Raw genomic sequence first — 112,751 nt, forward strand, 5'->3', positions numbered from 1 at the left:
GGTGGCCGGCGACCAGTGCGACCTGGGCGATGCCCTGGCCCATGGTCCCGGTGCCGACGACGGCGACGGTGCGGTCCGGTCCGATGGCGGCGGTGCGGTCCTGCCCCTCGGCGGCGGTCTCACTGGTGGTCACGTCGTCGCTCCCCCTGGCGGTCACGTCGGCACTCATTAGGAGTGATCCTCCCCGATGGGTTCTCCACAGGATCGGCGGACCCCCTTGTCCCGACCGATCGTTCGGTTACTCTAACTCCGTACGCGTCTCCCTGCCCAGCTCGACGAGGAGTTGGTCCATCGATGGCCACCGCTCAGCTGACCACCGACCGTCTGGCCGAGAAGCACCGGTCCACACTCGACCAGGCGCTCTCCACGATCCGCACGCGCGCCTACTGGTCGCCGTACCCCGAGCACCCGAAGGCGTACGGCTCGGACGGCTCGCTCGACGCCGCTGCGGGCCTCGCCGCCCACCAGTCCGCGCTGAACACCCGCTTCGAGCTCGACCAGCCCGGCACGGACGGCTGGACCGGCGGCGAGACCTCGCCGTACGGCCCGTCGCTCGGCATCGAGTACCCGCACGCCGACCTCGACGTGCTGCTCCCCGCGATGCGCGCCGGCATGGGCGCCTGGCGGGACGCCGGCGCCGAGACCCGCGCCCTGGTCTGCCTGGAGATCCTCGCCCGGATCTCCGCCCGGACCCACGAGTTCGCCCACGCCGTCATGCACACCAGCGGCCAGGCGTTCATGATGGCGTTCCAGGCCGGCGGCCCGCACGCCCAGGACCGCGGCCTCGAGGCCGTGGCGTACGCGTACGAGGAGCAGACCCGCACGCCCGCCGGGCGGGCCGGCTGGTCCAAGCCGCAGGGCAAGCGCGACCCCCTGGAGCTCAGCAAGGAGTTCACCCCGGTCGGCCGCGGCATCGCCCTGGTCATCGGCTGCAACACCTTCCCCACGTGGAACGGCTACCCGGGCCTGTTCGCCTCCCTCGCCACCGGCAACCCGGTCCTGGTCAAGCCGCACCCGCGCGCCGTCCTGCCGCTCGCGCTCACGGTGAAGGTCGCACGCGAGGTCCTCGCCGAGGCCGGCTTCGACCCGAACCTGGTCGCGCTGGCCGTCGAGCGCCCCGGCGAGGGCATCGCCAAGACCCTGGCCGTGCGCCCCGAGATCCGGATCATCGACTACACCGGCTCGACCGCCTTCGGCGACTGGCTGGAGGACAACGCCCGGCAGGCCCAGGTCTACACCGAGAAGGCCGGCGTCAACACGGTCGTGGTCGACTCCACGGACGACTACAAGGGCATGCTGGCCAACCTGGCCTTCTCGCTGTCCCTGTACAGCGGCCAGATGTGCACCACCCCGCAGAACCTGCTGATCCCCCGCGACGGCATCACCACCGACCAGGGTCCGAAGTCGTACGACGAGGTCGTCGCCGACCTCGCGGCTGCGGTCGGCGGCCTGCTCGGCGACGACGCCCGGGCCAACGGCCTGCTCGGCGCCCTGGTCAACCCGGACGTGAAGGCGCGCCTGGAGGCCGCCGCCGGGCTCGGCGAGGTCGCGCTCGCCTCCCGCGAGGTGGTCAACCCGGAGTACCCGGACGCCGTGGTCCGGACGCCGGTCATCGTGAAGCTGGACGGCTCCAAGCCGGACGCCCAGGCCGCGTACTTCTCGGAGTGCTTCGGCCCGGTCTCCTTCGCGGTCTCGGTGGACTCCACCGCCGACGCCCTGGAGCTGCTGCGCCGCACGGTCCGCGAGAAGGGCGCCATGACGGTCGGCGCCTACACGACCTCGGCGGACACCGAGCGCGCGGTGGAGGAGGTCTGCCTGGAGGAGTCGGCCCAGCTCTCGCTGAACCTCACGGGCGGGGTGTACGTGAACCAGACGGCCGCGTTCTCCGACTTCCACGGCTCGGGCGGCAACCCGGCGGCGAACGCCGCGCTGTGCGACGGCGCGTTCGTCTCCAACCGCTTCCGGGTGGTGGAGGTCCGCCGCCAGGCCTGACCCACGGTCTCGTGGAGGCCCTCCGGGGCCTCCACGACTCCTACGGCGCCTCGATCTCCGCGTACCGCTGCACCCAGGCGTGCATGGCGATCGCGGCGGCCGCGCCCGCGTTGATCGAGCGGGTCGAGCCGAACTGCGCGATCGAGCAGACCATCTCCACGTGGGCGCGGGCCTCCTCGGTGAGCCCCGGGCCCTCCTGCCCGAAGAGCAGCACACAGCGGCGGGGCAGCACGGTCCGCTCCAGCGGGACGGAGCCCGGCAGGTTGTCGATCCCGATGACCGGGATGCCCTCGGCCGCCGCCCACGAGGTCAGCGACTCGGTGTCCGGGTGGTGCCGGACGTGCTGGTAGCGGTCGGTGACCATGGCGCCGCGCCGGTTCCAGCGGCGCCGGCCCACGATGTGGACCTCTTTCGCCAGGAAGGCGTTGGCGGTCCGCACGACCGAGCCGATGTTGAAGTCGTGGCCCCAGTTCTCCACCGCCACGTGGAAGTCGTGCCGCCGCGTGTCCAGGTCGGCGACGACCGCCTCGCGCGTCCAGTACCGGTAGCGGTCGACGACGTTGCGCCGGTCGCCGTCGGCGAGCAGCTCGGGGTCGTACCGCTCGTCCCGCGGCCACGGCTCCGGGTGCGGCCCGACGCCGATCTCGGGGCCGAACCCCTCGTCGTACTGGACCGGCTCGGGCTGTTCTTCCGTGGTGCTCACCCGACGAGGGTACGGGGACCCTGCTCCTCACCCGTACGGCGCTGCTCGGGCAGCGTCTCGGCGGAGGTCCCGTCGGGGGTCCGCTCCAGCAGCCGGTCCCTGCCCCGGACCACCCGGGCGCCCAGCCACACCAGGAACGCCGTCGGCAGGAACACGGCGTCGGCGGAGATCATCGCCAGCGAGAACACCGGAAGCCCGAGGAGCACCGCGATCCCGGCGTGCTCGGCCATCATCACGACGAGCAGGACGTTCTTGACCTTGCGGTTGAAGAGCGTGAAGGGGAAGGCGACCTGGACGATCACCGTGCCGTAGCTCAGCAGCATCACCATGACCCCGCTGGAGCCGAGCAGGTCGGAGAAGAACGGCCAGGGCGAGAAGTAGTCCAGGTGGAGCGGATAGAACAGCGCGGTCCCGTCCTGCCAGCGCGAGCCCTGGATCTTGTACCAGCCGGCCGTGGAGTAGATCAGACAGACCTCGGCCATGATCACGGCGAGGACGGCGTTGTGCGCGAGGTTGGCGAGGGCGTCGAGCAGGGTGCGCGGCTCTCCGGGCGCGAGCCGGCAGACCAGCCACCACAGCCCGTTCCCGAGCCACAGCACCCACAGCAGCACCGGCACCCACCACTCGCCGGAGACGTCGCTGAACCAGGTGGCGGCGAGGAGGAAGCCGCCGAGCACGACCCACAGCAGCGGTCCGACGACATCGCGGCGCGGCGGCTCCCCGGCGCGGGCCGCGCGCTCCTCGCGGGCGGCGCGCCGGGCGTCGAGGGACCAGACCCGGCCGCAGCGCGTGAAGACGAGGTAGATCGCGACGAGGTGCAGGACGTTGTCGCCGCCGTCGCCGACGAAGACGGACCGATTCAGCAGCGAGAGCACGCCGACCATGAAGACCACGGACACGGCCCGGGTACGCCAGCCCACCAGGAGCAGTGCGGCGGACAGCACAGCGAGCCCGTAGACGATCTCGAACCAGATCCTGCCGTCCGACCACATGAGCACCGTGAAGGCCCGGTTGTCGGCGATCAGCCGCTGCGCCAGCTCCCAGGACCAGGGGCCGTCGGGCCCGTACAGCTGGTGGCGGTACGGCAGCTCGCGCAGCAGGAAGAGCAGCCAGGTCAGCGAGAAGCCGATCCGTACGATCGCGCTCTGGTACGGGGCGAGGGTGCGGCCCGTGACGGCCTGCACGCCGCGGGCGAGCCGGCGGTCGAAGGGTTCGCGGGCACGCGCGGGCGTGGCGGGGGACATGCTCATCGGCCCGCCTCCGGGCGGTTCGTGCCGCTGCCGGCGGACCGGTCGGCCTGGGTGATCGTCCACCACGGGAAGTCGCGGTAGGAGGGGGTGGTCCGGTTCTTCTCGGTGCTCCACCGGGCGGCGGGGACGAGCCGGGAGACGGTGCGGAGCTGGATGCGCCGCACGTCGGGGCCGAGGGACCCTCCGGCGGGGCCTTCGAGGGCGTCGAGCCTGAGCATCGTGAGCCGGCGCATGTACTGCTCCGAGAGGGTGCCGCGCATTCCGTTGGGGCGGTTGTCGTCGGTGTGCGTGTTCAGGAGGAAGTCCACGGCCCTGCGGAGCTGGTTCTGCTGGGAGTGGCTGGGCATCGGGTTGTGGCGGATGGCCTCGATGTCCTGCGCGGTGAGGTCGATCCAGGCGGTGGTGCGGCGGCGGCCGTCTGCGCCGGGGGTGAGCTCGGCGCGGACCTCGACGGAGAGGTTCGTCTGGAGCGGATTGGGCGCGAAGAGCTTCCAGTTCTGCTCGAACTCGGGGTAGATCCAGTCGCTGACGGCCTCGCCGTGCCGCTTGGTCAGCGTGTTGGACGGCGCCACGTGCAGGAACACCATCGCCAGGTGCACGCAGGTGAACACGGCGACGACGGCGAGCGCCACGGCGACGACGACCTGGTAGGGCATCGAGAGCCCCATGATCCCGACGCCTGCCACCTTGTTCGCGGGCGGCGCGCCCGGGCCCTCGGCGGAGGTGACCGACGGGTCTTCGGCAGGGGTGCCGGCCGGGTTTTCGGCAGCGACGCCCGACGGGTCTTCGGCAGGGGCGACCGGTGAGTCCTCGGCGGCTGTGACCGGCGGTTCCTCGGGGGGTCTGAGCCCCTCCTCGCTCACCTCGACCGCGTCCTTTTCGACGTACGCGTCCATCCCGCCCCGATCCCGATCGACCCACCTCGGTTATCCACAGGGTTGACACCATACGGGCCGCCGACCCACCATTGAAGTCATTCAACCGAACGATCGGTCGGTAGGGGGTCTGATGACCGCAGTGACGGCAGGGACGGCAGGGACGCCAGGGACCACGGGCGTGCCCGGCGTGTCGGACACGGCCGCGGCGGCCGAGCAGGCCGCTTACGAGGCCGTGTTCGACGCCGCCGTCGCCGCCGACGAGCGGATCGAGCCGCGCGACTGGATGCCCGAGGCCTACCGCGCCTCGCTCGTCCGGCAGATCGCGCAGCACGCCCACTCCGAGATCATCGGCATGCAGCCCGAGGCGAACTGGATCACCCGCGCGCCCTCGCTGCGGCGCAAGGCGATCCTCATGGCCAAGGTGCAGGACGAGGCCGGCCACGGCCTGTACCTGTACAGCGCGGCGGAGACACTCGGCACCAGCCGCGACGAGCTCCTCGACAAGCTCCACTCCGGCCGCCAGAAGTACTCCTCGATCTTCAACTACCCCACGCTGACCTGGGCCGACGTCGGCGCGATCGGCTGGCTCGTGGACGGCGCGGCCATCACCAACCAGGTCCCCCTCTGCCGCTGCTCCTACGGCCCGTACGCCCGCGCGATGGTCCGGGTCTGCAAGGAGGAGTCCTTCCACCAGCGCCAGGGGTACGAGGCCCTGCTCGCCCTGTCGAACGGCACCGAGGCCCAGCACGCGATGGCGCAGGACGCGGTGGACCGCTGGTGGTGGCCGTCCCTGATGATGTTCGGCCCGCCGGACGACGAATCGACCCACACCGCGCAGGCGATGGCCTGGAAGATCAAGCGGCACTCCAACGACGAACTGCGCCAGCGCTTCGTCGACATCGCCGTCCCGCAGGCCGAGGCCCTCGGCCTCACCCTCCCCGACCCCGACATCCGGTGGAACGAGGAGCGCGGGCACTACGACTTCGGCCCGATCGACTGGGCCGAGTTCTGGGACGTCCTCAAGGGCAACGGCCCCTGCAACGACCAGCGGCTGAGCAAGCGACGCCAGGCCCACGAGGACGGCGCCTGGGTCAGAGAAGCGGCGGCGGCCTACGCGGAGAAGCACACCGGAAAGCACGGGGAGGCACAGGCATGACGAGCGACAGCTGGCCGCTGTGGGAGGTGTTCGTGCGCTCCCGCCGCGGACTGTCCCACACCCACGCGGGCAGTCTCCACGCACCCGACGCGGAGATGGCCCTGCGCAACGCCCGCGACCTGTACACCCGCAGGTCCGAAGGCGTGTCGATCTGGGTCGTCCCCTCCACCGCCATCACCGCCTCCTCGCCCGACGAGAAGGACCCCTTCTTCGAGCCGGCCGCGGACAAGCCCTACCGCCACCCGACCTTCTACGAGATCCCCGAGGGGGTGAAGCACCTGTGACCGGCACCACCGACACCCGCACCGCCGCCGCGGCGCTCGCCCTCGGCGACGACGCCCTCGTGCTCTCCCACCGCCTGGGGGAGTGGGCCGGCTCCGCCCCCGTCCTGGAGGAGGAGGTCGCCCTGGCCAACATCGCCCTCGACCTCCTCGGCCAGGCCCGGGTCCTGCTCTCCCTCGTCGGCGACGAGGACGAACTGGCCTACCTCCGCGAGGAGCGCGCCTTCCGCAACAGCCAGCTCGTCGAGCAGCCCAACGGCGACTTCGCCCACACCATCGCCCGACAGCTCTACTTCTCCACCTACCAGCGGCTCCTGTACGGGCAGCTGGCCTCCGGCGACGGCCCCTTCGCCGGCCTCGCGGCCAAGGCCGTCAAGGAGGTCGCCTACCACCAGGACCACGCCGAGCACTGGACCCTGCGCCTCGGTGACGGCACCACCGAGAGCCACGAGCGGATGCAGCGTGCCTGCGACGCCCTCTGGCGGTACACCGGCGAACTGTTCCAGCCCGTCGACGGCCTCGACCTCGACCTCCCGGCCCTGGACACCGCCTGGCTGGACTCCGTCACCGCGGTCCTCGGCCGGGCCACCCTCACCGTGCCCTCCGGACCGCGCACCGGCGCCTGGAGCGCCGGCGCCGGCCGCCAGGGCCTCCACACCGAGTCCTTCGGACGGATGCTCGCCGAGATGCAGCACCTGCACCGCAGCCACCCGGGGGCGACGTGGTGACCATGACGGCCCTGGAGGAGGAACTGAGCCGCATCGCCGGCTCCGTCCCCGATCCGGAGCTGCCCGTCCTCACCCTGGAGGAACTCGGCGTCATGCGGGGCGTTCACGTCCTCGGCCCCGGCCGGGTCGAGGTCTCCCTCACCCCCACCTACACGGGCTGCCCCGCCATCGAGGCCATGGCCTCCGACATCGAGCAGGCCCTCCACCGGCACGGCGTGCCGGACGTCACCGTCGTCACCGTCCTCGCCCCCGCCTGGTCCACCGACGACATCAGCGAGGAAGGACGGCGCAAGCTCACCGAGTTCGGCATCGCCCCGCCGCGCCCCCAGGGACCCGCCGGCGGCCCCGTGCCGCTCACCCTGGCGATCCGCTGCCCGCACTGCGGATCCACCGACACCGAGCTGCTGAGCCGCTTCTCCTCCACCGCGTGCAAGGCCCTGCGCCGCTGCACCGCCTGCCGCGAACCGTTCGACCACTTCAAGGAGTTGTAGATGGAGTCCTCAGCCGCCGCACGGGCCGGGTTCCATCAGCTCCGGGTGAGCGAGGTCGACCGCCTCACGGACGACTCCGTGGCCGTCACCTTCGCGGTCCCGCCCGAGCTCCACGAGTCCTACCGGCACCTCCCCGGCCAGCACCTCGCCCTTCGCCGCACCGGCGAGCAGGGCGAGGAGATCCGGCGCACCTACTCGATCTGCGCCCCCGCCGCCCCGGCCGGCGAGGCCCCCGTCCTGCGCGTCGGCATCCGGCTCGTCGACGGCGGCTCGTTCTCGACGTACGCCCTCAAGGAGCTGGCCGTCGGCGACCTCGTCGAGGTCATGGAGCCGATGGGCCGCTTCTCGCTCACCCCCCGGCCCGGCCACTTCGCCGCCGTCGTCGGCGGCAGCGGCATCACCCCGGTCCTGTCGATGGCGGCCACCCTGCTCGCCCGCGAGCCGGAGGCCCGGTTCTGCCTGGTCCGCAGCGACCGCACCGCCGCGTCCACGATGTTCCTCGACGAGGTCGCCGACCTCAAGGACCGCTACCCCGACCGCTTCCAGCTGGTCACGGTCCTCTCCCGGGAGGAGCAGCAGGCGGGTCTGCCCTCCGGCCGCCTCGACCGCGAGCGGCTCACCGGACTGCTGACCGCGCTGCTGCCGGTCGACACGATCGACGGCTGGTTCCTCTGCGGCCCCTTCGGACTCGTCCAGGGCGCCGAGCAGGCCCTGCGCGGCCTGGGCGTCGACCGGGGCAGGATCCACCAGGAGATCTTCCACGTCGACGACGGCTCCGCGCCCGCCCCGGCCCCCGCGGCCGACGCCCCGGCGCACGCCACCCTGACGGCCACCCTGCACGGCCGGTCCGGCAGCTGGCCCGTCGAGCGCGGCGAGACGCTGCTCGACACCGTGCTCCGCGCCCGCGCTGACGCCCCGTACGCCTGCAAGGGCGGGGTGTGCGGAACCTGCCGCGCCTTCGTGGTCGGCGGAGAGGTGCGGATGGACCGCAACTTCGCCCTGGAGCCGGAGGAGACGGAAGCCGGATACGTCCTGGCCTGCCAGTCCCACCCGGCCACCCCGGACGTGGAGTTGGACTTCGACCGCTGACGAACGGTGGCGCCGACGAGGTGCGGCGCCACCATTCCCTTCCCCTAGAACCTGTTCTATCTTGACGACCCGTCAGAAGAACAGGCTCCGGGCAACGGGAAGGCAGCACCGTGGACTTCACCTTCACCGAAGAGCAGCAGGCGGCCGTCGAAGCCGCCAAGGCGGTCTTCAAGGACGTCACGCCCGACGCGGTCCCCAGCCCCGCCCTCACCCCGGGCGCCGTGGCCGAGGACCTCGACCGGCCCCTCTGGTCACGCCTCGCCGCCGCCGACCTCCTCGGCCTCACCCTGGCCCCCGAGCACGGCGGCGCCGGCCTCGACCCCGTCGCCCTCTGCCTCGTCCTGCGCGAATCCGCCCGCGTCCTCGCCCGCGTCCCGCTCCTGGAGACCAGCGCCGTCGCCCTGACCGTCGAGCGGTACGCCCACCCCCGTACGGCCGCCGGACTCCTCCCCCGCATCGCCCGCGGCGAACTCGTCCTCACCGCCGCCTCCCACGGACGCACCGGCCACGAACCCGCCGACCACGCCGTCACCGCACGCCACGACCAGGCCTGCTGGATCCTCGACGGCGTCCAGACCGCCGTCCCCTGGGCCCACAGCGCCGACCTCATCGCCGTACCCGCGCACACCACCGAGGGCGGCACCGTCCTCGCCCTGCTGCCCCGCACCCACGACGGCCTCGGCCTGACCGCCCAGTACTCCACCAACGGCGAACTCCTCGCCGAACTCCACCTGGACGAGGTCCGCCTCGACGAGACGGACGTCATCGACGCCGACGGCGCCTGGGAACGGCTGCGCGACCTCCTCACCACCGGGACCTGCGCGCTCGCCCTCGGCCTCGGCGAGGCCGTCCTCGCCATGACGAGCCAGTACACCGGAAAACGCGAACAGTTCGGCCACCCCGTGGCCACCTTCCAGGCCGTCGCCGTCCAGGCCGCAGACCGCTACATAGACCTGCGCGCCATGGAGGCCACCCTCTGGCAGGCCGCCTGGCGACTCGGCGGCGAAGCCGGCGGACCGCTCCCCGCCGCGGGGGACATCGCCGTCGCGAAGATCTGGGCCTCAGAAGGAGTCCGCCGCGTGGTGCAGACGGCGCAGCACCTGCACGGCGGCTTCGGCGCCGACACCGACTACCCGCTGCACCGCTACCACGCCTGGGCCAAGCACCTCGAACTGTCCCTCGGCCCCGCCGCGGCCCACGAGGAGGCACTCGGCGACCTGCTGGCCGCCCACCCCCTCGGCTGAGGCCCCGGACCGCCCAGAAACCCTCAGAGAACGAAGGCCGGGCTCCCGCTCTCCGTCACCATCGGGCGCCCGGCACCGTCCCAGGCCTGCATCCCGCCGTCGACGTTCACCGCGTCGAAGCCCTGCTGCACCAGGTACTGGGTGACCTGCGCCGAACGGCCGCCCACCCGACACATCACATAGGCGCGACCGCGCTCGGCCACGGCCTCCGTCACCTCACCGAAGCGGGCCACGAAATCGCTCATCGGCACGTGCAACGCGCCCTCGACGTGACCGGCCGCCCACTCGTCGTCCTCCCTGACGTCCAGCACCAGGGCATCCGCCGGCACGGAAGCCGCGTCCACCGAGGGCAGCGGGGAGAAATTCATGGGACAAGCCTTCTCTCGTCAGAACCGCCCGAAGGACCCGGGCGCACGGAAAACCTACTGCACCAGACCCGCGAGCTCGCTCTCCCGCTCGGAGACCTGCGCAAGCAGCTGCTCGGCGATCTCCTCCAGGAGCTGGTCCGGGTCGTCCGGCGCCATCCGCAGCATCGCGCCGATCGCGCTCTCCTCCAGCTCGCGCGCCACCGCCGACAGCATGTCCTTGCGCTCGGCCAGCCACTCCAGGCGCGCGTACAGCTCCTCGCTCTCGCTGAGCCGCTCCTCGGCCGGCGCCGGTCCGGCCTCCCACTCCGCGGACAGCTCACGCAGCAGCGCCTCGTCGCCCCGGGCGTAGGCGGCGTTCACGCGCGTGATGAACTCCTCGCGCCGCTTCCGCTCGTCCTCCTCCCGCGCCAGGTCGGGGTGGGCCTTACGGGCCAGCTCGCGGTAGAGCCTGCGGGCCTCCTCACCGGGCCGGACCCGCTTCGGCGGCTGCACGGGCCGGTCGGTGAGCATCGCGGCGGCCTCGGGGGAGAGGCCGTCGGTGTCGATCCAGTCGTTGAACAGCTCGTCCACGCCGGGCATCGGCAGCACCGCCGCCCGTGCCTCCTGCGCCCGCCGCAGATCCTCGGGATCCCCGGTACGCGCCGCCCGGGCCTCGGCGATCCGCGCGTCGAGCTCGTCGAGGCGCGCGTACATCGGCCCGAGCTTCTGGTGGTGCAGCCGCGAGAAGTTCTCCACCTCGACGCGGAAGGTCTCGACGGCGATCTCGAACTCGATCAACGCCTGCTCAGCCACCCGCACAGCACGCTCCAACCGAGCCTCAGGCCGCTCGTCCCCGACCTGCCCATCGGCAACCTGCGAGTCCCCGGACTGCTGGTCCGCGCCCTGCTCGGCTCCGGACTGCTGCTCCCCGGACTGCTGGTCCGCGCCCTGCTCGGCCCCGACCTGCGGGTCCCCGGACCCAGACCGCTCGTCCACGGGCTGCTCGGCCTCGGGCCGGTCGTCCCCGGGTCCCTCGTTCACACCCTGGTCCACGCTCACGTCCACGTCCGCCAAGTCCTCGTTCCGCCTCGTCCCGTCCAGCCTACGGTCCTCCGGGGGGCCTCCCCCCTCCCTCCCCCTCCCTCCCCACCCCTTCGTTTCCCCCACCCCACACCCCTGCCCCCGACGGACATCGGGCGACGCCCTACGCCCTACGTGAGACGTGAGACGTGAGACGTGAGACGTGAGACGTGAGACGTGAGACGTCAGACGTCAGACACCCATCTCCGCCGCCACGCGCCCCGTCCGGACCGCCGAGAGCAGGTCGGCGTGGTCCGCGGTGGTGCGGTCCGCGTAGGTGACGGCGAAGGAGGCGACGGCCTCGTCGAGCTCCTCGTTCTTGCCGCAGTAGCCGGATATCAGGCGCGGGTCGGCGCTGTGGGCGTGCGCGCGGGCCAGCAGGGCGCCGGTCATCCGCCCGTAGTCGTCGAGCTGGTCCTCGGTGAGGGCGGCGGGATCCACGCTGCCCTTGCGGTTGCGGAACTGGCGCACCTGGAACGGGCGCCCCTCGACCGTGGTCCACCCCAGCAGGATGTCGCTCACGACCTGCATGCGCTTCTGTCCGAGCACCACGCGCCGCCCCTCGTGGCCGGTGTCCGGCACGGTGAACCCGGCGGCCGGCAGATGCGGCAGCAGGGCCGACGGCCGGGCCTCCTTCACCTGGAGCACCAGCGGCTCGCCCCGGTGGTCGAGCAGCAGCACCACGTAGGAGCGGGTGCCGACGCTCCCGGTGCCGACGACGCGGAAGGCCACGTCGTGGACGGCGTACCGGGCGAGGAGCGGCAGTCTGTCCTCGGACACGGTGTCCAGGTACGCGCCGAGGGCGTCGGCGACCGCGGCCGCCTCGGCGTCCGGGACCCTGCGCAGCACCGGGGGAGCGTCCACGAACCTGCGGCCGCCTCCGTCGGCGTCCGCCACGGCCTCGGTCGACCGGGCCGCGAAGCGGGCGCTGGTGTTGTTGCGGGCCTTGGCGGAGACCCGCTCGAGGGTGCCGAGGAGGTCGCGGGCGTCGGTGTGGGAGACGAGTTCCTCGTCGGCGATCGCGTTCCAGGCGTCGAGTGCGGGCAGCCGGGCGAGCAGGCGCATGGTGCGCCGGTACGCGCCGACGGTGTCGAACGCGGCGGCCCGGCAGACGTCCTCGCTCGCCCCTACCTCGCGCCCGGCGAGGACGAGGGAGGTGGCGAGCCGCTTGAGGTCCCATTCCCAGGGGCCGACGACGGTCTCGTCGAAGTCGTTGAGGTCCATGACGAGCCGGCCGCGCGCGTCGCCGTAGAGGCCGAAGTTGGCGGCGTGCGCGTCGCCGCATATCTGGGCGGCGATCCCGGTGACGGGTGTCCCGACGAGGTCCTGGGCCATCAGCCCGGCGGAGCCGCGCAGGAACGCGAAGGGGCTCGCCGCCATCCTGCCGACCCGTATCGGCGCGAGCTCGGGGACCCGGCCCCGGTTCGACTCCTCGACGGCGCGCACGGCGTCGGGGCGGTCCACGGCGAGGGCCGGCCGGTCGTGCGAGGAGCGGGGCACCCGCTCGCGGAGCTGCTTGCCGCGGTCCTTGGGGGAGACCCCGGTGCCGGGCGCGACGCGGCGTGCGAAGCCCGCCACGTGTGGGACGCGCGCCTCGTCCTGCGCTCCGTCCGTACCCCGCTGTCCTGGCACGACGGCCCGGATCTCGTCCATGGGACGCCCTCCCCCGATGCGATGTCCAACATCATCCGGCCCCGACCGTACCGCCGTTCCCGATCGACCGTCTCCCCCTGTGGACAACCCACGCCCGAGCCTGTGGACAACTGTCTCCGGACCTCGCCCTCAAGCCTGGCCGTCAGACCGCGACAGCCTCTTCCAGCTCCTCCTCCAGCTCCTCCTTCACGTCCTCGGCCTCGGCCCTGACCTGGTCACCTGCGTCGGTGTCGGCGCTCGCCTTCTTCCGCCGCGCCTCCGTCAGCCCGGCGAGAACGAGGAGTGCGACACCGGCGAGGAGCCAGAGGGCGAGGACGAGGACGTTCCCGCCGAGCCCGTGGCCGTCGAAGTAGACGTGGCCGCGTACGCCCTCGACGAAGCCCGCGCCGTTCCAGAAGGCGTGCAGTGCTCCGAAGAAGCCGGGCTGGAGCTCGGGCCGGTAGATGCCGCCGGAGCTCGTGAAGTTGAGCATGACGAAGAGGACCATCACGCCGAGCGTGGTCCAGCGGCGCAGGAAGGTGTGCAGGCCGACGCCGACGGCGAGGATGCCCGCCGCGTACAGCCAGGACATCGCCCACACACCGCCGAGGCCCTGGTCGACGAGGTGGAAGACCGGCCCGGCGAAGAGGGTGCCGACGAGGCTGACGACGAGCGACATGCCGGCGGCGAGGAGGGCCCTGATCCGCATGGGCAGGACGGCTCCGGCTCCGCCGATGACGGCGACCGAGGCGTACGCGCCGATGCTGAGGGCGACGAGCAGGAAGAAGACGCCCTGGCCGGTGGGGTCGCCGGAGGCGGTGGGGGCGATGTCGGTGACCTCGAGCGGCGCGTCCTGCCCGGCGGCGACCTTGGTGAACACCTTCTCGACGGCCATGGCGCTGGTGTCGGAGGAGGCCGAGGCGACGAGCAGTTCGGGCTTCTCGCCGGGGATGTAGGCGCCGAAGCTGCGCTGTTCGCGCAGTGCGGAGACGGCGGTGTCCCGGTCGGGGACGGTACGGACGTCGAGGGCGCCGGCGCCCTTGTCGTGGAGCGTCTGCGCGAGGACCTGCGTGGTGGGGCCGGAGCCGACGATGTCGACGCGCAGGTCGTGGGGTTCGGGCGCGTGGAAGGCACCGAGGTAGGCGAGTCCCATGCCGATGCACATCAACAGGGGGGTGAGCAGATGTCCGAGGACATGCCGCAACGCACCGCTGGTGTTCGGTCCTGCGGACACCGAGACCTCCATGGTTGGCTTTTACAACTAAATAACCGTTGTACTATACAACCGAAGGCCGAGACGGTGCACCCCGCACCCGAACGACAGCAGGGAGCCCACGATGACCGGCGGCGCAGAGCCACCCCGTGAGGCGTCGGTGGACGTCATCCAGCGCGAGCTGACGGCCTTCGCGCGCCGTGCCCGTGCCGCGGCGGCCCGGGTCCACCCCGAGCTCCCGCTCGTCTCGTACACGCTCCTCGCCCACATCGAGGAGCAGCGGGGCTGCCGGGCCACCGACCTCGCGGCCCACTACCTCCTGGACAAGTCGACGGTGAGCCGTCAGGTCGCCGGCCTCGAGAAGCTCGGCTTCGTCGAGCGGCGCCCCGCCCCCGACGACCACCGGGTGCAGGTGCTGCACCCCACCGAGGCCGGCACCAGGGTCCTCGCCGCGGCCCAGACGAACCGCATGGCCGCCTTCGAGGAGCGCCTGGAGGACTGGTCGGCCGAGGACCTCGCCCGCTTCGCCGCGTACCTGCTGCGCTACAACAACGCCGCGGCCACGAGCCCCTTCCCCCACACCCCCGCGAACTGACCCCGGGCTCGCGCGGGCCGGACCGGGCTGCCCCTGCAGCCCTGCGACTACAACCCCTGCGTCTACAGCCCCGCGTCCCGTGCGAGCAGCGCCGCCTGCACGCGGTTCTCGCAGGCCAGCTTGGACAGGATCCGGCTCACGTACGTCTTCACCGTGCCCTCGCTCATGTGCAGCCGCTTCCCGGCGTCCGCGTTGGAGAGTCCTTCGCCGAGCAGTGCCAGGACGTCCCGCTCCTTCTCGCTGAGCGCCGCCACCCGTGTCCGCGCCTCCTCGGCGCGCGCCACCTCGCGGCCCATGGCCAGCCGCTCCACCACGTGCCGGGTCGCGGCCGGCGACAGATACGCGTCTCCCGCCGCGGCCGCCCGCACCGCCCGGATCAGCTCGGCGGGCGCCGTGTCCTTGAGCAGGAACCCGGCACCGCCGTGCTCCAGGGTCCGCAGCACGTTCTCCCGCTCCCCGAAGGTCGTCAGGACGATCACCCGGGCCGCGGGCGCGGCGCGGCGCAGCTCCGGCAGGGCGGAGAGGCCGTCGAGCACCGGCATCTGGATGTCGAGGAGCACCACGTCCGCGGCGTGCGCCCGGGCGGCCTCGACCGCCTCCCGCCCGTTGGCGGCCTCCGCGACGACCTCGATCTCCGGGTCGGAGATGAGGATCATCCGGATCCCGGCCCTGATCAGAGGCTCGTCGTCGGCGATCACGACCCTGATGGGCTGCCCTGCCACTGCTTCTCCCCCACGCCCGATACGGGCCGCTCAGCGCTAACGCTGCTCGACCGTGTACGACTTCTTCTCGATCAGCTTGCCGTCCTTGAAGCAGAACCGGAAAACGGGCTCCTCGTAGTAGGCGGTGTCGCCCATGTCCGAGGAGACCAACACCAGGCAGTCGGCTCCCGCGGGCCGTGCGGGTCCCCCCTCGTCCAGGCCCGCCATGGCTATGGTGTCGCCCGAGGGCAGCTGGTCCCGGACCTCCTTCTCGGTCATCCCGACCTTCACCGCCTCGTACTGGGCGGGGTCGATCATTCCGTCACTCACCGAGCCCAGGAGGAAGGAGAAGGCGAAGCCTCCCGCCACCACCAGCAGGACGACCGCCGCGAACGCGATTCCGCAGCCGATCGCGATCCCCCCGCCCGTGCTCCCGCCCCTGCCCCCATGCACCGCCATGGCCAACTCCCGCTCCGTGAACGTCCAGTCGGCCGGTCCGACCGCGACCGGACGACCATCGCCCAGCAGCGGCTTCGTGGTCTGCTGCCGGAAGTCGTCGGCCGCATCGACCAAAGGCGCGGCCTCGGCGACCGGCGCCGCCCCGTACGGCAGCATCCCGGCCACCCGGAACCCGCCGTCGTCGGCCGGGCCGGCATGGCACATGCCGCCCACCAGGCGGGCCCGCTCGACGAGCCCGGCCAGCCCCTGGCCGCCGCTCACCACGTCCTTCACCGGTCCGTCCACCGGCTTGCCGTTGACGACCTCCACGACGAAGGTGTCCGGCTCGTAGCGCAGTTCGACGCCGATCGGCGTCCCGGGCGCGTACTTGTAGGCGTTGGTCAGGGCCTCCTGCACGATCCTGTACGCGGCGTGGTCGGCGGCCGGCGCCAGTGGTCTCTCCTGACCGAGCCGCCGCAGCCCGACCGAGGTGCCCGCCGCCCGGGCCGCCGCCACGAGCCCCTCGATGCCGGCGGTCCCGCGCGCGGCCCGCCCCGTCTCGTCGCCGACGGGCGCGGGCGCCGCCGCCGTACCGTCCTGTGCCGCGATTCCGTCCCGGAGTATCCCGACGACCTCCCGCAGTTCCTGCATGGCGGTCACCGAGGCGGTCCGCAGGACGCCGACCACCTCGCGCTGCCGCTCGCCCAGCTCGCGGTCCACTTCGAGGGCTCCCGTGTGGACGGCGATCAGTGCCAGCTGGTGCCCGAGGCTGTCGTGCATGTCCTGGGCGATCCGCTGCCGCTCGCGCAGCCTGGCCTGCCAGACCACCCAGTTCCGCTCGCGCAGCAGTTGCGCGTTGCGCTCCTGGAGCGCGTGCAGCAGGGTCCTCCGCTGGGTCCAGTAGCGGTGGGCGAGTCCGGGGGCCAGTGTGGTGCCCAGGTAGTAGAGGGTCGCCATGAAGGCGACGGTGAGCAGCCGCTGCCGGTCCCAGGTCTCCAGGAGCGTCCCGCCGACGTTCAGGACGAAGGCGGCGACGAACGCGGCCAGCGCCCGCCCCGCGCTGGCGACGTACCGCCCGGACGACCAGCCGAGCACGATGAGCAGGGGCCCGAGGCCGGGCAGGAAGGGTGCGAGGCCGGCGGTCAGGACGAGTACGCCCGCGGGGAGTCTGCGCCGTGCCAGCGAGAGCACGGCCGCGCCCACGGCGACCGCGGCCAGCTGCCGTCCCTCGCCGCCGAGGAGTTCCTCGGTGCCCGCGGCGAGCAGCGCGAGGACCACGGCGAGGGCCACCTCACCGGTGATCCTCTGCCGTGACCACCGACCGGGCATCACGAACCAGTTCCACCCGGCGGCGGCCCTGGTTCCGAGCTCGCGCGCGGTCCGGCTCCCCGACTTCGACATAGCGTCCACGCTCGAACCCTAGGCAGCGCCCGCCACCGCGGACGCCTCTCTTTCGTCTCGCCCTCCGAAGACAAAAGTCGCGCGTCCCGTGCGCCGACGCGTACCGAGTTCCCAAGTCCCGTGCGCCGACGTGGGAAGGGTCACATTCGTGCCGACATACGCGGAAGCCCCGTAGGTCGATGACCTACGGGGCTTCCGTCTGGTGCGCGAGGGGGGAGTTGAACCCCCACGCCCTTGCGGGCACTGGAACCTGAATCCAGCGCGTCTGCCTATTCCGCCACCCGCGCATTGGGTGGTCTCCCTGCCCTCTCACTTTTCAGTGGGAGCGCCTGGCGACATCTGAAGATTAGCACGTCGCAGACCGTGGATTCACATCCGTTGTTTCGCCCCCGCTCCCGGAGAACAAGGAGAGGGGGGAGAGCCACCACGAGCCGGCGCGGGCCGCGAGCCCGCCCGGACCGTGGGCGGCGAGGAGTGGGGAAGCCGGGAAGGGAGAAGGAGAGGAAGGAAGAAGGGGGGAGGAAGCGGACGGACCGTCCCGGAACCCCGGCCCGAGCCTCCGCTCCCGCAGCCGGGTGCGGGACACTGTCCACAGGCCGCCTCTACGATCCGTGGGGAAAGCCTGTGAGAGGTGACACTCGTCCACAGGGCAGAGAAGGGGAACCAGCCGATTTCCCGACGCGTGGATACGATCAGTAAGCAGTACCAGGGCGACAACGACGGAGGAGGTGCCCCATGGGAGTCCTGAAGCGTTTCGAGCAGCGGCTCGAAGGTCTGGTCAACGGCACCTTCGCCAAGGTCTTCAAGTCCGAGGTCCAGCCCGTCGAGATCGCCGGCGCGCTCCAGCGCGAGTGCGACAACAACGCGACGATCTGGAACCGTGAGCGGACGGTCGTCCCCAACGACTTCATCGTGGAGCTGAGCACGCCGGACTACGAGCGTCTCAGCCCCTACTCGGGCCAGCTCGGCGACGAGCTCGCCGGCCTGGTCAGGGACTACGCGAAGCAGCAGCGGTACACCTTCATGGGCCCGATCAAGGTCCACCTGGAGAAGGCCGAGGACCTCGACACCGGCCTGTACCGCGTCCGCAGCCGCACTCTGGCGTCGAGTACGTCACAGCCGCAGCAGCACCAGCAGCAGGGCCCGGGCCAGGGCCGCGGCGGTTACGGGTACCCCCCGGCCGGCGCCCCGCCCATGCCCGCCTCTCCGCCTCCCGGCGCGCCCGGCCACCGGCCGACGGCTCCCGCCGGACGTCCGGCGGGCGGCCCCGGATCCATGCCCGGCCCCGGCACCCACGCCGGTGCGGGCTCCGCGGTGCGCCGCTGGATCGAGATCAACGGCACCCGCCACCAGATCTCCCGCCCGACCCTGGTCCTCGGCCGCAGCACCGACGCGGACGTGAGGATCGACGATCCCGGCGTCTCCCGCCGGCACTGCGAGATCCGGACCGGAACGCCCTCGACGATCCAGGATCTGGGATCCACCAACGGCATCGTGGTGGACGGGCAGCACACCACCCGCGCTACGCTCCGCGACGGCTCGCGGATCGTCGTGGGCAGCACCACCATCGTTTACCGGCAAGCCGAAGGGTGAAGCGGGGGCAATGTCAGAGCTGACCCTGACGGTCATGCGGTTGGGTTTCCTGGCCGTTCTGTGGCTGTTCGTCATCGTGGCCGTCCAGGTCATCCGCAGCGACCTTTTCGGTACGCGGGTCACCCAGCGCGGTTCGCGGCGCCAGGAGGCGCGACCCCAGCAGAACGCGCGGCAGGCCGCCGCGCCTCCGCAGCAGCGCGGCCAGCAGAGCGCGGGCGGTCGCCAGCGCCGTGGTGCGCCGACCAAGCTGGTCGTCTCCGAGGGCACCCTCACCGGCACGACCGTCGCCCTCCAGGGCCAGACGATCACGCTGGGCCGGGCGCACGACTCGACGATCGTGCTCGACGACGACTACGCGTCCAGCCGCCACGCCCGGATCTACCCGGACCGGGACGGCCAGTGGATCGTCGAGGACCTCGGGTCCACGAACGGCACGTACCTCGACCGGTCCCGCCTCACCACCGCCACACCGATTCCGCTGGGCGCGCCGATCCGCATCGGCAAGACCGTCATCGAGCTGCGGAAGTAGTACGAGAATGAGCGAGCGGAGCGAGCGAGCCGGGACGGTCCCCGCCACAGGACGTGCCGCGCTCCCGACCGGAGCGAATGGATCGACCGGCGTGACCGGAGCGACCGGAGGGTGGGCAGTGTGGGTCGAGACCGGCTGTACCCCGATGCAGCGTCGACAGGGCAGGTGGGCATGACTCTGTCCCTTCGATTCGCCGCGGGCTCGCACAAGGGCATGATCCGCGAGGGCAACGAGGACTCGGGTTACGCCGGGCCCCGGCTGCTCGCCATCGCCGACGGCATGGGCGGCCAGGCCGCCGGCGAGGTCGCCTCCTCCGAGGTGATCTCCACGCTCGTCACGCTCGACGACGACGTCCCCGGCTCGGACATCCTCACCTCGCTCGGTACGGCGGTGCAGCGCGCCAACGACCAGCTGCGGATGATGGTCGAGGAGGACCCGCAGCTGGAGGGCATGGGCACCACGCTCACCGCCCTGCTGTGGACCGGCCAGCGGCTCGGGCTCGTGCACGTCGGGGACTCCCGCGCCTACCTGCTCCGCGACGGCTTCCTCACCCAGATCACCCAGGACCACACGTGGGTCCAGCGTCTCGTCGACGAGGGCCGGATCACCGAGGAAGAGGCCACCACCCACCCGCAGCGCTCGCTCCTCATGCGCGCGCTGGGCAGCGGCGACCACGTCGAACCCGACCTCTCCATCCGTGAGGTCCGGGCCGGCGACCGCTATCTGATCTGCTCCGACGGCCTGTCCGGCGTGGTCTCGCACCAGACCCTCGAGGACACCCTCGCCAGCTACCAGGGCCCGCAGGAGACCGTGCAGGAGCTGATCCAGCTCGCGCTGCGCGGCGGCGGTCCCGACAACATCACGGTGATCGTCGCCGACGTCCTCGACGTCGACGGCGGCGACACCCTCGCCGGTCACCTCAGCGACACCCCGGTCATCGTCGGCGCCGTCGCCGAGAACCAGGCGCAGCTGAACGACGGCGGGGCGATGCAGACCCCGGCCGGCCGCGCCTCGGGCCTCGGCCGCACCGCGCCGCACCAGCAGCCGCCCGCGGGGGGCTTCGGCCCGCCCGGCAGCGGCGACGACCACGGGTACGGCGGCATGCCCCCGCAGGGCTCCTTCGACTCGTACACGGACGAGGACTTCGTCAAGCCGCGCACCGGCCGCAAGTGGCTGAAGCGCTCCTTCTTCCTCGTCCTCGTCCTCGGGATCGTCGGCGGCGGCCTCTACGGGGGCTGGCGCTGGACGCAGACGCAGTACTACGTGGGTGCCAAGGACCAGCACGTGGCGCTGTACCAGGGCATCAGCCAGGACCTGGCGTGGGTGTCGCTCTCGAAGGTCGAGAAGGACCACCCCGAGATCGAACTCAAGTACCTCCCCGCCTACCAGCGGAAGCAGGTCGAGGACACGATCGCGGGCGGCAGCCTCGGCAAGGCCGAGACGAAGATCTCCGAGCTGGCCGTGCAGGCCTCGGCCTGCAAGAAGGCCGAGCAGCGTCACGCCGCCGCGGAGAAGGCCGCCGACCAGGCGAGCAAGCCGCCGGCCCAGAAGCCGGCCGGCACCGCCACCCCTGACTCCAAGCCCACCACAGCCGCTCCGTCCCCGGGTCCCACCCTCACCGCGGAGGAGCAGAAGCTGGCCTCGAACTGCGGCAAGCAGTAAGCACCCGTAGGGGGCCTTTCACCACCATGAGCGTTGTCACCAACACGACCACCATCGGCGCGATCGAGGCGCCGAGCCGCCGCAACACCGAGCTGGCGCTGCTCGCGTTCGCCGTCATCATCCCGGTGTTCGCGTACCTCAACGTGGGCCTGGCCATCGACGGCAAGGTCCCGGCCGGAATGGCCGGGTACGGCCTCGGCCTGGCCCTGCTCGCAGGCGTCGCGCACCTGGTGGTGCGCAAGTGGGCCCCGTACGCGGACCCGCTGCTGCTCCCGCTGGCGACCCTGCTGAACGGCATGGGCCTGGTGCTGATCTGGCGTCTGGACCAGTCGCCTCGGCTGATCGCGCTGGCGAAGCGCACGTACGGCGCATTCAGTGAGTCCGCGCCGAACCAGATGATGTACTCGGCGATCGGCATCGCCATGTTCGTGGGCGTGCTGCTGCTACTCAAGGACCACCGAGTGCTGCAGCGGTACACGTACATCTCGATGGTGGTGGCGCTCATCCTCCTGCTGCTGCCGCTGGTGCCCGGGCTCGGCGCGGACGTCTTCGGCGCCAAGATCTGGATCCGCGTCGGCGGCTTCTCGATCCAGCCCGGTGAGTTCGCCAAGCTGGTGCTGGCGATCTTCTTCTCCGGCTACCTGATGGTGAAGCGGGACGCGCTGGCCCTGGCCAGCCGCCGTTTCATGGGGCTCTACCTGCCGCGTGGCCGTGACCTGGGCCCGATCCTGACGATCTGGGCGATCAGCCTCCTCATCCTGGTCTTCGAGAACGACCTCGGTACCTCGCTCCTGTTCTTCGGCATGTTCGTGATCATGCTGTACGTGGCGACGGAGCGGACCAGCTGGGTCGTCATGGGTCTGCTGATGTCTTCCGCGGGTGCCGTGGTCGTCGGTTCGACGGCGAGTCACGTGCAGTCGCGTGTCCAGGCCTGGCTCGACCCCTTCGAGTGCCTGAAGACGGCGCCTGCCGGCTCCAACATGGCGTACGCCTGCGACCAGATGACGCAGGTGCTGATGTCCTTCGGCTCCGGCGGCATCCTCGGCACCGGTCTCGGCCAGGGCAATTCAGACCTGGTCCAGTTCGCCGCGAACTCCGACTTCATCTTCGCCACGGTCGGCGAGGAGCTCGGTCTGACCGGCGTGATGGTCTTCCTGCTCTTCTACGGCCTGATCATCGAGCGCGGTGTCCGCACCGCGCTCGCGGCCCGCGACCCGTTCGGCAAGCTGCTGGCGATGGGTCTCTCCGGCGCGTTCGCGCTGCAGGTCTTCGTCGTCGCCGGTGGTGTGATGGGTCTCATCCCGCTCACCGGTATGACGATGCCGTTCCTCGCGTACGGCGGATCCTCCGTCATCGCCAACTGGGCCCTGATCGGCATCCTGATCCGGATCAGCGACACCGCGCGCCGCCCCGCGCCCGCCCCCGCCCCGAACCCCGATGCCGAGATGACCCAGGTGGTCCGTCCGTGAACAAGCCGCTGCGCCGGGTCGCGATCTTCTGCGGCCTGCTCATCCTCGCCCTGCTCCTGCGGGACAACTGGCTCCAGGCCGTCCGCGCCGAGGAGCTGAACTCGAACCCCAAGAACCGGCGCGTCCAGATCGCGCGGTACTCGAACGAGCGCGGCAACATCATCGTCGACGGCAAACCCATCACGGGCTCCGTCGACTCGGGCGACAAGTTCTACAAGTACAAGCGGACCTACACGGACGGCCCCATGTGGGCCCCGGTCACCGGGTACGCCTCGCAGGCCTACGATGCCAACCAGATCGAGAAGATCGAGGACGGCATCCTCACCGGCAACGACGACCGGCTCTTCTTCGACCGCACTCTCGCCATGTTCACCGGCGAGAAGAAGAAGGGCGGCGACGTCGTCACCACCCTCAGCGGCGCCGCCCAGAAGGCCGCCTACCAGGGGCTCGGCAGCAAGATCGGTGCCGTCGTCGCCATCGAGCCGAAGACCGGCAAGATCCTCGCGATGGCGTCCACGCCCTCGTACGACCCCTCCTCCTTCGCCGGCTACTCCGGCAAGGACGAGAAGGCCTGGGTCGCGCTGGAGAGCGACAAGAACAAGCCGAAGCTGAACCGCGCGATCCGCGAGATCTACCCCCCCGGCTCCGTCTTCAAGGTCGTCACCGCCGCCGCCGCGCTGGAGAACGGCAAGGTCACCGACATCAACGCGGCGACCGACACCCCCGAGGGCTGGAAGATCCCCCTCTCCAACCGGGAGATGGTCAACCACGCCAAGGGCTGCGCCAACACCAGCCTCATCCACGCCCTCGAGATCTCCTGCAACTCGGTCTTCGCGAAGCTCGGCGACGACGTCGGCCGCGACAAGATGGTCGAGATGGCGGAGAAGTTCGGCTTCAACAACGAGCAGTTCACCCCGGTCCGCTCCTCGGCCTCCGTGTTCGACAAGAACGCCGACCGCGGTGGCAACGCGCTCTCGTCGATCGGCCAGTTCAACACCGCGACGACCCCGCTGCAGATGGCGATGGTCACAGCGGCGATCGCCAACGACGGCAAGCTGATGAAGCCGTACATGATCGACCAGCTGCGCGCCCCGAACCTCGACATCATCAAGCAGACCGAGCCGGAGGAGCTGAGCCGCCCGGTCTCGCCGGAGACCGCCCAGAAGCTCCAGCAGATGATGGAGAGCGTCGTCACGAAGGGCACCGGCGGCAACGCCGACCTGAACATGGACGGCGTGAAGGTCGGCGGCAAGACGGGTACGGCCCAGCACGGCGAGAAGAACGCCAAGCGTCCGTACGCCTGGTTCATCTCGTACGCGAAGACCTCCGAGGGCTCCCCGGTCGCGGTCGCCGTGGTCGTCGAGGACTCGGCGGGCACCGACCGTGAGGACATCACCGGTGGCGGTCTCGCCGCCCCGATCGCCAAGGCCGTGATGAAGGCGGTCATCAAGACCCGGGGCTGACCCCCGGACCCCGTACGAGCCAGGTACCGGTCAGGTATCAGCTACCGGCCCCGGGCGGAACGCCTCCCCGGGGCCGGTAGCGTATGCGCGAACAGCACACACCGCCGGACCACCCATGGGTGCGGTCGGGACAGACGGAGAGGGCTGGATTAGCTATGGAAGAGCCGCGTCGCCTCGGCGGCCGGTACGAGCTGGGCCCGGTGCTCGGCCGTGGTGGCATGGCCGAGGTGTACCTCGCCCAGGACACCCGGCTCGGCCGCACCGTCGCCGTGAAGACGCTGCGGGCCGACCTGGCCCGTGACCCGTCCTTCCAGGCCCGGTTCCGCCGTGAGGCACAGTCCGCCGCCTCGCTGAACCATCCGGCGATCGTCGCGGTGTACGACACCGGCGAGGACTACGTCGACCAGGTCTCCATCCCGTACATCGTGATGGAGTACGTCGACGGGTCGACCCTGCGTGAGCTGCTGCACTCCGGGCGCAAGCTGCTGCCCGAGCGCACCCTCGAGATGACGGTCGGCATCCTCCAGGCGCTGGAGTACTCCCACCGCGCCGGCATCGTGCACCGTGACATCAAGCCGGCGAACGTCATGCTGACGCGCACCGGCCAGGTCAAGGTCATGGACTTCGGCATCGCGCGCGCCATGGGCGACGCGGGCATGACCATGACGCAGACCGCCGCGGTGATCGGCACGGCCCAGTACCTCTCCCCCGAGCAGGCCAAGGGCGAGCAGGTCGACGCCCGCTCCGACCTGTACTCCACCGGCTGCCTGCTCTACGAGCTGCTCACCGTCCGTCCCCCGTTCATCGGCGACTCCCCGGTCGCGGTCGCGTACCAGCACGTCCGCGAGGAGCCGCAGCCGCCGAGCAACTTCGACCCCGAGATCACGCCCGAGATGGACGCCATCGTCCTGAAGGCACTGGTCAAGGACCCCGACTACCGCTACCAGTCCGCCGACGAGATGCGCGCGGACATCGAGGCCTGCCTCGACGGTCAGCCGGTCGCGGCCGCCGCCGCGATGGGCATGGGGATGGGCATGGCGGGCGCGCCCGCGTACGGCGGGGGCTACGGCGGCTATCCGCCGGAGGACCAGCCGACCACCGCGCTGCGCCAGGCCGACCCGGCCGGCCAGACGTCGATGCTGCCGCCGGTGAACCCGGACGACGGCGGCTACGGCTATGACGACCGCCCGGACCGCCGTCGCGGCGGTGGCCAGAAGAAGTCGAACACCTCGACGATCCTGCTGGCCCTCGCGGGCGTCCTGGTGCTCGTCGGCGCGATCTTCATCGGTGTCGCGCTCATGGACAAGAACGACGGACCGCAGAAGGTCACGGTCCCGCAGCTGGTCGGCCAGACGATGCAGGGCGCGCAGGAGCGTGCCCGCAACGTCCAGGTGAAGGTCCAGCAGGCCGGCACCGAGCGCTGCGACCAGCCCAAGGACACCATCTGCCGCCAGGAGCCGGCCGCGAGCGAGACCGCGAAGATGGACGTCGACGGCACGATCCAGGTGTACGTCTCCGAGGGCGCCCCGCTCGTCGAGGTCCCGGACGTCGTCGAGCAGTCCCAGGACCGGGCCGAGCAGCGCCTCAAGGACAGCGGCTTCAAGGTCAAGGTCGTGGAGGAGGAGTCCGCGGAGGACCCCGGCACGGTCCTGAAGCAGAACCCGGACGGCGGCACCAAGGCGGAGAAGAACTCCGAGATCACGATCACGGTCGCGAAGAAGGAGCTGTCGGAGCTTCCGAGCTTCAAGGGCCGTACCTACGACCAGGCCGCCCAGCAGCTGAGCTCGATCGGCTTCACGAACGTGTCCAAGGAGGAGGTCGACTCGAACGAGCCCGCGGGCACGGTCGTCGACCAGACCCCCCAGGGCCCGTCGAACCAGCCGAAGGACGTCCAGATCGTCCTGAAGGTCTCCAAGGGCCCGCAGCAGACCCAGGCCCAGATCCCCACGGGCCTGGGAGGCAAGAAGTTCAAGGACGTCCGAGACCTGCTCCAGGGCATGGGCTTCACGGTCGTCCAGGCGGGCTCCGACAAGGAGGACGCCCTGGTCGTCAACACGAACCCGCCGGAGGGTTCGATGATCGACAAGACCCAGCCGATCACCGTCTTCACCCTGGGCGGCGGCGGGGACAACAACAACGGCAACCCCGGTGGTGGTGGCGGCGGCTTCTTCGGCTGACGCCCACCAGGACCAAGGCGAGAGCCCCGGCATCCGTACTGGATGCCGGGGCTCTCCCGCTGTCCGGCGTCAGCGCAGTTCCGCCGGAGGGGTCCGGTCGTGGTCGACCTTCTCGGTGCGCTCCAGCTCGCCCCAGACGATGTAGCGGTAGTCCGAGGTGTACATGGGCGTGCAGGTGGTCAGCGTGATGTAGCGGCCGGGCTTGGTCCTGCCGGATTCCTTCGGGACGGGCTGGAGGACGTCCACGTTGTACTTCGTGGTCTCGGGCAGGGTCTTGTAGACCTTGTAGACGTACCAGGTGTCCTTGGTCTCGAAGACGATCGCGTCCCCGGTCTTCAACTTGTGGATGTTGTGGAACTTGGCGCCGTGCCCGTCCCGGTGCGCGGCGAGCGTGAAGTTGCCCTGCTTGTCCTGCGGCAGCGCGGACTTGACCGGGTCGGTGTAGTAGCCGGCGACGCCGTGGTTGAGGACGTCGGTGCCGGTGCCCCGCTTCACCAGGACCTCGCCGTTGTCCATGGCGGGTACGTGGAGGAAGCCGATGCCGTCCTTGGTGTCCAGCGCGCCGGGGGCGCCGGCGGCCCCGTCGGTCGCCCAGCGGTCGCGGACCTGTGCGCCGTCCTTGTCGGCGGCGCGGTCGGCGAGGACGTTGGTCCACCACAGGGAGTAGACGACGAAGAGGCCGAGCACCAGGCCCGCCGTGATGAGGAGTTCGCCGAAGAGGCTGATGATCCCGGCGATCCGGTTGCGCGCGCGTGCCACTAGGTCGTCCCGTCGTCCCGTCCGGAGGTGTGGGGTCTCAGCCTACGAGCGCTTCCGGCTTTCCCTTGCTGCGCGGGCGTTCGTCGACCAGCTTGCCCCACACGATCATGCGGTAGGTGCTCGTGAACTCCGGCGTGCAGGTGGTCAGCGTGATGTACCGGCCGGGTCCCTTGAAGCCGGACTGCTTCGGTACGGGTTCGATCACCGAGACGTTGGAGGGGGAGGTCTGCGGCAGGATGCTGGACATCTCGTACGTGTAGTACGCGCTCTGCGTCTCGACGACGATCGGGTCGCCGGGCTTCAGCTGGTTGATGTACCGGAACGGCTCGCCGTGCGTGTTGCGGTGGCCGGCCACCGCGAAGTTGCCCTGCTTGTCGGCCGGCATGGCGGTCTTGAGCCTGCCCTCGCCGTAGTGGCCGACCATGCCCTTGTCGAGGACGTCGGTCTTGCTGGTGCCCTCGGCGATGGGGACGACGACGTCCAGCTTGGGGATGTACATGATGGCGAAGCCCTTGCCGGGCTCGAAGGCGCCGGGCGCGTTCTTGTCGCCGCCGCCCTTGGCCCAGGTGTCCTCGATCTGCGCCTTGGCCTTGTCGGTCTCCTGGCCGGCCCGGACGTTCGTCCACCACAGCTGGTAGGTGACGAAGAGGAGCATGACGACGCCGAAGGTGATGAAGAGCTCTCCGACGACCCGGCTGGCGACGACGCCGACGCTCTCCTTGGCGGCGCGGGCGGCCCGGCGGGCCTCGACGCGGGAGAGGGGACGTCCGTCGGAAGCGGGAGCGGGGGCCGTGCTGCGGCTCCTGCCGCGGCCGCCCTTGGCGGCGCGGCGGCGCTCGGCCCGCCCGGGCCCCGGGGACGGCGGCTCGGAGGGGTCCTCCACGGCCCGCAGGGGCATCGTCCCGTCCACCGGGGCCGACAGGGGGTCCTCCGGCCCTGTCGGCCCGTACGAGGGCTCGTAGGGGCTCTCCTGGGCGACGCCGACGTGGGCCGTCGCCGACTCCTCGTACGCGTAACTCGCGGCGGACGCGTAGGAGTCGGCGGGCACGTACGGCTCGGGGGCCGGTTGCGGCTCGGCGTGGGCATGGGCGTACGGCTCGGCGCGCGCGTACGGCTCGGCAGGCGGCGCATACGCCTCGGCGCCCGGTTGCGGCTCGGCGGGGACGTAAGGCTCGGCGGGGACGTACCGCTCGGCGGGCGCGTGCGGCTCGGCGGGCGCGTGCGGCTCGGCTGAGGCGTACCCCTCGACAGGCGCGTGCGGCTCGGCGGGGACGTAATGCTCGCCGGCGACGTACCGCTGACCCTCCGCGTAAGGCTCGTACCCGTCCCCCGGTATCGGCTCCGGGCCCGGTCCGTTCGCCGGGCGGAACCACGGCGAGCCCGTCGTCACGCGACGGCCTTGCCCACCACCGGAGCGAGCCCCGCCGACCGGCCGACCGCCCCCTTGTCGCCGCACTGCTCCAGCCAGTTGGCCAGCATCAGGTGCCCGTGCTCGGTGAGGACCGACTCGGGGTGGAACTGCACGCCCTCGACGGGGAGTTCACGGTGGCGCAGCCCCATGATGATGCCGTCCTCGGTCCGCGCGGTGACCTCTAGCTCGGCCGGCAGCGCGGCGGGCTCGGCGGCCAGCGAGTGGTAGCGGGTCGCGGTGAACGGCGAGGGCAGTCCGGCGAAGACGCCCTGGCCCCCGTGCGTGACGAGGGACGTCTTGCCGTGCAGCAGCTCGGGCGCGCGGTCGACGACGCCGCCGTACGCGACGGCCATCGACTGCATGCCGAGGCAGACTCCGAAGACGGGCACGCCGGTGTCGGCGCAGTGGCGCACCATGTCGATGCAGACCCCGGCCTGTTCGGGCGCGCCGGGCCCGGGCGACAGGAGCACGCCGTCGAAGCCGTCCTGCGCGTGCGAGAGCTCGACCTCGTCGTTGCGGAGGACTTCGCACTCGGCACCGAGCTGGTAGAGGTACTGCACGAGGTTGAAGACGAAGCTGTCGTAGTTGTCGACGACGAGAATTCGCGCGCTCACTGGCCGTCCACCGTCACATCGTTGAACGGAAGCAGAGGCTCCGCCCAGGGGAACACGTACTGGAAGAGGACGTAGACGATCGCGAGGACCAGCACGATCGAGATCAGCGCCCGTACCCACGCGTTGCCCGGCAGATGCCGCCAGATCCAGCCGTACATGACGTCGACCGCCCCTTCCGTTCGTTACGGGGACCAGAGTACGGGGCGAGGGGGCCGTGGGGGGTCAGCTGTCCAAAGCCTGTGGACGGCCGTCGGTCACCGGCCGGGTGGCGTCGAGGTGCGCCCAGACGATCAGCCGGTGGCTGCTGCCCCACTCGGGGTCGCAGGTGGTGAGGGTGAGGTAGCGGCCGGGCCCGTCGAAGCCGGACTTCCTGGGGACGGGGTCGACGACGGCGGTGTCGGCGGGGACGGTCCGGTACGGGCCGCGGTCGATCCGGTACGTGAACCAGGTCGTGCCGTCGGTGAGGACGACCACGTCGCCGGGGCGCAGGCGCGGGAAGTCCTTGAAGGGGTCGCCGTGGGTCCTGCGGTGGCCGGCGACGGCGAAGTTCCCGGTGCCGCCGAGCGGGGCGGTGCGGGCGTAGTGCCCGAGGCCCTGTTTCAGGACGTCGGGTCCGGTGCCTTCGAGGACGGGCCATTTCCAGTCGCGGCCGAGCCGGGGGACGTACATGACGGCGATGCCCTTGCCGGTGACGTACGGCGCCGGTACGCGCGCGGGTGCGGGTGCGGCGGCGACGGGCTTGTCGGCCCACTCGCGCTGGAGGGTGTCGATCTGGGCGGCGCTCGCGCTGTCGGCCTGGACGCCGGTCCAGTAGAGGAGGTACGCGACGAAGAGGACGACGAGGGCGCCGGCGGTGATGCACAGTTCGCTGAGGGTCCTGACGACGAGACGCAAGCGGCCCTCCCGCCGTCAGCTCACCGGCTTCGCGTAGTGGAGGTCCACTGTGCCCGAGTACCCGGGAAGAGTCACCGCCTTGTGCTCGTCGACTTTCCAGCCGAGTCCGTACGCCTTGACGTACAGCTGGTAGTTCTGGAGCGCGGGGGAGTCGGCGAGCGCCTTGTTCAGCTTTCCCCGGTCACCGACGGCGGTGATCTTGTAGGGCGGCGAGTAGACGCGGCCCTGGAGGATCAGGGTGTTGCCGACGCAGCGGACGGCGCTGGTGGAGATGAGCCGCTGGTCCATGACGCGGATGCCTTCGGCGCCGCCGTTCCACAGGGCGTTGACGACGGCCTGGAGGTCCTGCTGGTGGATGACGAGGTCGTTGGCCTGCGGTTCGGGGTAGCCGGGGGCGGCCTGGGCGTTCGGCGGGGCGTCGTCGAGGGTGACGGTGAGGCCGGATCCGGAGACCTCGGTGGTGCCGGCCTTGGCTTCGAGGGCGTCGAGTTTCTCGTCCTGCGCGCGCGTGGAGCCGTCGTCGCGGGCGGCGAGGGAGTCGACGCGGGTGCGGAGGGCGGCGGTGGACTCGTCGAGGCCGGCGTTCTTGTGGCTGCGTTCCTCGATGAGGTCGGAGAGCCGCAGGAGCGAGGCGTCCGTGCGCAGGTTGGTGCCCTTGGCGGTGTTGAAGCTCGTGACGAAGATCAGTCCGGCAAGGGCGAAAACGGCAAGGGTGAGCACCCGGACGGGACGCCACCTCGTGGTGCGGCCCGGCCCTTCGGGAGTGTCGGCGGAATTGCTCAACGTACCCTGATCCCCTTCGGTGCCGTGGAACCACTACGCTAACGGACGCCTGGGGGACGCAGTCGTCCTCCTTCGTCACATCCCGGCGCCAGCCACAGTTCCCTGCGCGGTCACGCAGCGCATCGACAGGAGAGTCCCTCGTGCCGAAGTCACGGATCCGCAAGAAGGCCGACTTCACGCCTCCGCCCGCCAAGCAGGCCACCAACATCAAGCTGACCAACCGCAGCTGGGTGGCGCCCGTGATGCTGGCCCTGTTCGCCATCGGTCTGGTGTGGATCGTGGTCTTCTACGTCACCGACGGCTCCATGCCGGTCGAGTCGATCCGGAACTGGAACATCGTGGTGGGCTTCGGCTTCATCGCGGCCGGCTTCGGCGTCTCCACGCAGTGGAAGTAGTCGCTCCCACCGAGCGGCTGCAACAGCCCGAGCGCGGCTGAAGCAGCTCGAACGCGGGTGAAGCAGCCCGAACGCGGGTGATGTAGCGGTCGCGACGGCCGCTCGTCAAGTTCTCCCCCGAGCTTATCCACAGCGTTGTGCACAGCACTGGATAACTTACGAAGATCTGTGGATAACTCGGCGCGACGTTGACGCCGGTATGACTGGAATCACCTTCGACTGAACACACGGCGCCCCTCGCCTCCCTGGGGAAACTCCAGGTCAGAGGCGAGGGGCGCCGTCTTTCCCCACAGAGCGGAGAGGAATCGCCACGCACTGTGGATAACTCTGGGGAAAGCTCACAGACAAGCTCTTCCACAGGCTCCTGTGCTCAGGTGAGCGCGGCCGAACGGGCGAGCACGATCCCCAGGTCGATCAGCAGCACCACCGCGCACGCCCCGTACTGCACGAGGTCCCGCCGGGCGCGGGGCGCGTGCACCATCACGTACGTCAGCAGGACTCCGGCCACCAGACCGCCGACGTGCGCCTCCCAGGAGATCCCCGGACGGGTGAACGTGATGAGCAGGTTCAGTGCCACGAACAGCAGCGCCGGCCGCATGTCCTGCCGCCTGCGCCGGGCCAGCACGATCCAGGCGCCGAGCAGGCCGTAGACGATGCCTGAGGCGCCGAGCGAGAACTGGTTCTGCGGGGAGAGCAGATAGGCGAGCGCGGAGCCGGAGAGCCCGGAGAGCAGGCACAGGGCCGTGTACCGGATCCGCCCCAGCTCGGGCTCGACGATCCCGCCGATCATCCACAGGCCCAGCATGTTGAAGAGGAGGTGCGGGATCTCCTGGTGGAGGAAGGCGGAGGTCAGCAGGCGGTACCACTCGCCGTCCGCGACCCCGACCAGCTCACCGCTGGGGAGGTAGGCGCCGCCGATCAGCGCGAGGTCGTCGAGGAGCCGGTCGCCCACCACCTGGACGGCGATGAACAGCGCCAGGTTGATCGCCATGAAGATCTTGGTGACGAGGCGCCCGTCCGCCGCCACCCGTCCGCCGGCGAGCGTCCGGGGCTGGTTGGCGTCGGCGGCGTGACCCGTCCCCGAGCCGCCCCGCACGCACTCGGGGCACTGGAAGCCGACGGACGCGGAGATCATGCACTGCGTGCAGATGGGCCGCTCGCAGCGGACGCAGCGGATGCCGGTCTCGGCCTCCGGGTGGCGGTAGCAGCGCAGCAGTCCGGGCTGCGTGTCCATGGGAGGTTCCGTCCCTTCCGCCTCAGCGCTTCTCGATCACCACGGACTCGACGATCACGTCCTGGAGCGGACGCTCGGTGTGCGGGTCGGTCGGGGTGGCCGCGATCGCGTCCACGACCTTCCGGCTCTCCTTGTCCACGACCTCGCCGAAGATGGTGTGCTTGCGGTTCAGCCAGGTCGCGGGGCCGACGGTGACGAAGAACTGCGAGCCGTTGGTGCCCGGGCCCGCGTTGGCCATGGCCAGCAGGTAGGGGCGGTCGAAGAAGAGCTCCGGGTGGAACTCGTCGGCGAACTCGTAGCCCGGGCCGCCCGTGCCGTTCCCCAGCGGGTCGCCGCCCTGGATCATGAAGCCCTTGATGACCCGGTGGAAGGCCGTTCCGTCGTAGAGCGGGTCCGAGGAGACCGTGCCGGTGGCGGGGTGCGTCCACTCGCGCTCGCCGGAGGCGAGTTCGACGAAGTTCCGGACCGTCTTCGGGGCGTGGAACGGCATCAGCCGCACCTCGATGTCGCCCAGGCTCGTCTTGAGGGTCGCGTACAGCTGCTCGGCCACGGTCGCCTTCCGTCCACGTCGTGTCGCGTCATGTCACGTCTGTCTCTGGCGTGTCCGATCCTCGCATGCCCCGGATGCCAGCCCCGCATGCCGGAGGCCGCTCCGACGGGCATGATGCCGAAAAGGATGGAAAGGTGAAAAACCGACATCGCCACCGAGGAGGAGGAATCCCGTGACCCGCATGGACAGCGTGCGCGCCGCGACAGGTTCGGCGAAGGAGAGCGTCCTGCACGCCGCGGAAGTGGTGGCGCCGTACGCCGGCACGGCCAAGGACCAGGCCGCGCACTACGCACACGAGGCGCGAGTGGTGCTCGCGCCGAAGGTCTCGAAGGCCGCGTATGCGGCCCGCACGCAGGCTCGCGCGCAGTACGACTCGTATGTCGCACCGCATGTACCGCCGCGGGTCGACGCGGCCGCACACCGTGCGGCGGTCAAGACCCGCCAGGCCGCCCGTCAGGCGGCCGACTACACCGTCCCGCGCGTCGAGAGCGCGGTCGCCGCGACCGGTCCGGTCCTCGACGAGGCCGGGGCGCGTTCCACCGCCGCCTGGGCCGCGCTGCGCGGTCAGGTGACGCCGGAGGACATCAGGAAGATCGTGAAGAAGCACGAGCGTCGGGCCAGGGCCGGACGCCTGGCCAAGGGACTGGTCGTCCTCGGCCTGCTGGTCGGCGGCGCCTTCGCCGCCTGGAAGTGGTGGGACAGGCAGGCCAATCCCGACTGGCTGGTCGAACCTCCCGCGCCCACCGAGATGGGGGACGAGGGCTCCTCGCTGTCGTCCGTGGACGGCAGTGGGGCCTCCCCCGATGCGGAGGAAGAGACCGAGTCGGATGCCGCGGCCGCCGAACGCGACGAACGCCGCTGACCGACCACCACGGGGCCCTGCCGGGGTCCTGCAAAGGTTCTGCCCGGGGCTCTGCCGGAGCCGCACGGGGTCCTGCCGGGGTTCTGCCGGGTCCTGCGCGTGAGGGCGTGGGGAGTGCGCTCCCCACGCCCTACGCCGCCGCGGCGAGCGCCAGGTCGGTCAGCGCGGCCGGGTCGGTCTCGGTCGCGGCGGTCGACGAGGACCGCTGCCGCGCGGAGGGCGAGGAACCGTGGGCCTCGGCGGCGATGCGCTGCTTGATGGTGGGCGGCAGGGAGCGGTCCCCGGCGAGCGGCCACCGGTGCGCCCGCTGTGCCGGTACGGAGGGCAGGGCGCGCTGCCCGGTCGGGGCGGCCTCGGCGACGGCGGCGGGCGCGGCCGGCTCCTCGGGCTGCGTGACGGCGGGCTGCCCGGCCGCGGCGGCGGTGTTCGCCAGGCCGACGGAGGCGAGGAGGGCGAAGAGGACGGAGATGAAGGCGGTCCAGAACTGCTTGACCTTGGCGGTGGCCATGGCCCCTCACTTTCGTGATGTTCCCGGATGGTTCATTTCGGTTTGCGCGCTTTACGTACTTTCCTCATGATGTGGAAGCGCGCCCGATTTCCGCGGAGCACCGCCGCCTCCGCCCAGTTCTTCCGATGAACACCACCCGTCCGGATCAAACCGGGGTCAGAGCTGGGCGAGCCCTCGCTTGAGGTAGCCGCTCAGCGGCTTCTCCACGAGCTTGTTCACCAGGTACGACAGCACCAGCATCCCGAGGACCAGCACACCGACGAGCCCCCACGGGGAGACGAGCCCGCGCGGCGCGAAGTAGCCGATGAGCTCCCAGCCGATCACCTGGTGGAGCAGGTACAACGGGTAGGTCAGCGCGCCCAGGACCGGCAGCCACCCCCACCGGACGCGGGAGAGCCTGCCCGTGGCGATGAGCGCCATCACCCCGAAGAATGCCGCGAGCAGCACGATCACGGGCCACGCGGCACGCCGGCCGAGGAAGGGAGTGAGGTGCTTGAACTCGTCGATGGTGGGTGCGAGGGAGGCGCAGAAGCAGATGCCGACGATGCCGAAGAGCATCAGGTTCGGACGGAACCGGTACATCAGGTAGAACGCCATTCCGGCGATGAAGAACCAGCTGTACTCGGGGATCAGCAGCATCCGCAGTGGTCCGGGCGGCGCCTTGGCGACGACGAGCGTGGCGGCGCCCCAGACGCAGCAGAAGAGCAGGACCCTCTTGTACGTCAGGCCCCACCAGGCGACCAGGGCGAACAGCAGGTAGAAGCGGAGCTCCGTGAAGAGCGTCCAGTAGACGCCGTCGACGTGCGGGACCCAGAAGGCCTGCTGAAGCATCGTCATGTTGGTCAGGATGTCGTTCCACGGAAGGTGGCGGCGGCCGCCGGGGATGACCACGACGGTGACGGTGGTCGCGATGACCGCGAACCAGTACGCCGGGTAGAGCCGGACCACCCGCGAGACGAAGAAGGCCTTCACGGGCCGGTTCCACGCGCTCAGGCAGACGACGAAGCCGCTGATGAGGAAGAAGAGCTGGACACCGAGATAGCCGTACGCCGACAGACGGAAGGTCCCGGGGAACATCTCCCTCACCGGCGTCGGCCAGCCGCCGCCGCGCGCCGTGTAGTGGTACGCGACCACCATGAGCGCCGCCACCAGCCTGATCCCGTCGAGCGCGTGGAGCCGCGCCGGACGCTTCGTCCCCGGGCCCGGCACGTCACGCGCCTCGAGCCGCCTTAAACGGGTCCTGAGCCGCACGGGCTGCAGCTGGTTCAGCACTCGGAGATCCCCCCACACAAGACTGCGTCCGAAGAGCCCACCCGGCTCCCCCAGCGTCAGACCAGCGAGGTGGGCGCAGGTTGCCCACGGCACCCCCCACAACTTCCGGTTTGTGTCACATGTCACTCGGGCTCATGTGTTGCGAACGGAAATCACAGGGGCTTCCATGGGTTGCGGCCCAAGGCTCCCTGTCACCCCACAGGGCCTTTGCGCAAATCCCGCATCCGGTCAGACCCGGGGGAGGGAAGGCGGCACGCCCATCCCGCGGTCCGCCTGTTCGAGGAGCCGAACGATCCCGTCATGGGGCTCGACGGCCGGCGCGGTGACGACGGCGGCCTCCTCCCCGTCGCTCCGAGGAGATCCTCGGGGGCGATCCGAAAGAGTGATCCACAAGGGCGACGACACCCCCGCCCAGCCCCGCACATGCGGGCCGGCCGCAGGTCGCGCCAACGGCGCAAAAACACCCCCCTGACCGCGTTTCCACAGGTCAAGGGGGTGCTGAAGAGTGGAGCCTAGGGGAGTCGAACCCCTGACATCTGCCATGCAAAGACAGCGCTCTACCAACTGAGCTAAGGCCCCGGAACGAGGACAGCGTACCGGGTCACCCCCCATGTCCGGCAAAAGGATTGGGACTCCCGGTCGGCGACCACTCTCCGTAAGATGCTGACCGAGGTTCGCAGTGGCGAACCTAAGGGATGGGGAGTAGGTAATGGACGCAGCGCAGCAGGAAGCCACGGCAAGAGCCAGAGAGCTTCAGCGCAGTTGGTACGGAGAGCCGCTGGGGGCGCTCTTCCGTCGCCTGATCGACGATCTCGGGCTCAATCAGGCCAGGCTCGCGGCCGTGCTCGGGCTCTCCGCGCCCATGCTGTCCCAGCTGATGAGCGGCCAGCGGGCCAAGATCGGCAACCCGGCCGTCGTCCAGCGCGTCCAGGCCCTCCAGGATCTCGCGGGACAGGTCGCCGACGGCAGCGTCAGCGCCGCCGAGGCCACCGACCGCATGGACGAGATCAAGAAGTCCCAGGGCGGCTCCGTCCTCACCGGCACGAGCCCCACCACCACTGGTTCCGGCGCGCCGACCGTGCGCCGCGTCGTCCGCGAGATCCAGTCGCTGCTGCGCTCCGTGGCGGCCGCCGGCGACATCATCGACGCCGCCGACTCGCTCGCCCCCGCCCACCCGGAACTGGCAGAGTTCCTCCGGGTGTACGGCGCCGGGCGCACCGCCGACGCGGTCGCGCACTACGAGTCGCACCAGAACTGACGCGGGGCCGGCGGCCGGCCGGCACCGTGGCGAGACGACGCGGACGGGGAGCGGGCGCAGCACGATGGGTGAGGTCTTCGCTGGTCGGTACGAGCTGGTCGACCCGATCGGACGTGGCGGGGCGGGCGCCGTGTGGCGCGCCTGGGACCACCGGCGCCGCCGCTACGTGGCGGCCAAGGTGCTCCTGCAGAGCGACGCGCACACGCTGCTCCGCTTCGTCCGCGAGCAGGCGCTGCGGATCGACCATCCGCACGTCCTCGCCCCGGCCAGCTGGGCCGCCGACGACGACAAGGTCCTCTTCACGATGGACCTGGTGGCCGGCGGCTCGCTGGCCCACGTCATCGGGAACCACGGCCCGCTGCCGCCCCGCTTCGTCTGCACCCTGCTCGACCAGTTGCTGTCGGGCCTGGCCACGGTGCACGCCGAGGGGGTCGTGCACCGGGACATCAAGCCCGCGAACATCCTCATGGAGGTCACCGGCGGCGGGCGGCCGCATCTGCGGCTCTCCGACTTCGGCATCTCCATGCGCAAGGGCGAACCCCGCCTCACGGAGACCAACTACGTGGTGGGGACACCCGGTTACTTCGCGCCCGAGCAGCTGCTCGGCGCCGAGCCGGACTTCACCGCCGACCTCTTCGCCGTCGGTCTGGTCGCGCTGTACCTGCTCAAGGGCAGCAGGCCGGATTCCCAGGCCTTGGTCGAGCACTTCCGCACGTACGGCACTCCTGGCGCCCCCGAGGGCGTTCCTGAGCCCTTGTGGCAGGTTCTCGCGGGTCTGCTCCAGCCCGATCCGCAGGCGCGGTTCCGGACGGCCTCGGGGGTGCGGAAGGCGCTGAGCGCCGCCGTCGAGCTGCTGCCCGAGCCGGGCCCCGGCGAGGTGTCGGTCGAGATCGTCGACCAACTCGGTCCCCTCCCGGCGGGCTTCGGCCCGGAAGGCCCCACGGCACCCGCTCCCGCGCCCGTACCGGCCCAGGAGCAGCCCGTACAGCCGGCACCGCCCGTACAGCCGGTCGCCCAGCCGGCACCGCCCGTACAGCCGTATCAGCAGCCTCCACAGCCGCAGCACCAGCCCCATCAGGGCTACCAGCCCACCGCCCGGGTCTCCTCGCCCCCGCCGCTGCCCCGGCCCTCCGGGACGGGCAGCTTCCACCTGCCTCCCCCGGTCACGCAGACCGCACCCGCGGTGCCCGCCCCCGTACGACGGCCGGGACCGCCCCCGAAGGTGGCGGTCCCGGTGCTGCTGCTCGCGCTGGTGTCGTTCGCGGTCGGTTTCTGGGCGCTGACGCAGATCTGAGGGCTCAGGCCGCCCGCCGCCGGGCAAGGAGGGTCCAGGCCCCGAGGCCGACGAGCAGGACGGTCCCGGTGCCGATCCCGGCCGCCGCGACGACCTGCATGGTGCCGTTCGTCGTGGCGTCCGCCCCGGTGGCGCCGTTCGCCGCGGCCTCCCGGTCGTCCGCCGTCACGGAGAAGACGCCGGGGTCCGCGTCGTACGCGGGAGCCGTCTTCGGGCTGCCCTCGACGTTCACCCGGAGCGTCAGCGGCACCGGCTTGTCGCCGTACTCGGCGGCGATCTCCGGGCTCAGCGTCGCCGTGAGGTAGTACCAGCCGGCGAACCGCATGCCGCTGGTGGCCTCCTGGTACGAGGTGCGGTTCTCGTGGGCCACGGGCCGCAGCGGGTCGAGCGCCAGCGTCGCGGGCTTCCCGTCGTAGCTGACCGTGTTCATGTCGACGAAGCCGAGGGCCGGGTTGTCGAGCGAGAGGGTGAGGGCGTTGCTCACGAGGTCGCCCTCGGTGCCGCTGCCGAGTTCGGCGCTGGCGAAGAGCTGCTGTCCCCAGTCCACGGGCACCCGGTAGAAGAGCGTCTGGCCGGGCCGGATGTCGGCCCGCCACTCGCCCTCCCGCAGCGAGACGGCCTCGTGGAAGCCGTCGCCGCCCTGCCGCTTCTGCTGGCCTCCGGCCGGCGGCGCGGGCGTGGCGGACGCCCATGCCTCGGGGAGCGAGGTGGGGCCGGCCTGCTTGAGGAGGGGCTCGGTCACGTACCGGAGCTCCAGCTCCCAGTCGTCCGGGGTGGAGGGCGCCGCCGACTCGCGCTCGACGAGGACGTAGTAGGCACCCTGCTTCTGGCAGCTGGAGGTGTCCGGGTCGACGATCCGGCGGGCGTAGGCGGCGAGCGGCCTGGCGTACTGCCCGGAGCCGAAGTTCGCCTCCTGGTAGCCGCAGTCGGTTCCGGAGTTGTCCTGGATGCTGACCTTGAAGCCGTCGCCGTACTCGACCTTGCCGCCGGGCTTGGGGACGGCGACGACGGAGACGTAGGTGTTCCGCTTCGTGTCGAGGTCGACCCGGTAGTAGACCTTGCCGTTCCTCTTGAGGGTGTCCCGGTAGGTCTGGCCGGTCTTCAGGGGCTTCGCGTCGAGGCTGGAGGCGGCGCCCTGGATCCGCTGGGCCGAGCCGTCGAAGGCGTACGGCGGTACGGAGGTCCCCCCGGCCCCCAGGGCCTCGCCGGCCCTGTCCTGGGCTGCTACGGCCTGGGCGGGCAGGGCCGTCACCGCGCCCACCGCCGCGGCCGCCGCGATCAGGGCTCCCGCCCTCCGGCCGATCCCGGTCCGCCTCCCGGCCTGCGTGCCCACGCGTCTCTCCCGTTCGTCCGCACGACAACTTTGCTTGAGCAATCAGAAATTTTGCGCTAGTGAACTCGCGTGGGGTGGGGTACGGCAAAGCCCCGGTCCGCTCACGCGGCCGGGGCTTCACCCACAGACTGTGTGTCTCTCAGACACCGGAACCTGCGGGCACGGAGTCGGTCGCCTCCGTCCACAGATCCTGCTCGGCGCGATCCGCCTGGATCTGGCGGTACACGAGGAGCCCGCCGATGGCGGCCAGTGCGACCAGGAGAAGCTTCTTCACCGCGCGACCTCGTCTTTCGTTGACGTAGGAGACTTCTGACGCCCACTCTACACATCGACCGATACCGATCGGTGACCTGTACGGGCTTCGCACCCCTGCTTCAAACCTCACACAAACAGATCGACCCGGATGGAGTACCATCCGGGTCGATCCGATCTGTGGGGCTAACAGGATTTGAACCTGTGGCCTCATCCTTATCAGGGATGCGCTCTAACCAACTGAGCTATAGCCCCGCCGCGCTTTGCGGTTTTTCGTGTCCGCCGCGCTGACTCCTGAACATTAGCGCACGTGGGGGCCAGTCCCAAAATCGATACCCGAGGCCGGCCCCACGCGGACTACTCGTCCTCCGCCAGCGTGAGCTCGACGCCGCCCACGAAACCGGCCGACAGGTTGTAGATGAAGGCGCCCAGCGTCGCGAGGGCGGTCATCAGGACCACGTCGATCACGGCGATCACCGAGGTGAACAGCAGGACCCTCGGCAGCGACAGGAACGACTGCAGGTCGAAGCCGTTGGACTCGTTCGAGCCCGTGGCCTCGCTGATCGTGCCGCCGACCGTCGAGAAGACGCCCATGGCGTCCATGACCATCCACAGCACCGCCGCGGCCACGACCGTGCAGATGCCCAGCGCGATGGAGAGCAGGAAGCTCACCTTCATCACCGACCACGGGTCGGCCTTGGCCACCCGCAGCCGCGCCTTGCGCGTCCTGGGCGTCGTGCTCGCCCCGGTGCGCGGCCGGCGCACGGCGCCGGCCTTCCCGCCCTGCGTACCGCCCGCAGGCGTGCCGTACGCCTGCGGCGGGTGGTAGGGCCCTCCCGGCTGCCCCTGGGGGCGCTCGCCGGGCAGCGGCCCGTTGTACGTCTCGTACGAGGGCTGCTGCCCCCGAGTGTCCGTCACAGCAACCCCCTGGGAGTCCGTGGCGGGGCCACGGGCGCCGTTCGCTCCAGCACCGGCAGGAACTCCGGCAGCCGCCGATCCGGCGCCCGTGGCTCCACTCACGCTCTTACTCCTCGTGCTCCCCGGCCGGGGGCTCCGTGCCCTCGGCCGCCTCGGCCTCGATCGACTCTGCCGACCCGACGACGCCCTCGGCGTCCTCGATGTCCTCGATGTCCTCGTCCTCGCTGCCTGCCTCGGCGTTCCGTGCGATGCCGACGACGGCATCGCGCTTGCCCAGGTTGATCAGCTGGACGCCCATGGTGTCACGGCCGGTCTCCCTGACTTCGTTGACTCGCGTACGAATCACACCGCCGGACAGCGTGATGGCGAGGATCTCGTCGGTCTCCTCGACCACCAGCGCGCCCACGAGCGAGCCACGGTCCTCCACGATCTTGGCGGCCTTGATGCCGAGGCCGCCACGGCCCTGGACGCGGTACTCGTCGACGGGGGTGCGCTTCGCGTACCCGCCGTCGGTCGCGGTGAAGACGAAAGTACCGGGCCGGACGACATTCATCGAGAGCAGTTCGTCGTCCTCGCGGAAACTCATCCCCTTGACGCCCGAGGTGGCGCGTCCCATCGGACGCAGCGCGTCGTCCGTGGCGGTGAAGCGGATCGACTGCGCCTTCTTGCTGACCAGGAGCAGATCGTCCTCGGCCGATACCAGCTCGGCACCGATCAGCTCGTCGTCGCTGCCGTCCGCGGTCTCCCGGAGGTTGATCGCGATGACACCGCCCGAACGCGGCGAGTCGTAGTCCTTCAGCGCGGTCTTCTTCACCAGGCCGGCCTTGGTGGCGAGCACCAGGTAGGGCGCGGCCTCGTAGTCGCGGATCGCCAGGATCTGGGCGATCTGCTCGTCCGGCTGGAAGGCCAGCAGGTTGGCCACGTGCTGGCCGCGCGCGTCCCGGCCGGCGTCCGGCAGCTCGTACGCCTTGGCCCGGTAGACCCGGCCCTTGTTCGTGAAGAAGAGCAGCCAGTGGTGGGTGGTGGACACGAAGAAGTGGTCGACGATGTCGTCCTGCTTCAGCTTCGTGCCGCGCACGCCCTTGCCGCCGCGCTTCTGCGAGCGGTAGTCCTCGGTCTTCGTCCGCTTCACATAGCCGCCGCGCGTGATGGTGACGACGATGTCCTCCTCGGCGATCAGGTCCTCGATGGACATGTCACCGTCGAAGGGCACGAGCTTGGAGCGGCGGTCGTCGCCGAACTTCTCGACGAGCGCGGCCAGCTCCTCGCTGACGATCGCCCGCTGGCGCTCCGGGGAGGCCAGGATCGCGTTGTACTCGTTGATCTTCGCCTGGAGCTCGTCGTGCTCGGCGACGATCTTCTGGCGCTCCAGGGCGGCGAGCCGGCGGAGCTGCATCTCCAGGATCGCGTTGGCCTGGATCTCGTCGATCGTGAGGAGGTCCATCAGGCCCGTACGGGCGATCTCGACCGTCTCGCTGCGGCGGATGAGGGCGATGACCTCGTCGATCGCGTCGAGGGCCTTGAGGAGGCCGCGCAGGATGTGGGCGCGCTCCTCGGCCTTGCGCAGCCGGAAGCGGGTCCGGCGGACGATGACCTCGATCTGGTGCGTCACCCAGTGGCGGATGAACGCGTCGAGCGAGAGGGTGCGCGGCACGCCGTCGACGAGCGCCAGCATGTTCGCGCCGAAGTTCGTCTGCAGGTCGGTGTGCTTGTACAGGTTGTTGAGGACGACCTTGGCGACGGCGTCGCGCTTGAGCACGATGACGAGGCGCTGGCCGGTGCGGGACGAGGTCTCGTCGCGGACGTCGGCGATGCCGCCGATCTTGCCGTCCTTGACCAGGTCGGCGATCTTCTGCGCGAGGTTGTCCGGGTTGGTCTGGTAGGGCAGCTCCGTGACCACCAGGCACTGGCGGTTCTGGATCTCCTCGACCTCGACGACCGCGCGCATCGTGATCGAGCCGCGGCCGGTGCGGTACGCCTCCTCGATGCCCTTGCGGCCGACGACGAGCGCGCCGGTGGGGAAGTCGGGGCCCTTGATCCGCTCGATCAGCGCGTCGAGGAGCTCCTCGTGGCTGGCGTCGGGGTGCTCCAGCGCCCACTGGGCGCCGGCCGCGACCTCGCGCAGGTTGTGCGGCGGGATGTTGGTGGCCATACCGACGGCGATGCCGGCGGAGCCGTTGACCAGCAGGTTCGGGAACCGGGCCGGGAGGACCGTCGGCTCCTGGTTGCGGCCGTCGTAGTTGTCCGTGAAGTCGACGGTCTCCTCGTCGATGTCGCGGAGCATCTCCATCGACAGCGGCGCCATCTTGCACTCGGTGTAGCGCATGGCGGCGGCCGGGTCGTTGCCCGGGGAACCGAAGTTGCCGTTGGAGTCGACGAGCGGCATGCGCATCGACCATGGCTGGGCGAGGCGGACGAGCGCGTCGTAGATCGAGGAGTCGCCGTGCGGGTGGTACGTACCCATGACGTCGCCGACGACGCGGGCGCACTTGTAGAAGCCCTTCTCGGGCCGGTAGCCGCCGTCGTACATCGCGTACAGCACGCGCCGGTGGACGGGCTTGAGGCCGTCCCGTACGTCGGGCAGCGCGCGGGACACGATGACGGACATCGCGTAGTCGAGGTACGAGCGCTGCATCTCGGTCTCGAGCCCGACGGGCTCGATCCGCAGCACGGGTTCCTGCTCTTCGGTGGTGCCAGGGGTGTTTTCGTCGGCCATTGCTGGTCGTCAGTCCTTTCGTACGGTCAGCTGAGACCGACTCAGATGTCGAGGAAGCGAACGTCCTTGGCGTTGCGCTGGATGAACGAGCGCCGCGCCTCGACGTCCTCGCCCATGAGCACCGAGAACAGGTCGTCGGCCTGGGCGGCGTCGTCCAGGGTGACCTGGCCGAGCACGCGGTGCTCGACGTCCATGGTGGTGACGCGCAGCTCCTCGGCGTTCATCTCGCCGAGACCCTTGAAGCGCTGGATCGAGTCTTCCTTGATCCGCTTGCCGTTCTGCTTGCCCAGCTCGACGAGCGCGTCCCGCTCGCGGTCCGAGTACGCGTACTCGAAGTCGTCCCGGCCCCACTTGATCTTGTAGAGCGGCGGGCGGGAGAGGTAGACGTGACCGGCCTCGACCAGCGGCCGCATGAAGCGGAAGAGGAAGGTCAGCAGCAGGGTGTTGATGTGCTGACCGTCGACGTCGGCGTCCGCCATCAGGATGATCTTGTGGTAGCGGAGCTTCTCGATGTCGAAGTCCTCGTGCACACCGGTGCCGAAGGCGGAGATCAGCGCCTGGACCTCGGTGTTCTGCAGGATCTTGTCGACGCGGGCCTTCTCGACGTTCAGGATCTTGCCGCGGATCGGCAGGATGGCCTGGTACATCGGGTTGCGGCCGGACTTGGCCGAGCCGCCGGCGGAGTCACCCTCGACGATGAAGATCTCGCACTTGGACGGGTCGTTCGACTGGCAGTCGGAGAGCTTGCCCGGCAGCGAGGCCGACTCCAGGAGACCCTTGCGGCGGGTCAGGTCGCGCGCCTTGCGCGCGGCCACGCGCGCGGTGGCGGCCTGGATCGACTTGCGGACGATGTCCGCGGCCTCGTTCGGGTTGCGGTCCAGCCAGTCGTTGAGGTGCTCGTAGACCGCCTTCTGGACGAAGGTCTTGACCTCCGTGTTGCCCAGCTTGGTCTTGGTCTGGCCCTCGAACTGCGGCTCGCTCAGCTTGACCGAGATGATCGCCGTCAGACCCTCGCGGATGTCGTCGCCCGTGAGGTTGTCGTCCTTCTCGCGGAGCAGCTTCTTGTCGCGCGCGTACTTGTTGATCAGCGAGGTCAGCGCAGCGCGGAAGCCCTCCTCGTGCGTGCCGCCCTCGTGGGTGTGGATGATGTTGGCGAAGGAGTACACGCCCTCGCTGTAGCCGCTGTTCCACTGCATCGCGACCTCGAGGGACAGGTTCTTGTCCTTGTCCTCCGCCTCCAGGTCGATCACGGTGGGGTGGATCAGCTCGCCCTTGCGCGAGTTGAGGTACGTCACGAAGTCGACGATGCCGCCTTCGTAGTGGTACTTCACCGTGCGCGCGGCGGCCTCGGCGGCCTCCGCCTCGGGGTCGTCCGCGCCGACCGTGGCCTTCGCCGACTCGCGCTCGTCCGTGAGCGTCAGGGTGAGGCCCTTGTTGAGGAAGGCCATCTCCTGGAAGCGGCGCGCGAGCGTCTCGAAGGAGTACTCGGTGGTCTCGAAGATGTCCGGGTCGGCCCAGAAGGTCACCGTCGTGCCGGTCTCCTCGGTCGCCTCGTGCTGGACGAGCGGGGCCGTCGGGACGCCCATCTTGTAGTCCTGCGTCCAGCGGTGGCCGTCCGTCTTGATCTCGACGGAGACCCTGGTGGACAGGGCGTTCACGACCGACACGCCGACACCGTGCAGACCGCCGGACACGGCGTAGCCGCCGCCGCCGAACTTGCCGCCCGCGTGGAGCACGGTCAGCACGACCTCGACGGCCGGCTTGCCCTCGGACTCCACGATGCCGACCGGGATGCCACGTCCGTTGTCGACGCAGCGCAGCCCGCCGTCGGGCAGGATCGTCACGTCGATGGTGTCGGCATAGCCGGCCAGGGCCTCGTCGACCGAGTTGTCGACGACCTCCTGCACCATGTGGTGCAGTCCGCGCTCGCCGGTCGATCCGATGTACATGCCAGGGCGCTTGCGCACGGCATCCAGACCTTCGAGGACCTGGATGTTGCTGGCGGTGTACTGCTTGTTCTCGTTGGGGTTGCCGGAATCGGCCACGAAGCGCCCTTTCTGGCACAGCACAGGCCGTTCTCCGGGCATACGGGAGCGGCTGCGTCGTTCGACATGTTCCGCAGGGTGGCGGGATTGTCTCCCAGTCTACCGGTAGCGCCGACACTCATGGGGGTTTGCCGGTACCTGAATGCGCATGTGCCGCCCTGAGCGGGAGCGAGACGACTCCCCATATCCGGATAGGGGCTCCAGAGCCCGTAGACGGCCACCTAGCGCTTCGACCGGTGACGGCCAGTGGGCGCACGCTCCGTCGCGTTGCGGGCATGGGCTCCGTCGCGTTGCGGGCATGCGTTCCGCCGGGGCGGAACGGGTGGGCACAACGCCCACGCGCACGGCGCCCTACGCCTGGACCCGCACCACGAGGCCCTGGGACCCCGTACTACCCGTACGTGTCCCCGGGCCCCACAGACCCCGGCGCCCGCAGCGGCCCGTACCCCCTCCGCGGGGCTCCGGGCCCGAGCACCTTGATGACCCGCACCGTCCCGTGCCCCAGGTCCTCGTTCAACCGCGCCACCAGCCTCGGCGCCAGCAACCGCAGCTGCGTGGCCCACGCAGTGGAGTCGCACTGCACCGTCAGCACCCGCGCATCCGGCTCGTCGTCGAACTTCACCGGTACGCAGTGCTTCGCGAGGTCCTCGCCGACGATCTGCGGCCAGCGGCCCATGACCCCGCCGACCGCCGCCGGGGTCTCCCAGCCCCGCTCGGTGATCAGCCGGTTGATCGCGGCGCCGAGCGCCATCGGGTCGCGTCCGTCGGCGCGCGCACCGGAGCGCAGCCCGCCGCCGCGCCGGGCCTGCTTCTTCTGCGCCGCCGCCGCACCCCGCGCCTTCGCCTGCTCCTTGGCCGCGCGCAGCGCGACCCGGGCGAGATCCACACCCGAGGGCTCGGGTGGCGCGGGCCTGTCCACAGGCTGTGGGGAATTCTGCTCGCTCATACCCGTTCCACCGTCCCGCCGGACACCGCGTACCGCGTGCCCGCCAGCACGCCCGGCACGTCGTCGTCCACCGCAGCCGTGACGAGCACCTGCTCGCCCGGGGCCACCAGCTCCGCGAGCCGCTCGCGCCGCCGCGCGTCCAGCTCGGCGAAGACGTCGTCGAGGACGAGGACCGGCTCGTTGCCCTCGGACCGCAGCAGGTCGTACGAGGCGAGCCGCAGCGCCAGCGCGTACGACCAGGACTCTCCGTGGCTCGCGTACCCCTTCGCGGGGAGCTCGCCGAGCTTGAGGAGCAGCTCGTCCCGGTGGGGTCCGACGAGCGTGACGCCCCGCTCGATCTCCTGCTTGCGGACCTCGGCGAGGGCGGCGAGCAGCTGCTCGTACAGCTCCTCGCGGGTGTGCCCGGAGCCGGGCGCGGAGGGGCGGTACTCCAGGAGGATCGGTCCGCCGCCGGGCGCGAGCTGCTCGTACGCCTTGTCGGCGAGCGGCTGCAGTACGGCGATGAGGTCGAGCCGCTGGGCGAGCAGCTCGGCGCCGGCCCGGGCCAGGTGCTGGTCCCACACGTCCAGGGTGGAGAGGTCCATGCCGCGGCCGCCGTGCCGCCGGGCCATCGCCGCCGACTTCAGGAGGGTGTTGCGCTGCTTCAGCACGCGCTCGTAGTCGGAGCGCACGCCCGCCATGCGGGGCGTGCGCGCCGTGATCAGCTCGTCGAGGAAGCGCCGGCGCTCGCCGGGGTCGCCCTTGATCAGGGCGAGGTCCTCGGGGGCGAACAGCACGGTCCGTACGATGCCGAGCACGTCACGCGGTCTGACCTGCGAGGACCTGTTGATACGGGCGCGGTTGGCGCGGCCCGGGTTGAGTTCCAGCTCGATCAGCTGGGAGCGCTCGCCCTGGGTGACGGCGGCGCGGACGACCGCGCGCTCCGCCCCCATCCGGACGAGCGGGGCGTCGGAGGCGACGCGGTGGCTGCCGAGGGTCGCGAGATAGCCGACGGCCTCGACCAGATTGGTCTTGCCCTGGCCGTTCGCTCCCACGAAAGCGGTGACGCCCGGGTCGAGCGGGACCTCGACCCGGGCGTACGAGCGGAAGTCGGCCAGCGAGAGATGCGTGACGTGCATGGTGGGCGCCGACCTTCTTCCCCCGGCGGCTGTGCACCGAGGGGTGCACAGCCTGTGGATTACTTCTTCGTCTCGACCGCGTGGCCACCGAACTGGTTGCGCAGCGCGGCGATCATCTTCATCTGCGGGGAGTCGTCCTGACGGGAGGCGAACCGCGCGAACAGCGACGCGGTGATCGCCGGCAGCGGGACGGCGTTGTCGATGGCGGCCTCGACCGTCCACCGGCCCTCGCCGGAGTCCGACGCGTAGCCCCGCAGCTTGTCCAGGTGCTCGTCCTCGTCCAGTGCGTTCACCGCGAGGTCGAGCAGCCAGGAACGGATGACCGTGCCCTCCTGCCAGGAGCGGAAGACCTCGCGCACGTCGGTGACGGAGTCGACCTTCTCCAGGAGCTCCCAGCCCTCGGCGTAGGCCTGCATCATCGCGTACTCGATGCCGTTGTGGACCATCTTCGCGAAGTGGCCGGCGCCGACCTTGCCCGCGTGGACCGAGCCGAACTCGCCCTCGGGCTTGAGCGCGTCGAAGATCGGCTGGACCTTCGCCACGTCCTCGGCGGAGCCGCCGTACATCAGCGCGTAGCCGTTCTCCAGGCCCCAGACGCCGCCGGAGACGCCGCAGTCGACGAAGCCGATGCCCTTGGCGGCGAGCTCCTCGGCGTGCTTCTCGTCGTCCGTCCAGCGCGAGTTCCCGCCGTCCACGACGATGTCGCCGGGGGAGAGCAGCTGCGCCAGCTCGTCGATGGTGGACTGGGTCGCGGCACCGGCCGGGACCATGACCCACACGACGCGCGGACCCTTGAGCTTGCCCACAAGCTCTTCGAGGCTGTGGACATCGGCGAGGTCCGGGTTGCGGTCGTATCCGATGACGGTGTGGCCTGCGCGGCGGATGCGCTCACGCATGTTGCCGCCCATCTTGCCGAGACCGACGAGACCGAGCTCCATCAGAGATTCCTTAAGCGTCGTGTGCGGTGTACCCGGGTCCGAGCCTACGCCCGGACCCCGGTGCACACCTGTGGGGTCAGCCGCTCAGGCGACGACCCCGACGACGGGCCTCAGCCGGACAGCCGCACCGGCATGATCAGGTACTTGTAGGCCTCGTCCGCCTCGGCGTCGAGGGCGGGCTTGCCGCTCAGCAGCGCCGGCTTCGTGGAGGTCGTGAAGGAGAGCTGGGCGACCGGGGAGTCGATGGCGCTCAGGCCGTCGAGCAGGAAGGTCGGGTTGAAGGCGATCGAGATGTCGTCGCCGTCCAGCTGCGCGTCCACACGCTCCACAGCCTGTGCATCGTCGCTGGAGCCGGCCTCCAGGATCAGCACGCCCTGCTCGAAGCTGAGCCGGACCGGGGTGTTGCGCTCGGCCACCAGGGCCACACGCTTCACGGCCTCCACGAAGGGGGCGGTCTCGATCACCGCGACCGAGTTGAACTCGGTGGGGAAGAGCGTCCGGTACTTCGGGAGGTCGCCCTCCAGGAGGCGGGTGGTGGTGCGGCGGCCCGCGCCCTCGAAGCCGATGAGGCCCTCGCCCTTGCCGGAGCCGGAGAGCGCCAGGGTCACCGTGTCGCCGCTGGTGAGCGCCTTGGCGGTGTCCAGGAGGGTCTTCGCGGGCACCAGGGCGACCGCGGAGGCGTCCGGGGACTCCGGCTTCCACAGGAACTCGCGGACCGCGAAGCGGTAGCGGTCGGTGGAGGCCAGGGTGACCGTGTCGCCCTCGATCTCGATGCGCACACCGGTGAGGACGGGCAGCGTGTCGTCACGGCCGGCGGCGATGGCCACCTGCGCGGCGGCGGAGGCGAAGACCTCACCGGGGACGGTGCCCGTCGCGGTGGGCATCTCCGGCAGCGCCGGGTACTCCTCCACAGGCAGGGTGTGGAGGGTGAAGCGGGAGGAGCCGCAGACCACGGTCGCCCGTACACCGTCTGTGGAGATCTCCACCGGACGGTTGGGGAGGGCGCGGCAGATGTCGGCGAGCAGCCGGCCGGAGACGAGGACGGTGCCGTCCTCCTCCACCTCGGCCTCGACGGAGACCCGCGCCGAGACCTCGTAGTCGAAGCTCGAGAAGCTCAGCGCGCCGTCCTCGGCCTTCAGGAGAAGGCCCGCGAGCACGGGCGCCGGCGGACGGGCCGGGAGGCTGCGGGCCACCCAGGCCACCGCCTCGGCAAGTACGTCGCGCTCCACCCGGATCTTCACCGGAACCGCCTCCTGCTTGTTGCTGGCTCTTCGTCGACTGCGGGAACCAGTCTGACGTACGCCACCGACACTCGGTGCTGCTCGGGGTCAAGTCGAGACGAGAGCGCGTCGAGGCTCCGGCGCCGAGTTGTGCACAGGTCCCACTTCGAAGCGAATTCCGGGCTAACTCTATGTGGGAGTAGTAGTAGGGCCTGTGGAAACCGTGGATAACGTCGTTTTCGCAGGTCAGGTCCAGTTTTTTGTCCACTGGTCCTGTGGGTGGAACCCGTGGACAACCGAGGGGTTCTGTGGACACCCGAAAGTTCTGCACAGCCGGTACACAGGCCATGGGGAGTTCTCCCCAGCGCTGTCCCCAGCTTTCCCCAGGTTCCCCACAGCCCAAACGTCTCCCTTGGTGTGACGGCTTTCACTCGGGCTGGTGAGAGGGGGTGTTTCGTTGCCGAACAGTGGACAGCGGTGTGGAGAAGCTGTGGGCAACCGACCTCTCCCTGTGGGCAGCCGGTGGACAACCTTCAGAGCCCCCTGTGGACGAAAGATTCATCCACAGGCTGTGGATGGCGTTTGCCAACAATTCCACAAGGGTCTGACCTGGGGTGATGATCTGTCATCAGGCCTACCTGTGGACACGATCCGGATAACTCGCCAGTCCCCACCCTGTGGACGGGAGATCATCCCCCAATCTGTGGAGAACCTGCCACCGGAACGAAGTAATCGAACACGGCAGGGGCGGTCGGGGACGGCCGAGGACGGCGGGGAACGCCGAAGGGCGCCCCGGGAGGTGTCCCGGAGCGCCCTTCGAGAGGCCGTGGAGTGGTCCTGGAGGCCTGTGTCAGCCGTTCTTGATGCGGTTGGTGAGCTCGGTGACCTGGTTGTAGATGGAGCGCCGCTCCGCCATCAGGGCACGGATCTTCCGGTCCGCGTGCATCACCGTCGTGTGGTCGCGGCCGCCGAACTGCGCGCCGATCTTCGGCAGCGACAGGTCCGTGAGCTCACGGCACAGGTACATGGCGATCTGCCGGGCCGTCACCAGGACGCGGCTGCGCGAGGATCCGCAGAGGTCCTCCACCGTCAGACCGAAGTAGTCGGCCGTGGCCGCCATGATGGCGGGAGCGGTGATCTCCGGCGAGCTGTCCTCGCCCCCGGGGATCAGGTCCTTGAGGACGATCTCGGTCAGTCCGAGGTCCACCGGCTGCCGGTTGAGGCTCGCGAAGGCCGTCACCCGGATCAGCGCGCCCTCCAGCTCACGGATGTTCCGCGAGATCCGGGAGGCGATGAACTCCAGTACCTCCGGCGGGGCGTTGAGCTGCTCCTGCACCGCCTTCTTGCGGAGGATCGCGATGCGCGTCTCCAGCTCCGGCGGCTGCACATCGGTGGTGAGGCCCCACTCGAAGCGGTTGCGGAGCCGGTCCTCCAGGGTCACCAGCTGCTTGGGCGGCCGGTCCGAGGACAGCACGATCTGCTTGTTGGCGTTGTGGAGCGTGTTGAAGGTGTGGAAGAACTCCTCCTGCGTCGACTCCTTGCTCGCCAGGAACTGGATGTCGTCGACCAGCAGGATGTCCACATCGCGGTAGCGCTTGCGGAACGCGTCGCCCTTGCCGTCGCGGATCGAGTTGATGAACTCGTTGGTGAACTCCTCGGAGCTCACGTACCGCACGCGCGTGCCCGGGTAGAGGCTCCGCGCGTAGTGCCCGATCGCGTGCAGCAGGTGGGTCTTGCCGAGGCCCGACTCCCCGTAGATGAAGAGCGGGTTGTACGCCTTCGCCGGCGCCTCGGCGACCGCGACGGCGGCCGCGTGCGCGAACCGGTTCGAGGAACCGATGACGAAGGTGTCGAAGAGGTACTTGGGGTTCAGGCGCGCGTGCTGCTCGTTCGGGCCGCCGGCGCCCTGCCCGGCGGACGAGGAGCCGTGACCGCCGCCCGGCACGCCGCCGGGCCCGGGCACCGGACCGCCGGGGCGGGGGCCGGGACGGGGACCGTGGTTCTGCGGGTCGGGCAGTTCGGCGCGCTCGGGCCGCTGCTGCTCGTAGCCGCGGGTCGGCTCGTCGTAGCGGGTCCCCCGGGACTGCTCGGGTCCGGTCGGGCTGCTGGGGCCGGTGTACGGGGCGCGCTCCTGGTAGCCGCCGAGCCGCGGCTGCTGCCAGGAGAGGTCCTCCTGGGTGCGCGGCCAGGCACCGGGCTCGGGCCGCTGCTGCTGGTAGTCCGGATAGGCGGGGCGCGCGGTGGGCAGCCCGTCGTCGGGCATCGGCCGGTGGCCGTAACCGTCGTACTTCTCGTACGGCTCGGGCTGCGCGCGCTCGTCGTAGCGGGGCTGCTGCGGCTGCTGCACCGGGGGCGCCGGCGGCGTCGGCTCGCCGACGGAGTCGTCGACGGTGATCGCGATCCGGATCGGCCGGCCGCACTCACGGCTCAGGGTCTCGCTGATCAGCGGAGCGAGCCGGCCCTCCAGGACCCGTTTCCCCCACTCGTTGGGCACGGCGAGGAGAGCGGTGTCGGCGACCAGGGCGAGCGGCTGGCAGCGCTCGATCCACTGCTTGTCCTTGGGCTCGATGCCCTGCTGGCCCTCGGCGAGTAGCTGCTCGAGGACGCGTGGCCACACTGCGGCAAGATCGGCAGGTACGTCAGCCACAGGGCACGCTTTCTCGCAGGTCCCACGATGGTGTGGTTCTCGGGGACAGTGGGTCGAAGTCCGTGAGGACGGGTCCGCCCGGGACAGGTGAGGACAGAACGGAAAAGATTGTGGAGACCGTCCACGGTAGTCGGGGCGGATGACGTGGTTCAAGTTGTTGTCCACAGCCTGTGCACAATGGGGGACGACGACAGGGCACAATGGGGGGTGGCGACAGGTCGGTTTGACCGGATGGCGTAGCCGCGCGTACCGTACCCAGGTCGAGTTGTCGATGGCTGCTGCCGCCTGCCTCCGATGGGCAAAGATCACGGTCAGTGATCGTGTAGCGGTGCACTCGGGCGTATTGCGAGCTACTCGTGGGCGCACGGTGACAGCCAGGCGATGTCCCGCCATCTACGAATCATTTCTGGAGCCCCCGAGTGAGCAAGCGCACCTTCCAGCCGAACAACCGTCGTCGCGCGAAGACCCACGGCTTCCGCCTGCGCATGCGTACGCGTGCCGGTCGCGCCATCCTTGCGAACCGCCGTTCCAAGGGTCGCTCGGCGCTGTCCGCCTGATCCGCTTAATCAGGTCATGACGTGCTGCCTACCGAGAATCGGCTGAGGCGGCGCGAGGACTTCGCAACCGCGGTACGCCGAGGTCGCCGGGCCGGTCGCCCGCTCCTCGTCGTCCACCTACGCAGCGGTGCATCGAACCCGCACGCGCCTGGGGAGAGCGCTCCCCCGACGCGTGCGGGTTTCGTCGTGAGCAAGGCCGTGGGCGGTGCGGTCGTACGCAACCAGGTGAAGCGACGTCTGCGCCATCTCGTCCGCGACCGCATTGCCGCGCTGCCTCCCGGTAGCCTGGTGGTCGTACGGGCGTTGCCCGGAGCCGGCGACGCCGACCACGCACAGCTGGCCCGAGACCTGGACGCCGCTCTCCAGCGGCTGCTGGGAGGGGGCGCGCGATGAAGTACCCGCTGCTGGCTCTCATCAAGCTGTACCAGTGGACGATCAGCCCTCTTCTGGGCCCCGTCTGCCGGTACTACCCGTCGTGTTCCCACTACGGATTCACGGCCATCGACCGGCATGGCGCGATCAAGGGCACGGCCCTGACCGCCTGGCGGATCCTGCGGTGCAACCCGTGGTCGCCCGGCGGAGTGGATCACGTCCCCCCGCGCAAGCGCCCCCGCTGGCACGAGATGCTGCGGAACGCGCTGCGCGGCGACAAGGGCGGGTCCCCCGCCGAGACGAGCCCGGCCGCCGAGACCTCGCCCAATGCTCAAGGAGCCTGATTAGTGGACACGATTGCCAGTCTGTTCAGCTTCATCACCACACCCGTCTCCTGGGTGATCGTCCAGTTCCATTCGATGTACGGGGCGATCTTCGGTCCCGACACGGGCTGGGCCTGGGGACTGTCCATCGTGTCCCTGGTGGTGCTGATCCGTATCTGTCTGATCCCGCTTTTCGTGAAGCAGATCAAGTCGACGCGGAACATGCAGGCGCTCCAGCCGAAGATGAAGGCGATCCAGGAGCGCTACAAGAGCGACAAGCAGCGCCAGTCCGAAGAGATGATGAAGCTGTACAAGGAGACGGGTACCAACCCGCTCTCCTCGTGCCTTCCCATCCTGGCGCAGTCGCCGTTCTTCTTCGCCCTGTACCGCGTGCTCTCCAGCATCGCCAACGGCCAGACGATCGGCGTCATCAACGAGGACCTGCTGGCCAGCGCCCGTCAGGCCCACATCTTCGGTGCGCCGCTCGCCGCGAAGTTCACGGACAGCGCCGAGAAGGTCGCTTCGCTCGGTGCCTCGCTGACCGACGTCCGCATCGTCACCGCGATCATGATCGTGATGATGTCGGCCTCGCAGTTCTTCACCCAGCGCCAGCTGATGATGAAGAACGTCGACCTCTCGGTGAAGACCCCGTACATGCAGCAGCAGAAGATGCTCATGTACATCTTCCCGCTGATCTTCGCCGGCATGGGCATCAACTTCCCCGTCGGTGTCCTCGTCTACTGGCTGACCACCAACGTGTGGACCATGGGCCAGCAGATGTACGTGATCAACCAGAACCCGACCCCGGGGTCCAAGGCCCAGGACGCCTACCTCCAGCGCCTGCTGAAGAGCGTCACGCACAGCGGTGAGGTCAAGGGCCGCCGTCGGAAGAACATCGTCAAGGTCATCGTCGCCAAGGGCAGCGACCGCAACGAGAACGAGCGCCGCTTCTTCGTGGGCCTGTCCAAGGCCGGCTTCGCCGCCCAGGCGGACGGCACCGTGATCAAGAGCGACACGCTCGTGGCCGAGGCCGAGGGCGGTGCCGCCGCCAGGCGCCAGCAGCCCAAGCGCCAGACCAAGGCCCAGCGCCAGTCCTCCGGAGCCCAGCAGCCCGTGGCGAAGGACTCCGAGGAAGGCTCCGAGCCGGCCGCCGACGAGGCGACCACCTCGCTCGAGAAGAAGCCCCAGGATTCGGCCACGACCGAGGCCAAGGGTCAGGCGCAGGGCGACAAGCCCCAGCGCGGCAGCCGTGCCAACTCCGGTGGCTCCCGTCAGGGCAAGTCCGGCCAGGGTCAGCGCAAGGGCCAGCAGCGGCCCAAGCACCCGTCCTCCAAGAAGTAAGCCTCCACGAAGCAAGAAGGAGTCCATCCGTGACGGAAGGCACCACCTCCGCCGCCGCCGAGGGTGGCGACACCCTGACCCGCCTGGAGCAGGAGGGTGAGATCGCGGCCGACTACCTCGAGGGCCTGCTCGACATCGCCGACCTCGACGGCGACATCGACATGGACGTCGAGGCGGACCGGGCCGCGGTCTCGATCATCAGCGACTCCAGCAGCCGCGACCTGCAGAAGCTCGTGGGCCGCGATGGCGAGGTCCTGGAGGCCCTCCAGGAGCTGACCCGTCTCGCCGTGCACCGCGAGACCGGTGACCGCAGCCGCCTGATGCTCGACATCGCCGGCTTCCGGGCCAAGAAGCGCGCCGAGCTCGCCGAGCTGGGTGCCAAGGCCGCGGCCGAGGTGAAGTCCACCGGCCAGCCGGTCAAGCTGGACCCGATGACGCCGTTCGAGCGCAAGGTCGTGCACGACGCGATCGCCGCCGCCGGTCTGCGCAGCGAGTCCGAGGGCGAGGAGCCGCAGCGCTTCGTCGTCGTGCTCCCGGCCTGACCCCTCACGTAGTGTCGGCCCCGTCTGTTCGCAGGCGGGGCCGATCTTTGTCAGCCTTGATAGTCAGCCACCACAGTGCGCTCGCACGCGAGGCGTGCGGTACGGAAGGACGGTTCCCGTGACGGAGGCAGCGGAGCTCCCCGAGGCGCCGGAGCAGGCGCGGACAGTCTTCGGTGAGTACTTCCCGGAGGCCGTGCGGTACGCGGAGCTGCTCGCGGACGCGGGTGTGAAGCGCGGCCTGATCGGCCCGCGCGAGGTCCCGCGCCTGTGGGAGCGCCACCTGCTGAACTGCGCCGTCCTCGGTGAGGTTGTCCCCGAGGGCGTCACGGTCTGCGACGTGGGCTCGGGAGCCGGTCTGCCCGGCATCCCCCTGGCCCTGGTCCGGCCCGACCTGAAGATCACGCTCCTGGAGCCGCTCCTGCGCCGGACGAACTTCCTCCAGGAGGTCGTCGAGCTGCTCGGCCTCGACCACGTCACCGTGGTCCGCGGGCGCGCGGAGGAGATGCTCGGCAAGATCACGCCGGTGCACGTGGTGACCGCCCGCGCGGTGGCTCCGCTCGACCGGCTGGCCGGCTGGGGCGTTCCCCTGCTGCGTCCGTACGGAGAGATGCTGGCGCTCAAGGGCGATACCGCGCAGGAGGAGATCGACGGCGCTCGCGCCGCGCTCTCCCGGCTCGGTGTGGTGGAGACCTCGGTGCTTCAGGTGGGCGAGGGCATCGTCGACCCGCTGTCCACGGTCGTGCGGGTGGAGTGCGGCGAGAGCCCCGGCGGTGTGCGGTTCGCGGCCAAGCGGGCCAAGGCCGCCCGGACGAGCAAGACCCGCCGGCGCCGCTGAGCGTCGCATACGTACCATTTCGGAGTGTCGAACGGTCCCGGCCGGGCGGCAGGGGCATCGTGTTTCACGTGAAACGTCGCTCCCTGCTGCAGGGGATCATCAGCCGCGGTCGCGCGGCTGCCACGCCCCGGGACCGTATGCCCCGTGTGAAGCCACCCGTGAGGGTTACGGAGTTGTCCACAGAGGTGGATTCACCCACAGAACCACCTACCTCGCTGGTTCACGACCCCGAAAGCATGGCAGGCTCTCCTCATCGCGAGCCTGAAGCCGAGGAGAGTGAATCCTTGCGGTCCGACGCCAACATCGCGGGACCGATGACCGATCCGGTCCCCGGTCCCCGAACCGAATCGGTGGGGGAGGATGTTTCACGTGAAACACCGCCCCCGATGGACGACACCCCCATCGGTCGTGCTGCCCAGCTGGCAGTAGAGGCGCTGGGTCGTGCCGGTGAGGGACTTCCCCGCCCGGCCCAGACGCGCGTCATGGTGGTCGCCAACCAGAAGGGCGGCGTGGGCAAGACGACCACGACGGTCAACCTTGCCGCCTCCCTGGCGCTGCACGGCGCTCGTGTCCTGGTCATCGACCTGGACCCGCAGGGCAACGCCTCCACGGCACTCGGCATCGACCACCACGCCGAGGTCCCCTCGATCTACGACGTCCTGGTGGACAGCAAGCCGCTCTCCGATGTGGTGCAGCCGGTCATGGACGTCGAGGGCCTCTTCTGTGCCCCCGCCACCATCGATCTCGCCGGTGCGGAGATCGAGCTGGTGTCCCTGGTGGCGCGTGAGAGCCGCCTGCAGCGGGCGATCCAGGCCTATGAGCAGCCGCTGGACTACATCCTGATCGACTGCCCGCCCTCGCTCGGCCTCCTCACGGTCAACGCCATGGTGGCGGGCGCGGAGGTCCTGATCCCGATCCAGTGCGAGTACTACGCACTGGAGGGACTCGGTCAGCTTCTGCGGAACGTCGAGCTGGTGCGAGGGCACCTCAACCCGGGGCTCCACGTCTCGACGATTCTGCTCACCATGTACGACGGCAGGACGAGGCTCGCCTCCCAGGTCGCCGACGAGGTGCGCAGCCACTTCGCCGAGGAGGTGCTCCGGACCAGCATTCCGCGGTCCGTCCGCATCTCGGAGGCACCGAGCTACGGGCAGACGGTCCTCACCTACGACCCGGGCTCCAGCGGCGCCCTGTCATATCTCGAAGCGGCCCGTGAGATCGCCCTGCGGGGGGCCGCCGTGCACTACGACCCGCAGCACGCCCATGTCGGGCACCAGAACAACCAGCGCAGCATGTCGGAGGGGATCCAGTGAGTGAGCGACGTAGGGGGTTGGGGCGTGGACTCGGTGCGCTGATCCCTGCTGCTCCCCAGGAACGGCCCGTGGAGCGAGGGGTGGCCGCCGCGAAGCTGGCGACGCTGCCGCAGAGCCCGCAGGCCCCGGAGTCGAGCCCGACGTGGAACGAGCCCGCGCCGGTGGCGCTGCCGGAGCCTCCGGCCGGGGCCTACTTCACCGAGCTGCCGATCGACGCGATCGTTCCCAACCGGCACCAGCCCCGTGAGGTCTTCGACGAGGACGCGCTGGCGGAGCTCGTCACCTCCATCAAGGAGGTCGGTCTGCTCCAGCCCGTGGTCGTGCGCAAGATCGAGGCCGACCGCTACGAGCTCGTCATGGGTGAGCGTCGTCTGCGGGCTTCGACGGCGGCCGGCCTGGAGCGAATCCCGGCGATCGTCCGGGACACCGACGACGAGAAGATGCTCCTGGACGCGCTCCTGGAGAACCTCCACCGGGCCCAGCTGAACGCGATCGAGGAGGCCCACGCCTACGAGCAGCTGCTGAAGGACTTCGGCTGCACGCACGACCAGCTCGCGGAGCGGATCGGGCGGTCCCGCCCGCAGATCTCCAACACGTTGCGTCTGCTGAAGCTCTCCCTTCCGGTGCAGCGGCGGGTCGCCGCCGGAGTGCTCTCCGCCGGCCATGCCCGGGCCCTGCTCGGTGTGGAGGATCCGGACGCCCAGGACAAGCTGGCGTACCGGATCGTCTCCGAGGGCCTCTCGGTGCGCAGCGTCGAGGAGATCGTGAGCCTCATGGGCTCCGAGGAGCCCGTGTCGGCGGCCAAGCCGAAGGGCCCGCGTGCCGGTGCCCGGGTCTCGCCCGCGCTCACGGACCTCGCTTCCCGGCTCTCGGACCGCTTCGAGACGCGGGTGAAGGTCGACCTGGGGCAGAAGAAGGGCAAGATCGTCGTCGAGTTCGCCTCGATGGACGATCTGGAGCGGATCCTCACGACCCTGGCCCCCGGCGAGGGGCGGGTCATGGACCGCAGGAACGCCGAGCAGGTCGTCGAGGGCTGATCCCTCGTCCCGCTCGCTGAGGCCGCAAAGGGCGGGCCGTGTTCCGGTCTTCACCGGAACACGGCCCGCCCTTTGCCTGTGCGCGGTATCGCCCCGATCGCCCGATCGATACGATTCCGAGAGGCGTATCCGTGCTCGATGGCAAGGGAAACGAGGAGCTGCCGTGGGGCGTCGGCTCGTACCGCTCACGTTGGACAACCTTCCGGATCTGCCCAAGCGGTGTCGCTCCTGTGTGTTCTGGGAGCTCGACCCGGTGAGCGGTGAGGCGGCGGTGAAGGCGGGTCGCCCGGAGCTGGAGAAGGAGTCCTGGATCTCGGCCGTTCTCCTGGAGTGGGGTTCCTGCGGCCGGGTGGTCTACGTCGACGAGGTACCGGTCGGTTACGTCCTCTACGCTCCCCCGGCCTATGTGCCGCGTTCGACGGCCTTCCCGACGAGCCCCGTGGCGGCGGACGCCGTCCAGTTGATGACGGCGTGGATCATGCCGGGCTATCAGGGGCAGGGCCTGGGGCGGGTGATGGTGCAGACCGTGGCCAAAGACGTGATGCGGCGGGGCTTCAAGGCGATCGAGGCGTTCGGAGACGCCCGGTGGAAGGAGCCGGCCTGTGTGCTGCCGGCCGAGCATCTCCTCGCGGTGGGCTTCAAGACCGTCCGCCCGCACCATGCCTTCCCCCGGCTGAGGCTGGAGCTCAGGACGACGCTCTCCTGGAAGGAGGACGTCGAAATGGCTCTGGATCGTCTGCTCGGCGCCGTGCAGAAAGAGCCGATCCTGCGGCCTCTTTAGCTTCGGACGCTTCGGACGCTTCGGACGCCTCGGAGAACGAGAACGGCCCGCCCCCACAGGGGGCGGGCCGTTTCACGTGAAACATGCGGTGGGTGTCAGGCCTTCGTGGGCTCGACGAAGCCCTCCAGGTCGCGGAGGATCGCGGCCTTCGGCTTGGCGCCGACGATGGTCTTCACGACCTCGCCGCCCTGGTAGACGTTGAGCGTCGGGATCGACATGACGCCGTACTTGGCGGCCGTGCCCGGGTTCTCGTCGATGTTGAGCTTCACGACCTCGATCTCGCCGTGCTCCTTGGCGATGGCCTCCAGCGACGGGGCGATCTGACGGCACGGGCCGCACCAGGCAGCCCAGAAGTCCACCAGGACGGGCTTGTCGCTCTTGAGCACGACCTCGTCGAAGTCTGCGTCGGTCACGTTCCTCAGGTCGCCGGCCACGGCGGCCTCCTTATCTCGCGGGGTGTGGGGTGGGGAGAGACGGGGTCAGACCGCGGGGGTCTCGGCCAGCTTCTCGCTGTCGGCGAGGGCGGCCAGGAAGCGCTCGGCGTCGAGCGCGGCGGAGCAACCGGTGCCCGCGGCCGTGATGGCCTGGCGGTAGGTGTGGTCGACGACGTCACCGGCGCCGAAGACACCCGTGAGGTTCGTGCGCGTCGACGGGGCGGCGACCTTGAGGTAGCCCTCCTCGTCCAGGTCCAGCTGGCCCTTGAAGAGCTCGGTCCGCGGGTCGTGGCCGACGGCGATGAAGAGGCCGGTGACGGGGAGCTCGCGGGTCTCGCCGGTCTTCGTGTCGCGCAGGGTCAGACCGGTGAGCTTCTGGTCGCCGTGGATCTCGGCGACCTCGCTGTCCCAGGCGAAGGAGATCTTCGGGTCGGCGAAGGCACGCTCCTGCATGGCCTTGGAGGCGCGCAGGGTGTCCCGGCGGTGGACGATCGTGACGGACTTGGCGAAGCGCGAGAGGAAGGTGGCCTCCTCGATCGCGGTGTCGCCGCCGCCGACGACGGCGATGTCCTGGTCCTTGAAGAAGAACCCGTCGCAGGTGGCGCACCAGGAGACACCGCGGCCGGAGAGCACGTCCTCGTTGGGGAGGCCGAGCTTGCGGTGCTGGGAGCCGGTGGTGACGATCACGGCCTTCGCGCGGTGCACGGTGCCGGCGGTGTCGGTGACGGTCTTGATGTCACCGGTCAGGTCCACGGCGATGACGTCGTCGGGGACCAGCTCGGCGCCGAAGCGCTCGGCCTGGGCCCGCATGTTGTCCATCAGGTCCGGGCCCATGATGCCGTCACGGAAACCGGGGAAGTTCTCGACCTCGGTGGTGTTCATGAGGGCGCCACCAGCGGTGACGGCACCTTCGAAGACCAGGGGCTTCAGCGACGCTCGGGCCGTGTAGAGCGCGGCGGTGTAACCCGCGGGACCGGAGCCGATGATGATCACGTTACGGACGTCGCTCACGGGTTTCTTCCTCGTCTCTGCAGACTGCCACTGCCTACGGGGGCGGTTGTCGGTCGCTCTCACCCCACCCAACGGATCCTAAGGGGCGTGCATTCCCGAGACCGCCGCGCGGCACCGTGCTCGGACAGGAAGCGAGGTCAGGAGCGTGGATACGTCCGGCTGAGCAGAAGATCGGCGGCCGGGCTTCCGCTCTCCGTGGGCTTCTCGGCGCAGGAGGCGTCGAGCACGTAGGCCTGGACCCGGGTGGTGTCCGCCGGATCCGTCAGGACGAGCAGATAGGCGGGCTTTCCCTGGTACTCGCCGCGCTCGTAGCCGAGCACCCCGTCGCTGCGGCCCGTGCCGGCCAGGACACAGCCGGGGACGGCGCCGTCCTTGTTGCGCTGGGGCGTCTCACCACCGGTCTGGGCTGACATCGATTCGGGCCCGACTCCCTGGGGCGTCTTGGGCGCGGGGGCCTCGGTGAGGAGGGCGTGGACGCGGTCTTCGACGGGTGCACCGGAGAAGGGGTTGAGGGCGGCGCTGGCGACGGCGTCGGCCTTCTTGGCTCCCTGGTCCGCGCTGCCTGCGGTCACGTTGCCCGTCTGGCTGAGATACAGGCTCGTTCCGAGGACCACGGCTCCGAAGGCGGCGCCGACCGTGGAGAGCAGCGCGATGCGGCGGCGGGGCTTTCCAGGGCGTCCGGGGCCGGTGCCGGCCCGGGAGCGCCCGGCAGGGCGGTCCGCGACCGGAGAGGCCGAGCCGGAGGGAATCCTCTCGGCCGAGGAACGCCGTGTTTCACGTGAAACAGGGGAGTCGCTCGCCAGGTTCTCCGGGCTCTTCGGGTTCTCCGGGGAGGTGGCGTTGAGGAGGGCTTCGGCGGCCAGGGCGGCGTCGATCCGCCCGGCGATCTCGGCGGGCATACGGGGCGGCCCGGGCAGGGTCCCGAGGAGGCCCCGGATCTCCTCCAGGGAGGAGCGCACGTCCGCGCAGAGGGCACAGCCGTCCACATGCCGTCGTACGGCCGCCGAACGGGACGGCGGAAGCAGCCCCTCGGTCAGATCGGAGATCTCCGAGACGTCCGGGTGCTGTGTGGTGTCGGCCCTGCCGGCCGTGGAAGTCACGTGCGCCCACCTCCGCCCTTCACAGCAGCTGGATCTGTCGGTCCGGTATCCGTCGTCCCCGGCACCGGTGGGACGGATGTCCCCGGCGTCCGGTTCCTTCCCCCTTCGGCGGCCTCGTTACCCACGGTGTCGGCGCGCAGATGAGTGACCATCGGAAGGAGGCGTGCCCGCCCGCGCGCACAGCGGCTCTTCACGGTCCCGGTGGGGACGCCGAGGATACGGGCCGCCTCGGCGACCGGGTATCCCTGCATGTCGACGAGGACGAGGGCGGCGCGCTGGTCCTCGGGGATCGAGGCGAGTGCGGCGAGCAGCTGACGGTGGAGGTCCTGGCGCTCCACGGGGGCCTCGGCCGACTCATGGGGGTCGAGGAGCTGCTCGAAGCGGTCGGTGTCGTCGACGGGGGCGGTCCTGCGGGAGGCGGTCTTGCGGGCACGGTCGAGACAGGCGTTCACCGTGATGCGGTGGAGCCAGGTCGTGACGGCCGACTGGCCGCGGAAGGTGTGTGCTGCCCGGAAGGCGGAGATCAGGGCGTCCTGGACGGCGTCAGCGGCCTCCTCGCGGTCTCCCAGCGTCCGCAGGGCCACCGCCCACAGCCGGTCACGATGCCGCCGCACGAGCTCACCGAAGGCGTCGGGGTCCCCGGCGACATGGCGGGCGAGGAGTTCCTCGTCCGTCGCCGTCCGGGGGTCGTCAGCCGGAGGCGTCACGGTTCCCCTCCTCGCTCGGCAGCCGTGCAGGCATTCAATCCGGTCCGTGCCCGGAAGTAAATGAGCGCCGAGCTGGGCTCGGCGCTCATCGGTGGGGCGAGGTGGTGTCTACTCCGCGGTCCCCTGGAAGGACACGTTCGTGATGGCCTGCTTGTAGCCGGGCCCGAAGTACTGGTCACCGCTCGCGTACGGCGCGGCCGTCAGCCAGAGGAGCACGTAGCGCGTCTTGACCGGTGTCTTCGTCTCCGGCTTCGCCGTCGAGTCCGAGGTCTCGACGGCGGCGATCCGCTTCATCGAGTCGACGGAGCCCGAGGGGCTCAGCGAATCCGTCGCGTACAGGGTGATCGCGGTCTGCGGGCCGCCGTAGCGGAGCGCTATGGAGGCCGAGGTCACGTTCTGCTCGCTGCCCAGGTCGTAGACGATGCCGACGCCCTGCTTGTAGGGAGCGAGGACGGGACCCTCCTGGAAGGTCCTGGTGCGCCAGTACGTGGAGGCGTCGCTGTCGTACGTGTTGGCGACCTCACTCGCGTCCTGCGCCCTGCCGTCGGGGGCGTACTCCTCGGCCCCTGCGATGGCCAGCGGCTTCGGCGGTGCGGGCTTCTCGTCGACGGTCGGCGAGGTGACCGGGGGCTCGGGGTTCTTGCCGTCGGGCGCGAGCAGCCGGTCCGCGATCTGCCAGCTGCCGAGGCCGAGGGCGGCGATCAGCAGTGCCGAGACGGCCCACTTCAGCGCCTTGCCCGTGCGGCTCTGCAGCGGGGGCGGCGGGACGACGACCGGCTGGGTGACCGCGGGACGCGGCTGGGGGCGTCCGTAGGTGCCCTGCTGGTACGTCGTGTGCTGGTACTCGGGCGGGGCGGTGAACTCCGGCTCCGGCGGCTTGACGCGGGGCATCGCCGCCACGGCCTTGGCCAGCTCGTCCGGAGTGGTGCAGGGCGGCTCCTGACGCGAGGCGGTGGCCCCGTCGTTGGCGAGCGCGCGCATGGCGATCTCGGAGAGGCCCCGGTGGACGCCGGCACGGACCTGGTCCGGAGGCAGCAGTCCGACGCCCTTGGGAAGCCCGGACAGCCCGTAGGCGTCGCTGTCGTACGGCCAGCGCTGGGTGAGCGCGGCGTACAGCAGGGCGCCGATGGCCTCGGTGTCGGTGCGCTGCGGACGCTCGGCGGTGATGCCGCGCAGGGCGGCGTTCACGGCCAGGCCGCGGATCCGGTACTGGCCGGTGGAGCTGCGCAGCACGGCGCTCGGCGTGAGCCGGAGGTGGGCGAGGCCCTCGCGGTGCGCGGCGGCCATCGCCTGGGAGACCTGGCTGACGAGCTGGTAGGCGTCGTGGGGCTCCAGGGGGCCGGCCGCGAGCAGCGCGGTCAGCTCGGTGGAGTCCGGCAGCCACTCGTGCACGACGTACACGAGGTCGTTCTCCTCGACGGCGTCGAGGACCTGGACGAACCGGGGGTCGCCGAGGAGGGCCGAGGAGCGGGCCGCTGCAAGGACCGACCGGGCTCTGGGGTGGTCGGCCGGCAGCAGGTGGACCCCGACCGCGCGGCGCAGCTTCTCGTCGACGGCACGCCAGCTGCTGAACCCGTCCAGACGGGTGACGCACTCCTCCAGCCGGTAGCGTCTGGCCAGCTTGTGGCCGCTGTGCAGTTCGGGTGCCGAGATGGAGGGCTGTTCACCGCTCTGTCGTTCGACCGCCTTGTTCTCCGTGGCCTCGGCGGTCTTCTCCGCCGTCTTCTGCTCTTCCGCCACCCCGTCGGTCGCGGCCGTGTCCGCCTTGGCGGTCAGCGGGTCGTCACCGCTGTTGTCGGCCACGTCGACGGCAGCCGTGCTACGTTCCGCCACCGTCGTTCCTGCCTCCCCATCCGTTGCGCCACATCCAACAGCCAAGCCAATTGTGCCCACAGTCCGGCGCTATGCACGACACACGGCCCCCGTCGATGGTTGTGCGGGACCACCCGGTTCAGCGTCCCAGGCGTCCGCGGACCATACCGACCAGGGTGTTCAGCTCCGCGATCCGCATGCGCTTCGCCGCGACGAAGAAGACGCCGAGGAGCGCCGCCCCGCCGACCAGGAGGGCGACGAGCGAGCCGAGGGCGCCCTCGCCGAGCAGCTTCAGCAGGCCGAAACCGACGGCGCCGGCGACGATCGCGGCGGGCACGGAGGCCATGCAGAGCCGCGCGTAGGTCCGCAGCACGTGGGTGCCGTCCAGGTCGCCGCCCAGACGCTTGCTTAGCCGGCGCCAGGCGATGCCGACGCCGACGGCGTAGGCGAGGCCGTACGAGGCGGCCATGCCGACGACCGCCCACTGGGCGGGCAGGACGACGTAACAGATCGCCGAGGCGGCCGCGTTGACGGCGGCGACGATCACCGTGTTGTAGAACGGCGTCCGGGTGTCCTCGTAGGCGTAGAAGCCGCGGAGCACGACGTACTGGACGGAGTACGGGATCAGGCCGAGGCCGAAGGCCATCAGGATGAAGCCCATGCCCTGGGCGGCCTCGATGCCGCTGGAGGCGTAGAGCAGGGTGCACATCGGGACGCCGAGGGCGAGGAAGGCGAAGGCGACCGGGACGATCGCGACGGCCGAGTTCCGCAGGCCCTGCGAGATGTCGTCCCGGACGGCGCCGGGGTCGTCGTCGTGGGCGGCGCGGGAGATCCGCGGCAGCAGCGCGGCCATGACGGAGACCGTGATGATGGCCTGCGGCATGCCCCAGATCAGCTGGGCGTTGGAGTAGGCGAGGAAGCCGGCACCGTTCTTACCGGACTCCTCACCGGCGGCGGTGGCGAGCTGGGTGACGACCAGGACGCCCGCCTGGTTGGCGAGGACGAAGAGCACGGTCCACTTGGCCAGCTTGACCGTCTTGCCGAGCCCGTGGCCCTTCCAGTCGAAGCGGGGACGGAAGCGGAAGCCCGTCTCGCGCAGATACGGGATCATGGCGAGCGCCTGGACCACGAGGCCGAGCAGGGTGCCGATGCCGAGCAGGCGGATGCCCTCGTCCGGGATGGTCTGCACGCCCATGTGGGACTCGGCGGAGGTGCCGTAGACCCAGATGAACAGGCCGAAGGTGACGATCATGACGATGTTGTTGAGGACCGGGGTCCACATCATCGCGCCGAACTTGCCGCGGGCGTTGAGGATCTGGCCCATCACCACGTGCACGCCCATGAAGAAGATCGTGGGCAGGCAGTAACGGGCGAAGGTCACGGCCACGCTGTTGGCCGCGGCGTCGTCGGCGATGGTGTTCGACATCAGCCGGATCAGCAGCGGCGCCGCGAAGACGGCCAGGGCCACGATGAGGCCGAGCGCCACCATGACGAGGGTGAGCAGGCGGTTGGCGTAGGCCTCGCCGCCGTCCTCGTCGTTCTTCATCGAGCGGACGAGCTGGGGGACGAAGACCGAGTTGAGGCCACCGCCGACGGTGAGGATGTAGATCATCGTCGGCAGGGTGTAGGCGATCGTGAAGGTGTCACCGAGCAGGGCCGCTCCGAGCGCGCCGGTGATCACCAGGCTGCGGACGAAGCCGGTCAGCCGGGACACCAGGGTGCCTGCCGCCATCACCGCGCTCGACTTGAGCAGCCCGGAGGCACGGCCGGACTTCTTCGGGGCGGGCGCGGGCAGCGGGTCCGGCTCCGGGGCGGGCTGGGGCACCTGGCCGGGCGCCTGCTGGTCCCGGTAGAGGTGCGCGAACGCGTCCGGCTCGGGCGTCTCCTCGCCGGCCCGGGTCACCAGGTCGTCGACCCCGGTGAACTGGACCGTGCGCGCGTCGTCGCCGTACGGCAGGTGGCGCGAGGGACCGTCCGGCTCGGGCGCCGGGGTCTGTGCCCACACCCGGGGGTCGGGTGCGTGCTGCGGCGTGGCGGGCTGCTGGTAGAGCGCGTGCGGGTCCTGGTAGGTGCCGGGCGGGGGCGGCGGGTGCGCGGCGCGGTCGTACAGCGCCTCGGTCACCGGATCCTGCGCGGCCATGTCCTGCGCCTGGTACGGGTCGTGGGCGTAGGCGTCCTGGACGTACGGGTCCTGGGCATACGGGTTCTGCGCGTAAGGGTCCTGCCCCTGCGGGTTCTGCGCGTAGGGGTCCTGTCCCTGCGGGGCAGGGGCGCCCTGGTGCGGGGGCGGCACCGGCGGGTGGCCGGCACCGGGAGGCGCCGCGGGCGTCCCACCGGACGGCGCCGGGCCGCCCGCGCCCTGGCCGCGGTCACCGTCGTACGGCGCGTTCATCTGCCCCACCTCATCGTCCCCGGCCGACCGGCCACGACATCGCTCAACGGTCCACCTTCTCACCCGAGCCCGACGGGTCGCCGCTTTCGGGCCCGGTGTCCGGTGTCGGGTCACTCGGCTGCCCGGGTTCGTCCCCGCGGGCCTCCTCCTCGCCGGACCCGTCCGGGCCGGGCTCGGAAGCGGCTTCGTCCTCGGCGCTCTCGGCCGCCTCGGCCGCCTCGGCCTCGGCGTTCCGGGCGGCCACCCGCTTGCGCTGGCTGTACATGCGCACACCGGCGAGGACGAGCAGGAGCACACCGCCGGCGATCACGAGCATCACCGTGGGAGTGATCTCGGAGACCTTCACGGTGAAGTTCATCGGCTGCCCGTACGGGGTGCCGTCCTGGGTGTAGAGCTGGGCCGTCATCGGCACCTGGCCGTTGACGTTCGCCGAGGCGGTGAACTTCACCGACTGGCTGTGTCCGCCGCCGACCTTCACCGGGAGCTCCTGATACCCGTCGCCGTCCAGCTCGAGCCGGTTCTTGTTGGCGGAGGTGAGGCGCAGCACCAGATGGTCCACGTCCTGGAGCAGCTTGTTCTGGACGGTCACGGGGATCGTCGCGCTGCGGCCGGAGAGCGTGAGGTCCGACTTGTCGACGAGCTGGACGCCCTTGGTGAGGCTCTGGAGGTAGTCCAGGACGCTGTTCCGGTAGATCGCGGCCGCCCGGGCCTCGCCGCGCCAGGACGTCGACATCTCGCGGTCGATCGCGTTGCCGAACGGCGTCACGACGCGTTCCGGCTGGGTCAGGATGACCTTGAAGTCGTCCAGCTCGTCCCGGGTGGTCTTCATGTCGCGGAAGGCCTGGACCGGAAGCTCACGGTCGCGCAGCTTCTTCGGGTAGCGGGAGCTGCTCGGCACCGTGGTGGAGGCGTCCGGGTCCGGCTTGGCGGCGGCGGCCGCGAGGAGGTCGCTCGGCTGGGTCCAGCGCCGGCCGGAGAGGCCCTCCAGGGCGGTCGCCATGGCCTGAGCCTGGGCCACGGTCGGCATCCGCTGCGGGGCGACCACGATGCTCCGCTGGTCCTCCGGCTGCTCCAGGGTGACCGCGAGGGACTGGGCCAGGAACTCCTGGACCGCGAGCGTGGAGTTCTCCGCGCGGACCATGTCCCCTTCGAAGGCGGTGGACAGGAGCGCGTCGCTCACCACGGCCGTGGTGCTGCCGTTGCCGAGGGGGCGGGCGGCCGTGGCGGTGTACGGGAGGTCGTCGCGGACGCTGTCGCTGCGGGCGATCACCTTGTCGGCGCCGGCCGAGGTGGCGACCGCCGCGATGGCGGGGTCCACGGCTCCGTCGACGGGCCAGGCGAAGTCGGTGGACGCCTGCACGTGGAGGACGGTCTCGACCGTCATGCCGGCCAGGGAGGTCGCCGACTGGAGGTGTCCGAGGGAGCCGGGGACGTCCTTGCCCCGGTGGGCGAGCGAGGCCAGGTCGGGGTCGGCGAAGGGCAGGGCGACGACCTTGTGCCCCTGGACCGCCTTCTCCAGCGAGTCCAGCCACCGCTCGGCGAGAGCCTGGTTCCTGCCGGGGACGTCCCGGTCGCCGTCCTTGACGCGGTAGCCGTTCGCCATGGCGTCGACGGAGGCCAGCAGGTCCGGGTCGACCACCCAGGTGACCGGAAGGTCCTTGCCCAGCGAGACCAGCTGGTCCAGGCGCCCGCCCGGACGCAGCTCGTCCGCGAGGTCGTCGTCCTGGAAGACCGGGGTCTGCTGGTCGTCCGTGGCCGTCTGCGCGGAGACGTGCGCCGAGGCGATCAGCGGCCAGAGGTAGGTGAGCTGGGTCTTCTTCTCGGCGGCCTCGGGCTGGTACGGCAGGAAGGTCCGCTCGATGCCGAGCACCCGGTCGTACTGCCGGTCGGAGGTCTGCCCGGTGAGGGAGACGCCCAGCTGGTAGACGCCCTCCTCGTCGAGGCCGAGCTCGGAGACGGGGACGGACAGCGAGAAGTCGCTGCTGAGGCCGGCGCCGAGCCGGGGGATCTTGACGGTGGGGGCGCCGTCGAGGGGAGCGGGGTCGCTGTCGTTCCGGAAGCCGGTGCGCCCCGTGACCTGGTCGATCTCGCTGCGGCTCGTCATCCTCGGTCCGACGCGCAGGTTCACGGTCGCGTCGGTGACGGTCTTCTTGCCGCGGTTGGTCACCGTGCCGGTGATCGTGACGGTGTCGCCCTCGACGGGAGCGCTCGGGGCCAGCGTGTCGAGTGACACATCGACCGTCCTGGAGCCGCCGGCATCCTCGGCGGCGGCCGCCGGAGCGGCGGCGACCGGGCCGTGGAGCAGGCCGGCGAGGAGCGGCGCCCCGAAGGCGACGGTGATCGTGCGCCGCAGCCATCGGCGGGCAGGTGAGGGACTGGTTCCCTGGATGTCTGCCGCCTCGGCCACGCGTTCGCCCGTCCTCGTCGTTGTCTGTGGTGCCAGTGGTATCGGTGGTTCCCGGTTGCTGTGTCCAGGCATGGTAACGAGGCACGCCGGGGGCAAGTGCCGGGGACTGCTCCAGGCGATCTTCGGCCGTTGCCCGGCGGGCGTCCGGGCGGAAATCGGGGACGTCGTGGTGAGCCGGGGCACGTACCCTTTTCTGTTGTGCCGAACGCCAACGAAGACACCCCGACTGCACTGAGCCAGGTGCAACGCCGCGCGGTCAGTGAACTGCTGCGTGTGTCCCCTGTCGCCGACGACCTCGCCCGCCGTTTCCAGGAGGCCGGGTTCAGCCTCGCGCTGGTCGGCGGCTCGGTGCGGGACGCGTTGCTCGGCCGGCTCGGCAACGACCTGGACTTCACCACCGACGCCCGCCCCGAGGACGTACTGAAGATCGTCCGACCGTGGGCCGACGCGGTGTGGGAGGTCGGCATCGCCTTCGGCACCGTCGGCTCTCAGAAGGACGGCTACCAGATCGAGGTCACCACGTACCGCTCCGAGGCGTACGACCGGACCTCCCGGAAGCCCGAGGTCTCCTACGGCGACTCCATCGACGAGGACCTCGTCCGGCGTGACTTCACCGTCAACGCCATGGCCGTGGCCCTCCCCGAGAAGGAGTTCATCGACCCGTACGGCGGCCTTGAGGACCTGTCCGCCCGGGTCCTGCGCACGCCGGGTACGCCGGAGGAGTCCTTCTCCGACGACCCCCTGCGCATGATGCGGGCCGCGCGATTCGCCGCACAGCTGGACTTCGAGGTCGCCCCCGAGGTCGTGACGGCCATGAAGGAGATGTCGGGCCGGATCGAGATCGTCTCCGCCGAGCGCGTCCGCGAGGAGCTCAACAAGCTGCTGCTCTCGGCACATCCCCGCAAGGGCCTCGGGCTCCTCGTGGACACGGGTCTCGCCGAGCACGTGCTGCCCGAGCTTCCGGCCCTGCGCCTGGAGAGCGACGAGCACCACCGGCACAAGGACGTCTACGAGCACTCTCTGACCGTCCTCGAGCAGGCGATCGACCTGGAGGAGGACGGGCCCGATCTGGTGCTGCGGCTCGCCGCCCTGCTCCACGACATCGGCAAGCCGCGCACCCGCCGCTTCGAGAAGGACGGCCGGGTCTCCTTCCACCACCACGAGGTGGTCGGCGCGAAGATGACCAAGAAGCGCATGACCGCGCTGAAGTACTCCAACGAGATGATCAAGGACGTCTCGCGTCTCGTGGAGCTGCACCTGCGCTTCCACGGCTACGGAAGCGGCGAGTGGACCGACTCTGCGGTGCGTCGCTACGTCCGCGACGGAGGGCCGCTGCTCTCGCGCCTGCACAAGCTGACCCGCTCGGACTGCACCACGCGCAACAAGCGCAAGGCGGCAGCGCTCTCCCGGACCTATGACGGTCTCGAGGTGCGGATCGCCCAGCTCCAGGAGCAGGAGGAGCTGGACTCGATCCGTCCCGACCTCGACGGCAACCAGATCCAGGAGATCCTGGGCATCGGGCCCGGGCCGGCCATCGGCCAGGCGTACAAGTTCCTGCTCGAGCTGCGGCTGGAGAACGGTCCGATGGAGCACGACCAGGCCGTCGCCGCGCTCAAGGAGTGGTGGGCAGCGCGCGACTGAGCCGGGACGGCGCCCGGAAGGGCCGATGTTTCACGTGAAACACGGCCCCGACCGACTCGCAGACGGGGTGGTGTTTCACGTGAAACATCACCCCGTCCGGCGTTCCCGGCGCAGGACCACGGCGAGCGCCGCGTAGATCAGGGCCACCAGCACGACCAGAAGGGGCGACCGGCCGTCGGGTGGCAGCATCAGGGCCGCCACCCCCGCCGCACCCACGAAGGCGACGTTGAACAGCACGTCGTAGAGCGAGAAGACCCTGCCCCGGTAGGAGTCGTCCACGGTCGTCTGGACCACCGTGTCCGTCGCGATCTTGGCCCCCTGGGTGATGAGCCCGAGGACGAAGGCGGCGACGAGGAAGGGGGCCGGGGTGAAGGGCAGACAGAGCGCCGGCACGAGGACGGCCGCCGCGGCCGTGCACAGGGCCATCCAGCCGAAGGGCCCGAACCGCCCGACCGCCCAGGGGGAGACGACGGCGGCGGCGAAGAAACCGGCGCCAGACGCGGCGACGGCGATTCCGAGCAGACCGAGGCCCTCGGAGTCCGTGGAGCTCCACGCGTACCGGGAGAGCATGAGCACGGCGACGAGCAGGGCGCCGTAGCAGAAGCGCATGAGGGCCACCACGGTCAGCGCCCGGGCGGCGGGGCGCCGCTCGCCGAGGTGCCGCAGTCCCGCGACGAGGCCCTGGGCCGTCGACTTCAGGGCCGAGGCGAGGGACTGCGGTGCGAGGCCGGCATCGGGGCCGAGGAGCTCCCGGGACATCCGCAGCGAGGCGAGGGCGGCGCAGAGATAGAGGACGGCGCCGAAGGCCACGACGGCCGCGTCGGAGTTGTCGGCGAGGAGCCGGACGCCGAACGCGAGACCGCCGCCGACGGTCGCGGCGAGGGTGCCGGCGGTGGGCGAGAGGGAGTTCGCGATGACGAGCCGCTCCTCGTCGACGACGCGCGGCAGGGAGGCCGACAGCCCTGCCAGGACGAAGCGGTTGACGGCGGTGACGGAGAGGGCGGAGGCGTAGAAGAGCCAGTCCGGTACGGAGGCGAGGACGAGCGCGGCGGTCCCGCAGGCGAGGAGGGCTCGCAGGAGGTTCCCGTACAGGAAGACCTGGCGGCGCTGCCAGCGGTCGAGGAGCACCCCGGCGAAGGGCCCGACGAGCGAGTACGGGAGCAGGAGCACCGCCATGGCGGAGGCGATCGCGCCGGGCGAGGTCTGTTTCTCGGGGGAGAAGACGACGTACGTGGCCAGGGCCACCTGGTAGACGCCGTCGGCGCACTGGGAGAGCAGCCGGACGGCGAGCAGGCGGCGGAAGTTCCGCAGGCGCAGGAGTACGCGCAGATCACGTACGACGGACATGGCAGCAAGACTCACATACGAAGAGGGCCCCCGGGCAGTGCCTCGGGGACCCTCGATCGACAAGCGTGACGAGCCTTAGCGCTCGACCTCACCCTTGATGAACTTCTCGACGTTGGCGAGGGCCTCGTCGTCGAAGTACTGAACCGGCGGGGACTTCATGAAGTAGGAGGACGCGGAGAGGATCGGGCCGCCGATGCCGCGGTCCTTGGCGATCTTCGCGGCGCGCAGGGCGTCGATGATGACACCCGCCGAGTTCGGGGAGTCCCAGACCTCGAGCTTGTACTCCAGGTTCAGCGGGACGTCGCCGAAGGCACGGCCCTCGAGGCGGACGTACGCCCACTTGCGGTCGTCCAGCCAGGCCACGTAGTCCGAGGGGCCGATGTGGACGTTCTTCTCGCCCAGCTCGCGGTCCGGGATCTGCGAGGTGACGGCCTGGGTCTTGGAGATCTTCTTGGACTCCAGGCGGTCGCGCTCCAGCATGTTCTTGAAGTCCATGTTGCCGCCGACGTTGAGCTGCATGGTGCGCTCAAGACGGACACCGCGGTCCTCGAACAGCTTCGCCATCACGCGGTGCGTGATGGTCGCGCCGACCTGCGACTTGATGTCGTCGCCGACGATCGGGACACCGGCCTCGGTGAACTTGTCAGCCCACTCCTTGGTGCCGGCGATGAAGACCGGGAGGGCGTTGACGAAGGCGACCTTGGCGTCGATGGCGCACTGGGCGTAGAACTTCGCCGCGTCCTCGGAACCGACGGGCAGGTAGCAGATGAGGACGTCGACCTGGCGGTCCTTGAGGACCTGGACGACGTCGACGGGCTCCTCGGCGGACTCCTCGATGGTCAGGCGGTAGTACTTGCCGAGACCGTCGAGCGTGTGACCGCGCTGGACCGTGACGCCCTTGTTCGGGACGTCGCAGATCTTGATGGTGTTGTTCTCGCTGGCGCCGATGGCGTCGGAGAGGTCGAGGCCGACCTTCTTCGCGTCGACGTCGAAGGCGGCCACGAACTCGATGTCACGGACGTGGTAGTCGCCGAACTGGACGTGCATCAGGCCGGGCACCTTGGCCGCCGGGTCGGCGTCCTTGTAGTACTCGACGCCCTGCACCAGCGAGGCGGCGCAGTTGCCCACGCCGACGATGGCTACGCGAACCGAACCCATTCCGGTTGCTCCCTGTGTGATCGTGGAAGCCCTGCTGTGCGCAGGGTTTCACTTGGCGGTGTCGTCGGACGGATCCGGCCGGGTACTGCCCCCGTGCCGGGGCAGGCCGCCCGTCTCTCCAGAATCGTTGTCGTGCAGAGCGGGGGCGTCGGAGCCGGATCGCTGATCCCGCCCCGCCCGCTCGCTCTCGATGAGCTCGTTCAGCCAGCGCACTTCGCGCTCCACGGACTCCATACCGTGGCGCTGCAGCTCAAGCGTGTAGTCGTCCAGGCGCTCTCGGGTCCGGACCAGGGAGGCGCGCATCTTCTCCAGGCGCTCCTCCAGCCGGCTGCGGCGGCCCTCGAGCACGCGCATCCGCACCTCGCGCTCGGTCTGACCGAAGAAGGCGAAGCGCGCCGCGAAGTGCTCGTCCTCCCAGGCGTCGGGGCCGGTGTGGGAGAGGAGCTCCTCGAAGTGCTCCTTACCTGCCGGGGTCAACCGGTAGACGATCTTGGCCCGGCGTCCTGCGAGTGAAGCGGCGAGGGCCTCCTCGGGGGCGCTGCCCGGCTCCTCGATCAACCAGCCGTTGGCGACCAGCGTCTTGAGGCAGGGATACAGCGTTCCGTAGCTGAAGGCCCGGAAGACGCCCAGCGAGGTGTTGAGGCGCTTCCGCAGCTCGTACCCGTGCATCGGGGCCTCGCGCAGCAGGCCGAGAACGGCGAACTCGAGGATGCCGGAGCGTCTGCTCATCCGTCGCCTCCTCCTCCGCCTTCGGGACCCTTATGCCGCACTGATGTATCGACTCGATACATCAGCACGATAGAACGACCTCCCTGTCTCGACAAGCGGACCCACCGTGACCGGCGTCACATCGTCAATTCACAGCGATCGACTTGCCTGATTTGGGGTGAACTCCGGCTCTAGGTGGGATTTGGCCGTGCGTAGTCTGTGCGGCATGCAGACCACCGGGAACCGAGCGATGCCCTGGGGCGTCAGTGCTGCGGGTGACCGGCTGCGCTTCGGGGGGACCTCCGATGGGGTTCCCGCGAGCGCATTTCGGGGGGACCGGAACTCAACTGCCGCTTCCAGGCGTACGCGCCTGCCCGAGGAGTAGTCGTTCGATGAGCGAGCATCGTCGCAAAATGCCGCCGCAGCAGCCGCCGACGGGCGGTCGCGCGGCGGCACGGCGCGCTGCCCAGCAGCCGATGGGCCGCAGGTCGGCCCCGGCCCATGACGTCGGTACGGGGGCCCCTTCGGCCTCGTACGGACCTCCCTCCTCCTATGGAGAGGAGCAGCGTCCCTACGGAGGGCGCGCCGAGGCACGGCGGGCCGCCCAGCGCGGCAGCCGCCGCCGGGGTGCCGATTCCGGCCCTGGTGGCCCCGGCGGTCCCGGTGGGGGACGGCGTGGCGGTGGCGGCGGTGGCCGCGGCAGCGGTCCCGGGCGGGGCTCCGGCGGTCACCAGCCGGGCAAGAAGCGCTTCATCGACTACCCGCGCCACAACAAGTACGGCTGGCGTCGCTGGATGCCGTCGTGGAAGCTCGTCACGGGCACGTTCCTGTTCTTCGTGGCGAGCCTGATGGGCGCTGCGACGATCGCGTACTCCAGGGTGGAGATCCCCAAGGAGGCCGACACCGCGAAGTCGCAGAACAACATCTACTACTGGGCCGACGGCTCCCGCATGGTCGCGACGGGCAGTGGCACCAACCGTCAGATCGTCCCGTTCGCGGAGATCCCGAAGTCGATGCAGAACGCCGTGATCTCGGCGGAGAACAAGACGTTCTGGGACGACTCCGGTGTCGACCCCATGGGCATCGCCCGCGCCGTGTGGAACATGGCCAAGGGCGGCGAGACCCAGGGTGGTTCGACGATCACCCAGCAGTACGTGAAGAACAACCGCCTTGACGACCAGTCGCAGACCATCACCCGGAAGGTGAAGGAACTCTTCATCTCCATGAAGGTGGGCAACGACGTCGGCAAGGACCAGATCATGGCCGGCTACCTGAACACCTCGTACTACGGGCGTGGTGCGTACGGCATCCAGGCGGCGGCCCGCGCCTACTTCAACAAGGACGTCGGCAAGCTCAACGCCAGTGAGTCGGCGCTGCTCGCCGCGGTGCTGAAGGGTGCGACGTACTACGACCCCGCCGGCTACCCCGAGATCGACTCCAAGGCCACGCGCGAGGCGAACACCAAGCGGGCCACCGAGCGGTGGAAGTGGATCCTCGACGAGATGCAGAAGGACGGGCACATCTCGGCCGAGGAGCGGGCGAAGTACACCACCTTCCCGAAGGTCCAGCCGCCCCGGAAGAGTGCCAACCTGAGCGGTCAGATCGGCTACCTGGTCTCCACCGCCAACGTGAACATGCAGAACCAGTTCGGGATCACCGAACAGCAGCTGCAGCGCGGCGGCTACGAGATCTACACCACCTTCGAGAAGGAGAAGGTGGACAAGATGGCGGCCGTGATCAGCAAGAAGATCAAGGACAACATCGACCCGAAGAAGCGCCCGAAGACGGACACGCACGTCCAGTTCGGCGGCGCTTCGGTCGACACGGCGACCGGGAAGATCGTCGCTCTCTACGGTGGCGTCGACGCCACCAAGCACTTCCGGAGCAACGCGGACAGCACCGGTGCCCAGGTCGGTTCGACGTTCAAGCCCTTCGTGCTCGCGGCCGCGATGAAGGACGGCGTCCGGAAGAAGTCGCTCGGTCCGGACCAGGACGCGTCCGAGCGCACGATCGTCGACCCGGACAAGAGCCTCTACAACGGCAAGGACGACCTGACGATCCGTAAGTACAACGGGGACATCTGGCTCGACGACAAGGGCAACGAGTGGAAGCAGAGCAACGATGAGGACGCCAGCTACGGCCCCATCTCCCTGCGCTACGCCATGATGAAGTCGGCCAACTCCCCGTACGTGCAGCTCGGCATGGACGTCGGCATCGACAAGGTCCGTGACGCGGCCGAGAGGGCGGGCCTCCGCGAGGAGTCCCTGGTCAAGGGTGAATTCCCCTCCTTCTCCCTCGGTGTCTCCAGCCCGAGCGCCATCCGCATGGCCGGCGCGTACGCCACCTTCGCCAACGAGGGTGAGCAGAACGACCCGTACTCCGTCGAGACGGTCAAGCGCAGCGGCGTCGTCATCAACAAGCACGAGGCCAAGCCCAAGACCGCCTTCAGCCCGGCCATCGCCAACAACGTCACCGACGTGCTGCGGTCCGTCGTGGACGACGACCGGGGCACCGGCCGCAAGGCGCGCATCCCGGGCCGCGCGGTGGCCGGCAAGACCGGTACGACCGACGACAACATGTCCGCCTGGTTCGTGGGCTACACGAAGCAGCTCGCGACCGCGATCGACATGTACCGCTTCGACGACGACGAGACGAAGCAGGGCCGCAAGTTCGAGAAGATGTACGGCACGGGTGACCAGCCGACGATCCACGGTTCGTCGTTCCCCTCGCAGATCTGGAGGGAGTACATGACGGATGCCGTGAAGGACATGCCCGTCGTGGACTTCCCCAAGCCGGAGAAGCTGGAAGGCGCCGAGCCCGTCTTCGGCGGTGGTGCCCAGAGCCCGACGCCGACGCCGACGGCCACCGAGACACCCACCGAGTCGGCGACCCCGACGACGACTCCCCCGGCCACCCCGACGACGACTCCCCCGGGGAAGCCGACGAAGACGCCGAAGCCGGGCAAGACGACCTGTGACATCTGGGACTGGAACTGCAACAACGCGGGCGGTAACACCGGGCAGCCCACCACCACGCCACCCACCACCGAGACGCCGACGCCGACCGACTCGCCGACGGACACCTCCAGTGGCGGTGGAGGGGGGAACGGCAAACCCGGCGGGACCTTCCCCTGATCCGCTCCCTCCTGAGGGAGAACCGGGCACGTCCTGAGGGCCGCCGCGTCCGCTCCGTACCTTCCGTACGGAACGGCCGCGGCGGCCCTCGCCGTTTTCCCTGATCCGTACGGCAGGATGTCCCCCATGCCGAGCCTCCAGAAGTCGAGCGCGCCGCGGGACCGCTCGCAGACGGTCATCCCCACCCACCGGGACAAGGTGGCCGTAGCGGGCAGCGAGCTGATCGGCGGCCCCTACGGGCGCCGGGCGGCGGCCGCCACCGGGCAGCTGACGCCGGTGCGGGTGATCGCACTCGTGGCCATCGGCATGTTCGCCCTCGGCATGGTGCAGAAGCTGCCCTGCTACAACTGGGCCTGGTTCCGGGGCACGACCTCCCAGTACACCCACGCCTGCTACTCGGACATCCCGCACCTGTTCGCCGGGCGGGGCTTCGCGGACGGTCTGATCCCGTACTTCGACCGGCTGGGCGGCGACATACCGTTCCTGGAGTACCCCGTCCTGACCGGGCTCTTCATGGAGGTCGCGGCCTGGCTGACGCCGGGCGGGGGCGAACTGAACCAGCAGGAGCAGGCGTACTGGCTGGTCAACGCGGGCCTGCTGATGGTGTGCGCGGCCGTCCTGGCGGTCTGTGTGACCCGGACGCACCGCCTGCGCCCCTGGGACGGTCTGCTGGTCGCCCTGGCGCCCTCGGTCGCGCTCACCGCCACGATCAACTGGGACATACTGGCCGTCGCGCTGACCGCTGCCGCCGTCCTGATGTGGTCGCGGAGCCGGCCGCTGGCCTTCGGGATCCTGCTCGGCCTGGCCACCGCCGCCAAGTTCTACCCGATACTGCTCCTCTGCCCGCTGCTGCTGCTCTGCTGGCGGGCCGGGAAGTGGCGGGCGTACGGGACCGCGGTGCTCGGCTTCCTGGGCTCCTGGCTGGTCGTGAACCTGCCCGTGATGCTGCTCGCGCCGGAGGGGTGGAAGCAGTTCTACCTCTTCAGCCGTGACCGGAACGTCGACTTCGGTTCGATCTGGCTGCTCGTGACCCAGCGGACGGGTGACGTGATCACGCCGGGCCGGGCCAATCTGTACGCGCTGCTGCTGATGGCGGTGGCGGTGGCGGGGCTCGCGTACCTGGCGTTCACCGCGCCCCGCAGGCCGCGCTTCGTGCAGCTGGCCTTCCTGGTCGTCGCCGCGTTCGTGCTGACGAACAAGGTCTACTCGCCGCAGTACGTCCTGTGGCTGGTCCCGCTGGCCGCGCTCGCCCGGCCGCGCTGGCGCGACTTCCTGGTCTGGCAGGCCTGCGAGGTCATGTACTTCGTCGGCGTCTGGATGTACCTCGCCTACACGGGCAGCAGCAACAAGCAGGGCCTCCCGGTCGACGGCTACCAGTTCGCGATCGTCCTGCACCTGCTGGGCACGCTGTACCTGTGCGCGATGGTCGTGCGCGACATCCTGGCGCCCGAGAAGGACCCGGTCCGGCAGGACGGCGCGGACGACCCCTCGGGCGGCGTCCTGGACGGCGCGGAGGACGTCGTCGTGGCGGGCAGGGCGGCCCGTCCGGCCCGGCACGCCGCCCCGGCCGTGGAGGAGGGGCAGCGGGTGCGCTGGGGCACCACCGACGACCCCTGGGGCGCCCCCGAGTAGACGCAGACGAAATCACCCCCCGAGAGCCCTGCTCCCGGGGGGTGATTCGTTTCGGCCGGTCGGCTCAGCGCTCGACGAGGCGGTCGAACTGCGTCGTGGTGTGGCGCAGATGCGCCACGAGCTCGTCGCCGACCCGGGGTTCCTGGGCGTCGGCCGGCACGAACAGGATCGACACCTGCATGTGCGGCGGCTCGGCGAACCAGCGCTGCTTCCCGGCCCATACGAAGGGCGAGAGGTTCCGGTTGACGGTGGCGAGGCCCGCGCGGGCGACGCCCTTGGCGCGCGGCATGACGCCGTGCATCGCCTTCGGGGCCTCAAGGCCCACGCCGTGGGAGGTGCCGCCGGCGACGACGACCAGCCAGCCGTCCGACGCGGCCTTCTGCTGGCGGTAGCCGAAGCGGTCGCCCTTGGCGACGCGGGTCACGTCGAGGACGGCGCCCCGGTACTCCGTGGCCTCGTGGTCGCCCAGCCACAGCCGGGTGCCGATCCGGGCGCGGAAGCGGGTCTGCGGGAACTGCTGCTGGAGCCGGGCCTGCTCCTCGGCCCGCAGGTGGCTCACGAACATGGTGTGCAGCGGCAGCCGGGCGGCCCGCAGCCGGTCCATCCAGGCGATGACCTCCTCGACCGCGTCCGTGCCGTCCGGACGGTCGAGCGGCAGGTGCAGGGCGAAGCCCTCCAGGCGGACGTCCTCGATGGCGGCGTGGAGCTGCTGGAGCTCCTCCTCGCGCACGCCGTGCCGCTTCATCGAGCTCATGCACTCGATCACGACCCGGGCGCCCACCAGGGCGTGGACGCCGTCCACGGACGACACGGAACGGATCACCCGGTCGGGCAGCGGAACCGGTTCCTCACCCCGGCGGAAGGGGGTGAGGACCAGCAGGTCGCCACCGAACCAGTCCTTGATCTTCGCGGCTTCGTACGTGGTGCCCACGGCGAGCATGTCGGCGCCGAACCGGGCCGCCTCGTCCGCGAGCCGCTCGTGCCCGAAGCCGTACCCGTTGCCCTTGCACACCGGAATGAGACCGGGGAACTGGTCGATGACGGTCTTCTGGTGCGCCCGCCAGCGAGCGGTGTCGACGTAGAGGGAGAGCGCCATGGCCGGCCCGGAACCTTTCTGATGGCAGTGGTGGATCAAAGGTGTGTACGACTACGAAGCCTACGGATACGACGACGAGCCTACGAAACGGTCAGCGGCGCGACATGTAGATGTCGAGCGCCTTGTGCAGCAGCTTGTTCAGCGGGAAGTCCCACTCGCCGACGTACTCGACGGCCTCGCCGCCCGTGCCCACCTTGAACTGGATGAGGCCGAAGAGGTGGTCGGTCTCGTCGAGCGAGTCCGAGATGCCCCGGAGGTCGTAGACGGTCGCGCCCATGGCGTACGCGTCGCGCAGCATCCGCCACTGCATCGCGTTCGAGGGCCGGACCTCGCGGCCGATGTTGTCGGAGGCGCCGTAGGAGTACCAGACGTGCCCGCCGACGACGAGCATGGTCGCGGCGGAGAGGTTCACCCCGTTGTGGCGGGCGAAGTAGAGCCGCATGCGGTTGGGGTCCTCGTTGTTGAGGACGGTCCACATGCGCTGGAAGTACGAGAGCGGGCGCGGACGGAAGTGGTCGCGGACGGCCGTGATCTCGTACAGCCGCTGCCACTCGGCCAGGTCCTCGTAGCCGCCCTGGACGACCTCGACGCCGGCCTTCTCGGCCTTCTTGATGTTGCGGCGCCACAGCTGGTTGAAGCCCTTGAGGACGTCGTCGAGCGAGCGGTTCGCGAGCGGGACCTGGAAGACGTAGCGGGGCTGCACGTCGCCGAAGCCGGCACCGCCGTCCTCGCCCTGCTGCCAGCCCATCTTCCGCAGCCGGTCCGCGACTTCGAAGGCGCGCGGCTCGATGTGGGTGGCCTCGACGTCCTTGAGGCGCTTGACGTCCGGGTCCTGGATGCCGGCCTTGATGGCGGTCGAGTCCCAGCGGCGGATGACCACCGGCGGGCCCATCTTCACCGAGAAGGCGCCCTGGTGCTTGAGGTGCGCCAGCATCGGCTGCAGCCAGTCGTCGAGGTTGGGCGCGTACCAGTTGATGACCGGGCCCTCGGGCAGATAGGCCAGGTAGCGCTTGATCTTCGGGAGCTGGCGGTAGAGCACCAGACCGGCGCCGACGAGCTCACCGGACTTGTCGAACCAGCCGAGGTTCTCCGAACGCCACTCGGTCTTCACATCAGCCCACGCCGGGACCTGGCAGTGGCTCGCCGCGGGCTGGCTCTGGATGAATGCCAGATGCTGCTCACGGCTGATGGTCCTCAGGGTCAGGCTCATGCGGGGCGCTCCTCGGCAGGTGTGTCCCCATCGGTCAGGGGCTCCGGCTCTCGCGCCGAAGCCTACTGTGACCTTGGAGCGCCCCGAATGGGTGTGTGTGCCCGACGTGCCGCCGGGTTCAGCTGATGACGCCGCCGAAGAGGCCGCCGTGCGCCATTCCGAGGTAGAAGCCGACCGCCGACGCGCCGAGTCCGAGGATCATCAGGAAGCGCTCGCGGGTCGTCACCGAGATGAACTGCCCGTACGCGCCGGTCAGGATGCCGATCAGGCCCGTCCAGGAACTCAGCAGGTGCAGGTTGTAGAACTGCGCGGTGGTGAACGAGATGATCCCCAGCACCAGCGTGACAGCCATCAGGGTGTCCTGGAGCGGGTGGGGTTTGCCGTCGGTCGCGAAGAGGGAGTGGCCGGGTTCGGGTCGCATTGCCTGTGCCATGAGGCACCTCCTGGCGTGGCTGCCGGAAGGCGGCGCATCGTAGCGCCGCCGACATCCGTTGTGTACAGATTGCGTCCCCTTCCCGGAGAATTTCAACCGCAAGCCGATGTGCGGGTACTCTGTACAGCTGCGCCGGTGTCTGCCCAGGTCCCTCCGGGATCCCCGACAGCGCTCCTCGCTCGCGAGGGGACTGTCAGTGGCGGTGGATACCGTCGCTCACGCATCACGACCCTCCTGCCACGGAACGACCGTGGCCGCTGAGTCCAAAGGAGGTGGGTTCCACATGCGTCACTACGAGGTGATGGTCATCCTCGACCCCGATCTGGAGGAGCGCGCTGTCGCCCCCCTGATCGAGAACTTCCTCTCCGTCGTCCGTGAGGGCAACGGAAAGGTCGAGAAGGTCGACACCTGGGGCCGTCGTCGTCTCTCGTACGAGATCAAGAAGAAGCCCGAGGGCATCTACTCGGTCATCGACCTGCAGGCCGAGCCTGCGGTCGTCAAGGAGCTCGACCGCCAGCTCAACCTGAACGAGTCGGTCCTCCGGACCAAGGTCCTCCGTCCCGAGACCCACTGAGCTTCTAGCTCAGAGGTCATCGGGTTCGAGTAGCAGCAAAGCAGCCAGAAGCAAACCCGCCGAGAGGTTCCCCCATGGCAGGCGAGACCGTCATCACGGTCGTCGGCAATCTTGTCGACGACCCCGAGCTGCGCTTCACCCCGTCCGGTGCGGCGGTCGCGAAGTTCCGTATCGCGTCCACCCCCCGCACCTTCGACCGTCAGACCAATGAGTGGAAGGACGGCGAGAGCCTGTTCCTGACCTGCTCGGTCTGGCGTCAGGCGGCGGAGAACGTCGCCGAGTCGCTCCAGCGAGGCATGCGCGTCGTCGTGCAGGGCCGGCTGAAGCAGCGGTCCTACGAGGACCGTGAGGGCGTCAAGCGCACGGTCTACGAGCTGGACGTCGAGGAAGTCGGCCCCAGCCTCAAGAACGCCACGGCCAAGGTCACCAAGACCACCGGTCGCGGCGGCCAGGGTGGATACGGCGGCGGCGGCCAGCAGGGCGGCGGCGGTGGCGGCTGGGGTGGAAACTCCGGCGGCGGTGGCCAGCAGGGTGGCGGCGGTGCTCCCGCCGACGACCCGTGGGCGACCGGCGGCCCCTCCGGCGGCGGCCAGCAGGGCGGCGGCGGTGGCGGCTGGGGTGGAAACTCCGGCGGCGGCTACTCGGACGAGCCCCCCTTCTAGGGCACACGCCCTCGAAGCAGCTCGTACCCCCACTTCTTGATCACACAGGAGAAACACCATGGCGAAGCCGCCTGTGCGCAAGCCTAAGAAGAAGGTCTGCGCTTTCTGCAAGGACAAGACCGCGTACGTGGACTACAAGGACACGAACATGCTGCGGAAGTTCATTTCCGACCGCGGCAAGATCCGTGCCCGCCGCGTGACCGGCAACTGCACGCAGCACCAGCGTGACGTCGCCACGGCCGTCAAGAACAGCCGTGAGATGGCGCTGCTGCCCTACACGTCCACCGCGCGATAAGGAAAGGGTGACCGACTAATGAAGATCATCCTGACCCACGAGGTCTCCGGCCTCGGTGCCGCTGGCGACGTCGTCGACGTCAAGGACGGCTACGCTCGCAACTACCTGGTCCCGCGCGGTTTCGCGATCCGCTGGACCAAGGGTGGCGAGAAGGACGTGGCGCAGATCCGCCGCGCCCGCAAGATCCACGAGATCGCGACCATCGAGCAGGCCAACGAGATCAAGGCTCAGCTCGAGGGCACGAAGGTCCGCCTGGCCGTTCGCTCCGGCGACGCCGGCCGTCTCTTCGGCTCCGTGACCCCGGCCGACATCGCCTCGGCGATCAAGACCGCGGGTGGCCCCGACGTCGACAAGCGTCGCGTCGAGCTCGGTTCGCCGATCAAGACCCTGGGCTCGCACCAGGTCTCCGTGCGTCTGCACCCCGAGGTTGCCGCGAAGCTCGGCGTCGAGGTCGTCGCCGCGTAACGCTGCCCTTGGCAGTCTGCGCTCAGCAGTGAGGAAGGGCCGCACCCCTCGGGGTGCGGCCCTTCCGCTGTTCCTTCTGCTGTTTCACGTGAAACAGCAGGTCTCAGCGCGTGGCGCCCGTGACGATCCAGCGGCCGGAGCGCATGCGGAACCAGAGGGTTCCCATCCGGACCGTCATCATCAGGGTCATCGCCCACCAGAGCGCCGTCAGCCCGCCGCCGAGCGTCGGGACCAGGAGCGCCACCGGGGCGAAGACGGCGAGCGTGAGCAGCATCGCCCAGGCCAGATAGGGGCCGTCCCCGGCGCCCATCAGGACCCCGTCGAGGACGAAGACCACGCCGGAGATCGGCTGGGAGACCGCGACCACGAGCAGGGCCGGCAGCAGGGTGTCCTGCACGGAGGCGTCACTGGTGAAGAGCGGGATGAACAGGGGGCGGGCGACGATGAGCAGCGCGCCGAGCGCCACCCCGGAGACGACCCCCCACTGGACCATGCGGCGGCAGACCTGTCGTGCCCCGTCGGCGTCGTCCGCCCCGAGGTAGCGGCCGATGATGGCCTGGCCGGCGATGGCGATCGCGTCGAGCGCGAAGGCCATCAGGCTCCAGAGGGACAGGATGATCTGGTGGGCGGCGACCTCGGCGTCCCCGAGGCGTGCGGCGACGGCCGTGGCGATCATCAGGACGGCGCGCAGCGAGAGCGTACGGACCAGGAGGGGGACGCCGGCCTGGGCGGAGGCGCGTATGCCGGCTGGGTCGGGGCGGAGGGAGGCGCCGTGCCGCCGGGCGCCGCGTACGACCACGACGAGGTAGGCGACGGCCATGCCGTACTGGGCGATGACCGTGCCCCAGGCGGAGCCGGCGATGCCCAGACCGGCGCCGTAGACCAGGCCGGCGTTGAGCGCGCCGTTGGCCGCGAAGCCGGCGATGGCCACGTAGAGCGGTGTACGGGTGTCCTGGAGGCCGCGCAGGACGCCGGTGGCGGCCAGGACCACCAGCATGGCGGGGATCCCGAGGCTGGAGATCCTGAGGTAGGTGACGGCGTACGGGGAGGCGGTGTCCGAGCCCCCGAAGAGGTCGACGACCCAGGGTGCCGTGGGCAGGGTCAGCGCGACGACGGCGGCGCCGAGGAGGAGCGCGAGCCAGATGCCGTCCATGCCCTGCCGGATGGCGGCCGGGAGGTCGCCCGCGCCCACGCGCCGGGCGACGGCGGCCGTGGTGGCGTAGGCGAGGAAGACGAAGACGCTGACGGCGGTGGAGAGCAGCGCCGCCGCGATCGCGAGGCCCGCGAGCTGAGGTGTGCCGAGGTGGCCGACGATGGCGCTGTCGACCATGAGGAACAGCGGCTCCGCGACGAGGGCGCCGAAGGCCGGCAGGGCGAGGGAGACGATCTCGCGGTCGTGCTGTCGACGGACGGCCTTGGGGGTCACGGGGGCCTGAGTCGTGGGCTCAGTCATGGGCTCAATCTAATCTTCCACAGGTAAGAGATGCAATTGGTTAGTGGTCCTTACTTTCCGCTGGTGCGGGGCTTCGGGTGTGGGCCGTTTGTTCTGATCTTGGTCCGGGGGCAGAACTTTTTCTCCCCCACAGCCCGTGGATGGGAAACGTGCAGGTCAGTGGGGTGGGGAGAGGGGTGTTATGAGTTTGTCCACATGGCTGTCCCCCGCTCCGTGCACAGGATCCGGGGAGTTGTCCACAGCATCTGGGCCTTCACCCACAGGGCCTGTGGATAACCAGATTGGCTGACGCCTCCCGCGGGCCTACCGTGGTCCGGCGCCCGACGCGCAAGCAGCGGTCGCGAAGCCACTCGTTGATCAAGGCCGTGGCGTAGGAAAGTAGTGGCACGGCGAGGTCCGCGGAGCGGACGGGAGGAGGTGGCTTGGTGAGCGTTCCCGAGCCCATGGACGACCCCTGGGCCGACAGCGGACCGAGCGACCGGCTGCCCACCCGTACCCGAGGCGAAGGGCGCGGCCGGGGTCGTGGCCGCGACGACCAGCACGAGCGGGGCTCCGAGGGCCCCTGGGACGGCGGACTCTCCGGTTTCGAGCGCGTCCCCCCGCAGGACCTCGACGCCGAGCAGTCCGTCCTCGGCGGCATGCTGCTCTCCAAGGACGCCATCGCGGACGTCGTGGAGATCATCAAGGGCAACGACTTCTACAAGCCCGCCCACGAGACCGTGTACGCGGCGATCCTCGACCTCTACGCCAAGGGCGAGCCGGCCGACCCGATCACCGTCGGCGCCGAGCTCACCAAGCGCGGCGAGATCACCCGCGTCGGCGGCGCCTCCTACCTCCACACCCTGGTCCAGTCGGTCCCGACCGCGGCCAACGCCTCGTACTACGCGGAGATCGTCCACGAGCGCGCGGTCCTGCGTCGGCTCGTGGAGGCGGGCACCAAGATCACGCAGATGGGCTACGCGGCCGACGGGGACGTCGACGAGATCGTGAACTCGGCCCAGGCCGAGATCTACGCGGTCACCGAGCAGCGCACCACCGAGGACTACCTGCCGCTCGGCGACATCATGGAGGGGGCGCTCGACGAGATCGAGGCGATCGGCTCCCGCAGCGGCGAGATGACCGGTGTGCCCACCGGCTTCACCGACCTCGACTCGCTCACCAACGGCCTGCACCCCGGCCAGATGATCATCATCGCGGCCCGTCCCGCCATGGGTAAGTCGACGCTCGCCCTGGACTTCGCCCGGGCGGCCTCCATCAAGCACAACCTGCCCAGCGTCATCTTCTCCCTCGAAATGGGCCGCAACGAGATCGCGATGCGTCTCCTCTCGGCCGAGGCCCGGGTGGCGCTGCACCACATGCGCTCCGGCACGATGACCGACGAGGACTGGACGCGTCTCGCCCGCCGGATGCCGGACGTCTCGCAGGCCCCGCTGTACATCGACGACTCCCCGAACCTGTCGATGATGGAGATCCGCGCGAAGTGCCGCCGGCTCAAGCAGCGCAACGGCCTCAAGCTCGTCATCATCGACTACCTGCAGCTCATGCAGTCGGGTGGTTCCAAGCGGCAGGAGAGCCGTCAGCAAGAGGTCTCCGACATGTCGCGAAACCTGAAGCTCCTCGCCAAGGAGCTGGAACTGCCGGTGATCGCGCTGTCCCAGCTGAACCGTGGTCCCGAGCAGCGCACCGACAAGAAGCCGATGGTCTCCGACCTCCGTGAGTCCGGCTCGATCGAGCAGGACGCCGACATGGTCATCCTGCTGCACCGCGAGGACGCCTACGAGAAGGAGTCCCCGCGCGCGGGCGAGGCGGACATCATCGTGGGCAAGCACCGTAACGGTCCGACGGCCACGATCACCGTGGCCTTCCAGGGTCACTACTCACGCTTCGTGGACATGGCGCAGACCTGATCCCCCTTGCCTCCCTAGGGCCCCTAGGCTAAAACTAGGAGTCCTAGGATCTGGGGAGGGTGCATGGCGCGGGCCGGGCTGACGGCGGAGCGGGTGACGATCGCGGGCGCCGAGCTGGCGGACGAGGTCGGGCTCGACCGGGTGACCATGTCGCAGGTGGCGCGCCGGCTGGGCGTGAAGGACGCGAGCCTCTACTCGCACGTCCGCAACCTGGAGGATCTGCGCGGTCGGATCGCGCTGCTCGCGGCGGACGAGAAGACCGTCCTCATCGCGGAGGCGACCGCCGGGCGAGCGGGCAAGGACGCGTTGGTCGCCTTCGCCGACGCCTGGCGGGAGTACGCCCACCGGCATCCGGGCCGCTACATGGCGACGCAGACCCCGATCCAGATCGATCCCGAACTCGCCGCGAAGGCGCCCGGACCACGGCGCGCGGTCGAGCTGACCTACGGGATGCTGCGCGGCTACGGACTGGCCGAGCCGGACCTGACCGACGCCGTCCGGCTGTTGCGCAGCACCTTCCACGGGTTCGTCGCCCTGGAGGCGGCAGGCGGATTCGGGCACGAGCGCTCTCCGCAAGAGTCCTGGACCCGCGCTCTCGACGCCCTGCACGCCCTCCTGGAGCACTGGCCCCCGTCACGAGAAGGAGCTTCCTCATGACCGCCCGGACCACCGGCAGCCTGCGCGTGAACGGTGCGACCCTGCACTACGAAGTGCGCGGCCAGGGCCCGCTCCTGCTGCTGATCCCCGGCGGGACGGGCGGCGCGGCCTCCTTCGACGACATCGCCGACGACCTGGCCGCCGAATACACCGTCGCGACCTACGACCCGCGCGGCATGTCCCGGAGCGCGCTGGACGACCCCGAGGCCGAGCAGCGAGTGGCCGAGCACGCCGACGACGCGTTCCGGATGCTGGAACTGCTGTCGCCGGGTGAGCCCGCCCAGGTGTTCGGCGCCAGCTCGGGCGCGATCGTCGCGGTGCACCTGCTCACCGCCCGTCCCGAACGGGTCGCCCGGGTCGTGGCGCACGAGCCGCCGCTGGTGGAGGTCCTCCCGGACGCTGCCGAGCATCGCGCGCTCATCGCGCGGGTGAAGGAGACCTTCCGCACGCAGGGGCTCATGCCGGCGATGGCCGTGTTCGCCGAGGGACTGAAGAAGGACGGCGATGCCCCGGAACCCAAGGCCGAGATCAAGCTTCCGCCCCAGGCGGCGGCACGGGCCGAGCAGACGATGGCGAACCTGCCGTACTTCGTCGGACGGGTCGTGCCCGGCTTCATGTCCTACGCGCCGGACCTCCAGCGGCTCGAGGCGCTGTCGGACCGGCTCGTGCTCGCCTGCGGCGAGGACTCGCGCGGCGAGCTGCCCTACCGTCCGGCCGCTTTCCTGGCCGAGCGCCTCGGCATGGAACTCCGGCACTTCCCCGGTGGGCACACCGGACTGACCACGCACCCGGTCGAGTTCGGGGAACACCTGCGGAAGGCCCTCCGCGTCTGAAGCCCCGGGTGCCCCGCAGCGGGGAAGTTCCGCGGCCGGCATGGCGTTGGATGGGTTCCATGACGACATCTTCCGAAGCCTTGCTGCCCGGTACCGAGCGGGCTCTGCTGCACCGCGTCGCGGTCGCCCAGACCGAAGGGCGGACGCCGTCCTTCGTCGGTGCGGTGGTCCGTGACGGCGCGTTGGTCTGGAGCGGCTCGCGCAGCTGTGTGGACGGCCACGCGCCGGACGCAGACACCCAGTTCAGGATCGGCTCCATCACCAAGGTGTTCACCGCCGTCCTGGTGATGCGGCTCCGGGACGAGGGCCTGCTCGGGCTCGACGACCCGCTGGAGCGGCACCTGAAGGGAACGGGCGCCGGTGAGGTGACGATCGCTCAACTCCTGGGCCACACCGGAGGTCTCGCGGCCGAGACGCCCGGCGCGTGGTGGGAGCGGTCCTCCGCCGAGCTGCGGCCGGAGCTCTCGGACGTTCTGGGGGAGCAGCCCTTCCTCCAGTCGCCGGGGCGTCGGCACCACTACTCCAACCCCGGCTACACGCTGCTCGGTTCACTGGTCGAGGCGGTCCGGGGGGTGTCGTGGGAGGAGGCGCTGCGGCGCGAGATCCTGGAGCCGCTGGGGATGAGCCGGACGACGCTCGATCCCGTCGCCCCGCACGCGGGTGGCTGGGCGGTGCATCCCTGGGCCGACGTCATGATGCCCGAGCCGTCCGAGGACCTGGGTCTGATGGCACCGGCCGGGCAGCTCTGGTCGACGGCCGCCGACCTCGCCCGGTTCGCCGCCTTCCTCGCGGCGGGGGACGAGCGGGTGCTGGCCACGGCGTCCGTGGAGGAGATGCGTGCCCCGGCCTCTCCTGCCGGAGAAGGCGACTGGGAGGGGAGCTACGGGCTCGGTCTCCAGCTGCTGCGCAAGGACGGCCGCACCCTGATCGGCCACACCGGCTCCCTTCCGGGCTTCGTCGCCTGCGTATGGGTGAGCGTGGAGGACGGCCTCGCGGGGATCGCCCTCTCCAACGCCACCTCGGGCCCGCTGACGTCGCTCGTGGCCGCCGATCTCGTACGGATCGTGGCGGAGGCGGAGCCGAGGCTCCCGGAGCCGTGGCGGCCCCTTCCCGAGGCCGAGGTAGACGAGGAGCTGCTGTCCCTCACGGGGCCCTGGTACTGGGGGACGTACGCCTACGGGCTCCGGCTCGGTCCCGAGCGGAGCGTGGTGCTGGAACCGCTGCGGGGTGCCGGCCGACGGGCCCGCTTCCGGGCGCTGCCCGAGGGCGGCTGGGTCGGGCTGAACGGCTATTACGCGGGGGAGCCGCTCAGGGCGGTGAAGCGCGCCGACGGCAGCGTGAGCCATCTCGACCTCGGCTCGTTCGTCTTCACGCGGGAGCCGTACGCACCGGGGGACGCGGTTCCGGGTGGTGTGGACGAGGCCGGCTGGCGCGGTCTCTGAGCTGTGCGGTGCTGTTTCACGTGAAACCGCGCAACCTGCGGTTTCACGTGAAACGCGGCCTCAGAGGGTCTTCTTGAAGCCCACGTGGGAGGCCTCGAAGCCCAGGCGCTCGTAGAAGCGGTGGGCATCGGTGCGGGTGACGTCGGAGGTCAGCTGGACGAGTCGGCAGCCCTGGCGTCCGGACTCGGCGACGGCCCATTCGATGAGCTGCGTCCCGAGGCCGCTGCCGCGCTCGTCGGCGTGGACGCGGACGCCCTCGATGATCGAGCGGGTGGTGCCCCGGCGGGAGAGTCCCGGGATGACCGTCAGCTGGAGGGTGCCGACGACCTTGTCCTCGCGGACGGCCACGACGACGTGCTGGTGCGGGTCGTTCGCGAGGCGCTCGAAGGCGATCAGGTAGGGAGCGAGGTCGTCGGGGGACTCGCGCTGTGCGCCCAGGGGGTCGTCGGCGAGCATCGCGACGATGGCCGGGAGGTCCTCCGCGGTGGCGGGCCGTATCTCAAGATCGTTCATGTTCCGCAGCGTAACGCCGGGACGGTCCCCCGCCCCGGCGTCATGGCTCACACGGGCGCGCCCACGCCCTCCACGACCTGGACCAGGGGGGCCAGCTCCGGGTTCTTCGCGGCTTCGTCGAGGGCCTCGCGCAGCGCGCTGTCGTTGGTGGGTCGGGCCTCTTCGAGGAGCTTCTGGCCGGCCTCGGTGACGTCGGTGTAGATGCCGCGCCGGTCGGTGGCGCAGAGGTACCGGGTGAGGAGACCGCGGTCCTCGAGCCGGGTGACGAGCCGGGTGGTGGCGCTCTGGCTGAGCACGACGGCGTCGGCGACCTGCTTCATCTGGAGGTGGCCGCCGGGGCCGCTGTGCTGGCGGCTGAGAACGTCGAGCAGCGAGTACTCACGGACGCTCAGACCGTGACCGGACTCCAGGGCGCGCTCGATGTGGGACTCGATCCTGCCGTGCAGCAGGGAGAGGGCGCACCAGCGCTGGGCGAGCGCGGTGAGTGCGGGGTCCGTCGCGGTCATGTTCTCTCCTCGGTGTCTCCTCGGCGCCGATGCGGCTCTCGACCAGGGTAGACGAAGCGACGCAATAATGCGCGTCTGCAAGTAAAATTATCCGGCGGCGACCGTCAGGGGAGCGAAGCGGCGGCGCCAGTCTCCGGGGAGGTCGGACAGGGAGCGGATCATCACCGACGTGGTGGCGATCGTGTCGATGCCGTTCTCCTTCGCCCAGCTCAGCAGGGAGGTGTGCCGCACATCGATGTCCGTGCGCAGCGGTCGGTCGGTGGCGGCGGCCAGGGAGGCGATCAGGGCCTTCGCCGTGCCGGGGTCCCGGGCGATCAGGGGGCCGATGACATGGGTGTCCATGTTGGGCCAGGCGGCTGCGAAGCCGGTGATCTCGCCGTCCTCTTCCGCGACCCGGAGGTGGTCCGCGAACGCGGGGAGCCTGACGATCATGTGCGTGCGGTCGAGGCCGAAGACCTCGTGGTCCAGGCGCAGGACCGCCGGGAGGTCTTCGGCCGTCGCCGGACGGACCGGAACGTCCGGGGCGGGCGCGGTGAAGGTGAAGCGTCCGCGCACCATCTCGGCACGGCTCGTCTCGGTGAAGCCGAGCTGCTCGTAGAGGGGCTGCCCGTTCGCCGTGGCGTACAGGGTGAGCGGGGTGTCCCCGGCCTCCGCCAGGACGTGCTGCATGAGTCGGCGTCCCACACCCTGGCGTGCGTACCGCTCGGCGACGAGCACCATCCCGATCGCGGCGAGTCCCGGGCCGTACGAGGTGACCACGGAGCAGGCGGCGAGGCCGGGGCCGTCGGGGTCGTCGATGCCGTAGCCGGTACCGGCGGTGAGCAGCAGGCCCCACTTGTGCTCCTCGCGGAGCCATCCCCGGTTCTCGGAGAGGTCAGCGCAGGCGAGGAGGTCTTCCGAGGTGAGGCGTCGGATCGGGAGCTGTGCGAGGGGGGAGGGGGAAGTCGGCATGCCTTTCAGGCTGAACGACCCGGTGATCTTCCGTCCACCGCTTTACGGTGTTTCACGTGAAACCCCGAAGCCCCCGAACACGACGTCTGCACCTCTTCGACCTCGACGGCACCCTCATCAGGGGGTCGGCCGCCGCGGTGGAGATCTCCCGGCAGCTGGACCTGGTGGACGAGATCGCCGCCCTGGAGGAGGGGTTCCTGCGGGGACTCACGCCCGACGAGTTCGCCGTCCAGGCCCGTGCGCTGTGGTCCGCGCTCACCCCGGAGCAGGTCGCGGCGGCCTTCGAAGGGGCGCCCTGGCTGGCAGGCATCCGTGAGGTCTGGGCGGACATCCGGGCCCGGGGAGACCGCTGCGCGGTCATCTCCCTCTCGCCCGACTTCTTCGTCGAGCGGCTTCTCGACTGGGGCGTCGACTCCACGCACGGCTCGCTCTGGCCGGCGGTCCCCTTCACCGGGCCGATCCACCGACCGGGCATCCTCGACGCGCACGCGAAGGTGCGGATCGCGAGGGAGCTCTGCGCGGGGTACGGGGTGGACCCGGCCGACTGCGTCGCGTACGGGGACTCGATGTCCGATGCGGAGCTCTTCGCGATCGTGCCGGAGACCGTGGCCGTGAACGCCGACCACCATCTCGCCGGGCTCTCCCGCCACAGCTACTCCGGAGGGGACCTGCGCGAGGCCTACGCGCTGGTCCGAAACAGCGCAGCCTAGCCAGAAACCCGGGCCTATGGCCCGAGAACGCCACTTTCGGTCCGAAGCGTCGGTCGGAAGCGTCATGCTGCGGTCACGGAAGCCGGCCAGCACGAGGCGAGGCACATGATGGATGCTCCGACCACCACGACGGACGAGCTGGACTCCCCGGCGGCGGGCGGGAAGGAACCCCCCATATCCCAGGGACCTTCCGCCGACGCTGTGCTCGTCCGACGCACCCTGGTGGAGATCGCACCGGTCGCCGACCGAGTGACCTCGTACTTCTACGCGCTGCTCTTCACCCGGCACCCCGGGCTGCGCGAGATGTTCCCCGCGGCCATGGACACCCAGCGGGACCGGCTCCTGAAGGCCCTCCTCACGGCGGCCGAGCACCTGGACGACACCCCGGTCCTCACCGCGTATCTGGAGAACCTCGGCAGGGGGCACCGGAAGTACGGGACCCAGGCGGCCCACTATCCGGCCGTCGGCGAGGCCCTCATCGGCGCTCTCGTGCGGTACGCGGAGAAGAGCTGGGACGAGGAGACCGAGGCGGCCTGGGTCCGCACGTACACGACGATCTCCCAGACCATGATCGACGCGGCCGCGGAGAACGAGCGGTCGGAGCCCGCCTGGTGGCAGGCCGAGGTGGTCTCGCACGATCTGCGCACCCCGAACATCGCCGTCGTCACGCTCCGGCCCGACCAGCCCTACCCGTTCCTCGCCGGGCAGTACACGACCCTTGAGACCCCGTGGTGGCCCCGGATCTGGCGCCACTACTCCTTCGCCTCGGCACCCCGGCCGGACGGACTGCTCTCGCTGCACGTCAAGGCGGTCCCGGCCGGCTGGGTGTCCAACGCGCTGGTCCACCGGGCCCGCCCCGGGGACGTGCTGCGGCTCGGCCCGCCGGCCGGCTCCATGACGGTCGACCACTCCACGGACACCGGCCTGCTCTGCATGGGCGGAGGCACCGGGATAGCGCCGATCAAGGCGCTGGTCGAGGACGTCGCCGAGCACGGGGACCGGCGCCCGGTCGACGTCTTCTACGGGGCGCGCAGCGGTCACGACCTCTACGACATCGACACGATGCTGCGGCTGCAGAAGACCTTCCCGTGGCTCTCCGTCCACCCCGTCACCGAGGAACAGGGGAGGCTCCCGGACGCCGTCTGCCGCTACGGCCCGTGGAACGAGCGGGACGCCTATCTCTCGGGCCCGCTCGACATGGTCCGCCAGGGGGTCGACGCCCTGCGCGGAGCGGGGGTGCCCTCGGACCGCATCCGCCACGACTTCCTCGCGGAGCTCACCCCCGCGGCTGGTTAGGGCCTGTCTTTCGGATCAGGCCTGATCCGAAAGACAGACCCTAACCCAGGTCGGGGGCGTGCATCGCGCGGACGCCCTCGATGTTGCCGTCGAGGTAGTGGCGCAGGGACAGCGGGACGAGGTGCACGGCGGCGATGCCGACCCGGCTGAAGGGCACCCGGACGATCTCGTACTCGCCGACCGGTTCCTCGATCTCCGGGCCGTGCCGCAAGGAGGGGTCCATGGAGCCGAGCCGGCACACGAAGAAGTGCTGGACCTTCACCCCGGAGACCCCGCCGTCGACGATGTGCTCGACGGTGTCGACGAAGCAGGGCACCACATCGGTGATCTTGGCGCCGAGCTCTTCGAGCACCTCGCGGTGCAAGGCCTCGACGACGGTGGCGTCGGTGGGCTCCACGCCGCCGCCGGGCGTGAGCCAGTAGGGATCCATCCCGGGCTTGGTCCGCTTGATGAGGATCAGGTCGTCCCCGTCGAGCAGGATGGCGCGTGCGGTGCGCTTGATCACGGGCCGTTCGGTCATGGGAAGAAAATGGCCCGTCCGAGGTGTCCTGAAACTCACCAGTCCCCGGCCGCGCGCAGCAGCTCCTCATGGGCCCGGGCGAGAGGCGACAGGCCGAGCGTCCCCGTACGGGCGACCAGGAAGTAGGTCCGGAGCGGGGGGACCAGGGGGTCGAGCAGCGTCACGAGGCGGCCCTGCCGCAGGGCGTCCTCGCACAGATAGCGCGGCAGGACGGCGAGCCCGGCGCCGGCGGCGGCGGAGTCCCGCACGGCCCGCAGGTCGGGGGCGATGACGGTGGCGGCCGCCGCCGGTTTGGTCTCGAAGACACTCGCCCAGTAGCGGGAGACGAAGGGCAGCGACTCGTGGACCTCGACCATCGGCAGCTGCTCCAGGACCACCGCGCCCTTGCTCAGGAGCACGTCGGGGGAGAGCCGGGCGGCCCAGCGCGGCGCCGCGACCAGGACGTGCTCCTCGTCGCAGAGCGGAGTGGAGACGAGCAGGCCGCCGCGCGGACGGGCGGTCGCGATGGCCAGATCGTGGTGGCCGGCGGCGAGCCCGTCGAGGACCTCCTCCGTGTTGCCGAGGAAGGAGGCCCGGACGGCGAGCCCCTGGCCGACCAGAGGAGTGAGGGCGGGCAGCGCGCGGAGCGCGGTGAACTCCGGGGGACCGGCGAGATGGAGGGTGCGGACCCCGCTCCGCTCGTCGAGGCCGGTCTCGGCGATCTCCACGAGGGCGTCCAGATGGGGCGCCGCGCGGTGGGCGAGTTCGTCGCCGATGGTGGTCGGGGTGACTCCGCGCGCCTGTCTGAGGAACAGCGGCCGCCCCAGCTGTCGTTCCAGCGTCCGGATCTGGCTGGTGACGGCGGGCTGGGAGAGGCCGAGGAGCGCGGCGGCGCGGGTGAAGGAGCCGGCCCGGTGCACCGTGACGAACGTGCGCAGCAGGGCCAGATCCATGTCCGCCCCCTCCCGGCCGTGCGGCCGTTCGACTCAGGCGGTCGGCTGACTGCGCCTCAGGACCGTCCAACTATAAATAAGTCGATAGGCCGCTGTCGCTACCGTGATTGGACACTGACGCACAGTCAACTAGCCTTGTTCAGGCGGTCTCCGCGCGTGCAACCGAGGGCGTTCCGAGCCACGAGGGGGGAGGTTCGGAGCGCCCTCGTCCGTGTGATCAGCCCGCGCTCCCGGCCTCGTCGAGGGCGCGCAGCACATCGGCGATCAGGTCCTCCGGGTCCTCGGCTCCGACCGAGAAGCGGATGAAGCCCTCCGCGACCGCGTCCCCGCCCCAGCGCCCGCGCCGCTCCGCCGTGGAGCGCACGCCGCCGAAACTGGTGGCGTCGTCGACGAGCCGCAGCTCCTCCAGGAACCGCTCGGCCCGCTTCCGGTCCGCCAGTTCGAAGGAGACCACCGGGCCGAAGCGCCGCATCTGCCGGGCGGCCACCTCGTGAGAGGGGTCGTCGGGCAGTCCGGGGTAGCGCAGCCCGGTGACGTCCGCGCGCTCGGCGAGCGTCCGCGCGAGGGCGAGGGCGGTGGAGGACTGCCGGTCGATCCGCAGCTGGAGCGTGGCGAGCGAGCGGTGGGCGAGCCAGGCCTCCATGGGGCCGGGGATGGCGCCGACGATCTTGCGCCAGCGCCGTACCTCCGCCGCCCGCAGGGGATCCCGGCAGGACACATGGCCGAGCAGGATGTCGCCGTGCCCGCTCATGCCCTTGGTGTCGCTGGCGACGGAGAAGTCCGCGCCCAGGGCGAGCGGGCGCTGGCCGAGGGGGGTGGCGAGGGTGTTGTCGACGGCGACGAGCGCCCCGGCCGCATGCGCCTCCCGCACCAGACGGCGGATGTCGCACACGTCGAGCCCGGGGTTGGACGGGGTCTCGATCCACAGCAGCTTCGCCCCGTCCAGTACGGACAGCTGGGCGTCGCCGCCGGTCGGCGCGGTGCGGACCTCGACGCCGTACGCCCGCAGCTGCTCGTGCACGAGGGGCAGGGCCTGGTAGCCGTCGGTCGGCATCACGACCGTGTCGCCGGCCTTCAGCTGGGAGAACAGGACGGCCGAGATCGCGGCCATGCCGGACGCGAAGACCAGCGTCTCGACGCCCTCCTCCCCCGGTGCCTCCAGTTCGCCGATCGCCCGCTCCAGATGGGTCCAGGTCGGGTTCTCGTCGCGGCCGTAGGTGTACGGGCCGGTCGGCTCGCCCGGCAGGTGGAAGTGGGCCGCGAAGACCGGCCCCGGCAGGGTCGGCTCGTACTTCACGGGTTCGGGCAGTCCGGCCCGTACCGCCCGTGTGCCGTCGCCGAGTTCGTCGTCCTTCACGGTGTCCGTTCCTCCAGTTCCGCGCGTACGGCCGCGAGCAGTCCCTCGCTCGCGGCCTCCACCATCTCCAGGCACTCCTCGAACTCCTCGTGGCCCCCGTAATAGGGGTCGGGGACGTCGAGTCCGGCGCCGGCGGCCGGGTCGTAGGAGCGCAGGAGCCGTATCCTCGACGCCTCGTCGGGGTTGCGGGCGAGCTCCCGGAGCTCCCGGAGATGCCCTTCGTCCAGGGCGATCACCAGGTCGAGGGCGGGGAACCACGAGGAGCGGAACTGCCGGGCGGTGTGCGCGGAGGTGTATCCGTTCTCGTCGAGCACGGCGACCGTGCGCGGGTCGGCCGTGTCGCCCTCGTGCCAGCCTCCGGTGCCCGCGCTGTCGATCTCCACCAGCTCGCCGAGGCCGGCCTCCTCCACCCGGCGGCGGAAGACGTGCTCGGCCATCGGCGAGCGGCAGATGTTGCCCGTGCAGACGAAGCAGACGCGGTAGGCCATGGTCCCCACTCAGTCGCCGTCGGGGAGCACGACGTTCAGCGCCCACGAGACGACGGAGATGATCAGACCGCCGAGGACGGCGGTCCAGAAGCCCTCCACGTGGAAGCTGAGGTCGAACTGCTCGGCCAGCCAGGACGTGAGGAGCAGCATCAGGGCGTTGACCACCAGGGTGATCAGGCCGAGCGTCAGGATGAAGAGGGGAAGTGTCAGCAGCTTGACGATCGGCTTGACCAGGAAGTTCACCAGGCCGAAGACGAGGGCCACGAGGATGAGGGTCCAGGCCTTCTTGCCGGTGCTCTCACCGGTCAGGGTGATGTCCTGGAGCAGCCAGATGGCGACTCCCAGAGCGCCCGCGTTCGCGAGCGTCTTGACTACGAAATTCTTCATGTGTCTGATCGTGGCAGACATGATCGGGCCTACGGCAGGGGCGAGCAGGCGATGAAGGCATTCCGGCTGGACGAACTGGAGGCGGAGCGCGCCGCCAACAAGGGGGCGTACCTCCAGTTCCTGCGCGAGCGGAACATGTCGGTGGGCCTGTACGCGCTCGACGCGGGGGAGCTCGACCCGCAGCAGCCGCACGGCCAGGACGAGGTGTACTTCGTGGTCAGCGGCCGGGCGGCGATCACGGTCGGGACGGAGACGACCCAGGTGGCGCGGGGCAGCGTGGTCTATGTGCCGGCCGGGGTGGAGCACCGGTTCCACCACATCAGCGAGGACCTGCGGGTCATGGTGGTCTTCTCCCCGCCGGAGAGCTGAGGACCGCCGGCCGGCCGAGCGGAACCGAGGGTTGCGCGGGCCGACCCCCTAGGGGGCGGGTCAGGGGAGAGCGGGGGCCGCGGGGCCCCCACGGGCTTCGTCCCGCCCCTAGCCTTGAGGGTGTTCGGCGCAGAGCGCGCCGAGCGGATCTTCGAGAGCGAAGCGAGGTAGGGACGATGGCCGTACGGGAGATTCTCGCGGGGATGCCCTGGTGGGTGAAGTGGGTCGCCATACCCCTTCTCGCGCTGCTCGTCTTCGGCGGGCTGATCACCAGCGTCCTGACCTTCGTGGTCAGTCTGCTCTTCAAGGCGCTGCTCTTCGTGGCCCTCGTCGCCGGACTGATCTACGTCGTGAGGAAGTTCAGCTCCTCCGCCCGTTCGCGTCAGGACTGGTAACACAAGCTACTCATCGGTATGAACGCGACGGAGGGCATTAGCCCGGGCGAGGGAACGCGCCGGTCTAATCCGGGTATCGGTCCCAGGGCTGCCACTAGAGTGGAATCTCTCCGCCGCGTGGGGGACTACAGGTGTAGACCTCGGTACTGACCAGCGGTTTCCCAGGCCCGGCGGGCGCGCGGGGGCGGCCCCCGCGGGCGGGTGCAGTGCATCCGTCGTCACGCCTGGGGGTGACCTTTGGCCACGGCTACGCAGACGGCTGCGCCTACCCTGATCGGCTCGGTGCAGCGGGCGCTGAGACTCCTGGAGGCGGTGGCCTCCCATGCGGAGGGCGCCCCGGCCAAGCAGCTCGCCCGTGAGACGGGTCTTCCGCTGCCCACCACGTACCACCTGCTCCGCACCCTGACGCACGAGGGCTATCTGGTCCGCGACAAGGGTGTGTTCGTCCTGGGCGACGCCGCCGTCCGACTGGCCGGCGGCGGAGCTGTGCAGAATCGTCGCATCAAGATCGAAGACTCCCTGGCCCGCTGGCGGGACGAGATCGGCGTACCCATCTACTTCGCCCTCTACCGCGAGGGGGAGATCGAGCTCGTCGCCGTCTCCGACACCCCTTCCAATCCCGCGGTGGAGGAATGGGCCGATTTCCGTGAGACCGCGCACGCCCATGCGATCGGGCAGTGCCTGCTGAGTCAACTCGATCCGGCATCTCGTCAAGACCACCTCGACCGCCACCCGGTGGAAGCCATCACTCCGTACACGGTGCGTAATCGCCGCGTCCTTTTGGAGCGTTTGGGCGGTTTGGGGCGAATGGAGCCCCTGGTGGAGCGTCAGGAATATGCGCTCGGCACGGTCTGTGCCGCCATCCCCATCACCGCGGGCTCCGCGGCGGGCGCAATGGCCATTTCCCTCCCCCTCCACCAGGAAGAACGGTTGCTCCCAGCGGTCGAGCGGCTACGTACGGAGATCGGAAGGCTCTTCGGTTCCCTCGCGTTCTCTATCAGTATCTGAAAAATCACTCCTTGTGATCTGCTAACGCGTACAGCACGATTGCGTCAAGAGGGCCACGGGGGATCATTCCTGGCCGTTTCGGTCACAGCTTTCAGCAGCTGTGTTTACACAACTGCTTCATCTACTGCGGGGTACATGATGCGAGAGTCGGTTCAGGCCGAGGTCCTGATGAGCTTCCTCGTCTCCGAGGAGCTCTCCTTCAGGATCCCGGTCGAACTCCGATATGAGACCCGGGATCCCTACGCGGTGCGGATGACCTTCCACCTTCCCGGGGACGCGCCTGTGACCTGGGCGTTCGGAAGGGAGCTGCTGCTCGACGGGATCAACCGGCCGAGCGGGGACGGCGACGTGCACATCGCCCCGACGGAGCCCGAGAGGCTCTCGGACGTCTCCATCAGACTCCAGGTGGGCGGTGACCGCGCGCTGTTCCGGGCCAGCGCGCCGCCGCTGGTGGCCTTCCTCGACCGCACGGACAAGCTGGTTCCGCTCGGCCAGGAGCGGACGCTCGGTGACTTCGAGGACCACCTGGAGGCCGCCCTCGGCCGGATTCTGGCCGAGGAGAACGCCGGCCCCGCCTGAGCCGGCCCGGCCTGAACAGAGCGCGCCTGGGCCGAACCGCCTGAACGGAAACCGCCGAGCAGAACCCGCACGAGTCGTACGAAGTATCCGAGCCGGACCCTCCCCCGAGCCGGGCCGGCCCCGAACCCTCCGTATCCACGTCCTACTTGGCGCGACGGCGGCGCCCTCCCCGTACCGCCGTCGGCTTCCCGCCCCCGGACGCCGACCGGTCGGCGGAGACGACCAGGGCCGCGAGCGCCGTGGTGACCGGAACGGACGCCACCAGACCGATCGACCCGACCAGGGTCCGGACGATCTCCTCGGCGACCAGCTCGCTGTTGGCCACCGTCCCCATGCTGCTCTGGGCGATGGAGAAGAGCAGCAGCAGCGGCAGGGCGGCACCCGCGTAGGCGAGCACCAGTGTGTTGACGACCGAGGCGATGTGGTCGCGGCCGATCCGGATCCCGGCCCGGTACAGGCCGCGCGGCCCCATGCCCGGATCGGCCTGGTGCAGCTCCCAGACGGCCGAGGTCTGGGTGACCGTCACGTCGTCGAGCACGCCGAGCGAACCGATGATGATCCCGGCGAGCAGCAGACCGGACATGTCGATCTCCGGGTACAGGCCGTGGATCAGACCGGTGTAGTCGTCGGTGTTGCCGCTGAGCGAGGTCCAGCCGACGAACAGCGAGCCCAGCAGACCGATCAGCAGCAGTGAGATCAGCGTGCCGAGCACGGCGACCGAGGTGCGGGCCGAGAGTCCGTGGCACATGTAGAGCGCGATCAGCATGATGGCGCTCGACCCGACCACCGCCACGACCAGCGGGTTCGACCCCTCCAGGATCGCCGGCAGGATGAAGTACGTCAGCACGAGGAAGCTCACGGCGAGCGCGACGAGCGCCATGACGCCCCGCATCCGGCCGACGACCACGACCGCGACGGCGAAGATCCCGGCGAGCAGCGCCAGCGGCAGCTTGCGGTTCACGTCGGTCACCGAGTACTGCAGGTCGTGCGGGGCGTCGGGGGCGTACGCCACCACCACGCCCTGTCCCTCGTCCAGTTGACGCGGTGCGTCCGGCTGCACGATCTCGACGAACCTGCGCCCCTGGTCCGGGCCGGTGGTGACCTCGACCGTCGCCTTCTCGCACTGCCCCTGCCGGCCGTCGGCCGCCTCGCGCCCCTCCGGGGTGGAGGTGTCGCCGGTCGGCGGGACCTGGGCGGCGTTCACCGACTTGCAGTCGACGTGCTCGACGGAGACGACCCTGCCCTGCTGCGTCTGCCGGTCGAAGCCGACGCCGGTGCGCTCGTGCGCCGGGGTGCCGCCCGGCCACAGCACCGCGAGCCCGATGACGACCGCGGTGGCGAAGGGGATCAGGATCGCGGCGATGACCTTGCGCAGGTGCCGCGAGACGGGTGCGGCGGGTCCGTGGCTGTGGCTGTGGCCGTGCCCGCCTCCGCCGCCATGGGTGTCCACACCTCCGCCTCCGTGCCCGTGTCCGGGACCGTGGGGGTGAAGGTGTGGCTCGGGGGTCTGCTGGGGGGAAGTCACCGGCCGATCATCGCAAGAACGGCGGGGGCCCACTGTTCAGCATGGCCGGGATGACGCTAGCGTGGTGGCACCTTTGCACACGCGGGAGCTCGGAGCACCGGGCTGAGAGGGCGCTGATCACCGTACGCACGTACGGGAGGAGGCTGCGCCGACCGCCGAACCTGTTACCGGGTAATGCCGGCGTAGGGAGATTCGGTCTCATGACCATTCAGGATGCACGCACGCCTGCCTCCGACCAGAACGACGGCCAGGGCGAGCGCACGCCGGGCTGGCACAAGGGGTACGTCCAGGGCTCTCGCCCCGACCTCCGGGTGCCCGTCCGCCAGGTGCACCTCACCAACGGCAAGGACGTGACGCTGTACGACACGTCCGGCCCGTACACCGACCCCGCCATCGACACCGATGTCCGGCGGGGCCTTCCGCCGCTGCGCGAGAACTGGATCATCGCGCGCGGCGACACCGAGGAGTACGCGGGCCGCCCGGTCCGCCCCGAGGACGACGGCATCAAGCACACCTCGCCGCGCGGCGGTGGGCTGAAGAACCTCGACGCCGTCTTCCCCGGCCGTCCCCGGCTGCCGCGCCGCGGCCGCCCCGGCCAGGCCGTGACCCAGCTCGCGTACGCCCGCCGGGGCGAGATCACCCCGGAGATGGAGTACGTCGCGATCCGCGAGAACGTCTCCCCCGAGGTCGTGCGGGAGGAGATCGCCGCGGGCCGCGCCGTGCTGCCGGCGAACGTGAACCACCCGGAGATCGAGCCGATGATCATCGGCAAGCGGTTCCTGGTGAAGGTCAACGCCAACATCGGCAACTCCGCCGTGACCTCCTCCATCGAGGAGGAGGTGGAGAAGATGACCTGGGCGACCAAGTGGGGCGCCGACACGGTCATGGACCTGTCCACCGGCCGCAACATCCACACCACCCGCGAGTGGGTGCTGCGCAACTCCCCCGTGCCGATCGGCACCGTGCCGCTCTACCAGGCCCTGGAGAAGGTCGACGGCAAGGCCGAGGAGCTGACCTGGGAGATCTACAAGGACACGGTCATCGAGCAGGCCGAGCAGGGCGTCGACTACATGACCGTGCACGCCGGCGTGCTCCTGCCGTACGTGCCGCTCACCGCGCGCCGCAAGACCGGCATCGTCTCGCGCGGCGGCTCGATCATGGCCGCCTGGTGTCTCGCCCACCACCAGGAGAACTTCCTCTACACGAACTTCGAGGAGCTCTGCGAGATCCTCGCGGCGTACGACGTCACGTACTCGCTCGGCGACGGTCTGCGTCCCGGCTCGATCGCGGACGCCAACGACGAGGCGCAGTTCGCGGAGCTGCGCACGCTCGGCGAGCTGAACACGATCGCCAAGCGGCACGACGTGCAGACGATGATCGAGGGCCCGGGACACGTCCCGATGCACAAGATCAAGGAGAACATCGACCTCCAGCAGGAGATCTGCGAGGAGGCGCCGTTCTACACGCTCGGCCCGCTGACCACGGACGTCGCGCCCGCGTACGACCACATCACCTCGGGCATCGGCGCGGCGATGATCGCCTGGTGGGGCACGGCGATGCTCTGCTACGTGACGCCCAAGGAGCACCTGGGCCTGCCGAACAAGGACGACGTGAAGACGGGCGTCATCACGTACAAGATCGCGGCGCACGCGGCGGACCTCGCCAAGGGGCACCCGGGCGCGCAGGAGTGGGACGACGCGCTCTCGGACGCGCGGTTCGAGTTCCGCTGGGAGGACCAGTTCAACCTGGCCATGGACCCGGTCACGGCCCGTGAGTTCCACGACGAGACGCTGCCGGCGGAGCCCGCGAAGACCGCGCACTTCTGCTCGATGTGCGGTCCGAAGTTCTGCTCGATGAAGATCAGCCGGAGCATCACCGAGCAGTTCGGCGGCGACGACCCGCAGACCAGCGAGGAAGAGGCCCGGGCGGGGATGCTGGCCAAGTCGGCCGAGTTCGCCGCGCAGGGCAACCGGCTCTACCTGCCGCTGGCGGACTGATCCTCCGACCTCGCGGTGTCCCCCGGAACGTACGGCGCTAGTCGAGCGCGTCCGGGGGTGCCGCGGCGGCGAGGGCGTCGCGGAGGAAGGGGACGATGCCGCGCTCCAGGAGGGCGTGGCGCCAGGCCTCGCGGGCGCGGGTGAGTTCGTCGTCGAGGGGCGGGGCCTCGGCGGGTGCGTTGCGCAGGGCGGTCACGAGGAGGCCGACGCCCGCGGACAGCAGGCCGGCCGCGGCCAGGGCGGCGAAGACGAGGCCTGCCGTCAGCAGGGTCCCGCCGAACACCACGCTCGGCGCGAGGGCGTGCAGAACGCCTCCGACCAGCAGGAATATCGCGGCGGCCGTGCCCGCGAGGACGGGCACCATCACGTTGACGATGGCGACGACACCGGCGCCCGCGCCGGGTTCCGCTCGGGGTGGCCGGGCCCCGAGGGCGGCCCGGTTCTGCTCGCGGACCTTCACGAAGTGGTCGTACTCGCTCGCCGCGGCGGTGGTGACGAGCGCTGTCGCGTTCATCGTCATGGAACGCAGCTGAGTGACCGTCAGCCTCGTTCCGACTCCGGCGAGTTCCGGACGTGCGTGGGCGGTGCTCAGTGCGTCGTCGAGGAGCCGCTCGTACTCGGCGCGGTCCTCGGTCAGCAGGTGCGGAGCCACGTTCATGTGCATCCCCCGATGCTCCGTGGGCCGCCAGGATCAGCCGTCGGAAACGCTCGGCCGGGCGGAAACGGAGGAGAGCCTGCTACGGATGACCCGATGGTATTGCGGTGACGCCACGGCCTGACAGGGTGTTTCCGGAAATCGACTTCCCCGGATGCGCAGGGTTATGCGTCAGCCGTTCAGGGGGAGTTGGACGACCAGTAGCTTTCCGGCCATGGTCACTCCGCCGTCCATGGCGATCGCGAGCCCGTCCGCGTACACGTGCGGTCCGTCCACGACCGGGCCCGCGCCGTCCTCGCCGTCCTCCGTGCCGACCTGGCCGAGGAGGTACGGGATGGGGCTGTGGCCGTGCACGATCCGGCTGCCGCCGTACGTGGAGAGCAGCTCCTGGACGGCCTGCGGGCCGCCGTCGTCGCGGAACGCGAAGCGCTTGGTGAACTTCCGGAAGAGGTCCCAGACCTCGTCGGCGTCGTTCCGGTTGAGGATCTCGTGGACCGTGTCGTTGACGTCCGCGATCGTCTGGCCGTACTCGAGGTACGCGGTGGTGTCCGAGTGCAGGAGGAGGTGGTCGTCCTCGCTCACGACGGCGTCGAGCCGGGACATCCACTGGAGGTGGACGTCCTGGAGCCGGTCCATGTCGTGCTTCTGGCCGCCGTTGAGCAGCCAGGCGGCCTGGAAGGTGGCGGTGCCCGCGCCGGAGTTGACGGGGGTGTCGCCGAAGCGCTTGGCGCCGATCAGCAGCAGCTCGTGGTTGCCCATGAGGGCCTTGCAGTAGCCGCCCGCGGCGGCGGCCTCGGCGGAGAGGCGCATGACGAGGTCGATGACGCCGATGCCGTCGGGGCCGCGGTCGGTGAAGTCGCCGAGGAACCAGAGCCGGGCGTTGCCCGCGGCCCAGCCGCCGTTCTCGTCGATGAGGCCCTGGGCGCGGAGGGCGGCGAGGAGCTCGTCGAGGTAGCCGTGGACGTCGCCGACGACGTACAGCGGGCCGGGTCCGTCGCCGTTCGCGGGCTCAGGGGCGGGGGCCGGCTCGGGGGTGACGGGGACCTGGACGGTGTCGCCGCGCTTGATGACCGGGAGGTCGCGCTCGGTCGGCGTGTAACCCTCGGGCGGCTCACCCTCGGGGAAGGCGTTGCCGGGGTGCCCGGTGGCGACGGAGACGATCGATGACCCCCCGGTGGTGGCGGTGGTGTAGGCCGGGGCGAGACGCTGACCGAGGAGGATCGTCGGGTCGGCGGGCATGGGGGCGGGGGCCTGCGGTGCGGCGAGGGGCGTTGCCGGGAAGGCCTCGGCCGCGAGGGCCTCGCGCGGGGCGGCCTCGGCCGACGGGGCGTGGGCCGGCTGGGTCTCGGTCGGTGGGACCGGCACGCGGACGGCCTCGACCGGCGAGGGTGCGACCGGGGGGAGGTGCTCGGCGGATGCCGGATGTGAGACGGGGGCCGGGTGCTCGGCACGTGCCAGGGGCGTGGCGAGGACCGGGTGTTCGGCGGGGGACACGAGCTCCGTGGGCGACACGTGTTCGGTGGGGGCGTACTCCGCCCTCGGCGGTACCGGCGGGTTCTCCGGGGCCGGCGGTTCGGCGGCGTGGCCCTGTACGGGTACGCGCGCGTACGGAGGTACCCGGAAGTCGCGCAATGTCGCCGTGCGCACCACGGGCTCCTGTCCGGCCCCCTGAGTCATCGACCCCTCCACCACCGTCGCGATGCCCTGCACATCGCGGACCGGCCTGGTCGGAGTGGTCCGCGGTGTCGTCCGCCCATCATAGGAATGAGGGCCCTTCCGTGTGACGCACCAGGGGTGGTGAATCCGGGTCCACTCCGGGTTCACCGGTTGTTTCGCCCGAATTGAGAAGGTCCAGTCCAGGGTCGAGGCAGGTGCGGTGACCGGTTTCGCCGCCCCTGCCCACGGGCAGGGGCGGGGACGGCGGGTCGGACGGCGGCGGGTCAGTCCTTGGCGGGTGAGCGCGGCGGGCTGACCGTGGTGCGGGGCGAACGCCGCTGCGAGGACGTGCGGACGATCAGTTCGGTCGGTATCACCTGCTCGACCGGTCCGTCGGCGTCGATCCCCTCGATGGCGTCGATGAGGAGCTGGACGACGGCCGTGCCGATCCGGCGCGGTTTGAGCGAGAGGGTCGTGATGGGCGGTTCGGTGGTGGCGTAGACAGTCGACTCGCTGCAGCAGACCAGCAGCAGGTCGTCCGGGACGCGCAGTCCGTAGCGGCGGGCGGCCGCGAGGAGGTCGGTTCCGTTGGGGTCGAAGAGGCCGTACACGGCGTCGGGCCGGTCCGGGCGGGCGAGCAGCCGGTCGGCCGCGACGGCGCCCGCGCACGGGTCGTGCGCCGGGTAGGCCTCGTAGACGGGGTCCTGGCCCACCCGTTCGCACCAGTTGAGGTACGCGGTGGTGGACAGACGGGTGTACGTGTCGGTGGTGGTTCCGGTGAGGAGGCCGATCCGGCGGGCGCCGGCGTCGGCGAGGTGGTCGAGCAGGTCGAGGACGGCGGCTTCGTGGTCGTTGTCGACCCAGGCGGTGACCGGAAGGGTGCCGGCGGGGCGTCCGTCGGAGACGACGGGCAGGCCCTGGCGGACCAGTTCGGTGACGACCGGGTCGTGGTCGGAGGGGTCGATGACGACGGTGCCGTCGAGGGCGACGTTCGACCAGACGTCATGGCGGGAGGTGGCGGGGAGGATGACCAGGGCGTAGCCCCGGGCGAGTGCCGCCGATGTGGCTGCTCTGGCCATCTCCGCGAAGTACGCGAATTCGGTGAAGGTGAAAGGTTCATCCCCGTACGTGGTCACGGTCAGGCCGATGAGTCCCGACTTGCCGGTACGGAGCGTGCGGGCCGCCGCGGATGGGCGGTAGCCCAGCCTGTCGGCGACCTCGCGGACGTGGCGGCGGGTGGCGTCCGGGAGTCGGCCCTTGCCGTTGAGCGCGTCGGAGACAGTCGTGATGGAGACCCCGGCGGCGGCGGCCACGTCCCGGATGCCTGCCCGGCCCTGCCGGCTTCCCCGGGTCTGTGCCCGGCTCACCTGGTGCTTCCCTGCTGCTGTCATGGCGAGCCGATAGTAGGGCGATGAGGGGCTGTCGGGACGGCCGCATATGCGGGCGTTGACAGGCACGTTTCTGCATGATCGAAAAGGCTCAAGAAGCATGAAATCAAAGGCAGTTAGGGGAATTAACGTGTGATCCATGGCTATCGAACGGCGTAGGCCTGGCGAGGGGGCGAGGTCTCGAAGAGGTCTCAACTCACCTCTACGGGGGATGCGCGCCACGGCGCCCGCCACCGGCGCACGCCACCCGGCCGCGCGCTCCCCCACGAGCCGGCCGCGAGCGGGGCCGTATCCACAGCGTGTCCCTCCTGTTGTCCACAGCCCATTCGCAGCGGGCGCGAATCCTCTTAAGGTGAGGAGTATTGGCGGTACGGACGGTCGAGGAGGCCACACTGTGAGCGAGACCAGCGGGAAGAGCACCGGCAGCCCCAGGCTGCGCGCCGAGCTGGACGGCGTCCCCACCTACAAGCCGGGCAAGCCGGCCGCCGCGGGCGGTCCCGTGGCCTTCAAGCTGTCCTCCAACGAGAACCCCTACCCGCCGCTGCCGGGGGTCATGGAGACCACGCTGGCCGCCGCCGCGAACTTCAACCGCTACCCCGACATGGCCTGCACCGGCCTGACGGAGGAGCTGGCCAACCGCTTCGGCGTGCCCGTCTCGCACATCGCCACCGGCACCGGCTCGGTCGGCGTCGCGCAGTCGCTGCTCCAGGCCACCTCGGGCCCGGGCGACGAGGTGATCTACGCCTGGCGCTCCTTCGAGGCGTACCCGATCATCACGCAGATCAGCGGGGCCACCTCCGTGCAGGTGCCGCTGACCGAGGGCGAGGTGCACGACCTCGACGCGATGGCCGAGGCGATCACCGACCGGACCCGGCTGATCTTCGTCTGCAATCCCAACAACCCCACGGGCACCGCGGTGCGCCGCGCGGAGCTGGAGCGGTTCCTGGACCGGGTGCCCTCCGACGTCCTGGTCGTGCTCGACGAGGCGTACAAGGAGTTCGTCCGCGACCGCGAGATCCCGGACGGCATCGAGCTCTACCGCGACCGGCCCAACGTCGCCGTGCTGCGCACCTTCTCCAAGGCGTACGGCCTGGCGGGGCTGCGGGTCGGCTTCGCGGTCGCCCACGAGCCGGTGGCGGCGGCGCTGCGCAAGACGGCGGTGCCGTTCGGTGTGAGCCAGCTGGCGCAGGACGCGGCGGTGGCCTCGCTGCGCGCCGAGGACGAGCTGCTCGGGCGTGTCGGCTCGCTGGTGGCGGAGCGCGAGCGGGTCCATGCGGGGCTCGTGGCCCAGGGCTGGACCGTGCCGGACACCCAGGCGAACTTCGTCTGGCTGCGGCTCGGCGAGCGGACCATGGACTTCGCGGCGGAGTGCGAGCGGCACGGCGTGATGGTGCGGCCGTTCGCGGGCGAGGGCGTGCGCGTCACGATCGGTGAGTGCGAGGCCAACGACCTGTTCCTGAAGGCGGCGGAGGGTTTCCTCAAGGGCTGACCGGTCAGGGCTGACCGGTCAGGGCTGATCCTCCAGGGCTGGTCGGCCCTGGAGCAGTTCCACGCGGATCGGGTCGCCGTCCCTGACGGTGGCCAGGATCCGCGGATCGCCGTCGAGCGCGCCGAGCAGGTTGCAGGGGCTCGCGAGCCGGCATTCGTCGCCCCGCGAGATCGGGGTGGGGCCGTAGGGGAGGGCGAGGGCGTCGCCCTCCGTCCAGAAGGCCACGGTGCCGGGCTCGACGACCTGGCGTGCGCCGTCCTCGACCGAGGCGGCGACCGGCGTGTCGAAGTAGACCTCCTCGCCCCAGGTGCGGGCGGTGGAGGAGATCGGGAGGGCTCCCGCGAGCGCCTTGCTCGTGGGGGTCTCCTCAAGGGTGGCCGTGGTGTGTCCGGCCGGCCAGATGATGCGTATCCGAAGGGTCATGCCCCGGATTCAACAATATGTTGAAGGTCCTGGGAAGAGGTGACCTTCGGTAGGGGGACCCCAGCTGAAGGTACGGATTTCGTATGAGCCATAATTGCTTGTGAATGTGAACGCGTTCACAAGCGTGTCCTTGTTCGTCCCGTAATGGACGGTACGAACAGGGCAAACTGCCGATGCGACCACGGCGCTGACGGCGATGTAAGGAGAAACGACGTGGACCTAGCTCTGGCGCCAGAGACTCTGGCGCGCTGGCAGTTCGGCATCACCACCGTCTACCACTTCCTCTTCGTCCCGCTGACGATCTCCCTCGCCGCGCTCACGGCCGGGCTCCAGACCGCCTGGGTACGGACGGAGAAGGAGAAGTACCTCAGGGCGACGAAGTTCTGGGGCAAGCTCTTCCTGATCAACATCGCCATGGGCGTGGTCACCGGGATCGTCCAGGAGTTCCAGTTCGGCATGAACTGGTCCGACTACTCCCGGTTCGTCGGCGACATCTTCGGTGCCCCGCTCGCCTTCGAGGCGCTCATCGCCTTCTTCTTCGAGTCGACCTTCATCGGTCTGTGGATCTTCGGCTGGGACAAGCTGCCGAAGAAGATCCACCTCGCCTGCATCTGGATGGTGTCGATCGGCACCATCCTCTCCGCGTACTTCATCCTGGCGGCCAACTCCTGGATGCAGCACCCCGTGGGCTACCGCATCAACAAGGAGCGCGGCCGGGCGGAGCTCACCGACTTCTGGCAGGTGCTCACCCAGAACACCGCGCTCACCCAGTTCTTCCACACGATCACGGCGGCGTTCCTGGTCGGCGGCGCGTTCATGGTGGGCATCTCCGCGTTCCACCTGGCCCGCAAGAAGCACATCCCGATCATGCGGACCTCGCTGCGGCTCGGCCTGATCACCCTGGTCATCGCCGGCCTCGGCACCGCCATCAGCGGCGACCTGCTCGGCAAGGTCATGTTCAAGCAGCAGCCGATGAAGATGGCCGCCGCCGAGGCGCTCTGGGACGGCCAGGCGCCCGCACCCTTCTCGGTCTTCGCCTACGGCGACGTCGAGAAGGGCCACAACACGGTCGCCATAGAGATCCCGGGCCTGCTGTCCTTCCTCGCGAACGACGACTTCAGCTCGTACGTCCCGGGCATCAACGACGTGAACAAGGCCGAGCAGGAGAAGTTCGGGCCCGGCGACTACCGGCCCAACATCCCCGTCGCCTACTGGGGCTTCCGCTGGATGATCGGCTTCGGCATGGCCTCGCTGGCCGTCGGCGTGGTCGGTCTCTGGCTGACCCGGAAGAAGTTCATGCTGGCGCCGGGGATGCGGACCGGTGAGGACGAGGTGCCGAATCTGGTCCTGTTCAGGCGGAAGGCGCTCAACCCCCGCCTGGGCAAGTGGTACTGGATCATCGCCCTCTGGACGATGGCGTTCCCGCTGATCGCCAACTCCTGGGGCTGGATCTTCACCGAGATGGGCCGTCAGCCCTGGGTCGTCTACGGCGTGCTGCGCACCCGTGACGCGGTCTCCCCCGGAACCTCCCAGGGCGAGGTCCTCACCTCGATGATCGTCTTCACCGCGCTCTACGCGATCCTCGCCGTCATCGAGGTCAAGCTCCTCGTCAAGTACGTCAAGGCGGGCCCGCCGGAGCTCACCGAGGACGACCTCAACCCGCCCACCAAGATCGGCGGGGACTCCCGTGACCCCGACCGGCCCATGGCCTTCTCGTACTGAGGCTCAGGAGATCGAGGCATGGAACTCCACGACGTCTGGTTCGTCATCATCGCCGTCCTCTGGACCGGCTACTTCTTCCTCGAAGGATTCGACTTCGGGGTCGGCATCCTGACCAAGCTGCTCGCCCGTGGCCGGGCCGAGAAGCGGGTCCTCATCAACACCATCGGACCCGTCTGGGACGGCAACGAGGTGTGGCTGCTCACCGCCGGCGGCGCGACCTTCGCCGCGTTCCCCGAGTGGTACGCGACGCTGTTCTCCGGCTTCTACCTGCCGCTGCTGATCATCCTGGTCTGCCTGATCGTCCGGGGCGTCGCCTTCGAGTACCGGGTCAAGCGGCCCGAGGAGAACTGGCAGCGCAACTGGGAGCAGGCGATCTTCTGGACCTCGCTGATCCCCGCGTTCCTCTGGGGCGTGGCCTTCGGCAACATCGTCCGGGGCGTGAAGATCGACGGCGACATGGAGTACGTCGGCAACTTCTGGGACCTGCTCAACCCGTACGCGCTCCTCGGCGGCCTGGTCACGCTCACCCTCTTCACCTTCCACGGCGCGGTGTTCGCCTCGCTCAAGACGGTCGGGGACATCCGGACGCGGGCGCGGGCGCTCGCGTTCAAGCTGGGCCTGGTCACGGCGGTGGTCGCGCTGGGCTTCCTGATCTGGACCCAGGTCCACACAGGGGACGGCTGGAGCCTCGCGGCGATGCTGGTCGCCGTGGTGGCGCTGGTCGGCGCGATCGCCGCCATCAGGGCCGGGCGTGAGGGCTGGTCGTTCGCGCTCTCGGGAGTGACGATCGCCGCCGCCGTGGCGATGCTCTTCCTGGCGCTCTTCCCGGACGTCATGCCGTCTTCGCTCAACCCCGAGTGGAGCCTCACCGTGACGAACGCGTCGTCGAGCCCGTACACGCTCAAGATCATGACCTGGTGCGCGGCGATCGCGACCCCGCTGGTGCTGCTCTACCAGAGCTGGACCTACTGGGTGTTCCGCAAGCGCATCGGTACGCAGCACATCGCCGACGCCCACTAGGGCCGACGCTCACCGCTCACCAGAGGGGCATGTTTCACGTGAAACCGATCGACCCGCGCCTGCTCCGGTACGCCAGGGCCACCCGTCTCTTCCTCGTCGCGGTGGTCGTGCTCGGCCTCGTCGGAGCGGCGCTGGTCATCGCCCAGGCGATGCTCATCGCCGAGATCGTGGTGGGGGCCTTCCAGAAGGCCCAGTCGGTTTCCGATCTGACCACCGCGCTGCTGCTGCTCGCCGGAGTGGCGGTGGCGCGGGGGCTGGTCTCCTGGCTGACCGAGCTCGCCGCCCACCGGGCGAGCGCGGCGGTCAAGTCCGAGCTGCGCGGCCGGCTCCTCGGCCGCGCGGCCGCGCTCGGACCGGGGTGGCTGAGCGGCCAGAAGGCCGGTTCGCTGATCGCCCTCGCCACCCGGGGCGTGGACGCCCTCGACGACTACTTCGCCCGCTATCTGCCGCAGTTGGGTCTCGCGGTGGTCGTGCCGGTGGCGGTGCTCGCCCGGATCGTCACCGAGGACTGGGTCTCGGCGGCGATCATCGTGATCACGCTGCCGCTCATCCCGGTCTTCATGATCCTCATCGGCTGGTACACCCAGGCCCGGATGGACCGTCAGTGGAAGCTGCTCTCGCGGCTCTCCGGGCACTTCCTGGACGTGGTGGCCGGCCTTCCCACCCTCAAGATCTTCGGCCGGGCGAAGGCCCAGGCCGAGTCGATCCGGGCGATCACCTCGGAGTATCGCGCCGCGACGATGCGGACGCTGCGGATCGCCTTCATCTCCTCCTTCGCCCTGGAGCTGCTCTCGACCCTCTCGGTCGCGCTCGTCGCCGTGACCATCGGCATGCGGCTCGTCCACGGTGAGCTCGATCTGTACACCGGACTCGTCATCCTGGTCCTGGCGCCCGAGGCGTACCTTCCGCTGCGGCAGGTGGGGGCTCAGTACCACGCGGCGGCGGAGGGGCTCGCGGCGGCGGAGGAGATCTTCGAGGTCCTGGAAGCACCGGTGCGGGACGCCGGTACGGGGGCGGTCCCCGCTTCCGTACGGCTCGAGCTGGACCGGGTGACGGTGCGGCACGCGGGGCGCGCCGAGCCCTCGCTCGACGCGGCGACGCTGACGGTCGAGCCGGGCGAGACGGTGGCCCTGGTCGGGCCGAGCGGGGCCGGGAAGTCGACGCTCCTCGATGTC

106 protein-coding genes, 3 tRNA genes and 1 riboswitch (2 of these 110 cut by a window edge) are annotated in these 112,751 nt (G+C 70.2%); of the genes, 49 read left to right on the forward strand and 60 right to left on the reverse strand.

The annotated features are described in order from the left end of the window. Positions 1-169 carry the 5' portion of a 3-hydroxyacyl-CoA dehydrogenase gene (locus ACFYX3_RS15980; protein WP_389013361.1) on the reverse strand. The gene continues 1,415 nt to the left of window position 1, outside the view, so only the first 169 of its 1,584 coding nucleotides appear in the window; it begins with the start codon at positions 167-169; its stop codon lies off the left edge, out of view. A 125-nt stretch (positions 170-294) separates the two neighbouring features. On the opposite strand from ACFYX3_RS15980, the gene paaN reads away from it, so the two are divergent. Next, positions 295-1,992: a phenylacetic acid degradation protein PaaN gene (gene paaN / locus ACFYX3_RS15985; protein WP_389013364.1), complete on the forward strand. Its 1,698-nt coding sequence runs from the start codon at positions 295-297 to the stop codon at positions 1,990-1,992. Between the two features lie 40 nt (positions 1,993-2,032). Here the strand turns inward: paaN and ACFYX3_RS15990 are convergent, their stop codons facing one another. Genes ACFYX3_RS15990 through ACFYX3_RS16000 form a run of 3 tightly spaced genes read right to left on the reverse strand, consistent with a single transcriptional unit; the run spans position 2,033 to position 4,841 of the window. Then, a complete protein-coding gene (locus tag ACFYX3_RS15990) occupies positions 2,033-2,695 on the reverse strand; it encodes a TrmH family RNA methyltransferase (protein WP_116160026.1) in 663 nt (220 codons plus the stop codon). Beyond that, entirely contained in the window at positions 2,692-3,945 is a 1,254-nt protein-coding gene (locus ACFYX3_RS15995; protein WP_389013367.1) for an HTTM domain-containing protein, read from the reverse strand. Before ACFYX3_RS15995 ends, ACFYX3_RS15990 begins: the two co-directional genes overlap by 4 nt. Next, complete coding sequence (locus ACFYX3_RS16000; RefSeq protein WP_389013370.1) at positions 3,942-4,841, reverse strand: DUF5819 family protein; 900 nt, start codon at positions 4,839-4,841, stop codon at positions 3,942-3,944. Before ACFYX3_RS16000 ends, ACFYX3_RS15995 begins: the two co-directional genes overlap by 4 nt. Positions 4,842-4,953: 112 nt before the next feature. Between ACFYX3_RS16000 and paaA the strand changes: the two genes are divergently transcribed. The 6 genes from paaA (at position 4,954) to ACFYX3_RS16030 (ending at position 9,812) form a co-directional block, all read left to right on the forward strand. Beyond that, complete coding sequence (paaA, locus tag ACFYX3_RS16005) at positions 4,954-5,979, forward strand: 1,2-phenylacetyl-CoA epoxidase subunit PaaA (protein ID WP_389013373.1); 1,026 nt, start codon at positions 4,954-4,956, stop codon at positions 5,977-5,979. Continuing rightward, on the forward strand, positions 5,976-6,263 hold the full coding sequence (gene paaB / locus ACFYX3_RS16010) for a 1,2-phenylacetyl-CoA epoxidase subunit PaaB (RefSeq protein ID WP_116160023.1): 288 nt from the start codon (positions 5,976-5,978) through the stop codon (positions 6,261-6,263). The genes paaA and paaB overlap by 4 nt, the downstream gene beginning before the upstream one ends. After that, positions 6,260-6,988 carry a 1,2-phenylacetyl-CoA epoxidase subunit PaaC gene (gene paaC, locus ACFYX3_RS16015; RefSeq protein WP_382656178.1) on the forward strand — a complete coding sequence of 243 codons (729 nt, stop codon included), beginning with the start codon at positions 6,260-6,262 and terminating at the stop codon, positions 6,986-6,988. Before paaB ends, paaC begins: the two co-directional genes overlap by 4 nt. Continuing rightward, a complete protein-coding gene (gene paaD, locus ACFYX3_RS16020) occupies positions 6,982-7,479 on the forward strand; it encodes a 1,2-phenylacetyl-CoA epoxidase subunit PaaD (protein ID WP_184931114.1) in 498 nt (165 codons plus the stop codon). Before paaC ends, paaD begins: the two co-directional genes overlap by 7 nt. Further along, positions 7,480-8,568 (forward strand): 2Fe-2S iron-sulfur cluster-binding protein, encoded by a 1,089-nt coding sequence (locus ACFYX3_RS16025; protein WP_382656175.1) that lies wholly within the window; start codon positions 7,480-7,482, stop codon positions 8,566-8,568. A 110-nt stretch (positions 8,569-8,678) separates the two neighbouring features. Beyond that, positions 8,679-9,812: an acyl-CoA dehydrogenase family protein gene (locus ACFYX3_RS16030; protein WP_389013379.1), complete on the forward strand. Its 1,134-nt coding sequence runs from the start codon at positions 8,679-8,681 to the stop codon at positions 9,810-9,812. A gap of 23 nt (positions 9,813-9,835) precedes the next feature. On the opposite strand, the gene ACFYX3_RS16035 is transcribed toward ACFYX3_RS16030, so the two are convergent. The 4 genes from ACFYX3_RS16035 to ACFYX3_RS16050 all read right to left on the reverse strand — a co-directional run bounded on the left by ACFYX3_RS16035 (position 9,836) and on the right by ACFYX3_RS16050 (position 14,117). Further along, positions 9,836-10,180, reverse strand: a complete 345-nt coding sequence (locus tag ACFYX3_RS16035) for a rhodanese-like domain-containing protein (RefSeq protein WP_116160018.1) — start codon at positions 10,178-10,180, stop codon at positions 9,836-9,838. Positions 10,181-10,234: 54 nt separating this feature from the next. Further along, positions 10,235-10,990: a hypothetical protein gene (locus ACFYX3_RS16040; protein ID WP_221518198.1), complete on the reverse strand. Its 756-nt coding sequence runs from the start codon at positions 10,988-10,990 to the stop codon at positions 10,235-10,237. 441 nt (positions 10,991-11,431) lie between these two features. After that, positions 11,432-12,892, reverse strand: coding sequence for a DUF2252 domain-containing protein (locus tag ACFYX3_RS16045; RefSeq protein ID WP_382656169.1), 1,461 nt, complete (start codon positions 12,890-12,892; stop codon positions 11,432-11,434). 142 nt (positions 12,893-13,034) lie between these two features. After that, entirely contained in the window at positions 13,035-14,117 is a 1,083-nt protein-coding gene (locus ACFYX3_RS16050) for a hypothetical protein (protein ID WP_389013383.1), read from the reverse strand. Positions 14,118-14,208: 91 nt separating this feature from the next. Between ACFYX3_RS16050 and ACFYX3_RS16055 the strand changes: the two genes are divergently transcribed. Next, the gene (locus ACFYX3_RS16055) at positions 14,209-14,679 is read left to right on the forward strand and encodes a MarR family winged helix-turn-helix transcriptional regulator (RefSeq protein ID WP_382656163.1); all 471 of its coding nucleotides are present in this window, start codon (positions 14,209-14,211) and stop codon (positions 14,677-14,679) included. 62 nt (positions 14,680-14,741) lie between these two features. Here the strand turns inward: ACFYX3_RS16055 and ACFYX3_RS16060 are convergent, their stop codons facing one another. From ACFYX3_RS16060 to ACFYX3_RS16070, 3 genes are all read right to left on the reverse strand, one after another. Next, positions 14,742-15,401: a response regulator transcription factor gene (locus ACFYX3_RS16060; protein WP_352025505.1), complete on the reverse strand. Its 660-nt coding sequence runs from the start codon at positions 15,399-15,401 to the stop codon at positions 14,742-14,744. A 36-nt stretch (positions 15,402-15,437) separates the two neighbouring features. Beyond that, positions 15,438-17,219, reverse strand: a complete 1,782-nt coding sequence (locus ACFYX3_RS16065) for a sensor histidine kinase (protein WP_389013931.1) — start codon at positions 17,217-17,219, stop codon at positions 15,438-15,440. Between the two features lie 200 nt (positions 17,220-17,419). Next, positions 17,420-17,506: transfer RNA gene (locus ACFYX3_RS16070), tRNA-Leu, on the reverse strand. Positions 17,507-17,954: 448 nt separating this feature from the next. Here ACFYX3_RS16070 and ACFYX3_RS16075 point away from each other — a divergent pair. From ACFYX3_RS16075 to pknB, 6 genes are all read left to right on the forward strand, one after another. Then, positions 17,955-18,812, forward strand: coding sequence for an FhaA domain-containing protein (locus ACFYX3_RS16075; RefSeq protein WP_389013387.1), 858 nt, complete (start codon positions 17,955-17,957; stop codon positions 18,810-18,812). A gap of 10 nt (positions 18,813-18,822) precedes the next feature. After that, complete coding sequence (locus ACFYX3_RS16080) at positions 18,823-19,341, forward strand: FHA domain-containing protein (protein WP_376583487.1); 519 nt, start codon at positions 18,823-18,825, stop codon at positions 19,339-19,341. A gap of 171 nt (positions 19,342-19,512) precedes the next feature. Continuing rightward, complete coding sequence (locus ACFYX3_RS16085; protein WP_382656155.1) at positions 19,513-21,003, forward strand: Stp1/IreP family PP2C-type Ser/Thr phosphatase; 1,491 nt, start codon at positions 19,513-19,515, stop codon at positions 21,001-21,003. Positions 21,004-21,029: 26 nt separating this feature from the next. Beyond that, the gene (locus ACFYX3_RS16090) at positions 21,030-22,472 is read left to right on the forward strand and encodes an FtsW/RodA/SpoVE family cell cycle protein (protein ID WP_389013392.1); all 1,443 of its coding nucleotides are present in this window, start codon (positions 21,030-21,032) and stop codon (positions 22,470-22,472) included. Then, the gene (locus ACFYX3_RS16095) at positions 22,469-23,935 is read left to right on the forward strand and encodes a peptidoglycan D,D-transpeptidase FtsI family protein (protein WP_389013395.1); all 1,467 of its coding nucleotides are present in this window, start codon (positions 22,469-22,471) and stop codon (positions 23,933-23,935) included. Before ACFYX3_RS16090 ends, ACFYX3_RS16095 begins: the two co-directional genes overlap by 4 nt. Before the next feature lie 155 nt (positions 23,936-24,090). Continuing rightward, positions 24,091-26,112 (forward strand): Stk1 family PASTA domain-containing Ser/Thr kinase, encoded by a 2,022-nt coding sequence (gene pknB, locus ACFYX3_RS16100; RefSeq protein ID WP_389013398.1) that lies wholly within the window; start codon positions 24,091-24,093, stop codon positions 26,110-26,112. Between the two features lie 69 nt (positions 26,113-26,181). Here pknB and ACFYX3_RS16105 read toward each other — a convergent pair whose 3' ends face one another. The 6 genes from ACFYX3_RS16105 to ACFYX3_RS16130 form a co-directional block, all read right to left on the reverse strand. Continuing rightward, positions 26,182-26,871: a class E sortase gene (locus ACFYX3_RS16105; RefSeq protein WP_389013401.1), complete on the reverse strand. Its 690-nt coding sequence runs from the start codon at positions 26,869-26,871 to the stop codon at positions 26,182-26,184. A 37-nt stretch (positions 26,872-26,908) separates the two neighbouring features. Beyond that, complete coding sequence (locus ACFYX3_RS16110; protein ID WP_389013404.1) at positions 26,909-28,261, reverse strand: class E sortase; 1,353 nt, start codon at positions 28,259-28,261, stop codon at positions 26,909-26,911. After that, positions 28,258-28,896, reverse strand: a complete 639-nt coding sequence (locus ACFYX3_RS16115; RefSeq protein ID WP_116160005.1) for an aminodeoxychorismate/anthranilate synthase component II — start codon at positions 28,894-28,896, stop codon at positions 28,258-28,260. The genes ACFYX3_RS16110 and ACFYX3_RS16115 overlap by 4 nt, the downstream gene beginning before the upstream one ends. Continuing rightward, positions 28,893-29,054, reverse strand: coding sequence for a hypothetical protein (locus ACFYX3_RS16120; RefSeq protein ID WP_030206689.1), 162 nt, complete (start codon positions 29,052-29,054; stop codon positions 28,893-28,895). The genes ACFYX3_RS16115 and ACFYX3_RS16120 overlap by 4 nt, the downstream gene beginning before the upstream one ends. Before the next feature lie 64 nt (positions 29,055-29,118). Continuing rightward, on the reverse strand, positions 29,119-29,790 hold the full coding sequence (locus ACFYX3_RS16125) for a class E sortase (RefSeq protein WP_389013409.1): 672 nt from the start codon (positions 29,788-29,790) through the stop codon (positions 29,119-29,121). 15 nt (positions 29,791-29,805) lie between these two features. After that, complete coding sequence (locus ACFYX3_RS16130; protein WP_382656137.1) at positions 29,806-30,573, reverse strand: DUF881 domain-containing protein; 768 nt, start codon at positions 30,571-30,573, stop codon at positions 29,806-29,808. A gap of 140 nt (positions 30,574-30,713) precedes the next feature. On the opposite strand from ACFYX3_RS16130, the gene crgA reads away from it, so the two are divergent. After that, complete coding sequence (gene crgA, locus ACFYX3_RS16135) at positions 30,714-30,968, forward strand: cell division protein CrgA (RefSeq protein ID WP_056565215.1); 255 nt, start codon at positions 30,714-30,716, stop codon at positions 30,966-30,968. 370 nt (positions 30,969-31,338) lie between these two features. On the opposite strand, the gene ACFYX3_RS16140 is transcribed toward crgA, so the two are convergent. Together ACFYX3_RS16140 and ACFYX3_RS16145 are read right to left on the reverse strand one after the other, a co-directional pair. Beyond that, positions 31,339-32,202, reverse strand: coding sequence for a rhomboid family intramembrane serine protease (locus ACFYX3_RS16140; RefSeq protein ID WP_389013414.1), 864 nt, complete (start codon positions 32,200-32,202; stop codon positions 31,339-31,341). Positions 32,203-32,224: 22 nt separating this feature from the next. Then, complete coding sequence (locus tag ACFYX3_RS16145) at positions 32,225-32,752, reverse strand: peptidylprolyl isomerase (RefSeq protein ID WP_376583504.1); 528 nt, start codon at positions 32,750-32,752, stop codon at positions 32,225-32,227. A 172-nt stretch (positions 32,753-32,924) separates the two neighbouring features. On the opposite strand from ACFYX3_RS16145, the gene ACFYX3_RS16150 reads away from it, so the two are divergent. Then, positions 32,925-33,614, forward strand: a complete 690-nt coding sequence (locus ACFYX3_RS16150) for a DUF5324 family protein (protein WP_389013417.1) — start codon at positions 32,925-32,927, stop codon at positions 33,612-33,614. A gap of 130 nt (positions 33,615-33,744) precedes the next feature. On the opposite strand, the gene ACFYX3_RS16155 is transcribed toward ACFYX3_RS16150, so the two are convergent. The 3 genes from ACFYX3_RS16155 to ACFYX3_RS16165 form a co-directional block, all read right to left on the reverse strand. Beyond that, entirely contained in the window at positions 33,745-34,122 is a 378-nt protein-coding gene (locus ACFYX3_RS16155) for a DUF6344 domain-containing protein (RefSeq protein ID WP_376583508.1), read from the reverse strand. A gap of 156 nt (positions 34,123-34,278) precedes the next feature. Continuing rightward, positions 34,279-35,394 carry an acyltransferase family protein gene (locus ACFYX3_RS16160; protein WP_389013421.1) on the reverse strand — a complete coding sequence of 372 codons (1,116 nt, stop codon included), beginning with the start codon at positions 35,392-35,394 and terminating at the stop codon, positions 34,279-34,281. 506 nt (positions 35,395-35,900) lie between these two features. Then, positions 35,901-35,973, reverse strand: a tRNA-Ala gene (locus ACFYX3_RS16165). Positions 35,974-36,103: 130 nt separating this feature from the next. Here ACFYX3_RS16165 and ACFYX3_RS16170 point away from each other — a divergent pair. Both ACFYX3_RS16170 and ACFYX3_RS16175 read left to right on the forward strand, forming a co-directional pair. Next, positions 36,104-36,652 carry a helix-turn-helix domain-containing protein gene (locus tag ACFYX3_RS16170; RefSeq protein ID WP_389013424.1) on the forward strand — a complete coding sequence of 183 codons (549 nt, stop codon included), beginning with the start codon at positions 36,104-36,106 and terminating at the stop codon, positions 36,650-36,652. Positions 36,653-36,716: 64 nt separating this feature from the next. Next, positions 36,717-37,946, forward strand: coding sequence for a serine/threonine-protein kinase (locus tag ACFYX3_RS16175; RefSeq protein WP_389013427.1), 1,230 nt, complete (start codon positions 36,717-36,719; stop codon positions 37,944-37,946). A 4-nt stretch (positions 37,947-37,950) separates the two neighbouring features. Here the strand turns inward: ACFYX3_RS16175 and ACFYX3_RS16180 are convergent, their stop codons facing one another. The 11 genes from ACFYX3_RS16180 to dnaA all read right to left on the reverse strand — a co-directional run bounded on the left by ACFYX3_RS16180 (position 37,951) and on the right by dnaA (position 52,079). Next, positions 37,951-39,279 (reverse strand): hypothetical protein, encoded by a 1,329-nt coding sequence (locus tag ACFYX3_RS16180; RefSeq protein ID WP_389013430.1) that lies wholly within the window; start codon positions 39,277-39,279, stop codon positions 37,951-37,953. A 139-nt stretch (positions 39,280-39,418) separates the two neighbouring features. Beyond that, entirely contained in the window at positions 39,419-39,553 is a 135-nt protein-coding gene (locus ACFYX3_RS16185) for a DLW-39 family protein (RefSeq protein ID WP_003958712.1), read from the reverse strand. A gap of 159 nt (positions 39,554-39,712) precedes the next feature. Beyond that, positions 39,713-39,786 (reverse strand) — tRNA-Ile (locus tag ACFYX3_RS16190). A 102-nt stretch (positions 39,787-39,888) separates the two neighbouring features. Further along, positions 39,889-40,449 (reverse strand): DUF3566 domain-containing protein, encoded by a 561-nt coding sequence (locus ACFYX3_RS16195; RefSeq protein ID WP_382656116.1) that lies wholly within the window; start codon positions 40,447-40,449, stop codon positions 39,889-39,891. Between the two features lie 106 nt (positions 40,450-40,555). After that, positions 40,556-43,165, reverse strand: coding sequence for a DNA gyrase subunit A (gene gyrA / locus ACFYX3_RS16200; RefSeq protein WP_389013434.1), 2,610 nt, complete (start codon positions 43,163-43,165; stop codon positions 40,556-40,558). Between the two features lie 41 nt (positions 43,166-43,206). Continuing rightward, positions 43,207-45,234, reverse strand: coding sequence for a DNA topoisomerase (ATP-hydrolyzing) subunit B (gene gyrB, locus ACFYX3_RS16205; RefSeq protein WP_389013437.1), 2,028 nt, complete (start codon positions 45,232-45,234; stop codon positions 43,207-43,209). A 367-nt stretch (positions 45,235-45,601) separates the two neighbouring features. Next, the gene (locus ACFYX3_RS16210; protein ID WP_382656110.1) at positions 45,602-46,156 is read right to left on the reverse strand and encodes a DUF721 domain-containing protein; all 555 of its coding nucleotides are present in this window, start codon (positions 46,154-46,156) and stop codon (positions 45,602-45,604) included. After that, positions 46,153-47,274 (reverse strand): DNA replication/repair protein RecF, encoded by a 1,122-nt coding sequence (recF, locus tag ACFYX3_RS16215; protein ID WP_382656108.1) that lies wholly within the window; start codon positions 47,272-47,274, stop codon positions 46,153-46,155. Before recF ends, ACFYX3_RS16210 begins: the two co-directional genes overlap by 4 nt. A gap of 59 nt (positions 47,275-47,333) precedes the next feature. Beyond that, the gene (gene gnd / locus ACFYX3_RS16220; protein WP_116159990.1) at positions 47,334-48,212 is read right to left on the reverse strand and encodes a phosphogluconate dehydrogenase (NAD(+)-dependent, decarboxylating); all 879 of its coding nucleotides are present in this window, start codon (positions 48,210-48,212) and stop codon (positions 47,334-47,336) included. A gap of 110 nt (positions 48,213-48,322) precedes the next feature. Next, positions 48,323-49,453: a DNA polymerase III subunit beta gene (dnaN, locus tag ACFYX3_RS16225; protein ID WP_041130169.1), complete on the reverse strand. Its 1,131-nt coding sequence runs from the start codon at positions 49,451-49,453 to the stop codon at positions 48,323-48,325. Positions 49,454-50,282: 829 nt separating this feature from the next. Beyond that, entirely contained in the window at positions 50,283-52,079 is a 1,797-nt protein-coding gene (dnaA, locus tag ACFYX3_RS16230; RefSeq protein WP_389013443.1) for a chromosomal replication initiator protein DnaA, read from the reverse strand. A gap of 419 nt (positions 52,080-52,498) precedes the next feature. On the opposite strand from dnaA, the gene rpmH reads away from it, so the two are divergent. The 9 genes from rpmH (at position 52,499) to ACFYX3_RS16275 (ending at position 59,180) form a co-directional block, all read left to right on the forward strand. Further along, the gene (rpmH, locus tag ACFYX3_RS16235) at positions 52,499-52,636 is read left to right on the forward strand and encodes a 50S ribosomal protein L34 (RefSeq protein WP_007265229.1); all 138 of its coding nucleotides are present in this window, start codon (positions 52,499-52,501) and stop codon (positions 52,634-52,636) included. A 21-nt stretch (positions 52,637-52,657) separates the two neighbouring features. After that, a complete protein-coding gene (gene rnpA / locus ACFYX3_RS16240) occupies positions 52,658-53,029 on the forward strand; it encodes a ribonuclease P protein component (RefSeq protein ID WP_376583527.1) in 372 nt (123 codons plus the stop codon). Further along, positions 53,026-53,352 (forward strand): membrane protein insertion efficiency factor YidD, encoded by a 327-nt coding sequence (gene yidD, locus ACFYX3_RS16245; RefSeq protein ID WP_352018112.1) that lies wholly within the window; start codon positions 53,026-53,028, stop codon positions 53,350-53,352. The genes rnpA and yidD overlap by 4 nt, the downstream gene beginning before the upstream one ends. A gap of 3 nt (positions 53,353-53,355) precedes the next feature. Then, complete coding sequence (gene yidC, locus ACFYX3_RS16250; RefSeq protein ID WP_389013448.1) at positions 53,356-54,672, forward strand: membrane protein insertase YidC; 1,317 nt, start codon at positions 53,356-53,358, stop codon at positions 54,670-54,672. Positions 54,673-54,701: 29 nt separating this feature from the next. Beyond that, positions 54,702-55,214, forward strand: a complete 513-nt coding sequence (locus tag ACFYX3_RS16255) for a R3H domain-containing nucleic acid-binding protein (RefSeq protein WP_030685783.1) — start codon at positions 54,702-54,704, stop codon at positions 55,212-55,214. 118 nt (positions 55,215-55,332) lie between these two features. After that, positions 55,333-56,049 (forward strand): 16S rRNA (guanine(527)-N(7))-methyltransferase RsmG, encoded by a 717-nt coding sequence (gene rsmG, locus ACFYX3_RS16260; RefSeq protein WP_376583534.1) that lies wholly within the window; start codon positions 55,333-55,335, stop codon positions 56,047-56,049. Positions 56,050-56,285: 236 nt separating this feature from the next. After that, a complete protein-coding gene (locus ACFYX3_RS16265) occupies positions 56,286-57,362 on the forward strand; it encodes a ParA family protein (protein ID WP_184931124.1) in 1,077 nt (358 codons plus the stop codon). Next, on the forward strand, positions 57,359-58,399 hold the full coding sequence (locus ACFYX3_RS16270) for a ParB/RepB/Spo0J family partition protein (protein ID WP_389013453.1): 1,041 nt from the start codon (positions 57,359-57,361) through the stop codon (positions 58,397-58,399). Before ACFYX3_RS16265 ends, ACFYX3_RS16270 begins: the two co-directional genes overlap by 4 nt. Before the next feature lie 163 nt (positions 58,400-58,562). Beyond that, entirely contained in the window at positions 58,563-59,180 is a 618-nt protein-coding gene (locus tag ACFYX3_RS16275; RefSeq protein WP_376583539.1) for a GNAT family N-acetyltransferase, read from the forward strand. 95 nt (positions 59,181-59,275) lie between these two features. Here ACFYX3_RS16275 and trxA read toward each other — a convergent pair whose 3' ends face one another. From trxA to ACFYX3_RS16310, 7 genes are all read right to left on the reverse strand, one after another. Beyond that, positions 59,276-59,614 (reverse strand): thioredoxin, encoded by a 339-nt coding sequence (gene trxA, locus ACFYX3_RS16280; RefSeq protein WP_376583540.1) that lies wholly within the window; start codon positions 59,612-59,614, stop codon positions 59,276-59,278. A gap of 45 nt (positions 59,615-59,659) precedes the next feature. Then, positions 59,660-60,625 (reverse strand): thioredoxin-disulfide reductase, encoded by a 966-nt coding sequence (gene trxB, locus ACFYX3_RS16285; RefSeq protein ID WP_116159980.1) that lies wholly within the window; start codon positions 60,623-60,625, stop codon positions 59,660-59,662. 137 nt (positions 60,626-60,762) lie between these two features. Next, the gene (locus tag ACFYX3_RS16290) at positions 60,763-61,725 is read right to left on the reverse strand and encodes a hypothetical protein (protein ID WP_389013458.1); all 963 of its coding nucleotides are present in this window, start codon (positions 61,723-61,725) and stop codon (positions 60,763-60,765) included. After that, positions 61,722-62,432, reverse strand: coding sequence for an RNA polymerase sigma factor SigM (gene sigM / locus ACFYX3_RS16295; protein ID WP_376583543.1), 711 nt, complete (start codon positions 62,430-62,432; stop codon positions 61,722-61,724). The genes ACFYX3_RS16290 and sigM overlap by 4 nt, the downstream gene beginning before the upstream one ends. Before the next feature lie 108 nt (positions 62,433-62,540). After that, the gene (locus ACFYX3_RS16300) at positions 62,541-64,265 is read right to left on the reverse strand and encodes a protein kinase family protein (protein WP_389013462.1); all 1,725 of its coding nucleotides are present in this window, start codon (positions 64,263-64,265) and stop codon (positions 62,541-62,543) included. A 118-nt stretch (positions 64,266-64,383) separates the two neighbouring features. Next, positions 64,384-66,636 carry a murein biosynthesis integral membrane protein MurJ gene (gene murJ, locus ACFYX3_RS16305; RefSeq protein ID WP_376583546.1) on the reverse strand — a complete coding sequence of 751 codons (2,253 nt, stop codon included), beginning with the start codon at positions 66,634-66,636 and terminating at the stop codon, positions 64,384-64,386. Positions 66,637-66,679: 43 nt separating this feature from the next. Further along, complete coding sequence (locus ACFYX3_RS16310) at positions 66,680-69,043, reverse strand: DUF6049 family protein (RefSeq protein ID WP_389013466.1); 2,364 nt, start codon at positions 69,041-69,043, stop codon at positions 66,680-66,682. A 198-nt stretch (positions 69,044-69,241) separates the two neighbouring features. Between ACFYX3_RS16310 and ACFYX3_RS16315 the strand changes: the two genes are divergently transcribed. Next, positions 69,242-70,684: a CCA tRNA nucleotidyltransferase gene (locus tag ACFYX3_RS16315; protein ID WP_389013469.1), complete on the forward strand. Its 1,443-nt coding sequence runs from the start codon at positions 69,242-69,244 to the stop codon at positions 70,682-70,684. An 87-nt stretch (positions 70,685-70,771) separates the two neighbouring features. Here ACFYX3_RS16315 and ACFYX3_RS16320 read toward each other — a convergent pair whose 3' ends face one another. The 3 genes from ACFYX3_RS16320 to ACFYX3_RS16330 all read right to left on the reverse strand — a co-directional run bounded on the left by ACFYX3_RS16320 (position 70,772) and on the right by ACFYX3_RS16330 (position 73,918). Beyond that, the gene (locus ACFYX3_RS16320; RefSeq protein ID WP_389013473.1) at positions 70,772-72,031 is read right to left on the reverse strand and encodes an MFS transporter; all 1,260 of its coding nucleotides are present in this window, start codon (positions 72,029-72,031) and stop codon (positions 70,772-70,774) included. A gap of 75 nt (positions 72,032-72,106) precedes the next feature. Next, positions 72,107-73,189, reverse strand: coding sequence for an inositol-3-phosphate synthase (locus ACFYX3_RS16325; protein WP_389013476.1), 1,083 nt, complete (start codon positions 73,187-73,189; stop codon positions 72,107-72,109). A 48-nt stretch (positions 73,190-73,237) separates the two neighbouring features. Further along, positions 73,238-73,918: a helix-turn-helix transcriptional regulator gene (locus ACFYX3_RS16330; protein WP_382656078.1), complete on the reverse strand. Its 681-nt coding sequence runs from the start codon at positions 73,916-73,918 to the stop codon at positions 73,238-73,240. Positions 73,919-74,289: 371 nt separating this feature from the next. Here ACFYX3_RS16330 and ACFYX3_RS16335 point away from each other — a divergent pair, with 371 nt between their 5' ends. Together ACFYX3_RS16335 and ACFYX3_RS16340 are read left to right on the forward strand one after the other, a co-directional pair. Beyond that, complete coding sequence (locus ACFYX3_RS16335) at positions 74,290-77,031, forward strand: transglycosylase domain-containing protein (protein ID WP_389013480.1); 2,742 nt, start codon at positions 74,290-74,292, stop codon at positions 77,029-77,031. 126 nt (positions 77,032-77,157) lie between these two features. Further along, positions 77,158-78,663, forward strand: coding sequence for a glycosyltransferase family 87 protein (locus ACFYX3_RS16340; protein WP_389013482.1), 1,506 nt, complete (start codon positions 77,158-77,160; stop codon positions 78,661-78,663). 64 nt (positions 78,664-78,727) lie between these two features. On the opposite strand, the gene ACFYX3_RS16345 is transcribed toward ACFYX3_RS16340, so the two are convergent. The 3 genes from ACFYX3_RS16345 to ACFYX3_RS16355 all read right to left on the reverse strand — a co-directional run bounded on the left by ACFYX3_RS16345 (position 78,728) and on the right by ACFYX3_RS16355 (position 81,402). After that, positions 78,728-79,759, reverse strand: coding sequence for an alanine racemase (locus ACFYX3_RS16345; RefSeq protein WP_184931131.1), 1,032 nt, complete (start codon positions 79,757-79,759; stop codon positions 78,728-78,730). A gap of 91 nt (positions 79,760-79,850) precedes the next feature. Further along, entirely contained in the window at positions 79,851-80,969 is a 1,119-nt protein-coding gene (locus ACFYX3_RS16350; RefSeq protein WP_086823884.1) for a peptidoglycan bridge formation glycyltransferase FemA/FemB family protein, read from the reverse strand. Between the two features lie 118 nt (positions 80,970-81,087). Next, complete coding sequence (locus tag ACFYX3_RS16355; RefSeq protein WP_376583559.1) at positions 81,088-81,402, reverse strand: hypothetical protein; 315 nt, start codon at positions 81,400-81,402, stop codon at positions 81,088-81,090. 283 nt (positions 81,403-81,685) lie between these two features. Here ACFYX3_RS16355 and rpsF point away from each other — a divergent pair, with 283 nt between their 5' ends. The 4 genes from rpsF to rplI all read left to right on the forward strand — a co-directional run bounded on the left by rpsF (position 81,686) and on the right by rplI (position 83,398). Continuing rightward, the gene (rpsF, locus tag ACFYX3_RS16360) at positions 81,686-81,976 is read left to right on the forward strand and encodes a 30S ribosomal protein S6 (protein WP_007383258.1); all 291 of its coding nucleotides are present in this window, start codon (positions 81,686-81,688) and stop codon (positions 81,974-81,976) included. A 74-nt stretch (positions 81,977-82,050) separates the two neighbouring features. After that, positions 82,051-82,638, forward strand: a complete 588-nt coding sequence (locus tag ACFYX3_RS16365) for a single-stranded DNA-binding protein (RefSeq protein WP_359511508.1) — start codon at positions 82,051-82,053, stop codon at positions 82,636-82,638. Positions 82,639-82,696: 58 nt separating this feature from the next. Continuing rightward, the gene (rpsR, locus tag ACFYX3_RS16370) at positions 82,697-82,933 is read left to right on the forward strand and encodes a 30S ribosomal protein S18 (RefSeq protein ID WP_005315025.1); all 237 of its coding nucleotides are present in this window, start codon (positions 82,697-82,699) and stop codon (positions 82,931-82,933) included. 18 nt (positions 82,934-82,951) lie between these two features. Continuing rightward, complete coding sequence (gene rplI, locus ACFYX3_RS16375; protein ID WP_053640001.1) at positions 82,952-83,398, forward strand: 50S ribosomal protein L9; 447 nt, start codon at positions 82,952-82,954, stop codon at positions 83,396-83,398. 103 nt (positions 83,399-83,501) lie between these two features. On the opposite strand, the gene ACFYX3_RS16380 is transcribed toward rplI, so the two are convergent. Further along, on the reverse strand, positions 83,502-84,851 hold the full coding sequence (locus tag ACFYX3_RS16380) for an MATE family efflux transporter (RefSeq protein ID WP_389013489.1): 1,350 nt from the start codon (positions 84,849-84,851) through the stop codon (positions 83,502-83,504). Between the two features lie 425 nt (positions 84,852-85,276). Between ACFYX3_RS16380 and dnaB the strand changes: the two genes are divergently transcribed. From dnaB to ACFYX3_RS16400, 4 genes are all read left to right on the forward strand, one after another. Beyond that, on the forward strand, positions 85,277-86,758 hold the full coding sequence (dnaB, locus tag ACFYX3_RS16385) for a replicative DNA helicase (protein WP_116159964.1): 1,482 nt from the start codon (positions 85,277-85,279) through the stop codon (positions 86,756-86,758). A 63-nt stretch (positions 86,759-86,821) separates the two neighbouring features. Then, entirely contained in the window at positions 86,822-87,415 is a 594-nt protein-coding gene (locus ACFYX3_RS16390) for a TetR/AcrR family transcriptional regulator (protein WP_389013493.1), read from the forward strand. Continuing rightward, entirely contained in the window at positions 87,412-88,248 is an 837-nt protein-coding gene (locus ACFYX3_RS16395; RefSeq protein WP_389013496.1) for an alpha/beta fold hydrolase, read from the forward strand. The genes ACFYX3_RS16390 and ACFYX3_RS16395 overlap by 4 nt, the downstream gene beginning before the upstream one ends. A gap of 59 nt (positions 88,249-88,307) precedes the next feature. Beyond that, on the forward strand, positions 88,308-89,690 hold the full coding sequence (locus ACFYX3_RS16400) for a serine hydrolase domain-containing protein (RefSeq protein WP_389013499.1): 1,383 nt from the start codon (positions 88,308-88,310) through the stop codon (positions 89,688-89,690). 60 nt (positions 89,691-89,750) lie between these two features. Here ACFYX3_RS16400 and ACFYX3_RS16405 read toward each other — a convergent pair whose 3' ends face one another. From ACFYX3_RS16405 to ACFYX3_RS16415, 3 genes are all read right to left on the reverse strand, one after another. Beyond that, positions 89,751-90,203: a GNAT family N-acetyltransferase gene (locus ACFYX3_RS16405; protein WP_382656051.1), complete on the reverse strand. Its 453-nt coding sequence runs from the start codon at positions 90,201-90,203 to the stop codon at positions 89,751-89,753. A 47-nt stretch (positions 90,204-90,250) separates the two neighbouring features. Beyond that, positions 90,251-90,709, reverse strand: a complete 459-nt coding sequence (locus ACFYX3_RS16410) for a MarR family winged helix-turn-helix transcriptional regulator (protein WP_093875108.1) — start codon at positions 90,707-90,709, stop codon at positions 90,251-90,253. Between the two features lie 87 nt (positions 90,710-90,796). Beyond that, positions 90,797-91,660, reverse strand: a complete 864-nt coding sequence (locus tag ACFYX3_RS16415; protein WP_389013504.1) for a GNAT family N-acetyltransferase — start codon at positions 91,658-91,660, stop codon at positions 90,797-90,799. Positions 91,661-91,707: 47 nt separating this feature from the next. Here ACFYX3_RS16415 and ACFYX3_RS16420 point away from each other — a divergent pair, with 47 nt between their 5' ends. Further along, a complete protein-coding gene (locus ACFYX3_RS16420) occupies positions 91,708-92,370 on the forward strand; it encodes an HAD family hydrolase (protein ID WP_382656045.1) in 663 nt (220 codons plus the stop codon). A 105-nt stretch (positions 92,371-92,475) separates the two neighbouring features. Next, positions 92,476-93,666, forward strand: coding sequence for a globin domain-containing protein (locus ACFYX3_RS16425; RefSeq protein ID WP_389013508.1), 1,191 nt, complete (start codon positions 92,476-92,478; stop codon positions 93,664-93,666). A 40-nt stretch (positions 93,667-93,706) separates the two neighbouring features. Here ACFYX3_RS16425 and ACFYX3_RS16430 read toward each other — a convergent pair whose 3' ends face one another. From ACFYX3_RS16430 to ACFYX3_RS16450, 5 genes are all read right to left on the reverse strand, one after another. After that, complete coding sequence (locus ACFYX3_RS16430; protein WP_116159956.1) at positions 93,707-94,186, reverse strand: NUDIX domain-containing protein; 480 nt, start codon at positions 94,184-94,186, stop codon at positions 93,707-93,709. A 35-nt stretch (positions 94,187-94,221) separates the two neighbouring features. Beyond that, positions 94,222-95,118, reverse strand: a complete 897-nt coding sequence (locus ACFYX3_RS16435) for a LysR family transcriptional regulator (protein WP_376583575.1) — start codon at positions 95,116-95,118, stop codon at positions 94,222-94,224. A 217-nt stretch (positions 95,119-95,335) separates the two neighbouring features. Further along, positions 95,336-96,475, reverse strand: a complete 1,140-nt coding sequence (locus ACFYX3_RS16440) for a cystathionine gamma-lyase (protein WP_389013513.1) — start codon at positions 96,473-96,475, stop codon at positions 95,336-95,338. Continuing rightward, entirely contained in the window at positions 96,472-96,963 is a 492-nt protein-coding gene (locus ACFYX3_RS16445; protein ID WP_389013516.1) for a low molecular weight protein-tyrosine-phosphatase, read from the reverse strand. Before ACFYX3_RS16445 ends, ACFYX3_RS16440 begins: the two co-directional genes overlap by 4 nt. Positions 96,964-96,972: 9 nt before the next feature. Further along, a complete protein-coding gene (locus ACFYX3_RS16450) occupies positions 96,973-97,350 on the reverse strand; it encodes a phage holin family protein (protein ID WP_116159952.1) in 378 nt (125 codons plus the stop codon). Positions 97,351-97,401: 51 nt separating this feature from the next. Between ACFYX3_RS16450 and ACFYX3_RS16455 the strand changes: the two genes are divergently transcribed. The 4 genes from ACFYX3_RS16455 (at position 97,402) to ACFYX3_RS16470 (ending at position 99,701) form a co-directional block, all read left to right on the forward strand. After that, entirely contained in the window at positions 97,402-97,719 is a 318-nt protein-coding gene (locus tag ACFYX3_RS16455; RefSeq protein ID WP_030685701.1) for a cupin domain-containing protein, read from the forward strand. Between the two features lie 176 nt (positions 97,720-97,895). Next, a complete protein-coding gene (locus ACFYX3_RS16460) occupies positions 97,896-98,114 on the forward strand; it encodes a DUF5326 family protein (RefSeq protein ID WP_352025559.1) in 219 nt (72 codons plus the stop codon). 282 nt (positions 98,115-98,396) lie between these two features. Next, positions 98,397-99,122, forward strand: a complete 726-nt coding sequence (locus tag ACFYX3_RS16465) for an IclR family transcriptional regulator (protein ID WP_389013521.1) — start codon at positions 98,397-98,399, stop codon at positions 99,120-99,122. 138 nt (positions 99,123-99,260) lie between these two features. Then, positions 99,261-99,701, forward strand: coding sequence for an SsgA family sporulation/cell division regulator (locus ACFYX3_RS16470; RefSeq protein WP_376583652.1), 441 nt, complete (start codon positions 99,261-99,263; stop codon positions 99,699-99,701). Positions 99,702-99,843: 142 nt separating this feature from the next. Here the strand turns inward: ACFYX3_RS16470 and ACFYX3_RS16475 are convergent, their stop codons facing one another. Then, positions 99,844-101,226, reverse strand: coding sequence for a YibE/F family protein (locus tag ACFYX3_RS16475; RefSeq protein ID WP_389013524.1), 1,383 nt, complete (start codon positions 101,224-101,226; stop codon positions 99,844-99,846). Positions 101,227-101,297: 71 nt separating this feature from the next. Then, a riboswitch (TPP riboswitch) is annotated at positions 101,298-101,432 on the forward strand. Between ACFYX3_RS16475 and thiC the strand changes: the two genes are divergently transcribed. Then, positions 101,427-103,223: a phosphomethylpyrimidine synthase ThiC gene (gene thiC, locus ACFYX3_RS16480; protein WP_389013527.1), complete on the forward strand. Its 1,797-nt coding sequence runs from the start codon at positions 101,427-101,429 to the stop codon at positions 103,221-103,223. (Overlaps the previous riboswitch by 6 nt.) Before the next feature lie 37 nt (positions 103,224-103,260). On the opposite strand, the gene ACFYX3_RS16485 is transcribed toward thiC, so the two are convergent. From ACFYX3_RS16485 to ACFYX3_RS16495, 3 genes are all read right to left on the reverse strand, one after another. Next, positions 103,261-103,887 (reverse strand): hypothetical protein, encoded by a 627-nt coding sequence (locus ACFYX3_RS16485; RefSeq protein WP_385663139.1) that lies wholly within the window; start codon positions 103,885-103,887, stop codon positions 103,261-103,263. A gap of 162 nt (positions 103,888-104,049) precedes the next feature. Beyond that, complete coding sequence (locus ACFYX3_RS16490) at positions 104,050-105,555, reverse strand: metallophosphoesterase (RefSeq protein WP_389013530.1); 1,506 nt, start codon at positions 105,553-105,555, stop codon at positions 104,050-104,052. A gap of 263 nt (positions 105,556-105,818) precedes the next feature. Next, positions 105,819-106,925: a LacI family DNA-binding transcriptional regulator gene (locus ACFYX3_RS16495; RefSeq protein WP_352025454.1), complete on the reverse strand. Its 1,107-nt coding sequence runs from the start codon at positions 106,923-106,925 to the stop codon at positions 105,819-105,821. Between the two features lie 391 nt (positions 106,926-107,316). Here ACFYX3_RS16495 and hisC point away from each other — a divergent pair, with 391 nt between their 5' ends. Beyond that, positions 107,317-108,411: a histidinol-phosphate transaminase gene (gene hisC / locus ACFYX3_RS16500; RefSeq protein WP_382656022.1), complete on the forward strand. Its 1,095-nt coding sequence runs from the start codon at positions 107,317-107,319 to the stop codon at positions 108,409-108,411. Positions 108,412-108,429: 18 nt separating this feature from the next. On the opposite strand, the gene ACFYX3_RS16505 is transcribed toward hisC, so the two are convergent. Next, entirely contained in the window at positions 108,430-108,834 is a 405-nt protein-coding gene (locus ACFYX3_RS16505) for a cyclophilin-like fold protein (RefSeq protein WP_389013535.1), read from the reverse strand. Between the two features lie 213 nt (positions 108,835-109,047). Between ACFYX3_RS16505 and ACFYX3_RS16510 the strand changes: the two genes are divergently transcribed. The 3 genes in view from ACFYX3_RS16510 to cydD are tightly spaced (at most 29 nt apart) and all read left to right on the forward strand, a layout consistent with a single transcriptional unit that may run on beyond the window. Further along, positions 109,048-110,556 carry a cytochrome ubiquinol oxidase subunit I gene (locus ACFYX3_RS16510; protein WP_389013538.1) on the forward strand — a complete coding sequence of 503 codons (1,509 nt, stop codon included), beginning with the start codon at positions 109,048-109,050 and terminating at the stop codon, positions 110,554-110,556. Between the two features lie 18 nt (positions 110,557-110,574). Further along, positions 110,575-111,576 (forward strand): cytochrome d ubiquinol oxidase subunit II, encoded by a 1,002-nt coding sequence (cydB, locus tag ACFYX3_RS16515; RefSeq protein WP_376583596.1) that lies wholly within the window; start codon positions 110,575-110,577, stop codon positions 111,574-111,576. 29 nt (positions 111,577-111,605) lie between these two features. After that, positions 111,606-112,751, forward strand: partial view of a thiol reductant ABC exporter subunit CydD gene (gene cydD / locus ACFYX3_RS16520; protein ID WP_389013541.1) — the beginning only. The gene runs 2,400 nt beyond the window's last position; the window shows 1,146 of its 3,546 coding nt (coding positions 1-1,146); its start codon is at positions 111,606-111,608; the stop codon falls past the right edge of the window.

This window comes from Streptomyces sp. NPDC002463 (assembly GCF_042889835.1).
Classification (GTDB): Bacteria; Actinomycetota; Actinomycetes; order Streptomycetales; family Streptomycetaceae; genus Streptomyces; species Streptomyces nymphaeiformis.

What these genes read in the sequence shown, in the direction of transcription:
- ACFYX3_RS16425 (WP_389013508.1), top strand. Translation starts at nt 92,476, where the DNA reads ATGATGGATGCTCCGACCACCACGACGGACGAGCTGGACTCCCCGGCG.
- ACFYX3_RS16395 (WP_389013496.1), top strand. Translation starts at nt 87,412, where the DNA reads ATGACCGCCCGGACCACCGGCAGCCTGCGCGTGAACGGTGCGACCCTG.
- recF (WP_382656108.1), bottom strand. Translation starts at nt 47,274, where the DNA reads ATGCACGTCACGCATCTCTCGCTGGCCGACTTCCGCTCGTACGCCCGG.
- gyrA (WP_389013434.1), bottom strand. Translation starts at nt 43,165, where the DNA reads ATGGCCGACGAAAACACCCCTGGCACCACCGAAGAGCAGGAACCCGTG.
- ACFYX3_RS16430 (WP_116159956.1), bottom strand. Translation starts at nt 94,186, where the DNA reads ATGACCGAACGGCCCGTGATCAAGCGCACCGCACGCGCCATCCTGCTC.
- thiC (WP_389013527.1), top strand. Translation starts at nt 101,427, where the DNA reads ATGACCATTCAGGATGCACGCACGCCTGCCTCCGACCAGAACGACGGC.
- ACFYX3_RS16170 (WP_389013424.1), top strand. Translation starts at nt 36,104, where the DNA reads ATGGACGCAGCGCAGCAGGAAGCCACGGCAAGAGCCAGAGAGCTTCAG.
- ACFYX3_RS16210 (WP_382656110.1), bottom strand. Translation starts at nt 46,156, where the DNA reads ATGAGCGAGCAGAATTCCCCACAGCCTGTGGACAGGCCCGCGCCACCC.
- ACFYX3_RS16320 (WP_389013473.1), bottom strand. Translation starts at nt 72,031, where the DNA reads ATGTCCGTCGTACGTGATCTGCGCGTACTCCTGCGCCTGCGGAACTTC.
- ACFYX3_RS16340 (WP_389013482.1), top strand. Translation starts at nt 77,158, where the DNA reads ATGCCGAGCCTCCAGAAGTCGAGCGCGCCGCGGGACCGCTCGCAGACG.
- ACFYX3_RS16080 (WP_376583487.1), top strand. Translation starts at nt 18,823, where the DNA reads ATGTCAGAGCTGACCCTGACGGTCATGCGGTTGGGTTTCCTGGCCGTT.
- yidD (WP_352018112.1), top strand. Translation starts at nt 53,026, where the DNA reads ATGAAGTACCCGCTGCTGGCTCTCATCAAGCTGTACCAGTGGACGATC.
- ACFYX3_RS16065 (WP_389013931.1), bottom strand. Translation starts at nt 17,219, where the DNA reads ATGTCGAAGTCGGGGAGCCGGACCGCGCGCGAGCTCGGAACCAGGGCC.
- ACFYX3_RS16140 (WP_389013414.1), bottom strand. Translation starts at nt 32,202, where the DNA reads ATGGACACGCAGCCCGGACTGCTGCGCTGCTACCGCCACCCGGAGGCC.
- ACFYX3_RS16470 (WP_376583652.1), top strand. Translation starts at nt 99,261, where the DNA reads ATGCGAGAGTCGGTTCAGGCCGAGGTCCTGATGAGCTTCCTCGTCTCC.
- ACFYX3_RS16450 (WP_116159952.1), bottom strand. Translation starts at nt 97,350, where the DNA reads ATGAAGAATTTCGTAGTCAAGACGCTCGCGAACGCGGGCGCTCTGGGA.
- paaB (WP_116160023.1), top strand. Translation starts at nt 5,976, where the DNA reads ATGACGAGCGACAGCTGGCCGCTGTGGGAGGTGTTCGTGCGCTCCCGC.
- ACFYX3_RS16075 (WP_389013387.1), top strand. Translation starts at nt 17,955, where the DNA reads ATGGGAGTCCTGAAGCGTTTCGAGCAGCGGCTCGAAGGTCTGGTCAAC.
- gnd (WP_116159990.1), bottom strand. Translation starts at nt 48,212, where the DNA reads ATGGAGCTCGGTCTCGTCGGTCTCGGCAAGATGGGCGGCAACATGCGT.
- ACFYX3_RS16000 (WP_389013370.1), bottom strand. Translation starts at nt 4,841, where the DNA reads ATGGACGCGTACGTCGAAAAGGACGCGGTCGAGGTGAGCGAGGAGGGG.
- ACFYX3_RS16410 (WP_093875108.1), bottom strand. Translation starts at nt 90,709, where the DNA reads ATGACCGCGACGGACCCCGCACTCACCGCGCTCGCCCAGCGCTGGTGC.
- ACFYX3_RS16445 (WP_389013516.1), bottom strand. Translation starts at nt 96,963, where the DNA reads ATGGCCTACCGCGTCTGCTTCGTCTGCACGGGCAACATCTGCCGCTCG.
- ACFYX3_RS16265 (WP_184931124.1), top strand. Translation starts at nt 56,286, where the DNA reads ATGGCAGGCTCTCCTCATCGCGAGCCTGAAGCCGAGGAGAGTGAATCC.
- ACFYX3_RS16355 (WP_376583559.1), bottom strand. Translation starts at nt 81,402, where the DNA reads ATGGCACAGGCAATGCGACCCGAACCCGGCCACTCCCTCTTCGCGACC.
- ACFYX3_RS16330 (WP_382656078.1), bottom strand. Translation starts at nt 73,918, where the DNA reads ATGAGCAGACGCTCCGGCATCCTCGAGTTCGCCGTTCTCGGCCTGCTG.
- pknB (WP_389013398.1), top strand. Translation starts at nt 24,091, where the DNA reads ATGGAAGAGCCGCGTCGCCTCGGCGGCCGGTACGAGCTGGGCCCGGTG.
- ACFYX3_RS15995 (WP_389013367.1), bottom strand. Translation starts at nt 3,945, where the DNA reads ATGAGCATGTCCCCCGCCACGCCCGCGCGTGCCCGCGAACCCTTCGAC.
- paaN (WP_389013364.1), top strand. Translation starts at nt 295, where the DNA reads ATGGCCACCGCTCAGCTGACCACCGACCGTCTGGCCGAGAAGCACCGG.
- ACFYX3_RS16035 (WP_116160018.1), bottom strand. Translation starts at nt 10,180, where the DNA reads ATGAATTTCTCCCCGCTGCCCTCGGTGGACGCGGCTTCCGTGCCGGCG.
- ACFYX3_RS16175 (WP_389013427.1), top strand. Translation starts at nt 36,717, where the DNA reads ATGGGTGAGGTCTTCGCTGGTCGGTACGAGCTGGTCGACCCGATCGGA.
- rplI (WP_053640001.1), top strand. Translation starts at nt 82,952, where the DNA reads ATGAAGATCATCCTGACCCACGAGGTCTCCGGCCTCGGTGCCGCTGGC.
- cydB (WP_376583596.1), top strand. Translation starts at nt 110,575, where the DNA reads ATGGAACTCCACGACGTCTGGTTCGTCATCATCGCCGTCCTCTGGACC.
- ACFYX3_RS16455 (WP_030685701.1), top strand. Translation starts at nt 97,402, where the DNA reads ATGAAGGCATTCCGGCTGGACGAACTGGAGGCGGAGCGCGCCGCCAAC.
- ACFYX3_RS16405 (WP_382656051.1), bottom strand. Translation starts at nt 90,203, where the DNA reads ATGAACGATCTTGAGATACGGCCCGCCACCGCGGAGGACCTCCCGGCC.
- ACFYX3_RS16400 (WP_389013499.1), top strand. Translation starts at nt 88,308, where the DNA reads ATGACGACATCTTCCGAAGCCTTGCTGCCCGGTACCGAGCGGGCTCTG.
- ACFYX3_RS16415 (WP_389013504.1), bottom strand. Translation starts at nt 91,660, where the DNA reads ATGCCGACTTCCCCCTCCCCCCTCGCACAGCTCCCGATCCGACGCCTC.
- ACFYX3_RS16325 (WP_389013476.1), bottom strand. Translation starts at nt 73,189, where the DNA reads ATGGGTTCGGTTCGCGTAGCCATCGTCGGCGTGGGCAACTGCGCCGCC.
- murJ (WP_376583546.1), bottom strand. Translation starts at nt 66,636, where the DNA reads ATGAACGCGCCGTACGACGGTGACCGCGGCCAGGGCGCGGGCGGCCCG.
- ACFYX3_RS16365 (WP_359511508.1), top strand. Translation starts at nt 82,051, where the DNA reads ATGGCAGGCGAGACCGTCATCACGGTCGTCGGCAATCTTGTCGACGAC.
- ACFYX3_RS16485 (WP_385663139.1), bottom strand. Translation starts at nt 103,887, where the DNA reads ATGCACATGAACGTGGCTCCGCACCTGCTGACCGAGGACCGCGCCGAG.
- ACFYX3_RS16390 (WP_389013493.1), top strand. Translation starts at nt 86,822, where the DNA reads ATGGCGCGGGCCGGGCTGACGGCGGAGCGGGTGACGATCGCGGGCGCC.
- ACFYX3_RS16050 (WP_389013383.1), bottom strand. Translation starts at nt 14,117, where the DNA reads ATGGAGGTCTCGGTGTCCGCAGGACCGAACACCAGCGGTGCGTTGCGG.
- paaA (WP_389013373.1), top strand. Translation starts at nt 4,954, where the DNA reads ATGACCGCAGTGACGGCAGGGACGGCAGGGACGCCAGGGACCACGGGC.
- ACFYX3_RS16025 (WP_382656175.1), top strand. Translation starts at nt 7,480, where the DNA reads ATGGAGTCCTCAGCCGCCGCACGGGCCGGGTTCCATCAGCTCCGGGTG.
- ACFYX3_RS16085 (WP_382656155.1), top strand. Translation starts at nt 19,513, where the DNA reads ATGACTCTGTCCCTTCGATTCGCCGCGGGCTCGCACAAGGGCATGATC.
- ACFYX3_RS16045 (WP_382656169.1), bottom strand. Translation starts at nt 12,892, where the DNA reads ATGGACGAGATCCGGGCCGTCGTGCCAGGACAGCGGGGTACGGACGGA.
- ACFYX3_RS16090 (WP_389013392.1), top strand. Translation starts at nt 21,030, where the DNA reads ATGAGCGTTGTCACCAACACGACCACCATCGGCGCGATCGAGGCGCCG.
- ACFYX3_RS16460 (WP_352025559.1), top strand. Translation starts at nt 97,896, where the DNA reads ATGGCCGTACGGGAGATTCTCGCGGGGATGCCCTGGTGGGTGAAGTGG.
- ACFYX3_RS16155 (WP_376583508.1), bottom strand. Translation starts at nt 34,122, where the DNA reads ATGGCCACCGCCAAGGTCAAGCAGTTCTGGACCGCCTTCATCTCCGTC.
- ACFYX3_RS16335 (WP_389013480.1), top strand. Translation starts at nt 74,290, where the DNA reads ATGAGCGAGCATCGTCGCAAAATGCCGCCGCAGCAGCCGCCGACGGGC.
- ACFYX3_RS16055 (WP_382656163.1), top strand. Translation starts at nt 14,209, where the DNA reads ATGACCGGCGGCGCAGAGCCACCCCGTGAGGCGTCGGTGGACGTCATC.
- rpsF (WP_007383258.1), top strand. Translation starts at nt 81,686, where the DNA reads ATGCGTCACTACGAGGTGATGGTCATCCTCGACCCCGATCTGGAGGAG.
- ACFYX3_RS16345 (WP_184931131.1), bottom strand. Translation starts at nt 79,759, where the DNA reads ATGGCGCTCTCCCTCTACGTCGACACCGCTCGCTGGCGGGCGCACCAG.
- ACFYX3_RS16495 (WP_352025454.1), bottom strand. Translation starts at nt 106,925, where the DNA reads ATGACAGCAGCAGGGAAGCACCAGGTGAGCCGGGCACAGACCCGGGGA.
- ACFYX3_RS16435 (WP_376583575.1), bottom strand. Translation starts at nt 95,118, where the DNA reads ATGGATCTGGCCCTGCTGCGCACGTTCGTCACGGTGCACCGGGCCGGC.
- ACFYX3_RS16490 (WP_389013530.1), bottom strand. Translation starts at nt 105,555, where the DNA reads ATGACTCAGGGGGCCGGACAGGAGCCCGTGGTGCGCACGGCGACATTG.
- ACFYX3_RS16350 (WP_086823884.1), bottom strand. Translation starts at nt 80,969, where the DNA reads ATGAGCCTGACCCTGAGGACCATCAGCCGTGAGCAGCATCTGGCATTC.
- ACFYX3_RS16120 (WP_030206689.1), bottom strand. Translation starts at nt 29,054, where the DNA reads ATGTACGGCTGGATCTGGCGGCATCTGCCGGGCAACGCGTGGGTACGG.
- rpsR (WP_005315025.1), top strand. Translation starts at nt 82,697, where the DNA reads ATGGCGAAGCCGCCTGTGCGCAAGCCTAAGAAGAAGGTCTGCGCTTTC.
- ACFYX3_RS16505 (WP_389013535.1), bottom strand. Translation starts at nt 108,834, where the DNA reads ATGACCCTTCGGATACGCATCATCTGGCCGGCCGGACACACCACGGCC.
- ACFYX3_RS16380 (WP_389013489.1), bottom strand. Translation starts at nt 84,851, where the DNA reads ATGACTGAGCCCACGACTCAGGCCCCCGTGACCCCCAAGGCCGTCCGT.